The 83,556-nt window shown below is 73.5% G+C and carries 71 protein-coding genes, 3 pseudogenes and 1 riboswitch (1 of these 75 only partly in view); of the genes and pseudogenes, 32 read left to right on the top strand and 42 right to left on the bottom strand.

Features of this window, described 5'->3' with window-relative positions:
- Positions 1-511: 511 nt before the first annotated feature.
- Together ACFYXU_RS33850 and ptsP are read left to right on the top strand one after the other, a co-directional pair.
- Positions 512-961 carry a PTS glucose transporter subunit IIA gene (locus tag ACFYXU_RS33850; RefSeq protein ID WP_329854544.1) on the top strand — a complete coding sequence of 150 codons (450 nt, stop codon included), beginning with the start codon at positions 512-514 and terminating at the stop codon, positions 959-961.
- Positions 962-1,041: 80 nt separating this feature from the next.
- Positions 1,042-2,712 carry a phosphoenolpyruvate--protein phosphotransferase gene (gene ptsP / locus ACFYXU_RS33845; RefSeq protein WP_329854546.1) on the top strand — a complete coding sequence of 557 codons (1,671 nt, stop codon included), beginning with the start codon at positions 1,042-1,044 and terminating at the stop codon, positions 2,710-2,712.
- Between the two features lie 71 nt (positions 2,713-2,783).
- Here the strand turns inward: ptsP and ACFYXU_RS33840 are convergent, their stop codons facing one another.
- Positions 2,784-3,674 carry a hypothetical protein gene (locus ACFYXU_RS33840; protein ID WP_389408750.1) on the bottom strand — a complete coding sequence of 297 codons (891 nt, stop codon included), beginning with the start codon at positions 3,672-3,674 and terminating at the stop codon, positions 2,784-2,786.
- A gap of 23 nt (positions 3,675-3,697) precedes the next feature.
- Entirely contained in the window at positions 3,698-4,987 is a 1,290-nt protein-coding gene (locus tag ACFYXU_RS33835; protein WP_389461438.1) for an MFS transporter, read from the bottom strand.
- A gap of 45 nt (positions 4,988-5,032) precedes the next feature.
- Here ACFYXU_RS33835 and ACFYXU_RS33830 point away from each other — a divergent pair, with 45 nt between their 5' ends.
- The 3 genes from ACFYXU_RS33830 (at position 5,033) to ACFYXU_RS33820 (ending at position 8,473) form a co-directional block, all read left to right on the top strand.
- The gene (locus ACFYXU_RS33830) at positions 5,033-6,352 is read left to right on the top strand and encodes an aminotransferase class I/II-fold pyridoxal phosphate-dependent enzyme (RefSeq protein WP_376517481.1); all 1,320 of its coding nucleotides are present in this window, start codon (positions 5,033-5,035) and stop codon (positions 6,350-6,352) included.
- A gap of 73 nt (positions 6,353-6,425) precedes the next feature.
- Positions 6,426-7,403, top strand: coding sequence for a sigma-70 family RNA polymerase sigma factor (locus ACFYXU_RS33825; protein ID WP_389461435.1), 978 nt, complete (start codon positions 6,426-6,428; stop codon positions 7,401-7,403).
- On the top strand, positions 7,400-8,473 hold the full coding sequence (locus ACFYXU_RS33820; RefSeq protein WP_389461433.1) for a CU044_5270 family protein: 1,074 nt from the start codon (positions 7,400-7,402) through the stop codon (positions 8,471-8,473). The genes ACFYXU_RS33825 and ACFYXU_RS33820 overlap by 4 nt, the downstream gene beginning before the upstream one ends.
- A 63-nt stretch (positions 8,474-8,536) precedes the next feature.
- Here ACFYXU_RS33820 and ACFYXU_RS33815 read toward each other — a convergent pair whose 3' ends face one another.
- Positions 8,537-10,513, bottom strand: a complete 1,977-nt coding sequence (locus ACFYXU_RS33815) for an acetoacetate--CoA ligase (RefSeq protein ID WP_389461431.1) — start codon at positions 10,511-10,513, stop codon at positions 8,537-8,539.
- A 214-nt stretch (positions 10,514-10,727) separates the two neighbouring features.
- Between ACFYXU_RS33815 and ACFYXU_RS33810 the strand changes: the two genes are divergently transcribed.
- Complete coding sequence (locus tag ACFYXU_RS33810; protein ID WP_389461429.1) at positions 10,728-13,106, top strand: glycoside hydrolase family 31 protein; 2,379 nt, start codon at positions 10,728-10,730, stop codon at positions 13,104-13,106.
- 33 nt (positions 13,107-13,139) lie between these two features.
- Here ACFYXU_RS33810 and ACFYXU_RS33805 read toward each other — a convergent pair whose 3' ends face one another.
- Positions 13,140-13,640 carry an NUDIX domain-containing protein gene (locus ACFYXU_RS33805; protein WP_389461427.1) on the bottom strand — a complete coding sequence of 167 codons (501 nt, stop codon included), beginning with the start codon at positions 13,638-13,640 and terminating at the stop codon, positions 13,140-13,142.
- 59 nt (positions 13,641-13,699) lie between these two features.
- On the opposite strand from ACFYXU_RS33805, the gene ACFYXU_RS33800 reads away from it, so the two are divergent.
- The 3 genes from ACFYXU_RS33800 to ACFYXU_RS33790 all read left to right on the top strand — a co-directional run bounded on the left by ACFYXU_RS33800 (position 13,700) and on the right by ACFYXU_RS33790 (position 16,330).
- Positions 13,700-14,605 (top strand): M15 family metallopeptidase, encoded by a 906-nt coding sequence (locus ACFYXU_RS33800; protein WP_389461425.1) that lies wholly within the window; start codon positions 13,700-13,702, stop codon positions 14,603-14,605.
- Between the two features lie 76 nt (positions 14,606-14,681).
- Positions 14,682-15,146, top strand: coding sequence for a zinc ribbon domain-containing protein (locus ACFYXU_RS33795; RefSeq protein WP_329854557.1), 465 nt, complete (start codon positions 14,682-14,684; stop codon positions 15,144-15,146).
- Positions 15,143-16,330 (top strand): lipid-transfer protein, encoded by a 1,188-nt coding sequence (locus tag ACFYXU_RS33790; RefSeq protein WP_376517202.1) that lies wholly within the window; start codon positions 15,143-15,145, stop codon positions 16,328-16,330. The genes ACFYXU_RS33795 and ACFYXU_RS33790 overlap by 4 nt, the downstream gene beginning before the upstream one ends.
- Positions 16,331-16,445: 115 nt before the next feature.
- On the opposite strand, the gene ACFYXU_RS33785 is transcribed toward ACFYXU_RS33790, so the two are convergent.
- From ACFYXU_RS33785 to ACFYXU_RS33770, 4 genes are read right to left on the bottom strand one after another with little or no spacing between them, the layout of a single operon-like run.
- The gene (locus ACFYXU_RS33785; RefSeq protein ID WP_361405344.1) at positions 16,446-17,051 is read right to left on the bottom strand and encodes an ATP/GTP-binding protein; all 606 of its coding nucleotides are present in this window, start codon (positions 17,049-17,051) and stop codon (positions 16,446-16,448) included.
- The gene (locus tag ACFYXU_RS33780; RefSeq protein WP_329854561.1) at positions 17,032-17,457 is read right to left on the bottom strand and encodes a DUF742 domain-containing protein; all 426 of its coding nucleotides are present in this window, start codon (positions 17,455-17,457) and stop codon (positions 17,032-17,034) included. The genes ACFYXU_RS33785 and ACFYXU_RS33780 overlap by 20 nt, the downstream gene beginning before the upstream one ends.
- Positions 17,458-17,467: 10 nt before the next feature.
- Entirely contained in the window at positions 17,468-17,917 is a 450-nt protein-coding gene (locus tag ACFYXU_RS33775; protein WP_389461422.1) for a roadblock/LC7 domain-containing protein, read from the bottom strand.
- Positions 17,914-20,724 carry a nitrate- and nitrite sensing domain-containing protein gene (locus ACFYXU_RS33770; RefSeq protein WP_389461420.1) on the bottom strand — a complete coding sequence of 937 codons (2,811 nt, stop codon included), beginning with the start codon at positions 20,722-20,724 and terminating at the stop codon, positions 17,914-17,916. The genes ACFYXU_RS33775 and ACFYXU_RS33770 overlap by 4 nt, the downstream gene beginning before the upstream one ends.
- Positions 20,725-21,171: 447 nt before the next feature.
- Here ACFYXU_RS33770 and ACFYXU_RS33765 point away from each other — a divergent pair, with 447 nt between their 5' ends.
- On the top strand, positions 21,172-21,540 hold the full coding sequence (locus ACFYXU_RS33765) for a hypothetical protein (protein ID WP_329854565.1): 369 nt from the start codon (positions 21,172-21,174) through the stop codon (positions 21,538-21,540).
- 73 nt (positions 21,541-21,613) lie between these two features.
- Here ACFYXU_RS33765 and ACFYXU_RS33760 read toward each other — a convergent pair whose 3' ends face one another.
- The 5 genes from ACFYXU_RS33760 to ACFYXU_RS33740 all read right to left on the bottom strand — a co-directional run bounded on the left by ACFYXU_RS33760 (position 21,614) and on the right by ACFYXU_RS33740 (position 30,323).
- A complete protein-coding gene (locus tag ACFYXU_RS33760) occupies positions 21,614-26,311 on the bottom strand; it encodes a hypothetical protein (protein WP_389461418.1) in 4,698 nt (1,565 codons plus the stop codon).
- 88 nt (positions 26,312-26,399) lie between these two features.
- The gene (locus tag ACFYXU_RS33755) at positions 26,400-27,296 is read right to left on the bottom strand and encodes a hypothetical protein (RefSeq protein ID WP_376516441.1); all 897 of its coding nucleotides are present in this window, start codon (positions 27,294-27,296) and stop codon (positions 26,400-26,402) included.
- Positions 27,293-27,895, bottom strand: coding sequence for a hypothetical protein (locus ACFYXU_RS33750; protein ID WP_389461416.1), 603 nt, complete (start codon positions 27,893-27,895; stop codon positions 27,293-27,295). The genes ACFYXU_RS33755 and ACFYXU_RS33750 overlap by 4 nt, the downstream gene beginning before the upstream one ends.
- Entirely contained in the window at positions 27,892-29,436 is a 1,545-nt protein-coding gene (locus tag ACFYXU_RS33745; RefSeq protein WP_376516445.1) for a hypothetical protein, read from the bottom strand. The genes ACFYXU_RS33750 and ACFYXU_RS33745 overlap by 4 nt, the downstream gene beginning before the upstream one ends.
- A 176-nt stretch (positions 29,437-29,612) precedes the next feature.
- Positions 29,613-30,323: a GntR family transcriptional regulator gene (locus ACFYXU_RS33740; RefSeq protein WP_376516447.1), complete on the bottom strand. Its 711-nt coding sequence runs from the start codon at positions 30,321-30,323 to the stop codon at positions 29,613-29,615.
- Between the two features lie 163 nt (positions 30,324-30,486).
- On the opposite strand from ACFYXU_RS33740, the gene ACFYXU_RS33735 reads away from it, so the two are divergent.
- Genes ACFYXU_RS33735 through ACFYXU_RS33725 form a run of 3 tightly spaced genes read left to right on the top strand, consistent with a single transcriptional unit; the run spans position 30,487 to position 32,728 of the window.
- On the top strand, positions 30,487-31,251 hold the full coding sequence (locus ACFYXU_RS33735; protein WP_389461414.1) for a LamB/YcsF family protein: 765 nt from the start codon (positions 30,487-30,489) through the stop codon (positions 31,249-31,251).
- Positions 31,248-31,868: an allophanate hydrolase subunit 1 gene (locus tag ACFYXU_RS33730; RefSeq protein ID WP_376516450.1), complete on the top strand. Its 621-nt coding sequence runs from the start codon at positions 31,248-31,250 to the stop codon at positions 31,866-31,868. The genes ACFYXU_RS33735 and ACFYXU_RS33730 overlap by 4 nt, the downstream gene beginning before the upstream one ends.
- Complete coding sequence (locus ACFYXU_RS33725) at positions 31,865-32,728, top strand: biotin-dependent carboxyltransferase family protein (RefSeq protein WP_376516452.1); 864 nt, start codon at positions 31,865-31,867, stop codon at positions 32,726-32,728. Before ACFYXU_RS33730 ends, ACFYXU_RS33725 begins: the two co-directional genes overlap by 4 nt.
- Before the next feature lie 4 nt (positions 32,729-32,732).
- Here ACFYXU_RS33725 and ACFYXU_RS33720 read toward each other — a convergent pair whose 3' ends face one another.
- From ACFYXU_RS33720 to ACFYXU_RS33695, 6 genes are all read right to left on the bottom strand, one after another.
- Positions 32,733-36,326: a hydantoinase B/oxoprolinase family protein gene (locus ACFYXU_RS33720; RefSeq protein ID WP_376516455.1), complete on the bottom strand. Its 3,594-nt coding sequence runs from the start codon at positions 36,324-36,326 to the stop codon at positions 32,733-32,735.
- Positions 36,323-37,390, bottom strand: coding sequence for an SGNH/GDSL hydrolase family protein (locus ACFYXU_RS33715; protein ID WP_376516457.1), 1,068 nt, complete (start codon positions 37,388-37,390; stop codon positions 36,323-36,325). Before ACFYXU_RS33715 ends, ACFYXU_RS33720 begins: the two co-directional genes overlap by 4 nt.
- Entirely contained in the window at positions 37,387-38,586 is a 1,200-nt protein-coding gene (locus ACFYXU_RS33710) for a glycosyltransferase (RefSeq protein WP_389461411.1), read from the bottom strand. Before ACFYXU_RS33710 ends, ACFYXU_RS33715 begins: the two co-directional genes overlap by 4 nt.
- Positions 38,583-39,704, bottom strand: a complete 1,122-nt coding sequence (locus tag ACFYXU_RS33705; protein WP_389461409.1) for a glycosyltransferase family 4 protein — start codon at positions 39,702-39,704, stop codon at positions 38,583-38,585. Before ACFYXU_RS33705 ends, ACFYXU_RS33710 begins: the two co-directional genes overlap by 4 nt.
- A gap of 388 nt (positions 39,705-40,092) precedes the next feature.
- Entirely contained in the window at positions 40,093-41,508 is a 1,416-nt protein-coding gene (locus tag ACFYXU_RS33700) for a HEAT repeat domain-containing protein (protein WP_361405299.1), read from the bottom strand.
- A 264-nt stretch (positions 41,509-41,772) separates the two neighbouring features.
- The gene (locus tag ACFYXU_RS33695; protein ID WP_329854582.1) at positions 41,773-42,165 is read right to left on the bottom strand and encodes an ankyrin repeat domain-containing protein; all 393 of its coding nucleotides are present in this window, start codon (positions 42,163-42,165) and stop codon (positions 41,773-41,775) included.
- A 376-nt stretch (positions 42,166-42,541) separates the two neighbouring features.
- Here ACFYXU_RS33695 and ACFYXU_RS33690 point away from each other — a divergent pair, with 376 nt between their 5' ends.
- Together ACFYXU_RS33690 and ACFYXU_RS33685 are read left to right on the top strand one after the other, a co-directional pair.
- Positions 42,542-42,736, top strand: coding sequence for a hypothetical protein (locus ACFYXU_RS33690; protein WP_015032212.1), 195 nt, complete (start codon positions 42,542-42,544; stop codon positions 42,734-42,736).
- A gap of 37 nt (positions 42,737-42,773) precedes the next feature.
- Positions 42,774-44,489: a hypothetical protein gene (locus ACFYXU_RS33685; protein ID WP_389461406.1), complete on the top strand. Its 1,716-nt coding sequence runs from the start codon at positions 42,774-42,776 to the stop codon at positions 44,487-44,489.
- Positions 44,490-44,563: 74 nt separating this feature from the next.
- On the opposite strand, the gene ACFYXU_RS33680 is transcribed toward ACFYXU_RS33685, so the two are convergent.
- On the bottom strand, positions 44,564-46,066 hold the full coding sequence (locus tag ACFYXU_RS33680) for a PLP-dependent aminotransferase family protein (protein WP_329854586.1): 1,503 nt from the start codon (positions 46,064-46,066) through the stop codon (positions 44,564-44,566).
- A 100-nt stretch (positions 46,067-46,166) separates the two neighbouring features.
- Between ACFYXU_RS33680 and ACFYXU_RS33675 the strand changes: the two genes are divergently transcribed.
- The 4 genes from ACFYXU_RS33675 to ACFYXU_RS33660 all read left to right on the top strand — a co-directional run bounded on the left by ACFYXU_RS33675 (position 46,167) and on the right by ACFYXU_RS33660 (position 49,728).
- Positions 46,167-46,901, top strand: coding sequence for a YitT family protein (locus tag ACFYXU_RS33675; protein WP_376517669.1), 735 nt, complete (start codon positions 46,167-46,169; stop codon positions 46,899-46,901).
- Positions 46,898-47,662, top strand: a complete 765-nt coding sequence (locus ACFYXU_RS33670) for a glycerophosphodiester phosphodiesterase (protein ID WP_376517671.1) — start codon at positions 46,898-46,900, stop codon at positions 47,660-47,662. The genes ACFYXU_RS33675 and ACFYXU_RS33670 overlap by 4 nt, the downstream gene beginning before the upstream one ends.
- A gap of 65 nt (positions 47,663-47,727) precedes the next feature.
- A complete protein-coding gene (locus tag ACFYXU_RS33665; protein ID WP_329854589.1) occupies positions 47,728-49,098 on the top strand; it encodes an MFS transporter in 1,371 nt (456 codons plus the stop codon).
- Positions 49,099-49,353: 255 nt separating this feature from the next.
- Positions 49,354-49,728, top strand: a complete 375-nt coding sequence (locus ACFYXU_RS33660; RefSeq protein WP_015032218.1) for an RNA polymerase-binding protein RbpA — start codon at positions 49,354-49,356, stop codon at positions 49,726-49,728.
- A gap of 179 nt (positions 49,729-49,907) precedes the next feature.
- Here ACFYXU_RS33660 and fxsA read toward each other — a convergent pair whose 3' ends face one another.
- The 4 genes from fxsA to ACFYXU_RS33640 all read right to left on the bottom strand — a co-directional run bounded on the left by fxsA (position 49,908) and on the right by ACFYXU_RS33640 (position 54,059).
- A complete protein-coding gene (fxsA, locus tag ACFYXU_RS33655; RefSeq protein ID WP_376514216.1) occupies positions 49,908-50,501 on the bottom strand; it encodes an FxsA family membrane protein in 594 nt (197 codons plus the stop codon).
- A gap of 112 nt (positions 50,502-50,613) precedes the next feature.
- On the bottom strand, positions 50,614-51,390 hold the full coding sequence (locus ACFYXU_RS33650) for a polyprenol monophosphomannose synthase (protein ID WP_329854591.1): 777 nt from the start codon (positions 51,388-51,390) through the stop codon (positions 50,614-50,616).
- 468 nt (positions 51,391-51,858) lie between these two features.
- The gene (locus ACFYXU_RS33645; protein WP_376514257.1) at positions 51,859-53,484 is read right to left on the bottom strand and encodes an amidohydrolase; all 1,626 of its coding nucleotides are present in this window, start codon (positions 53,482-53,484) and stop codon (positions 51,859-51,861) included.
- Positions 53,485-53,618: 134 nt separating this feature from the next.
- Complete coding sequence (locus ACFYXU_RS33640) at positions 53,619-54,059, bottom strand: Lrp/AsnC family transcriptional regulator (RefSeq protein WP_329854593.1); 441 nt, start codon at positions 54,057-54,059, stop codon at positions 53,619-53,621.
- A gap of 224 nt (positions 54,060-54,283) precedes the next feature.
- Here ACFYXU_RS33640 and ACFYXU_RS33635 point away from each other — a divergent pair, with 224 nt between their 5' ends.
- Positions 54,284-54,655, top strand: a complete 372-nt coding sequence (locus ACFYXU_RS33635) for a hypothetical protein (protein WP_329854594.1) — start codon at positions 54,284-54,286, stop codon at positions 54,653-54,655.
- Between the two features lie 10 nt (positions 54,656-54,665).
- Here the strand turns inward: ACFYXU_RS33635 and ACFYXU_RS33630 are convergent, their stop codons facing one another.
- The 5 genes from ACFYXU_RS33630 to ACFYXU_RS33610 form a co-directional block, all read right to left on the bottom strand.
- Complete coding sequence (locus ACFYXU_RS33630) at positions 54,666-55,757, bottom strand: phosphotransferase family protein (RefSeq protein ID WP_389461401.1); 1,092 nt, start codon at positions 55,755-55,757, stop codon at positions 54,666-54,668.
- Positions 55,758-55,767: 10 nt separating this feature from the next.
- Positions 55,768-56,829 carry a hypothetical protein gene (locus tag ACFYXU_RS33625; RefSeq protein WP_376514259.1) on the bottom strand — a complete coding sequence of 354 codons (1,062 nt, stop codon included), beginning with the start codon at positions 56,827-56,829 and terminating at the stop codon, positions 55,768-55,770.
- 751 nt (positions 56,830-57,580) lie between these two features.
- A complete protein-coding gene (locus ACFYXU_RS33620) occupies positions 57,581-58,768 on the bottom strand; it encodes an acyl-CoA dehydrogenase family protein (RefSeq protein ID WP_389461399.1) in 1,188 nt (395 codons plus the stop codon).
- Between the two features lie 100 nt (positions 58,769-58,868).
- Positions 58,869-59,015, bottom strand: a complete 147-nt coding sequence (locus tag ACFYXU_RS33615) for an SCO1431 family membrane protein (protein WP_361405266.1) — start codon at positions 59,013-59,015, stop codon at positions 58,869-58,871.
- A 222-nt stretch (positions 59,016-59,237) separates the two neighbouring features.
- A complete protein-coding gene (locus tag ACFYXU_RS33610; protein WP_389408721.1) occupies positions 59,238-60,059 on the bottom strand; it encodes a hypothetical protein in 822 nt (273 codons plus the stop codon).
- Positions 60,060-60,240: 181 nt separating this feature from the next.
- Between ACFYXU_RS33610 and ACFYXU_RS33605 the strand changes: the two genes are divergently transcribed.
- The 4 genes from ACFYXU_RS33605 (at position 60,241) to ACFYXU_RS33590 (ending at position 63,485) form a co-directional block, all read left to right on the top strand.
- Positions 60,241-60,963, top strand: a complete 723-nt coding sequence (locus tag ACFYXU_RS33605; RefSeq protein WP_389461396.1) for an SDR family oxidoreductase — start codon at positions 60,241-60,243, stop codon at positions 60,961-60,963.
- A gap of 545 nt (positions 60,964-61,508) precedes the next feature.
- On the top strand, positions 61,509-61,817 hold the full coding sequence (locus ACFYXU_RS33600) for a hypothetical protein (protein WP_389461394.1): 309 nt from the start codon (positions 61,509-61,511) through the stop codon (positions 61,815-61,817).
- A 362-nt stretch (positions 61,818-62,179) separates the two neighbouring features.
- Entirely contained in the window at positions 62,180-62,653 is a 474-nt protein-coding gene (locus tag ACFYXU_RS33595) for a DUF6228 family protein (protein ID WP_389461392.1), read from the top strand.
- A 463-nt stretch (positions 62,654-63,116) separates the two neighbouring features.
- Positions 63,117-63,485, top strand: a complete 369-nt coding sequence (locus ACFYXU_RS33590; protein WP_389461390.1) for a hypothetical protein — start codon at positions 63,117-63,119, stop codon at positions 63,483-63,485.
- Here the strand turns inward: ACFYXU_RS33590 and ACFYXU_RS33585 are convergent.
- A pseudogene (locus ACFYXU_RS33585) lies at positions 63,446-63,928 on the bottom strand (DUF4240 domain-containing protein). The gene ACFYXU_RS33590 and the pseudogene ACFYXU_RS33585 sit on opposite strands and share 40 nt — an antisense overlap.
- Before the next feature lie 203 nt (positions 63,929-64,131).
- Between ACFYXU_RS33585 and ACFYXU_RS33580 the strand changes: the two are divergent.
- From ACFYXU_RS33580 to ACFYXU_RS33570, 3 genes and pseudogenes are all read left to right on the top strand, one after another.
- On the top strand, positions 64,132-64,401 hold the full coding sequence (locus tag ACFYXU_RS33580) for a hypothetical protein (RefSeq protein WP_389461388.1): 270 nt from the start codon (positions 64,132-64,134) through the stop codon (positions 64,399-64,401).
- A 446-nt stretch (positions 64,402-64,847) separates the two neighbouring features.
- A pseudogene (locus tag ACFYXU_RS33575) lies at positions 64,848-65,349 on the top strand (transposase family protein).
- Positions 65,350-65,432: 83 nt separating this feature from the next.
- Positions 65,433-66,134, top strand: a complete 702-nt coding sequence (locus ACFYXU_RS33570) for a hypothetical protein (protein ID WP_361405243.1) — start codon at positions 65,433-65,435, stop codon at positions 66,132-66,134.
- Positions 66,135-66,175: 41 nt separating this feature from the next.
- Here ACFYXU_RS33570 and ACFYXU_RS33565 read toward each other — a convergent pair whose 3' ends face one another.
- A complete protein-coding gene (locus ACFYXU_RS33565; RefSeq protein WP_389461385.1) occupies positions 66,176-67,114 on the bottom strand; it encodes a hypothetical protein in 939 nt (312 codons plus the stop codon).
- A gap of 113 nt (positions 67,115-67,227) precedes the next feature.
- On the opposite strand from ACFYXU_RS33565, the pseudogene ACFYXU_RS33560 reads away from it, so the two are divergent.
- Both ACFYXU_RS33560 and ACFYXU_RS33555 read left to right on the top strand, forming a co-directional pair.
- Positions 67,228-67,739, top strand: a pseudogene (locus ACFYXU_RS33560) (transposase family protein); the annotation flags it as partial.
- Between the two features lie 258 nt (positions 67,740-67,997).
- Positions 67,998-69,095 (top strand): tyrosine-type recombinase/integrase, encoded by a 1,098-nt coding sequence (locus tag ACFYXU_RS33555; RefSeq protein ID WP_389461383.1) that lies wholly within the window; start codon positions 67,998-68,000, stop codon positions 69,093-69,095.
- Here the strand turns inward: ACFYXU_RS33555 and ACFYXU_RS33550 are convergent.
- Positions 69,048-70,451 (bottom strand): peptidase C39 family protein, encoded by a 1,404-nt coding sequence (locus ACFYXU_RS33550; protein WP_389461381.1) that lies wholly within the window; start codon positions 70,449-70,451, stop codon positions 69,048-69,050. The two genes, ACFYXU_RS33555 and ACFYXU_RS33550, sit on opposite strands and share 48 nt — an antisense overlap.
- A 214-nt stretch (positions 70,452-70,665) precedes the next feature.
- Between ACFYXU_RS33550 and ACFYXU_RS33545 the strand changes: the two genes are divergently transcribed.
- The gene (locus ACFYXU_RS33545; RefSeq protein ID WP_376514230.1) at positions 70,666-71,295 is read left to right on the top strand and encodes a uridine kinase; all 630 of its coding nucleotides are present in this window, start codon (positions 70,666-70,668) and stop codon (positions 71,293-71,295) included.
- A gap of 320 nt (positions 71,296-71,615) precedes the next feature.
- On the top strand, positions 71,616-73,532 hold the full coding sequence (locus tag ACFYXU_RS33540; RefSeq protein ID WP_389461453.1) for an AAA family ATPase: 1,917 nt from the start codon (positions 71,616-71,618) through the stop codon (positions 73,530-73,532).
- A 14-nt stretch (positions 73,533-73,546) separates the two neighbouring features.
- Here ACFYXU_RS33540 and ACFYXU_RS33535 read toward each other — a convergent pair whose 3' ends face one another.
- From ACFYXU_RS33535 to ribD, 10 genes are all read right to left on the bottom strand, one after another.
- On the bottom strand, positions 73,547-74,587 hold the full coding sequence (locus tag ACFYXU_RS33535) for a hemolysin family protein (protein ID WP_389461378.1): 1,041 nt from the start codon (positions 74,585-74,587) through the stop codon (positions 73,547-73,549).
- The gene (locus ACFYXU_RS33530) at positions 74,584-76,029 is read right to left on the bottom strand and encodes a hemolysin family protein (RefSeq protein ID WP_389408716.1); all 1,446 of its coding nucleotides are present in this window, start codon (positions 76,027-76,029) and stop codon (positions 74,584-74,586) included. The genes ACFYXU_RS33535 and ACFYXU_RS33530 overlap by 4 nt, the downstream gene beginning before the upstream one ends.
- A 275-nt stretch (positions 76,030-76,304) precedes the next feature.
- Positions 76,305-76,757 (bottom strand): PH domain-containing protein, encoded by a 453-nt coding sequence (locus ACFYXU_RS33525; protein WP_329854607.1) that lies wholly within the window; start codon positions 76,755-76,757, stop codon positions 76,305-76,307.
- A 44-nt stretch (positions 76,758-76,801) separates the two neighbouring features.
- A complete protein-coding gene (gene hisG, locus ACFYXU_RS33520) occupies positions 76,802-77,650 on the bottom strand; it encodes an ATP phosphoribosyltransferase (RefSeq protein WP_376514236.1) in 849 nt (282 codons plus the stop codon).
- Between the two features lie 51 nt (positions 77,651-77,701).
- A complete protein-coding gene (locus tag ACFYXU_RS33515) occupies positions 77,702-77,974 on the bottom strand; it encodes a phosphoribosyl-ATP diphosphatase (RefSeq protein ID WP_030551960.1) in 273 nt (90 codons plus the stop codon).
- Positions 77,975-78,009: 35 nt separating this feature from the next.
- Positions 78,010-78,495, bottom strand: a complete 486-nt coding sequence (ribH, locus tag ACFYXU_RS33510; protein ID WP_189512609.1) for a 6,7-dimethyl-8-ribityllumazine synthase — start codon at positions 78,493-78,495, stop codon at positions 78,010-78,012.
- A 31-nt stretch (positions 78,496-78,526) separates the two neighbouring features.
- Complete coding sequence (locus tag ACFYXU_RS33505) at positions 78,527-79,804, bottom strand: bifunctional 3,4-dihydroxy-2-butanone-4-phosphate synthase/GTP cyclohydrolase II (protein ID WP_389461376.1); 1,278 nt, start codon at positions 79,802-79,804, stop codon at positions 78,527-78,529.
- A complete protein-coding gene (locus ACFYXU_RS33500) occupies positions 79,801-80,436 on the bottom strand; it encodes a nicotinamide mononucleotide transporter family protein (RefSeq protein WP_361405217.1) in 636 nt (211 codons plus the stop codon). Before ACFYXU_RS33500 ends, ACFYXU_RS33505 begins: the two co-directional genes overlap by 4 nt.
- Positions 80,433-81,041, bottom strand: coding sequence for a riboflavin synthase (locus tag ACFYXU_RS33495; protein WP_189804358.1), 609 nt, complete (start codon positions 81,039-81,041; stop codon positions 80,433-80,435). Before ACFYXU_RS33495 ends, ACFYXU_RS33500 begins: the two co-directional genes overlap by 4 nt.
- A gap of 2 nt (positions 81,042-81,043) precedes the next feature.
- Positions 81,044-82,117 (bottom strand): bifunctional diaminohydroxyphosphoribosylaminopyrimidine deaminase/5-amino-6-(5-phosphoribosylamino)uracil reductase RibD, encoded by a 1,074-nt coding sequence (ribD, locus tag ACFYXU_RS33490; RefSeq protein WP_376514241.1) that lies wholly within the window; start codon positions 82,115-82,117, stop codon positions 81,044-81,046.
- 171 nt (positions 82,118-82,288) lie between these two features.
- Positions 82,289-82,419, bottom strand: a riboswitch (FMN riboswitch).
- A gap of 245 nt (positions 82,420-82,664) precedes the next feature.
- On the opposite strand from ribD, the gene ACFYXU_RS33485 reads away from it, so the two are divergent.
- Positions 82,665-83,556, top strand: partial view of a chitinase C-terminal domain-containing protein gene (locus ACFYXU_RS33485; protein ID WP_329854613.1) — the beginning only. 1,487 nt of this gene lie beyond the right edge of the window; only the first 892 of its 2,379 coding nucleotides appear in the window; its start codon is at positions 82,665-82,667; its stop codon lies off the right edge, out of view.

Below are 83,556 nucleotides of genomic sequence, written 5' to 3'. Positions count from 1 at the left end.
AACTAATCTGGCGTTGATTTTTGGCACGCTGTTGAGTTCTCAAGGTGCGGACGCTTCCTTCGTTCCTGTTTCCAGGCCCTCCGGGCGCTTCCTTCATTTTCCAGCTTAGCAGATCCGAATTTCCGTTTTTGCCACCCGCTGGAGCGGGCTGCTGGGGCAGGAATTCGCTTTTCGCGATTTCCGTTCCCGGCGGGGTTGAACATTACCAGGCTTTCTCGGCCCCCCTGACCACGTTCCCTGCGAGCACGCAGAGGTGTAGACCACTGGGGTTAGGATCTGGCTTGATAGGTGCTGCCGACCCGCGACTCAAGGCCGCGTTGGGGTCAGGCAGGAGTACGACAGTACATCCCACCGTCAGTAGAGGCAAATCGTTTCCGGTAGTCCCTAGCTCCGACCAACGGGTACGTCTCGTGCGGAACCGGGACTTCCTATGACATACGCTTCAGAACAGTACGCCGTCCAGGACAGGTAGTGACGGCGCCACACAATCTCCGCCCCTGGGAGGCTTCCCATGACAACCGTGACGTCGCCGCTTGCTGGACGCGCCATCGGTCTCGCCGCAGTTCCCGACCCGGTCTTCGCCGGTGCGATGGTCGGGCCCGGTACCGCCATCGATCCCGTACGTGAGCCCTCGGAGGCCGTCTCCCCTCTCGACGGGGTCATCGTCTCCATGCACCCGCACGCCTTCGTCGTCGTGGACGACGAGGGACACGGGGTGCTCACCCACCTCGGCATCGACACCGTCCAGCTCAACGGCGAGGGCTTCGAGCTCCTCGCGAACAAGGGTGACCGGGTGACGCGCGGACAGGCCGTCGTCCGTTGGAACCCCGCCGCGGTCGAGGCCGCCGGCAAGTCCCCCATCTGTCCCGTCGTGGCCCTGGAGGCCGTCGCCGACTCGCTCTCCGACCTCGTCGAGTCCGGCGACGTGAAGGCCGACGACGTGCTCTTCGGCTGGAACTGAGCCGGTCCGTCCTCGTGACGACCGCGAGTTCGACATTCAACGCGGCGGCCGGGGCCGTCGCTCAATCGGAGACGGGTGAGATGGAGACAACGCTGCGAGGCGTCGGCGTCAGCCACGGAGTGGCGATCGGCGAGGTCCGGCACATGGGTACGGCGGTCCTTGAGCCGCCGGCCAAGCAGATTCCCGCGGACGAGGCGGAGCGCGAACAGGGGCGCGCCCGCCAGGCCGTGGAGGCTGTGGCCGCGGACCTCAATGCCCGGGGCAACCTGGCCGGTGGTGAGGCACAGGCGGTGCTGGAGGCCCAGGCGATGATCGCCCAGGACCCGGAGCTCATCGCCGACGTCGACCGTCGGATCGCGGTCGGCAGCACGGCCGAGCGCGGTATCTACGACGCCTTCTCGCACTATCGCGAGCTGCTCGCCGGGGCCGGCGAGTACATGGCGGGCCGGGTCGCCGACCTGGACGACGTGCGGAACCGGATCGTGGCGCGGCTGCTGGGCGTTCCGATGCCCGGCGTGCCGGACAGCGACGAGCCGTACGTACTGATCGCGCGGGACCTCGCGCCCGCCGACACGGCGCTGCTCGACCCGGCGCTGGTGCTCGGCTTCGTCACGGAGGAGGGCGGTCCGACCAGTCACAGCGCGATCCTCGCGCGGGCGCTGGGCGTGCCTGCCATCGTGGCACTGCCGGGCGCGGGTGAGCTGGCCGAGGGGACGCTCATCGCGGTCGACGGTTCGACCGGTGAGCTCTTCGTGGACCCGAGCGAGGAGAAGAAGGCGGAGCTGACGAAGGCGGCCGCCGACCGCAAGGCCGCGCTGGCCACGTCCAGCGGTCCGGGTGCCACCTCCGACGGTCACAAGGTGCCGCTGCTGGCGAACGTCGGCGGTCCTGCGGACGTGCCGGCGGCGGTCGAGGCCGGTGCCGAGGGCGTCGGTCTGTTCCGTACGGAGTTCCTCTTCCTGGACGACAGCAAGAAGGCGCCGTCCGAGGAGAAGCAGGTCGAGGCCTACCGCAAGGTGCTGGAGGCGTTCCCCGAGGGCCGTGTGGTCGTGCGGGTGCTCGACGCGGGCGCCGACAAGCCGCTGGACTTCCTGACGCCGGTGGACGAGCCGAACCCGGCGCTGGGCGTGCGGGGGCTGCGGTCGCTGCTCGACCACCCGGACGTGCTGCGGACGCAGCTGACCGCGCTGGCGAAGGCGGCCGAGGGGCTGCCGGTGTACCTCGAGGTCATGGCGCCGATGGTGGCCGACCGTACGGACGCGAAGGCCTTCGCCGACGCGTGCCGTGAGGCGGGGCTGCGGGCGAAGTTCGGTGCGATGGTCGAGATTCCCTCGGCCGCGCTGCGGGCGCGCTCGATCCTTCAGGAGGTCGAGTTCCTCTCGCTGGGCACCAACGACCTGGCGCAGTACACCTTCGCGGCCGACCGTCAGGTCGGTGCGGTGTCGCGGCTCCAGGACCCGTGGCAGCCGGCGCTGCTCGACCTGGTGGCACTGTCCGCCGAGGCGGCGAAGGCCGAGGGCAAGAGCTGTGGTGTCTGTGGCGAAGCCGCCTCGGATCCGCTGCTCGCGTGTGTGCTGACCGGTCTGGGCGTCACCTCCCTCTCCATGGGTGCGGCGTCGATTCCCTATGTGCGGGCGACGCTCGCCAAGTACACGCTGGCGCAGTGCGAGCGGGCCGCGGCCGCGGCGCGTGCCGCGGACACGGCGCACGAGGCACGGCTGGCCGCGCAGGCGGTGCTGTCCGGGGAGTGATCCCCGGAGGTCGATCGAGGAAGGGGCTTTCCGTCACGTGGTGGCGGGGAGCCCCTTCCTCGTGTCCGGGGTCAGTGGTGGGTGGTCCAGTCGTCGTCGGGGTCGGGGGCGAGGGGGTGTCCGGCGCGGTACTCGGCGCCCGGTTCCGGGGAGAGCGGTTCGCCGGTGCGGGCGTCGGTGCAGTAGGCGGAGAAGACCTCGGCCTCGGTGAGGGGGGTGAGGGTGCCGTCGGTGAGGCGCCAGCCGTGGAGCCGGTCGGGGGCGTCGGGGGTGTGGGTGCGCAGCACGACGCCGCCGGGTGCGGCGAGGGCGATGCCGGTGGCGAGGACCGCGGTGAACTCCGGTCCCTCGGTGGCGTCGAGGGGTGTGGTGCCGTCGGTGTGGAGGACGGCGAGGAGGGGTTCGTCCACGGCCTGGACGCTGCACACGAGGTGGTGGGTGCCCGGGCCCGCTGCTTCGAGGAGCCGGACGAGCAGGCGGGCCGCCCGGTCGTAGGCGGCCCTGCCGATGTCCTTTCCGCAGCCGGCGCAGTCTCCGGCGGTGGCGAGGACGGTGGTGGCGTACTCCCAGGTGGCCTGGCGGACGGCGGAGTCGACGAGCTCGGGGAGGAGGGTGGTGAGGGGCTGGCCGGTGTAGGTGACGCGGGCGCCGGTGGTGGCCAGGTGGGCGGTGAAGCGGCTGCGGCTCGTGGGGTGGTCGGGGTCGGTGCCGGTCTCGGCGCACCAGGCGGCGTACTCCTCGGGGTCGAAGAGGGTGACGGTGGTGTGGCCGCCGCGGTCGGCGAGGTTCCGCAGGAGGGCTTCGACCTGCCGGAGGTAGGTGGGGTGGTCGTCGAAGACGAAGGTGCGGTAGCGCCGCATCGCGGCGAAGTCCTGCTCGTCGGCGAGGAGGCCGACGGTGCTGGGGACTTCGCGGCGCAGGGCGCGGCGGAGGTGGGCGGTGGTGGTTCCGGTGCGTGTCATGTCTCCCCCTGGTGACGCTCCGATCAGTGCTCACTCACCGTAACCTTCGGCACTGACAGTGACGGTGGGGCCAGGCGTCGGCGGACGAGCCGGTTCTGCGCGGCGGTGGTGGCGACCAGGGCGGCTCCGAGGAGGGGCCAGGCGAGGGGGCCGGTGGAGACGAGGCCGGTCATGAGGAGGGGGCCGGCGAAGCGCTGGGTGGACTGGGCGAGGCCGTGGACGCCGAGGTAGGCGCCTTGGGCGTCGTCGGGGGCGAGGGCGACGGAGATCTCCCAGGAGACGATGGTGTGGATCATCTCGGCGAAGGTGAGGGCGACGGCGGCCGTGGTCAGGGCGGTGATCGCGAGGGCGCGGCCGTCCAGGGCGGAGACGGCGAGCGCGAGCGTGCCGACGGTGAAGAGGCCGGCGAGGGGGCGGAGGAGGCGGCGGGCGGCGTCGGTGGTGGTGCCGAAGCGGGAGAGCGGCACCTGGAAGAGGACGACGAGGGCGCTGTTGACCACCATGAGGAGCGGTGCGAGGCCGACGGGGGCGTCGGTGGCGTGGACGATCCAGAGGGGCAGGGCGACCTGGAGGATCGAGTCGTGCAGGAAGAAGACGGCCTCTCCGGTGGTGAAGGCGAGGAAGCCGCGGTCGCGCCAGGGGTTGGACGGCCTGGTCGTGGGGGCCGGGTCGGTGGAGGCGGCGGCGATGCGGGAGGCCGCGGGGGCGGGGGGTTCGGCGCAGCGGAGGGTGAGGGCAGCCATCACCAGGTAGGACAGCGCGTCGCCGACGAGGAGGAGGTGGAAGGCGGTGGTGGAGCCGATGGCGAGCGCGGCGGCGGCGCCGAGTCCGCCGAGGGTCCAGCCGATGTTGGAGGTGGTGCGGTTGATGGCCTGGTAGCGGACGCGGTCGGGGCCGGCGACGCGGGCGGCGTAGAGCTTGGTGAGGACGTTGGTGGCGCGGTCGGGGAGGGCGCCGGCGGCGGAGAAGAGGACGAGCAGGAGGTAGTGGTCGGTGGTGAGGAGGGCGAGGAGGGCGGCGGCGCGGAGGAGTTGGGTGCAGATGATGACGCGGACGAGGGGGAAGCGGTCGGCGAGGCGGCCGCCGAGCGGGGCTCCGGCGATGCCGGCGGCTCCGGAGAGGGCGATGAGGAGGCCGACCTGGCCGAGGCCGAGGCCCGTGACGTAGGTGAAGTAGAGGGCCATGGCCGTGGACCAGAGTCCGGTGCCGCACTTGTCGATGAAGCCGATGAGGAGCATGCGGCGGCCGTCGGTGCCGCCGGGGATCCGGTCCTTGAGGGGCGGTCGGTCGGGTCGGGTGGTGCTGCGGCTCATGGGTCCCCCTTGCCAACTGTTGCGTATTGATACATAATTGACTACGTGGCAGCACAATATGCGATCGAAGGGGCGACGGCCAAGGGGATTGCCGCGTCCGTGGAGCGGGGCGTGTCCGAGGGCGGGCTCGCCCCGGGCGACGCCCTGCCGCCGGTGCGGCGGCTCGCCGAGGAGCTGGGGGTGAGTCCGGGAACCGTCGCCACGGCCTACAAGGAGCTGCGGCAGCGGGGGCTGATCGTCACCCGGGGCCGGGGCGGGACCGTGGTGGCGGACGTGCCGTCGGCGCCGTCGCGGCGGCCCCCGCGCGTGCCCCCGGGTCTGGTGGACCTGTCCGCCGGGTTCCCGGACCCCGCCTTCCTCCCCGTCCTGCGGCCCCCGGCGGCCGTCGACCCCGTCTACGGCTCCCATCGCGCGGCGCCCCGGCTCGCGCACCTGGAGGAGCTGACCCGGGCGTGGTTCGAGCGGGACGGGGTGTCCGCGGAGCACGTGACCTTCGCGCACGGCGCACTGGACTGCATCGCGCGGCTCCTCTCGACGGAGCTGCGGCCCGGGGACGCCGTGGCGGTGGAGGACCCCGGGTTCCACCATGTGCTCGACCTGGTGCCCGCGCTGGGGCTCCGGGCCGTGCCGGTGGCCGTGGACGAGGAGGGTCTCGTGCCGGAGTCGCTGCGGGCCGCGCTGCGCGGCGGGGTCCGCGCGGTGGTGTGCAGCCCCCGCGGCCAGTGTCCGACGGGAGCCTTCTTCACGCGCGCGCGCCGGGACGAACTGGCGGCGGTGCTCAGGGGGTTCCCCGAGGTGCTCGTCGTCGAGGACGATCACAACGCGGAGGTGGGCGGCGCGGCGGCCCACACGCTCGCGGCGGCGGGGCTCGACCGGTGGGCGCAGGTGCGGACCGTGTCGAAGCACCTCGGCATCGACCTGCGCTGGGCCGGGGTCGCCTGCGACGCGGTGACGCTGGCGCGGCACGACCGCCGGATGGTGATGACCTCGGGCTGGGTCAGCCATGTGCTCCAGGAAACGGTGGCCGGCCTGTTCGCCGACGCGACGGTCCGGGGGCTCGTGGCGGCGGGCGAGGAGGCGTACGCGGAGCGGCGTGCGGCGCTGATCGGCGCGCTCGGCGCGTACGGGATCCGGGCGGTCGGGGCCAGCGGCCTGAACGTGTGGGTGCCGGTACGGGACGAGTCCGCGGTGGTCAACGGTCTGCGGACGCAGGGCTGGTGGGTCGCGGCCGGGACCCGGTTCCGCGTCGCGGCCCCGCCGGCCGTGCGGATCACCACGGCGAGGCTCTCGCCCTCGGACGCGGTGCGGCTGGCGGCGGACTTCGCCGAGGTCCTGGGGGACGCGCAGGCGACGTACGGCGGTTGAGGCGCTCGGACCTGTGGTCCAGGTCACGGGAACCCCGGCGCACCGCGGGCCAGTGCTCTGTGTGGAATCACCTATGAGAGATCGTTTCCGCGCCGGGGACCCCGCGGCGCTCGGGGAGGCGTACGACGAGCACGCGCGCGTGCTGTACCACTACGCCTACCGGGTGTGCGGGGACCGGGCGGCCGCGGAGGACGTCGTGTCCTCCGCCTTCCTGGAGGCCTGGCGGTGTCGCGGGAAGGTGCACGCCGACGGCGGCAGTCTGCGCCCCTGGCTGCTGGGCATCGCGACCAACATCATGCGCGGCGCCGCCCGCGAGGCGCGTCGGCGGGACGCCGCGCTCTCCAGGATCCCCGAGCGCGGGGTCATGCCCGACTTCGCCGACGACGTGCTCGCCCGCGTGACGGACGGGGAGCAGATCCGGGCCGCCCGGGTGGCGCTCGGCAGGCTCAGGCGGCGCGAGCGCGAGGTCTTCACGCTCGTGGTGTGGGCGGGCCTGGACTACGCCTCGGCCGGCGAGGCGCTGGGAGTCCCGGTCGGCACCGTCCGCTCGCGGTTGTCCCGGGCCCGTGAGCGGCTCCGGAAGCTCGCGGAGGAGGAGCTGCGCGCGGGACGGCGCCGCGAGCGGTCCGCCCCCGACGCGCGCTCGGCCGGGCGGCCGGGCGGCGGAGCGGGATCCGCAGAGCGGGTGGCGCACCCGGCTCCCGGGACCACGGACACGTCGGGGCACCCGGCCCCTGAGGTCGTGGAGCCGGTCGGGCGCCCCGCCCCCGGAGCCACAGACCCGGCTCGACACCCCGCCCCCGATGTCCTGGAGCAGGTCCGACTCCCCGCCCCCGGGACCTTGGACACGGTGCGAGACACCGGTCCCGGAGCCTTGGGGCAGGTCCCGCACTCCGCTCCGGGGGTCACGGATCAAGGAGGACACCCCACCCCGGACCGTCCCGCCCGTACCGGTGGTCCCCTCCGTCGGGCGCTCGCCGCGCCCGGCGGCGGCCGCTCGACCGTCCGCCCGGGCCTCGCGCCCCGACCGCACCAGGAGACCCAGGCATGAACGCCTCCGCACCCCGCCCGCACGCCGACGCGGACGAGCTCCTGCGGGCCGAGCTCGCCGAGCTGCTGCCCCCTCCCCCGGTCCCCGAGCCGACGGCCGAGCGCGAGCGGCACCTCAGGCACGCCGTCCTGCGGACCGCCCTGGCCTCCGGGGACGGCCCCGCCGCCCGCCCGGGACGGGCACGCGGGCTCCGGCTCGGCTGGATCGTGGCACCGATGACCGCCTGCGCGGTCGTCGCGGGCGTGGCCGTGCTCGCGCCGCAGGACGGTCCCGTCGGGTCCCCCGGCCGCGTCTCCGCCGGTCCGTCCGCCTCGCCCGAGGCCGTGCGGATCCTGTCCGGCGCCGCGCTCGCCGCGGCCTCCGCTCCCGCGCCGGACGTCCGCTCCGGTGAGTACGTCTACGTGAGGAGTCTCGTCGCCCACGCGGGACGCGACGCGTCCGGCGGTCCCGCCACGCTGCCGCCCGCCCACCGGCGCGAGGTGTGGCTCCCCGCCGACGGCAGCCGTCCGGGGCTGCTGCGCGAGCCCGGTGCCGCCGACACGGAACTCGGCTCCGAGGCGCCCGTGTACGCGCTGGACGGTCCCGGGGCCACACCCCGCAGGACCACGATGGCGGCCCCGCCCCCTTCCGTCACGAACCCGACCCACACGTACGTGGCAGCCCTGCCGACGGATCCGGACGCGCTGCTGCGCCTGATCCGGGAGCAGACGAGGGCCGGCCGGGGTGATGCCGACCAGCGGGCGTTCACCGCGATCGGCACCCTGCTGGCCGAGACCTGGGCCCCGCCGAAGGTCACCGCCGCGCTGTACGGGGCGGCGGCCCGGATCCCGGGGGTGACCGTGCTGCCGTCCGCGAAGGACGCGGCCGGGCGCGAGGGCGTCGCCGTGGCCCGTACCGCACACGGCGAGCAGACCCAGTGGATCTTCGACCGGACGACGTCGGCGTTCCTCGGTGAGCGGACCGTCCTCGCCGGGAGCACCCCGGCGGGCCCGGCCGGGGCGGTGCTCGGGGTGTCGGCGGTCCTCGCCAAGGGAGCGGCCGCCTCCCCCGGTGAAGCGCCGAGGGGCTGACCGGGACGCACGTACGGGGGCCCGCCGGTCCGGACGGATCGGCGGGCCCCCGTACGACGGCTTCTAGCGGCGACGCCGCTCGGCGGCGAGCCGCTCGTAGAAGTGGAGCAGACCGAGGTCGTCGACCGAGCCGGCGTTGACGGCCTTGGCCAGCGGGGTGCCCTGGAGGAGGCGCTTGACCGGGACCTCGATGCGCTTGCCGGTGAGGGTGTGCGGGACGCCGGGGACCTCGATGATCTCGTCGGGGACGTGGCGCGGGGAGAGCTCCGCGCGGATCGTCCGCTTGATGCGGTCGATCAGGTCCTCGTCCAGGGTGACGCCCTCCACCAGGTGCACGAAGAGCGGCATCCAGTACCCGCCGTCCGGTTCCTCCAGGCCGATGACCAGGGACTCGCGGATCTCGGGGAGGCGCTCGACGGCCTCGTAGATGTCGGCGCTCCCCATCCGGACGCCCTGACGGTTCAGGGTGGAGTCGGAGCGGCCGTGGATGACGACCGAACCGTGGTCCGTGATCGTGATCCAGTCGCCGTGGCGCCAGACGCCGGGGAACATCTCGAAGTAGCTGTCGCGGTAGCGGCTGCCGTCGGGGTCGTTCCAGAAGTGGATCGGCATGGACGGCATCGGGTTGGTGACGACGAGCTCGCCGACCTCGCCGGTCAGCGGCTTGCCCGACGGGTCCCAGGACTGGAGGTCGGTGCCGAGGCCCGCCGCCTGGAGCTCGCCGATGTGCACGGGGAGCGTGGGGACGGCGCCGGCGAAGCAGGAGCAGACGTCGGTGCCGCCGCTGACGGAGGCGATCCAGAGGTTCTCGCGGACCTCGTCGTGGAGCCAGCGGAAGCCGTCGGGGGGCAGCGGGGAGCCGGTGGTGGCCACGCACCGCACCGCGGAGAGGTCGAAGTCGCGGCCGGGGTGGACGTCGGCCTTGGCGCAGGCCATCACGTAGGCGGCGGAGGTGCCGTAGAGGGTGGCCCCGGTGCGTTCGGCGACGCGCCACTGGGCGGCGGTGTCGGGATAGCCGGGGCTGCCGTCGTACAGCACGACGGTCGTACCGGTGAGGAGGCCGGAGACGAGGAAGTTCCACATCATCCAGCCGGTCGACGTGTACCAGAAGAACACGTCCTCGGGGCCGAGGTCGCAGTGCAGGCCCAGCTGCTTGACGTGCTCGACGAGGATGCCGCCCTGGGACTGGACGATCGCCTTCGGCAGACCGGTCGTGCCCGAGGAGTACAGGACCCACAGCGGGTGCGAGAAGGGCACCTGCTCGAAGACCGGCTCGACGTCGGCGGCGACCAGGTCGTCCCAGGCGAGGGTGCCCTCGGGGGCGGGGGTGCCGAGGAGCGGGATGTGGACGACGGCGCGGAGGGTGGGCAGCTCGGCGCGCAGCTCGGCGACGGTGTCGCGGCGGTCGTGCTCCTTGCCGCCGTAGCGGTAGCCGTCGACGGTGAAGAGGACGACCGGCTCGACCTGCTGGAAGCGGTCGAGGACGCTGCGGGCGCCGAAGTCCGGGGCGCAGGAGGTCCAGACGGCGCCGACGGCGGCGGTGGCGAGGAGCGCGACGACGGACTGCGGGACGTTCGGCAGGTAGCCGCTGACGCGGTCGCCCGGGCGCACGCCGAGGGCGCGCAGCTCGGCGGCGAGGGAGCCGACCTGGCGGCGGAGCTCGCCCCAGGTGGTCGGGGCGGGGTCATGTGTCTCGTCCACATGGAGCAGGGCCGTGTCATGGGGCCGCTCGACGGCGGCCCGCAGGGCGTGCTCGGCGTAGTTGAGGGTGGCTCCGGGGAACCAGTCGGCGCCCGGCATGGCGCGGTCGCCGAGGACCCGCTCGTACGGGGTCGAGAAGCGGAGGTCGAACCACTCGACGACGGCCTGCCAGAAGGTTTCGAGTTCCTCGACCGACCAGCGGTGGAGCGCCGCGTACCCGCCGTCGGCGGGTGCTCCGTGGTGCTCGGCGGCCCAGGCCTGGAAGCGGGTGACGGCGGCCTTGGCGATGCGTTCCTCGTCCGGCTGCCAGAGCGGCTCGGTCGGCGCTGCGGATGACATGGGGGCGGCTCCCTGGCTGTACGCGGGTCTGCGTGTGTCTCGCGCACGTGCTGGGGTGTGCGCGTGACGCGGCTGACAGGACGATGCCATGTGATCGTCGTTCGCACCAGGTCTGCCCGCCCATGGTCAGGCAGTTGAACATGTGCTCCCACCACGGGTGAACGGCAGCTGAACGGAGCTGGTTCGGCCTCGGACGGGTGGCAGGGTGAGCTGCATGATCGGTGGGGAACTGCTGCGTTCGATGAAGGTGTTCGGTTCGGCGCAGGGTGTGCGTGCGGTGCGGTCGGCGTGGCGGCGGCGCCGTGCGGACGCGTCGGGGCTGCCGCCCCGGGGGCCGGAGCGGGCCAGGGTGCCGGGGCTCGCGGTGGGCGCGGAGGCGGCGCCGGGGGGCGGGACGGTCCGCTTCGCCCGGTCCTCGCTCCGGGTGTGCGTGTCGTCGGGCGGCACCGTCTTCTGGGCCTGGGACGGGGCCGGTCCGCTCCCCTCGTACGCGCTGGCCGGCGAGGCGCCCGACCCCGATCCCCGGGCCTGCCTCGAACCGGACACCGAGGGCGGCTGGCGGATCGTGTCGGAGCGGGTGACGGTGACCGTGTCCCGGCACGGTGCGGTGGAGCTCCGGACCCCGGGGGGCCTGATGCTCCGCCGGGACCTGCCGCCGCGCTGGTGGGAGCCGGTGGCGGAGCGGCCGGACGGAGCCGCGGCCGTCGGGTCCGGCGGGGCGCGCTGGGTGCAGCGCAGCGAGGTGCCGGCGGACGCGCGGTTCTTCGGGCTCGGCGGCCGGTCGGCGGGGCCGCGCCTGCGGGACGGCTCGTACCGGCTGTGGAACACCGACCCCGGGGGCCGCTTCGGCCCCGGCGACGATCCGCTCTCCCTCACCATGCCCGTCCAGTTCGTGGTCTCGGACGCGGGGACGCACCTGGCGTTCCACGACAACTCCTGGGACGGCCTGGTGACGCTGGCCGAGGGCGAGGAGGGCGCCGGGTCCGGGCACGACCGGCCGGGCACGAGCGAGGTGCGGATGACGGGCGGGCCGCTGCGCTGCTGGGTGGTGGTCGGCACCCCCGCGCGCGTGCTGCACGGCTGGGCGGCGCTGACGGGCGCGCCCGCGCTGCCGCCGTCGTGGGCGCTCGGCCCGCAGCACGCGCGCTGGGGCTTCGACAGCGCGCGGGAGGTGCGGCGGGTGGTGGCCGGGTACCGGGAGCGGGGGCTGCCGCTGTCCGCCGTGCACCTGGACATCGACCACTACGACGGCCACCGGGTGTTCACCGTCGACCGGGAGCGCTTCCCCGACCTGCCGGGGCTCGCGGAGGAGCTGCGGGAGCAGGGCGTGCGGCTGGTGTCGATCGTGGACCCGGCGGTGAAGGCGGAGCCCGGTGACCCGGTCCACGACGGCGGCGCGGCGGTGGACGCGTTCGTCCGGGACGCGCGGGGCCGGGTGGTGCGCGGGGTGGTGTGGCCCGGTGAGTGCGTCTTCCCCGACTTCACCGATCCGGCGGTACGGGAGTGGTGGGGCGGTCTCTACGAGGAGCGGCTGCGGCAGGGCTTCGCCGGGGTGTGGCACGACATGAACGAGCCGGTGTCCTTCGCGCCCTTCGGCGACCCGACGCTCCCCCTCTCGGCGCGCCACGCGCTGGAGGGGCGGGGCGGCGACCACCGGGAGGCGCACAACGTCTACGGGCTCGCGATGACCCGGGCCGGGTACGAGGGGCTGCGCCGGCTGCGGCCCGACGAGCGGCCCTTCGTCTTCTCGCGGTCCGGCTGGGCGGGCATGCAGCGGTACGGGGGCACCTGGTCCGGCGACGTGGCGACGGGGTGGCCGGGGCTGAGCGCCTCGCTCGCGCTCGTCCTGGGCCTTGGGCTGTGCGGGGTGCCCTACTCGGGGCCTGACATCGGCGGCTTCGACGGGAGTCCCTCGCCGGAGCTGTTCCTGCGCTGGTACCAGCTGGGCGCGTGGCTCCCGCTCTTCCGCACGCACGCGGCGATCGACGCCGGGCGGCGCGAGCCGTGGGAGTTCGGTCCCGAGGTCCTGGAGCACGCGCGCGTGGCGCTGGCCGAGCGGGAGCGGCTGCGCCCGTACTTCACGACGCTCGCCCGGCTGGCCCGGATGACCGGAGCGCCGTACGTGCGGCCGGTCTGGTGGGGGACGCCCGAGGACCGGGGGCTGCGGGACTGCGAGGACGCCTTCCTCCTCGGCGACGCGCTGCTCGTGGCGCCGGTCCTGACGCGGGGCGCGGACCGGCGGGCGGTGCCGCTGCCGCGGGGACGCTGGTACGACACGGCGACGGGGCGGGCGTACGAGGGGCCGGGGCAGGTGCTGCTCGACGCGCCGCTCTCCCGGGTGCCGGTCCTGGCCCGGGCGGGCGCGGTGCTCCCCGTGCGGGGCGAGGGGGGCGGGACGGTCCTGGAGGTGTGGGCGCCGGCCGAGGGGCGGACCGGCGGGGGGCTCGTGGTGCGGGACACGGGGGACGGCTGGGAGCCGGCCGCGATCGAGCGGTACCAGTCGCGGCTGGTGGACGGCCGGGTGGTGGTGGAGCGCGTCACGGACGACGGGGTGGAGGAGGCGGGGCTGCCGGTGGTGGTGCGGGGGCGGTGAGAGGGCCCGGCGTCGCCCGGTCCGTCACATCCGTCACCCGTACGCGCCGTCGAACCATCTCCGTACCGCTTCCGTGTGGAGCGGGAAGGCCAGTTCGGCGGGTGCCGTGAGGACGTGGTGGCCGCTCGTCTCGTCCGTGGGCGCCGAGGGCGGGAGCCGGTCGGCCGGGCGGGCCGGGAGGAGGCCGAACAGGAGGAGGTGACCGGCCGGGGAGCTCAGCGCGTCGGCGAGCCGGACGTCCTCGGCCGTGGCCGGGATGCCGGTCTCCTCGCGGAGTTCGCGGGCGACGGCGGCGCGCCAGTCCTCGCCGTGGTCGATGAAGCCGCCGGGCAGTGCGGTGCCGCCTCGCGCCGGCTCGATGGTGCGGGTGATGACGACCAGGCCCGTTCCCGTCGCGCCGGTGACGGGCAGCAGCGCGACCGCGACGGGCAGCGGATTGCGGTAGGCGGTGTGTCCGCAGGCCGGGCAGGTGCGGGGCCAGCCGGCGTCGGGCGCGTGGGCGGCTCCGCAGGCGGTGCAGTGGGTGTCCTTCACGGCCCGACCGTACGCGATCGGCCTTGGCCCGCGCTGCCGGAACTGGTAGACGGGGGCGCATGACTGGACTCGCCTCCGCCCTCCGTACCCTCGCCGTCACGGCCTCGGCCGGGCTCCTCGCCGTCAGCGCTGCCGTCGTCGCACCCGCTCCCCCGGCCTCGGCCACGCCGGCTCCCGGGGCCGCGCACCCGGTCGGGGGCGCGCTCGCACTCGACGCCCTGCTCCCCGCCCGGGGCACGCCCGAGCCGGAGCGGGAGCCCGTGGCTCCCCGGGAGTTCGTGGCCCTGAGCTCCGTGGACCGGACGATCCTCCAGGAGATGCGGTACACGACCGCGCACAACTTCGTCGGCGAGCCGGTCGACGGCTACCGGCAGCCGCTGTGCATCCTGACCCGCCCCGCGGCCGAGGCGCTGCACCGCGCGCAGCTGCGGCTGCTCGCGCGGGGGTACACGCTGAAGGTGTACGACTGCTACCGGCCGCAGCGGGCCGTGGACCACTTCGTGCGCTGGGCGAAGGACCTGCGGGACGAGCGGATGAAGGAGGAGTTCTATCCGCTCGTCGACAAGTCGAGGCTGTTCGCGGACGGTTACATCGCGGAGAAGTCCGGGCACAGCCGCGGTTCGACCGTGGACCTGACGGTGGTGCGGCTGCCGGCCGTCCCCACGCGCGCGTACGTGCCGGGTGAGGAGCTCGTGGAGTGCTGGGCCCCGAAGAGGGAGCGCTTTCCGGACAACTCGGTGGACATGGGGACCGGGTACGACTGCTTCGACACCCGCGCGCACACCGACGACCCCCGGATCCGGGGCGCCCAGCGGGCCAACCGGCAACTGCTGAAGGGGGCGCTCGCCGCGCAGGGGTTCGTGAACCTGCCGGAGGAGTGGTGGCACTTCACGCTCGCGGCGGAGCCGTTCCCGGACACCTTCTTCGACTTCCCGGTGGCGCGCCGTTCCGTGGCCGGGCGCTGAGCCCTTCTCAGCACCGGCCTCGCGTGGCAGACTTCCCGCACACTTCTGACGGAGCGTCAGCTCAGGGGAGGTCCCGATGGCACGGACGCGCAGACCCGTGGTGGCCGGCTGGTTCACCGACGACACCGTGCCGGAGGCGGAGTTCCGGCTGCTCGGCACCCGCTGCACGGCCTGCGCGTCGGTGTTCTTCCCGCGCGAGGACGAGTGGTGCCGCAATCCGGGCTGTCCGGGGGGCGGCGAGCTGGCCGAGGTCCCGCTCTCGCCGCGCGGCCGCGTCTGGTCGTACACCGACGCCCGGTACCGCCCGCCCGCGCCGTACGTCTCCGACCCGGACGCGCCCTGGGAGCCGTACACCCTGGTCGCGGTCGAGCTGGCGGCGGAGGCGATGGTGGTCCTCGGCCAGGCGGCACCCGGCGTGTCCACGGCCGACCTCGCCGTCGGGACGGAGGTCGAGGTGGTGCCGGGCGTCCTCGACGAGGACGGCCGGCACACCTGGACCACCTGGAACTGGCGGCCGGTGACACCGGAGGAGCGGTCATGAACGACGTCGCCGTCCTCGGGGCCGGAATGCACCCCTGGGGCAAGTGGGGCCGGAGCTTCGTCTCGTACGGGACGGCCGCCGCCCGCGCCGCGCTCGCGGACGCCGGCCTGGACTGGTCCGACGTCGGCTCCGTCGTCGGCGCCGACACCATGCGCTGCGGCTATCCGGGGTACGTGGCCGGGGCGACCTTCGCGCAGGCGCTCGGCTGGCAGGGGGCCCGCGTCACCAGCGTGTACGCCGCCTGTGCCTCGGGCGCCCAGGCCGTCGGGACGGCGCGCGCCCAGATCCTGGCGGGCCTCGCGGACGTGGTCCTGGTCGTCGGCGCGGACGCGACGCCGAAGGGCTTCCTCGCGCCGGCCGGCGGCGAGCGGCCCGGGGATCCGGACTGGCTGCGGTTCCGGGTGCTCGGGGCGACCAACCCCGCGTACTTCGCGCTCTACGCCCGCCGCAGGATGGCGCTGTACGGCGACACCCCCGAGGACTTCGCCCAGGTGAAGGTGAAGAACGCGGCGGCGGGCGCGCTCAATCCGCTGGCCCGCTACCGCGCGCGCGTGACGCCCGAGGAGGTCGCGGCCTCGCCCGTGGTCGCCGATCCGCTGCGGCTCCTCGACATCTGCGCCACCTCCGACGGGGGCGCCGCGCTCGTCCTGTCCAGCATGGACTTCGCACGCCGGCACGGGCGCCCCGATCCGGTCCGGGTCAGGGCCGTGTCGACCGTCTCCCCCACCTACCCCAAGGCGGTCCTCGACCTGCCCGACATCGCGACCGACTCGGCCGCGGCGCTGCCGCCCGCCCCGCACTCCTTCCGCGCCTCGATCGCCCGCGCCGCCTACGAGGAGGCGGGGATCGGGCCCGAGGACCTGTCCCTGGCGGAGGTGTACGACCTGTCCACCGCCCTGGAGCTGGAGTGGTACGAGGACATCGGGCTCTGCCCGCCGGGTGAGGGGGCCAAGCTGGTGCGGGACGGCGCGACGGCCCTCGGCGGGCGGCTCCCGGTCAACACCAGCGGCGGCCTCGGCTCCTTCGGGGAGGCGGTGCCCGCGCAGGCCATCGCCCAGGTCTGCGAGCTCACCTGGCAGCTGCGCGGCACGGCGGGCGACCGGCAGGTGCCGGGGGCGCGGGTCGGGATCACCGCGAACCAGGGGCTGTTCGGGCACGGTTCGGCGGTGGTGGCGGTGCGCTGACCTCCCCCGCGCACCCGCCGCCTGGTGTCGCCCCGCCACGTGACCGGCCGGTCAGGTGAGCGCCCCGTCAGGTAGCCGCTCCGTCAGGTGATCGCCCCGCCACGTGGTCGCCCCGTCAGGTCGTGACCGCCGTCGGGGTCCGGTCCGCGAGGACGAGGGCGTGCTGGACCACCGCGACCAGGACGTCCTTCACGGACTCGCGGTCCCGGGCGTCGCACATCAGGAGCTCCACCTCGGGGTCGAGGTCGAGCGCGCCGCGCACGCTCTCCGCGGGGAAGCGCCGGGCCCCCTCGAAGCAGTTGACGGCCACCGTGAAGGGGATGCCCCGCCGCTCGAAGTAGTCGATGGCGGCGAAGCTGTCCTCCAGGCGGCGGGTGTCCGCGAGGACGATCGCGCCCAGGGCTCCCTGGGCCAGCTCGTCCCACAGGAACCAGAAGCGGTCCTGTCCCGGGGTGCCGAAGAGGTAGAGGACGAGGTCCTCGCGCAGCGTGATCCGGCCGAAGTCCATCGCGACCGTGGTGGTCGTCTTGGTCTCGACGCCGTGCAGGTCGTCGACGGGCCGCCCCGCCTCGCTGAGGATCTCCTCGGTCCGCAGCGGCCTGATCTCGCTGACCGCGCCCACCAGAGTCGTCTTGCCGACCCCGAACCCGCCCGCGACGAGGATCTTCAGGGTCACCGGCTCGACGTAGGGCTTCTTGCGGCTAGAGCGCCCGAAGGCCATTGATCACCTCGCGAAGGATGCTCACGTCCGGCAGCTCGGCCGGCGGAACGGGGCGGGTCACATGGACGAGTTCGTCCTCGACGAGATCACCGACGAGGACCCGGACCACCCCGACGGGGAGGTCGAGTCCGGCGGCGAGCTCGGCGATCGACTGGGGCTGCTCGGAGCAGCGCTCGACGATCTCCACGTGTTCCGGGGAGAGCGTCTGGTCCCGGCCGGGGTCGTCGGCGGCGGGCTCGGGGACGACGACGGCGATCAGGTCGAGCCGGTGGCGGGTGGCGGCGCTCGTCCGGCCGCGGGTCATCGCGTACGGACGGACCACCGGCCCGGCCTCGTCGTCGAACCAGCTGTGGTGGCCGGGGGTCAGGTCACGCTCCGGCTGGTTCCGATCGGCTTCGTCACTCATGCCGTCCCACTCATCCTCCCGAGGGCAGGCCGGACCGGGGAGCCGTCGTGAGGTGGGCCCCGACCCGCTTCACCATCAGCGTCATCTCGTAGGCGACCTGGCCGACGTCCGAGTCGGCGTCGGCGAGCACCGCCAGACAGCTGCCGTCGCCGGCGGCCGTCACGAACAGGAAGGCGTCCTCCAGCTCGACGACCGTCTGGCGGACCTTGCCCGCCTCGAAGTGGCGGCCGACGCCCTTGGCGAGGCTGTGGAAGCCGGAGGCGACCGCGGCCAGGTGCTCGCCGTCCTCGCGCGTCAGGTCCTGCGACGCGCCGGTGGGGAGTCCGTCGCTGGAGAGCACCAGGGCCTTCCGGATGGACCGGACGCGCTGGACGAGCTCGTCGAGGAGCCAGTTCAGCTCGCCGTTTCCGTTGCCGTGTCCGGAGGTCGCGCTGGGTGCTGCGGCGTTCGGTGCGGTCATCGACCGTCCCCCTCGGGTGTCGTTCCTGGTGCTGTCGGGTCGTCCGGCTCGCTGGTGTCCCGCCGTCCGCGCTGCCAGCCGCGCTGCATGGCGGCCATGCGCGCGCGTACCTCCTCGGCATCGCGTTCGAAGGAGTCCGGCCCGTCGGACGGAGCCGTGCCGGTGTCGGCGCCGGTGCCGGAGCGGCCCTCCGCCTCGCGCAGCTGGGGCGCGAGGCTGGCCTGGCGGACGCGGCGCGGCAGTCCGCCGAACGGGTCCGGGCCCTCGGAAGGCACGGGACCAGCCGCCGGCACGGAACCCTCCGGCGGTACGGGGACCAGGACGGGTCCGGCCCCGGCCGCCGTGAGCGGCGTGCGGCGGTCGTCCTGCGGGTGCGCGCGGTCCGGCTGCGGCTGGGCGCGGTCGGCCTGCGCGTGGGTGCGCCCCGGCTGCGGGTGCGCGCGCTCGGCCGGCGCGTGGGCGCCGTCCGGCCCGTCGAGGCGGCGGCCGTGGTCCACGACGAGCGTCGGCGTGCGGCGGCGCGGCAGCGGCACGGGGCCGAGGACCGGGCCCGCGGCGGGTGCGTCCTGGTCGGCGCGGCCCGCCGTGCGGTCCTGGGCCTGCTCGTGCTGCTCGCCGGCGGGCGCGAGTCCGGTCCTGCGGCGGTCGCGGGGACGGAAGAGGCCGCCGCGCTCGCTGTCGCTGTCGAGGAGGTCGGCCGACCGGTCGAGGAGGACGTCGAAGTCCTCGGTGCCGAGCGGGGCCTCCAGCTCCACGGGGCCGTCGAGCGGGCCGGGGCCCTCGGTCACGTCGGGGACCTTCGTGAGGGCGGGCCGCCGCATGGGCAGGGCGCCCTCGCCGACCGCGTCGTCGGCGCGGCCCGCGCGCTCCGGGGTGGTGCGGTCGAGCCGGAATCCGGCGCCCTGGGTCTCGGGGGCGTCGGTCAGCAGCGCGGCCGGGATGAAGACGACGGCGGTGGTCCCGCCGTACGGGGAGGTCTGGAGCGAGACCCGGACGTTCTGCCGCTGGGCGAGGCGGCTGACCACGAAGAGGCCGAGCCGGTCGGTGTCCGAGAGCTCGAACTCGGGGGTCTCCGCGAGCCTCAGGTTCGCGTCGAGCAGGGCGTCGGGGTTCATGCCGAGGCCCCGGTCGTGGATCTCCAGGGTGAAGCCGTTGGCGACCCGCTCGCCGAGCACCTGGACGGCGGTGTGCGGGGGCGAGTACACCGTGGCGTTCTCGAGGAGCTCGGCGATGAGGTGGGTGAGGTCCGCGACGGCCGGGCCGCCCACGCCGAGCCGGGGCAGCCGGCGTACCTCGATGCGCTCGTAGTCCTCGACCTCGGCGACGGCGGCGCGGACCACGTCCATGAGCTGGACGGGCTTGCGCCACTGCCGGGAGGGGGCGGCGCCGGAGAGGATGACGAGTCCCTCGGCGTGCCGGCGCATGCGGGTGGTGAGGTGGTCGAGGCGGAAGAGGTCGGCCAGCTCGTCGGTGTCCTCGGTGCGCCGTTCCATCGTGTCGAGGAGGGTCAGCTGGCGGTGGAGCAGGACCTGGTTGCGGCGGGCGAGGTTGACGAACACCTCGGAGACGCCCCGGCGCAGTTCGGACTGCTTGACCGCGGCCTCGACGGCGGCCCGCTGGAGGGTGTTGAGCGCCTGGCCGACCTGGCCGACCTCGTCCTCGCCGTAGCGCAGGTGGGGCACCTCGGTGACGACGTCGACCTGTTCGCCGGCGGCCAGGCGGCGCATGACGCTGGGCAGCCGGACGCCGGAGACCTCCTGGGCCTCCTTCTGAAGGCGGCGCAGGTCGCGGACGAGTTCGCGGCCGATGCGCAGCGAGATGACGACGGAGGCGATCAGCGCGAGGAAGCCGAGGACTCCGGCGACGCCGACCTTGAGGAGGACGCTGTACGCGGCGGGCTGGACCCGGTCCTGGTAGCGGTCGCCGGCGGCGGTGTTCTCGCGGGCCAGGTCGTCGAGGACGGGGCTCGCCTGGTCCTGCCACCGCTCGGCGGTGACGGCGCGGGGGCTGTCGGTGGGGCCCTCTTCGATGACCGCGTTCTCGGCGGTGCGCAGCGGCTGGGTGTCGGGGCTGCGCCAGTACTTCTCGAAGTGCTCGCGCTCGGCGGAGGGCAGGAGTTCGAGGTTGACCTCGTAGAACTGCTTCCGGTTGGCGACGAGGTCGGATATCGCGCGGATCTCCTCGACGGTGACGCGGTCCGCGACGAGCGCGGAGAGGACGAGGGCGTCCTCGCGGGAGAGCAGCTCCCGCGCGCGCGTGATGCCGACGAGGGCGCGGCCCTGCTTGTCCATCTCCACGTTCTCCAGGGCGTGGAGGGTGACGAGGAAGCTGTAGCAGGGGTCGACGAGCCGGTTGTAGAAGTCGAGGGCCTGCATGCGGCCGATGTCGCGCTTCTCCACCGAGCGCCGCAGCGAGGCGAGGCCGTCGAGGGCGTCGAGGAGGGAGGTGAGCCGCTGGGCGGTGACGGGGCGCATCTCCTCGCGGACGCCGGGGTCGGCGGCGTTGGCGCGGATGCGGGCGATCTGCCGGTCGGTGGCGCGCCGGGTCTCCCGCAGGGAGGTCAGGGCGTTGGAGCCGCGGGGGTCGGCGAGGTAGATGAGCGACTGGCGGCGTTCGATCTGGATGACCCGGGCGGTGTCCTCCAGGGGGTAGCCGACCTTGTCGACGATGTAGCCGACGTCGAGGAGCTGGTCGGCCTCACGGCCCGTCAGGACGGTGGCGAACCCCCACAGTCCGGTGAGGGAGACGAGCGGTACGAGCAGCAACGCCACGATCTTCCTGCGGATGGACTTCCCGCGAAAGCGCATGGCCTCCCCCAGCTCGGCCCCCGTGCGACACGGGGGTCCCTCACGTTCGTGACGTCCGGTGTCAACACGCGGCGTCAACCTTGAATTTCAACCAACGGCGGCGCGAGCCTACTACTGCATCGCGGCCATCCCGAAGGCATGTCCGAGCTATTTTCAGCCTGTCGAGTGAGTGTTGATCATGAGATGTCCTGGTATTAAGGGAGTTGAGATGGGGCACTGTGGCGTAGGACACCTGATGGTGTGCCATTTCTCCGGCCCGCCTCCCGCCTGCGCAGATGGCTGGAACTCTTCGTTCCGCCAGGACACGTGATGTGTTCGTCCCCGCCCGGACGAAACCTTTTCCCTCTCTCGTGCGTCAATACGTACGGGGAGGCTTCTGTCCGTGTAAAGGGGCTCAAGACGGGCAGCCGACCCTGAAGTCGTTCAGTGGTGGGGAGTGACAGGACAATGGAAGACGAGACGCGGTCGGCGCGGCAGTTGTGGGTGGAGGACGAGCGGGGCCGACGGCGGATGCCGGATCCGGTCCGGAACGCCGCCGTGCGAGCGGTGATGATCACGTCGGTGACGCTCATCCAGGCCGTGGTGGCCTTCTTCAGTACGGTCGCGGGCTCGTGGCTGGCGTTCCCGGTGACCGTCACGGCGGTCGCCTCGACCGTCGTGGCCACCTGGAGCGTCCTGGACGTCTGGATCACCCGTCAGGTGTGGCGTCAGCGCAACGGCGTGGTGTCCGAGCCCAGCAGCACGGCGCGTCCCTCGATCCGGTCGCGCCGCGACGAGGAGCGGGTGGACGCGACGCCGCTGTCCGAGGCCGCCTGAGCGGAACGGCAAGGAGCGGCCCGGCCCCCTTCTGGGGGCCGGGCCGCTCGTCTTCGTACGGGTGCGGCGGGGGCTACGCCTCGCCGGCCCGGGCCGGCTCGTCCGACATGTGGCGGCGGAACATCCGGGTCGCCGTGATCTCGCCGTGGATGCTCTCCCCCTCCGAGCCGGGCTGCGGCAGGCCGGGCCGCAGGTGCTCCTCCACGCTGATGTACTTCAGCCCCGCCCGCAGGTCCGCGTCGTTGCGCAGCCGGATGACCAGCGGGAACTCGGCGAGCGCGGTCGTGTCGAACAGACCCGTCGTGTAGAGCAGCTGGACGCCCAGCGCGTCCGACACGGCCCGCTGGAGCTCCAGCAGGTACGTGGCGTTGGCGCGGCCGATCGGATTGTCCAGGAACAGCGTGCCCGCGTGCCGGTGCTTGTCGCGGCCCCGGTCGTTGGAGCGGAGGGCCGCCATCGTGCAGTACAGGGCGATGGCGGCGGTGAGCAGCTGGCCGCCGGAGAAGACGTCGCCCATCTGCCCGACGGGAACCCGCTCGGCGCGCAGCACCGCGTCCGGCTTGAGGATCTCCACCGAGACGCCCTTGGGCTCCAGGGCCGCCTGGACCCCCCGCAGGAGCAGCGACATCCCGTCGCGGCGCAGGTCGGAGTTCTTCCTCACGGCGGCGCGGGTCGCCTCGTCGACGACCTCGCCGAGCCGCTCGGCGAGCGTGGCCTGGTCGGGCTCCTCGAAGCGGATGCGGAGGAACTCCTGCCCCGACCACTCGCCGAGGCCCTCGGGGAGCCGGGAGAGCCGCTGCGCGGAGCGGAGCGTCGCGAGCGAGGACTCGACGAGACCGCGCAGCCGGTCCACGATCGAGTCCCGGTTGCGCTCCAGCTGCTCCAGCTCGTCGGTGAGGACGCGCAGCCGGGGCGCGAAGGCCTCGGCCCACTTGGCGGCGTGCTCGGGGAGCGCGGACGCCGGAAGTTCGCGGATCTGCTGGCGGGCCGGGGTGCGGACCTGCTCGTAGCGGGTGGAGTTGGCGTGCCGGACGAGGATGTCGCTCGCCTCGCGCACGGCGGCGTCGGCGCCGGACAGTTCGGCCGTGCAGGCGCGCAGCGCGCGGCGCGCCTCGGCCGCCACCGTACGGGCCTCCTCCAGGGTGCCCGGGTAGGGCTCGGCCTCCTCGCGCTCCTCGTCCGCGTGGTCGCGCAGCAGGTCCCGGAGCAGGGCGCCCGTCTCGTCGAAGCCGCCGGCGGCGTCCTCGGCGGCGCGGTGGTCCCGCAGGAGTCCGGCGTGGGCGGCGCGCGCCGCCTCCAGGGCATCGGTGCGGGTGGCGAGTTCGGTGGTGGCGGTACGGAGCAGGGCCTGGGCCCGCTCGGCGTCGGCCGGCACCAGCTCCTCGGGGAGCTCGGTGTGCGACTCACCGTCCTCGGGGGCCAGGCGCTCGGCCTCGCCGCGCAGCCGGCCGAGCTTCTCGCTGGCCTCCGAGGCGCGGGTCTCCAGCATCTGGACCAGGGCCTCGGCGCGGGCGGCGGCGGCCTGGCGGGACGGGCCGTCGGCGCCGTCGGTGGACTCCAGGAGCTGTTCGGCGCGGGTGCGGACCTTGTTGGTGAGGCGGTCGAGCTCGGCGAGGGCGGCGGACTCGTCGCTCTCGGCGCGGGCCTGCTCGGCGCGCAGGTCGGCGCCGACGCCGACCTTCTCGTACACCTGGGAGGCCGCGCGGTAGGCCTCACGAAGGGTGGGGAGCGCGGCGCGGGGCGCGTCCGGGTCCGCGTCCGGGAGGTTCTCGGGGGCGCCGGCGATCTCGGCGCGCTCGGCCCGCAGGGCGCGGGCGGTGCGGTGGGCGTCGTCGGCGGCGCGCTGGGCGGCCCGGCGGTCCTCGTCGGCGGCGCGGGCGCGCTCCAGACAGGTCGTGGCGCGGGCCTCGGACTCGGCGGCGTCGTCGGCGAGTTCGCGGAGCTTGGCCTGCCAGGCGGACCGCTCGCGCAGTCGGAACGCCAGCCCGGCGAGGGCGTCGGCGACGCGGCGGGCGCGCTGGGCGGCCTCCTGGCGCTCGTCGCGCAGCCGCGCGGCCTCGGCGGCGGTCTCGTCGGCCTCGGTGCGGGCCGCGCGGGCCGCCTCCAGGGTGGCGGCGGCGGCTTCGGCGGTCTCGCGGGCGGTCGTCGCGACGGAGGAGAGCTCCGCGAGCATCCCGAACGGGCAGTCGGCGCGCCAGGCGCCGATCCGGGACGCCAGGGCGCGGTCGGCGGAGAGGCGGGCCGCGAGGCCGCGGATCTCCTCGTCGCGGGCGGTGGCACGGGCGCGGAGCGCCTGCCGCTCCTCGTCGGCGGCGTGCTCGTCGTGCATGGCCGGGTTCGGCGGGACGAGGAAGACCCCGCCGTCCGCCACGGCGTCCTGGGCGGGCACGGGCGCGAGGAGGGCGGCGGCGGTGCCGACGGCGACGGCGGAGCGGGGCAGCAGGGCGGCGGTGCCGAGGACCTCGCGGGCGCGTCCGTACGAGACGGGGTCGGTGATCACGACGCCGTCGACGAGCTCGGGGCGGCCGGCGAGGACCCGGGCGTGGTCGGCGGGGTCCACGGACTGGGCGAGGTAGCGCCAGCCGGGCAGGGCGGGGATGCCGTGCTCGCCGAGGTACTCGACGGTGGCGAGGACGTCCGGGCCGGGCGGCAGCAGACCGCCGTCGCCGAGGGCGCCGAGGATGCGGGAGTCGTCGGCGGCGGCGGTGCGCAGGTCGAAGAGCTGGCGCTCGGCCGAGGCGACGGCCTGGTCGAGCAGGCCACGCAGCTCGTCGGCGTACCGGTCGAACTCGGTGACGGTGAGCGTTCCCTGGTGCTCCGGACCGGGTGCCGCCTCCTCCTCGGGCTCGGTGTCCGGGGCGGCGGCGGCGCGCTGGCCCGGGAGCGGGGAGCCGGAGGAGGGCAGGCCCGGGCGCGGGGAGCCGGTCGAGGGCAGGCTGAGGAGCTCGGCGAGGCGCTCCTCGGCGGCGAGGGCCTCGGCGGCGCGGCGCTCCGCGTCGTAGGCGTTCCCCGCCGCCTCGGCGGCGTCCGCGGCGCGGGCGGCGGCGAGTTCGGCGCGGGACTCGGCGCCGGCGGCCTCACGGGCGCGGTCGGCGGCGGTGCGGGCGGCCTCGCGGGCCGTGTCCCAGGCGGCGACCGTCGTCTTCTCGGCGTCGCTCGCGGCGAGCGCGGCGCGGGCCGGGTCGGCGTCGGGGGCGGTGTCGTCGAGCCAGCCGGCCCGGACGGCCTCGGCGGTCTCCTGCTCGACCTCGGCGAGCCGCTGGCGCAGGTGGCCGGCCTCGCTGCGGGCCCGCTGGGCCTCGGTGGCGGCGGTGGTGGCGTCGCGGTGCGCGGTCTCGCTCATGTCCTGGAGGGCGGTGGAGCGCTCCTCCTCCTCGGCGGCGTGGCGCTCGCCCTCCTCGGCGGCGGAGGCGAGGGCCCGTACGAGGTCGGCGGCGGCCAGGGCGCGGGCGGCCAGGGCGGGGGCGGCGTCGCGCTCGGCCTCGCGGATGGCGGCGGCCACGCGCGCGGAGCGGTCGCCCGCGGCGCGGTGGCGCAGCACCGCCTCGGCCGCCTGCCAGGCGGAGTGCAGCGTGCGGGCCTCGGTGAGTTCGCGGCGCTGGGCGGCGGCGCCCTTCTCGGCGGCGGTGAGAGCCAGGGAGGCGTGCCGGTAGGCGAGTTCGGCGGCGATGAGGGAGCTGCGGCCCCGGGCGGTCTCGGCCTCGGCGACGGCGTGCCCGGCCGAGGTGACCTGCTGGGCGAGTTCGGCGGCGCGGCCCCGCTCCTCGGCGGCGCGGGCGGAGAGCCGGCGGGCGAGGCCGCGGGTGCGGCGCTCGGCGTCGGTGTGGACCTCGCGCGCGCGGGCGCGCGTCCCGGCGGCCTCGACGATGCGGCCGAGGAGGTCGACGGAGCCGGCGGTGAAGTCGCGTTCGGCGGTCAGTTCGGCGCGGCGGCCGAGCTTGTTGCCGAAGCCACCGACGAGGTCGGCGAGGCCGTCGGTGTCACGCGTGTCGGTGACGGCGCGCAGCAGCAGGTCGGTGAAGTCGGAGTCCTTCTTGACCGCGAAGAGGCCGGCGGCCTCGCCCTCGTCGGCGTTCATCTCGCGCTGGTAGCGGAAGAGTTCGGGGTCGAGGCCGAGGTCGCCGAGGTGCTCGTTCCAGCGGTCGTGGATCTCCTCCCAGACCACCTCCAGGTGCGGGTAGGCCTTTCCGGCCTCGGTGAGCGCGTCGCGGAAGCCCTTCATGGTGCGGCGGCGGCCGGTCGCGCCGGAGGCGCCCTCGACGGACAGGCGGACGGAGGTCGCCTCGGCGACGGGGAGGTTGTCCAGGCTGAGGCCGGGGCCGGGGCGGAAGGAGTACCAGGCCTCGGCGAACTTCCGCGGGTCGTTGGAGACCTGGCGGCCTCGCCACTCGCTGGCCTTGCCGACGACGACGAGTTCGCCGGTGAGGGTGTGCTGCCACTCCAGGGCGACGTGGCCGCAGTCGTCGGCGAGGAGGAACTTGCGCAGCACACCCGAGCTGGCGCCGCCGAGGGTGTTGCGGTGGCCGGGGAGCATCACCGAGAAGATCAGCTTGAGGAGGACGGACTTGCCGCCGCCGTTCTCCAGGAAGAGCACGCCCGCGGGGGCCGGGCGGCGCGGCGGGCCGACCGGCTCGTCCTCGAAGAACTCCGCCTGGGTCGGGGCGGGACGGGGCACGGGCGCGCCGACTCCGCGCAGGTCCAGGACGGTGTCGGCGTAGCGCGCGCCGGCGGGACCGATGGAGTAGAGGCGGACCCGGGACAGCTCGTACATGGCGAGGGACTCTCGTGCTCTCGTGCTCGTCGTGCTCAGGAAGGGCGGTGGTGCGGGGGCGTCACGCGCGCGTGGTCACGCGGGGCGGTCACGCATGGAACGGCAGGCCCGCGTCGGCGGCGAGTTCCAGGTCGTCGCCCTCCGGCGGCGGGAGGAGGGTGGCGGAGCCGTCGCTGACGGGCACGACACCGAGTTCGAGGAGCTCGGCCATCGCGGCGGAACCGGCCATGTCACGGACCTGGAGCTGATAGCGCGCGGTGGTGCGGTACGAGCCGCCGCCCTCGTCGCCGGTCCGCTGGAGGAATCCGGAGTCGGTGAGGAACGCGGCCGCCTTGCCGACGATACCGGTGGTGGATCCGGCGAGGCGGCGGGCGTCCTTGGTGGCTCCGGTGGCGCTGCGGCGGGCGTAGGTCCGCCAGGCGGCCTCCAGGCCGGGGGCGTCGGAGGCCGGGTCGGTGTTCTCGCCCTGCTCCTCGGCGCGCTGCTCCAGCCGCAGGCAGGCCTGGCGCACGAAGGCGTCGACGCCGTTGACGGTGAGCCGGCCGATGTACGCGTCGTCGGCGAGGTCCTCGGGCCGGGGGAAGGCCATGGCGGCGAGGGCGAGGTGGGCGAGGCCGTGCAGGAACCGGTCGGCGGAGTCCGTGGAGGCGCGGCGGGCGTAGTCGCCCATGCGGACGGCGAAGACGGAGTCCTCGCCCGCGGTCACGGCCATGCCGGCGCGCGGGGACACCTCCAGGACGACGAGGCCGAGGCCGGTGGCGACGGCGTCCGCGAGGCGCGCGAAGGCGGGGTCCTCGCGGTAGCGGCGCAGCAGCTCGGTGTACTCGGCGTCGCGGGCGGGGAGCAGCTTGGGCTGGAGGCCGAAGGAGACGAGCCGGGCCGCGTCGGCCGCGTCGGCGGGGGTGACGGCGGTGGAGGGGGCCGGGGGCTGCGGGGGCTCCAGCTCGCTCCACGCGTCGGTGTGCTCGGCGTGGGTTTCGCTCACGGCTGGGGCTCCTCGGTACGGCTCTCGGTCGGTACGGCGCGGGGTGCGGGTCGGGACAGGGGCAGCGGGACCGGGGTGACGGCCGCGGGTGCGGCGGCGGGGCCGGGGCGGTCGGCGGGGACGGGCGGCCCGTCGGTGAGCCGCACGGCGCGCACGGCGGGGAGGTCCCGGCGCCGGGCGGGCGGGACGCGGGACGGCTCGGGGATCGCCACGGTCCCCAACCGGGGCCGTCCGGCGGCCGCGGGGGCGGGCTCGTCGAGGTCCTGGGCGTCCTCGATCGCGTCGGTCTCCTCGGCCTCCCCGGTCGCGTCGGCTTCCTTGATCGAGTCCGTCGCGTCGGCTTCCTCCGCCGCGTCCGTCGCGTCCGTCGTGTCGGCCTCCTCGACCGCCTCGGTCGCGTCCGTGTCATCCGCTTGCGGGGCCGGGTCCGGTACGGACTCGGCGGGGGCGGGCCCGGCGGTGAGCAGCACCGAGGCGTGCTCGACGGTCGGCGGCACGAGGGCGGCGGCGGGCGCGGCGGCGTCGGCGGGCACGGAGGCGTCGGCCTGCGGCTCGGCCTGCGCCGGTGCGGCGGCGGGTGCCGGGGGGACGAGGGTCACGAGGCCTCCGAGCGGTCCGCGGCCATGCCCGCCGCGTCGAGCAGCGCCGTACCGACGATGAGGTCGGCGCCGCCGAACTCGGGGTCGTCGAGCGGGGTGCCGTCGTCGACGGCGAAGAGCAGGCGCTCCTCGCCCTGCCGGTAGGCGGTGCCGACCGGTGGGCTGGCCGCGTGCACGGCGAGGAGCGCGACCAGGTACGGCAGGTCCGCGTCGAGGTCGCGGGCCTCGGCGAGCAGTCCGGAGAGCCGGCGCGGGGCGTCGTGCTCCAGGTCGAGCAGGCGCATGGCGCTCGCGAGCTGCTCCTCGCTGAAGCGGGAGTCGTCGGGGGTGGCGATGAGGTCCGGCTCGGGCATCTCCGCGCCGAGGTGCTCGCGCTCGACGGGCGGGGTGAGGAGCAGGTCGACGAGGTCGCCGAGGCGGACGGAGGCGGGGGTGCGCAGTCCCGTACCACGGGCGAAGAAGGCGTCGGTGACGCGGGTGGCCTGCTCGACGGGGAGCGTCAGGACGGGGGCGACGAGCTGCCCGTACAGATCGAGTCCGGTGTACGCGGTGGGGGCGGCGAAGGCCTGGCGGTCCTGCTCGGCGCGGAAGAGCGGTCCGGCCTCCAGGAGGCGGGACTGGAGCTGGGTGTGGCGCCGGATGCAGTCCTTGACTATGTCGACGAGCTCGGCGGCGCGGCGCTTGTGCTCCGCGGTCTTCGCGTCGGACGTGGCCTCGGCCTCGTCGCGGGCCTTGCGGATGTTGGTGAGGATCGCGTTCTCGTGGCGGTAGCGGTCGGCGACGTGGTCGAGCGCCTCGGCGATCATGTCGGGGACCGTCTGGAGCCAGTCGACGGCCCGGACGTTGCGCCGGGTGGCCTCCAGGGTCTTGCGGAGGGTCTCGGCGTACTGCACGGTCCGGTAGCGGGCCTGCTCGGCGGCGAGCTGGGCGTCGGCGAGCCTGCCGCGGTTGATCAGCACCTCCAGCTTCACCTCGGCGGCGATCTGGGCGCTGGTGACGTCGGTGTCGAGGGCTCCGACGAGGACGTTGACGGCTTCGTCGGTGGTGCGGAGGTAGACGCCGCCGCCGAACCCGGGGACCTCTTCGATGAGCTTGAAGTCGTAGTCCCTGCGGACGTAGACGCCGTCGGTGCCGAAGGTGCCGTAGACGGCGCGGAAGCCCCGGTCGACGCTGCCGACGTTGATCAGGTTCTCCAGGACCCAGCGGGCCACGCGCTCGTGCTCGGCGGCGGGCCGGGTGGGGGCCTGGGCGGCGACGCGGGGCAGCAGGCGGGCGACGATCTGCTCGTGGTCGGCGCCGGTGTCGAAGTCCATGTTCAGCGTGATGAGGTCGATCGCGGCGAGGGCCACCTCGGCCATCGCGTAGACCGTGTACTCGCCGGCCAGGTTCGCCTTGCGGGCGTCGAGGTCGTGCAGCGGTGCGGTGCACGCGAGCGCGCGGAGGCGCCGCGCGAGCCCTTCGTCGGCGGCCGGGCCCTGCGCGGGGCGCGGCCCCGCGCTGAGCTGGGGCGGAGCGAGGTCCGTCGAGGCAGGCGAAGTCACGGTGGACAGATTAGGTCCTCACCATGACAACGGTCGAAACGGCGCAGATGCGACCGGCCCGCCGGGTAGCCTCGTGCGGCCTGCGCGCTCGGCCCGCGGAGCCCGCCGGGTGGCCTCGTGCGGCCTGTGCGCTCAGCGCGCGGAGCCCGCCGGGTGGCCTCGTGCGGCCTGTGCGCTCAGCGCGCGGGGCCCGCCGGATCGTCGACGGCCTCGGCGTAGGCGGCGGTGACCCGGGTGCGGGAGTCGTCGAGGTAGCGGGCGAGGAGCCGTTCCGCGGCGGCCCGTTCACCGGCCCGCAGGGCGTCCAGGATCTCCCGGTTCCTCCCGAGATAGGGCTCGTGCAGGGTGCGCGCGTCGGCGACCGCGTGGAAGGCGAGGCGGAGTTCGGCGAGGACACCGCGCATCAGTTCGTCGGTGCGCGAGCTGCCCGCGAGGGCGACGAGCTCGCGGTGGAAGTGGATGTTGGCGGTGGAGACGCCCGTCCAGTCGTCGGCGCGGGCCGCGGCCTCCCCCTCGGCGACGGCGGCGGCGAGGCCGTCCACGGCGAACGGCGGCTGCCCCAGGCCCCGGACGACGGCGCACTCGACGAGCCGCCGGGTGCGGTAGAGGTCGTCCACGTCGTCGACGGCGAGGACGCGGACGAAGACGCCCCGGTTGAGCTCGTGGACGAGCAGCCGTTCGTGGGTGAGGAGCCGGAAGGCCTCGCGGAGGGTGTTGCGGGACACGCCGAGGGCGCCGCCGATGCTCTCCTCGGACAGCCGCGCGCCCGGCGGGAAGTAGCCCTCCGCGATGCGGGTGCGCAGGATGTCCGCGACCCGCTCCGCGGTGCTCGTGCGTCCCAGCAGCGCACGGTCGTCCGTCAGCCCTCCGGCGCCCCTCACGTCCACGGTGCCTCGTCCCTTTCGTCGTCAGCGGGCCGAGTCAACCGCAGAAAGGGGGAGGCGACAACACACCTCTTGTCGGATCGTTGAACAATCCTCTACGTTGACGGCGCGTCTTCGGCCGCTTTCCGCCGTGGACCCGGCTTCACCAGGTGAGAGGAAGCAGTCCATGACCCCGCTCCCCATCGATCTCAACGCCGACCTCGGCGAGGGCTTCGGCCGCTGGACGCTGACCGACGACGAGCAGCTCCTGTCGGTCGTCACCAGCGCCAACGTGGCCTGCGGCTTCCACGCCGGGGATGCGGCCACCATGCGCCGGGTCTGCGCGCTCGCCGCGGCACGCGGCGTACGGATCGGGGCCCAGGTCGCCTACCGCGACCTGGCCGGCTTCGGGCGGCGGGCGATGGACGTCCCGGCGGCGGAGCTGGCCGCCGAGGTGGCGTACCAGATCGGCGCGCTGGAGGTCTTCGCCCGGGCCGCGGGCTCGCGGGTGTCGTACGTGAAGCCGCACGGGGCGCTCTACAACCGGGTGGTCCGGGACGCGGAGCAGGCGGCGGCGGTCGTCGAGGGCGTACTGCTCGCGGACCGGACGCTGCCGGTCCTCGGACTGCCGGGGTCCCGGCTGCACGAGGCCGCCGAGGCGGCCGGACTCCCGGTCGTCACCGAGGCCTTCGGCGACCGGGCCTACCGGGCGGACGGCTCGCTGCTGCCGCGGGGGCAGGAGGGAGCCGTCGTGACGGATCCGGACGAGGTCGTCGAACGCTCCCTGTCCCTGGCCAGGTCCGGGGTCGTCACGGCGCACTGCGGCAGCACCGTCGCCGTCCGCGCCCGGTCGCTCTGCCTGCACGGCGACACGCCCGGCGCGGTCGGCCTCGCCCGGCGGGTCCGGGAGCGGCTGGAGGCGTCCGGCGTGCCCGTGGCGGCCTTCGCGTGAGGGTGCTGAGGGTGGGCGACCGGGCCCTCCTGGTGGAACTGGACGACGGCGGGGCGGCCGAGGCCCTCCACGCCGAGCTGCTGCGGCGCCGGGCGTCCGGTGCGCTGCCCGCCGTACGCGAGATCGTGCCGGCGGCGCGGACGGTGCTCCTCGACGGGGTGGACGATCCGGCGCGGCTCGCCTCGGAGCTGACCGGCTGGGAGCCGGGGCCGCTCCCCGCGCGCGGGGGCGAGGCGGTCGAGGTGCCGGTCCGCTACGACGGGCCCGATCTCGCGGAGGTCGCCGGGCTCTGGGGTGTGTCCGTGGAGGCGGCGGTACGGATCCACACGGCGGCCGAGTTCCGGGTCGCCTTCTGCGGCTTCGCGCCCGGGTTCGGCTATCTGACGGGGCTCGGCGAGCGGTACGGGGTGCCGCGCCGGGCCACGCCGCGCACGGCCGTCCCCGCGGGCTCGGTCGCCCTGGCCGGGCCGTACACGGGCGTGTACCCGCGCTCCTCCCCCGGCGGCTGGCAGCTGATCGGCACCACCGACGTGGTGCTGTGGGACGCCGGACGGACCCCGGCCGCGCTGCTCGCGCCGGGCACCCGCGTCCGGTTCACGGCGGAGGGCGGGCGATGAGCGACCGGGCGTTCGCAGTGGTCCGGGCCGGGGCGCTGACCACCGTGCAGGACCTGGGGCGCACGGGACACGCGCACCTGGGCGTGCCCCGCTCCGGCGTCCTCGACCCGGCCGCCGCGCGCCTGGTGAACCGGCTCGTCGGCAACGCGGAGGACGCGGCGGTCCTGGAGACCACCGTCGACGGGTGCGCGCTGCGGCCGCGGTGCGCGGTCACCGTGGCGGTGGGCGGCGCGCCCTGCCCGGTCCGGGTGGACGGCCGTCCGGCCGCCTGGGGGACGGCGGTCCGGGTCGGCGCCGGTTCCGTCCTGGAGGTGGGCCCCGCCGTGCGGGGGCTGCGCTCGTACGTGGCGCTGGGCGGCGGGGTCGCCGTCGCGCCGGTGCTCGGGAGCCGCTCCACCGACCTGCTGTCGGGCCTCGGCCCTGCGCCCCTTGCGGAGGGCGCGGTGCTGCCCCTGGGAGCGGCCGCGGCGGTACGGGGGCCGGTCGACGCGCCTCCCTGGCCGGGTCCGCCGGACGAACTGGTCCTGCGGGTGCGGCTCGGCCCCCGGGAGGACTGGTTCACGGCCCCGGCCCTGCGCGCCTTCACCACGCGCGCGTACCGGGTGTCGCCCGCGAGCAACCGGATCGGGCTGCGGGTCGAGGGCCCGGCCCTGGAGCGCGCCGTGCCGGGCGAGCTGCCGAGCGAGGGCATGGTCCTGGGCGCGGTGCAGGTGCCGCCGGACGGGCGGCCGGTGGTGTTCCTGGCGGACCATCCGACGACCGGGGGCTATCCGGTGGTCGCGGTGGTCCGGGAGGCCGACCTGGGCGCGGCGGCGCAGGCCGTGCCGGGGACGCGGGTGCGGTTCGTGGCGGTGCGCTGAGCGGTCAGAGCGGCGGCGGGCCGTATCCGCCGCCGCCGGGAGTGCGCAGGACGAGGACGTCGCCGGGGCCCACCTCGGTGGTGGCGGCGCCGTCCAGGTGCTCGACGGTGCCGTCGGCCCGTTCCACCAGGTTCTCGCCGAGGGCGCCGGGCGCGCCGCCCGCCATCCCGTACGGCGGGACCCTGCGGTGGCCGGTGAGCAGGGCCACCGTCATGGGCTCCAGGAACCGCAGGCGGCGCTCCACCCCGTGGCCGCCGTGCCACCGGCCGCGCCCGCCGCTGTCCTCCCGTACCGCGAAGGCGTCGACCCGGACCGGGTGGCGCCACTCCAGGACCTCGGGGTCGGTGAGGCGGGAGTTGGTCATGTGGGTCTGGACGGCGTCGGCGCCGTCGAAGCCGTCGCCCGCCCCCGAACCGCTCGCGACGGTCTCGTAGTACTGCACGCGCGCGTTGCCGAAGGTCACGTTGTTCATCGTGCCGGAGCCCTCGGCCTGGACGCCGAGGGCCGCGTAGAGCGCGCCGGTGACGGCCTGGGAGGTCTCGACGTTCCCGGCGACGGTGGCCGCCGGCGAGACGGGGGCGAGCATGGAGCCGGGCGGGACACGGACCTCCAGGGGCTCCAGGCAACCGCTGTTGAGCGGGATGTCCTCGTCGACGAGGGTGCGGAAGACGTAGAGGACGGCGGCCATGACGACGGCGGTGGGCGCGTTGGCGTTGCCGGGCAGCTGGGGCGAGGTGCCGGTGAAGTCGATGACGGCGGAGCGCCGTTCGCGGTCGACCCGGACGGCGACCCGGATCACGGCTCCGCCGTCGGTCTCGTAGCGGTACGCGCCGTCGCCGAGGCGCGCGACGATGCGCCGCACCGACTCCTCGGCGTTGGCGCGGACGTGCCGCATGTAGGCCTGGACGACGTCCAGGCCGAACTCCTCCACCGTGCGGCGCAGTTCCTCGATGCCCTTCTCGTTGGCGGCGATCTGGGCGCGCAGGTCGGCGAGGTTGGTGTCCGGGTCGCGGGAGGGGTGGCGGGCGCCGGTGAGCAGGGCGCGCGTCTCGGCCTCCCGGAGGTGTCCGTCGCGGACCAGCAGCCAGTCGTCGAAGAGGACGCCCTCCTCCTCGACGGTCCGGCTGAAGGCGGGCATGGAGCCGGGGGTGATGCCGCCGATCTCGGCGTGGTGTCCGCGCGAGGCGACCAGGAAGCGGAGGGCGCCGCCCGTGTCGTCGAAGACCGGGGTGACGACGGTGACGTCGGGGAGGTGGGTGCCGCCGTGGTACGGATCGTTGATCGCGTACACGTCGCCGGGGCGCAGGTCGTCCGCGCGGCGGCGGAGGACCTCCTTGATGGACTCCCCCATGGAGCCGAGGTGGACGGGGATGTGGGGGGCGTTGGCGATGAGGTTGCCCTCGGCGTCGAAGAGGGCGCAGGAGAAGTCGAGGCGTTCCTTGATGTTGACGGACTGGGCGGTGTTCTCCAGGCGGACGCCCATCTGCTCGGCGATGGACATGAAGAGGCTGTTGAAGACCTCCAGGAGGACGGGGTCCACGTCCGTGCCGGCGGCCTCGCGCGCGGGGCGGGGGACGACGCGGCGCAGCCGGAGGTGGCCTTCCTCGGTGGCGGTCGCCCGCCAGCCGGTGTCGACGACGGTGGTGGCGTCGGCCTCGGCGAGGATCGCGGGCCCGTCCACGGTGTCGCCCGGCCGCAGGTCCGCGCGGCGGTGGAGCGGGGCGTCGTGGGGTGTTCCGGCGCTGTGCATCCGGACGGTGGTGACGGGGGCGGGGGCGTCGGCGCGCTCCGCGGGGCCGACGTGGACGGGGCCGTGCGGCCCCGCGCGGCCGACGGCCTCGACGGTGACGGCCTCGACGACGAGGGGCCGGTCCAGGGTGAACGCGTACCGCGCGCGGTGGAGGTCCGTGAACACGGTTCGCAGCTCGTCGGGGGACGCGAGGTCGACGGGAAGGCTCGCGTCGGTGCCCGCGTACCGCAGGAGCACGCGCGCGTGCGTGGTGATCGCGGTGTCGGGCAGTCCGTCGGCGCGCAGCTCCTCGCGGGTGCGGTCGGCGAGTTCGGCGCAGAGGGCCGTCACCCGCCCGGGGGTGCCGGGGTCGTCGAGTGCGGCCTCGACGGACCGCTCCCGGATGGCGGTGGCGTCGGCGAGCCCGATCCCGTAGGCGGAGAGGACCCCGGCCAGTGGGGGGACGAGGACGGTGTCGATGCCGAGGGCGTCGGCGACGGCGCAGGCGTGCTGGCCGCCGGCGCCGCCGAAGCTGGTCAGGGCGTACCGGGTGACGTCGTGGCCGCGCTGCACGGAGATCTTCTTGACGGCGTTGGCCATGTCGAGGACGGCGATCTCCAGGAAGCCCGCGGCGACGTCCTCGGGGGTGCGGCCGCCGCCGACCTCCCCGGCGAGGGCCGTGAACCGCTCGCGCACGGTCGCGGCGTCGAGGGGGAGGTCTCCGGTCGCGCCGAAGACGGCGGGGAAGTGGGCGGGCTGGACGCGTCCGAGCATGACGTTGGCGTCGGTGACGGTCAGGGGTCCGCCCCGGCGGTAGCAGGCGGGGCCGGGGACGGCTCCGGCCGAGTCGGGTCCCACCCGGTAGCGGCGCCCGTCGTAGTGGAGGACCGAGCCGCCGCCCGCCGCGACGGTGTGGATGCTCATCATGGGCGCCCGCATCCGCACCCCGGCGACCTGGGTGCCGAGTTCGCGCTCGAAGGAGCCCGCGTAGTGCGACACGTCGGTGGAGGTGCCGCCCATGTCGAAGCCGATGACCCGGTCGTGTCCGGCCGTCGCCGAGGTGCGGGCCATGCCGACGACGCCGCCCGCCGGTCCCGACAGGACGGCGTCCTTGCCCCGGAAGTGGGCCGCCTCCCGGAGGCCGCCGTTGGACTGCATGAACATGAGGCGGATTCCGGCGAGTTCGCGGGCGACCTCGTCGACGTACCGGCGCAGGATCGGTGAGAGGTAGGCGTCGACGACGGTGGTGTCCCCGCGCGGGATCAGTCGGATCAGCGGACTCACCTCGTGCGAGCAGCTGACCTGGGTGAATCCGGCGGCACGGGCCGCCTCCGCGACGCGTGCCTCGTGAGCGGGGTGCCGGTAGCCGTGCAGGAGGACGACGGCGGCGGAGCGGAGGCCGTCGCGGTGCGCGGCGGCGAGGGCGGCGGCGACGGCCGGCTCGTCCAGCGGGCGGACGACGCCACCGTGCGCGTCGACCCGCTCGGGAACCTCGATCACGCGCGCGTACACCGCCTCGGGCAGCACGATGCGGCGGTCGAAGAGCCGGGGCCGGTTCTGGTAGGCGATGCGGAGCGCGTCCCGGAAGCCCTCGGTGATCAGGAGCACGGTCGGTTCGCCGCGCCGCTCCAGGAGGGCGTTCGTGGCGACGGTGGTGCCCATCTTGACGACGGCGATCCGGTCGGCGGGGACGGGGTCCTCCGGGCCGAGGCCGAGGAGGAGGCGGATGCCCGCGACCGCCGCGTCCTGGCGACGGGCCGGGTCGTGGGAGAGCACCTTGCGGGTGACGAGGGCGCCGTCGGGCCGGCGCCCCACGACGTCCGTGAAGGTGCCGCCCCGGTCGATCCAGAACTCCCAGCGCCCGGTCATCCTCCCATTGTGGCCGCGAGTGCGGCCGTGAGGGCGTCGTCCGCGCGCGCGTCGAGCGGCGCCGCGCCGGTGCCGTCCGCCCAGTGGCGCAGTTCGGCACCCGCGAGCAGCAGGAGCTGCGGGAGCAGGTCGCGACTGCGGCGCAGGACCCAGCCGGTGCCGGCGGTGGCGAGCCAGTGCAGGGCCTCCGCACGGGTCGGGGGCGGCTGGGACGGCTCCTCCGACGGCGGGGTGCCGTGGGCGAGCGCGCGGGCGGCGAGGAGCCGGTGGAACCCGGCGGCGACGGCCCGGTGCCCGCGCTCGCCCGGGTGGAGCCGGTCGGCGCTCCACAGGGCCCGGTCCTCGGTCCAGGCGGGGTCGGCCAGGTGCAGGTGGACGGCTCCGTACCGGGCGGACACCGCGTGCACGACGGCGTTGACGGAGCGCTGGCGGCGGGCGAGCGGACGCGCCAGGGGCGGCGGCAGTCCGAGCATCCGGCCGGGGTCGGGGAGGCAGGCCGTGAGGAGTACGGCTCCGAGGGCGTCGAGGTCGGCGCAGACCCGGTCCAGGCGGCGGGCGAGGAAGGCGATGTCGAAGCCGTGGCGCAGGGTGTCGTTGACGCCGACGACGACGGAGGCGAGGTGCGGCCGGAACGCGAGGGCGGCGGGGGCCTGACCGTCGGCGACGTCGGCGCTGAGAGCCCCGCTGACGGCGAGGTTCAGGAGGGCCGTCTCCCGCCCGCCGTCGGTGAGCCCGTCGGCGAGCAGCGCCGCCCATCCCCGCCACGCCCCGCCGACCCGGTCGCCGACCCCCTCGCTGAAGGAGTCCCCGAGCACGGCGAACCGCAGGGGGCCGCCGTCCGGGGCGCCGGAAGCCCCCGGCCGCGCGGCCGGAACCCGTGGGGACTCCGGCATCCCCTGGCCGACGGCCGCCCGGACCCGTACGGACTCCGGCGCGGCCCGGTCCGCGACGGGCACGGGCGGGTGCCCCGGGGGTTCGGCCGGGGCGGCTTCGAACGGGGCGACTCCGGCCGGGGCGGCTTCGGCCCCACCACCCGCGCGCGTCCCCACCGCAGCCCGTGTCATCGGTGGGCCTCCTCGGGGGTGGGCGCCCGGAGCGCCGGGGCGGCGTCGTGGGCGGCGAGGAAGGCGGTGACCGCGCGGTCCCAGGAGAAGTGCTCCGCCCGCGCGCGTGCGGCCCGGCGGCGGGCCCCCTCCGGTGCCGCCAGGAGCCCCCGTACCCCCGCGGCGAAGGCGGCCGGGGTGTCGGCGGCCGAGGCGCCCGCCGCGCCGACCACCTCGGGCAGCGCCGAGGAGGCGCTGACCACCACCGGAGTCCCGCAGGCGAGCGCCTCCAGGGCGGAGAGCCCGAAGGTCTCCGCCGGGCCCGGGGCGAGGCACACGTCGGCCGCCGCCTGGAGATCCGCGAGGACCTCCCGGTCCGCGACGTGGCCCAGGAACCGCACCGGCAGGCACCGCTCGCGCGCCCGCCGCTCCAGGACGCCCCTCAGCGGCCCGTCCCCGGCGACCACGAGCGCCGCGGAGATCCCCGCTCCCCGCAGCTCCTCCAGGGCGTCCAGGGCCGTGCCCGGCCTCTTCTCGACCGAGAGCCGCGAGCAGAGCAGGAGCAGCACCCGCTCCCCGGCGGCGTACCGGGCCCTCGGCGCGGTGTCCCGGCGGCCGGGCCGGCAGTGTTCCAGGTCCACGCCGAGCGGAGCCCTTACGACGTTCCGCGCCCCGATCCGTACGAACTCGCGCTCCGCCCACTCCGTCGTGCACACGATCCGCGCGAAGGCCCAGGCCGTGCGGCGGTTGAGCCGGTCCGCCGCGGCGGCCGCGAGGGCGGGCGGCACGCCCCAGGTGCGCAGCACCCCGTCGGCGGTCTCGTGGGAGACCATGAGCGACGGCACGCGCGCGCGTCGGGCCCATTCCCCCGTCCACCGCAGGGTGGTGCGGTCCGAGACCTCGACGCGGTCGGGGGCGAGCTCGTCGAGGAGCCGCCGGACCCGGTGGCGGTCGGCGAGGACCCGGTAGCCGCCGGTGCCGGGGAGCACGGGCCCGGGGAGGGTGACGACCCGGCCCTGCTCGGTGCGGTGGTCGCTCGCGACCTCGCCGGGGACGATCAGGACGGGCTCGTGGCCGGCGGCCAGATAGCCGCGGCCGAGCCGGTCGAGGGCGGTGCGGAGGCCGCCGGAGGTGGGGGTCACGAAGTTGGCGAGCCGCACGATCCGGAGCCCGCCGCCCCGCTCCGTACCGCGACCGCTCGGGAGTGCGCCGTTCACGCGGCCACCGCCGTCCGCTCGCGCAGCACCTCCAGGTAGTGGCCGATCAGTTCGTCGCCGAGCGCCTCCCAGGTGCGCGCCTCGACGCCGGCCCGGCCGGCGCGGCCGTACTCCGCGCGCGTGCCGGGCGAGGCGGCGAGCGCGGCGACGGCCCCGCGCACCTCGTCCGGGTCGCCCGGGGGCACGAGGAGCCCATTGCGGCCGTGGTCGACCAGGTCCAGGGGCCCGCCGGCGGCCGGAGCGACGACCGGGACCCCGCTCGCCATGGCCTCCTGGACGGTCTGGCAGAAGGTCTCGTACGGGCCGGTGTGGGCGAAGACGTCGAGCGAGGCGAAGATCCGGGCGAGGTCGTCGCCGGTGCGGCGGCCGAGGAACCGGGCGTCCGGCAGCGCGGCACGCAGGGCGGGCTCGCTGGGCCCGTCCCCGACGACCACGAGCCGGACCCCGGGGAGCGCCTGGACCCCGGCGAGCAGGTCCACGCGCTTCTCGGGGGCGAGCCGGCCGACGTAGCCGACGAGGAGTTCGCCGCCGGGGGCCAGCTCGCGGCGCAGTGCGGTGTCGCGGAGGTCCGGGCGGAAGCGGACGGTGTCCACGCCTCGGCCCCAGAGCCGGACGCGGCCGATGCCGTGGGCCTCCAGGTCGCGCAGGGCGGCGGTGGACGGGGCGAGGGTGCGGTCGGCGGCGCCGTGCACGGTGCGGAGGCGGCGCCAGGCGGTGCTCTCGCCGGTCCCGACGTACGTGCGCGCGTAGCCGGCGAGGTCGGTCTGGTAGACGGCGACGGCCGGCAGGCCGAGCCGGGCGGCGGCGGTCATGCCGCGCGCTCCGAGGACGAAGGGTCCGGCGAGGTGGACGAGGTCGGCGCGGTGGGCGGCGATGGCCGCGGCGACCCGGCGGCTGGGCAGGGCGACGCGTACCTGCGGATAGCCGGGCAGGGGGAGGGAGGGCACCCGGACGACGGCGCAGGGGGCGTCGGCGTCCGCGGCCTGGTCGGCGACGGCGGGGGCGATGACGAGCGGGGTGTGCCCCCGCCGGACGAGGTGGCGCGCGGTCTGCAGGGCGCAGTGCGCCACACCGTTGACGTCGGGAGGGAAGGATTCGGTGACGATGACGACACGCATACGGGTGTTGTCGTCCCGCTCGGCGTGTCCCCGCCGACGTGGATCTGGACGGGGAGGGAACGTCCCATGAGCGTTTGCCCGGCGCGCCCTCCGGGATCCGGCCCGGACGGCACGCACCTCGGCCCCCGGGACCCGGACCCACGGCACACCGGCCCCCGAGGTCCGGACCCTGACGGCACACACCGTCCTCGGGTCCCGGCCGCCGGACGGCACACCGGCCCCCCGGGAGCTCGGCCGCCGGACAGCACACCGGCCCCCGGGGCGGGGCCACGTCGGCGGGGATTCCGCCGCAGGCCGCGCCGCCCCGGAGGCCGGGTGGCGGGTGGCTCGGGTGCGCGAGGTCGGGCCGGGAGGGGTGGCCGGATCTGTCGCCGCACCGGAGCCGGGGTCAGACCTGGAGGTCCGGCCCTATCCGGTTGCGCACCGCCGTCTGGACCTCGACCTCTTCGGCCGGGTCCGCGGCGAGGCGGCGCAATCGTTCGGCGACGCGGACGTCACCGGTCTCGGCGTGCTGGGCGGCGACCTCGCGGGTGGTCTCCTCGCAGTCCCAGAGGCATTCGACGGCGAAGCCGGTCGCGAAGGTGGTGTCGGTGACCGCGAGGGCGCGGGCGACGCGGCCGCGCAGCTGCGAGGAGGTCGTCTCGCGGTAGACGTGGCGCAGCACCGGGGCCGCGCAGGTGATGCCGAGGCGTTCGGCGCCGTCGACGAGGCATCCGAGCTCGGGGGCGTCGGGGCCTGCGGCGCGCACGGTGTCGCGCAGGACGCCGAGGACGAGGCCGGCGTCCTGGGCGGTGCCCCGGCAGGCGAGGACCTCGGCGGCGGCCGTTCCGAGGGCGTCGGGGCGCCGCACCCACGCGCGGGCGCGGGCGACGGCGTCGTCGCCGCACATCCGCCGGTAGGCGGCGACGGCGGCGTCGGCGACCTCGCGGGAGTCGCCGTCCGCGGCGGCCTCGACGAGGTCGAGCACGGCAGGGTCCCGTGACTCGGCGAGGTGGTGCAGGACGGCGCCGCGGGCTCCCGCTCCGCCGTGCCGGGCGGCGGCGAGCAGCTCGGGACGGTCCTCGGGCCCGGCGACGGCGGTCAGGCAGCGGGCGGCCGGGCCGTGGAGCACGGCGCCGCGCTCGTACCCCTCCTGCGCCCAGTCGAGGACGGCCTTGACGCTCCAGCCGGGGCGGGGCCCGGCGGGGCGCATCTGGCGCTGCCAGCGGTCGAAGGAGCCCTGCTCCCGGGCGGCCCTGACGCGGGCGCCGACGGCCTCGCGCGGGTCGTCGGCCCACAGCCGCCACGGGCGGGGCTCGAAGGCGTCGCGCACGACGACGGCCAGCTCGGCCTCGCCCTCGGCGTCGGCCGGGAAGCGGGCCAGTACGGGCAGGGCGAGCGCGCGGAGCCCGGCGTCGTCGTCGCGGAGGGCCAGCTCGTCGAGGGCCCAGGCCCAGTTGGCGCCGGTCGCCGCGTACCGCCGGAGCAGCAGCAGGGCGTCCTGGCGTCCGTAGGAGGCGAGGTGCCCGAGGACGGCGAGCGCGAGCCCGGTCCGGTTCTCCTCGGTGTCGAGGTGGTCCTCGGCACCGAAGAGGTGCGCCTCGATCCCTTCGAGGCCTCCGTGGAGGTCCAGGTAGAGACGGGCGTAGTAGAGGGAGCGGTTCTCGACCTGCCAGTCGTGGCGGGGGTCGTCGAGAACGCAGTGGTTGAGGGCCGCGAGGGCCTCGGCGCGTGGCGCGGCGAGCGCGTGCAGGGTGCCGTCGCCGCGGCCCCGCTGCAGCAGGCCGAGCAGGGTGCCGCTCGGCGCTATGACTGGATCGAACATGGGAAGACGCCTCACATCAGCTGTCGACACGACCGGGGGATACCGGGGGCAATCCGGTCGGGCGGTTGATCGCCCGTACGCCTAGGCCGTGCGGCAACACTCGGGGCCGTCCGTCTTCGTCGTCGTCGTTCGCCTGCCAGTGACCATCTTCCTCAGCCTCTCGTCGGTGGCCCGTTTTGCCGGGCCCGACGTCATGATGACCCACCCATTTCGCCACCGCGACCACATTTACGACGCTGTTCCCACCTGGGGTTCAGTCGCCGTTCACCTGGTTCCGAAGAGCTCCAGGAGTTCGGTCTTGCCGAACATGCGGGCCGTGTCGAGCGCGGACGGAGTCCCGGCTTCCGGATTCGCGCCGCCGGCGAGGAGGGCGTGGACGACGGCGTCCTCGCCCTTGAAGACGGCACCGGCGAGCGGGGTCTGGCCGCGGTCGTTGGGGCGGTCGGCCTCGGCGCCGCGCGCCAGGAGGGCGGTGACCGCGGCGGCGTGGCCGTGGTAGGCGGCGAGCATGACGAGGGTGTCGCCGCGGTCGTTGGTGAGGTTCGCGGGGACGCCGGCGTCGACGTAGGCGGCGAGGGCCTCGGCGTCACCCGTGCGCGCCAGGTCGAAGACCTTGGACGCCAGCTCGATGACCTCGGGGTCCGGAGTCTCGCTCATCGGGTGGGACCGCCTCTCCTGCTGTGTCGTCGCGTGCACGGCAAGCGCGGCCGTACGAGTGAATCGACAGGGTACTGCCCGCCGGGCGACATGACCGCGCCCGGCCGAGGCAAAGATCACGTCGTCGCGCCCCTGGGGGCGTCCTGCCGATCGGGCCGGGCTCGCGGCGTCCGACGCCGCTCCCCCCGGTCCGGTCCGGCCGACGCGACACTCCCTAGCGCACGACGGGCGTTTCGCCAGCCGGAGAGGCGCCCGACGTCCGCCGGTCAAGTGAAATCAGCCGTTTTTCACTCTAATGCACCTTTAGTCACATAGATACTTGCTGTGAACCTGGAAGGACTCATGGTGACTGTCCCCTCAACCAGGAGAACAACCAATGATCCTGTCCATCTCAGGCGTGGTCCTGCTCGGCATCATCTGCTTCCTGTTCTTCAAGAAGGACGGGATGAAGGCCTCGCACGCCCTCGTCAGCGCGCTGTTCGGCTTCTACCTCGCGGGCACCGCCATCGCCCCGAGCATCACGGCGGGTGGCCAGAGCCTCGCCGGTCTCCTGGGCGGGATCAAGTTCTGACGCCCTTCCGTCCCTTCCACCGATTCAGGAGTACTTCGTGGCCCGGCGACCACTCCCCCGCATTCTGAGCAGCGGCAGCGCACAGATCGCTCGCAGTCGAGAGATCGCGCGCACGGCCGCCGACAGCGCCACCGACGTGCTCCATCCACTGATCACGGTCTCCCGTGGTCTGCGGAAGCTGGCCGCGTCCGCGCGCGCCAGGTGGGCCGCGACCCCCAAGGAACGGCGTGGTCCCACGCTGCTCCTGGTCGCGGCCTGCGTCCTGGTCGTCGCCCTCATGCCGTACGGGCCGCTGCTCGCGCTCGTCGTGCTCATGGGCGCCGCCGCCTGGAAGGGACGGGTGCGCCCGGTCGTGAAGACCGGGCCCGACGACGCCGAGATCGCCCGGCTCAAGGGCCTGTACGAGGCGCTCGTGCCGTACTTCTCCGTCCCCGACGACCCCGCGCCGCTCTTCGCCCACGGCGGCGACTGGAGCGGCGCCTTCGGGGAGCACGCCTTCGACGCGGACGGGCGTCTCACCCGGCTGCGGATCGCGTACCCCCCGTACTTCACCGACGGCGAGCCCGCCGCCCGCGCCCGCATCGAGCAGCTCCTGCACGCCAAGTCGGGGCGCGGCCGCGAGTACCGCTTCGACTGGGACGAGGAGGGCAACCGGCTCGACCTGAGCGTGCTGCCCGCACTGCCCACGACGATCGCGGCCCAGCGCTTCGTCACGGTGCCGGGCGAGACCGTCCTCGGCTTCACCGACCCCGAGGCCGTCCAGCGGACCGTGCCCGTCGTCTCGGAGGACGGGACCGAGGACGCGCCGGCCGTCGTCTGGCGCACCGGCCCCCGCTCCACCGAGCCGCACCTGCTCGCCCTCGGGCAGCCCGGCAGCGGCACCACCTCCCTGCTCCGCTCGATCGCCCTCCAGGCCCTCCCCCACGGCGACGTGGTGATCGTCGACGGCGGCGGGACCGGCGAGTACGCCTGCCTGACCGGCCGGGACGGCGTCCTCGCGGTCGAGTGCGGCCTCCCCGGCGCCCTCGCCACCCTGGAGTGGGCCGCGCACGAGACGGAGCGGCGCCTGATCGCCGCCAACCGGGCCCGGCAGGCCGGGCAGCCCGCGCCCGAGGACACCCGCCACCCGCTGTGGATCCTGCTCGACCGGCCCGGCGTCCTCGGCGACCTGGCCGCGGCCGACGGGCGCCCCGACCCGCAGGAGCTGCTCCAGGTGCCGCTGCGGCACGGCCGCGCGGCGCAGGTGACCGTGGTGGTGGTCGAGCAGTTCGACAGCGCGGACACCCTGAGCGAGGCGGTACGGACCCACACCCGGGCCCGGATCGTCCTGGGCCCCGCCGCCCCGGAGCAGATCGCGGGCGTGCTCGGCGCCCGGCCGCACACCACTCCGACGCCCGAGGTCCCGGCGGGCCGGGGCTACGCGCGCCTGGGCACCGGTCCGGTCCTGCGCCTCCAGGTGCCGGCGACGCCCGACCCGTACGACGACGCGACGAGCGAGGCGCACCGCCGCGCGGTCCTGGAGCTGCTCCCGGAGCGCCGGGCGGTGGCCGCCCCGCCCGCGCCCACGGCCCCGCCCGTCGTCCTGGAGAAGAGCCCCGACGCGGAAGCCCGCATCGCCACGGACACGGTCTCGCTCCCGACGGCCACGGTGGAGACGGTCCCCGCGGCGTCGCCCGAGCCGGCCCCGGCGCCCCGGGCGGAGGCGGACCCCGCCCCGGCCCCGTTCCACACCCCGGTCGCGGCGGAGGGCTGAGCGCGGCCCGCAGACGTACGGAGGGTCCCCACGCGCGCGCGTGGGGACCCTCCGTACGTCTGCGGGCGGACCCGTCAGGCCACGAACGACCTCGGCGGTTCGGCCCCGCCGCTGCCCGCGCCGGACTCGACCAGGCGGGCCGCGGCGGCCAGCCGGGAGGCCGCCTCGTCGGCGACCGGTCCGCCGACGGTGAACGGCAGCCGGACGAAGCCCTCGAAGGCGCCGTCGACGCCGAAGCGGGGCCCGGAGGGGACGCGGACGCCCACCCGCTCCCCCGCCTCCGCCAGCCGGGAGCCCGACAGGCCGCCGGTGCGGACCCAGAGCGTCAGCCCGCCGCGCGGCACCGCGAACTCCCACTCCGGCAGCTCCCGGCGGACGGCGGCGACCAGCGCGTCCCGGTTCTCCCTGGCCTGCTCGCGGCGGAGGCTCACGGCCTCCTCCCAGCCACCCGTCCGCATGAGCCAGTTCACGCCGAGCTGCTCCAGGACGGGCGTGCCGAGATCGGCGTACGCGCGCGCGGCCACCAGGGACCGGATGACGTCGGGCGCGGCGCGCACCCAGCCGATGCGCATGCCCGCCCAGAAGGCCTTGCTGGCCGAGCCGACCGTGAGGACGGTGGCGCCGGCCGGGTCGAAGGCACAGACCGGCCTCGGCATCTCCACGTCGTCGTCCAGGTGCAGCTCGGCCATGGTCTCGTCGACGACGAGGACCGTGCCCGCCGAGCGGGCCGCCTCGACGAGCTGCCGCCGCTGGTCCTCGTCCGCCAGCGCGCCGGTCGGATTGTGGAAGTCGGCGACGACGTACGCCAGGCGGGGCGCCGCGTCCCGCAGGACCTGGCGCCAGCGGCCGAGGTCCCAGCTGCCGAGCCCCTCGGCCATGGCGACGGGCACGAGCCGGGCGCCGGCGGAGCGCATCAGCTGGAGGATGTTGGCGTACGAGGGCGACTCGACGGCGATCCTCTCGCCGCGCCCGGCGAAGAGGTGGCAGATGGCGTCGATCGCGCCCATGGCGCCGGTCGTGACCATGATCTGTTCGGGCATCGTGGGGATCCCGCGCGCGGTGTACCGGTCGGCGAGCATCTGCCGCAGCGCGGGCAGCCCGGCCGGGTAGTCGCCGTGCGTGTGCGCGTAGGGCGGCAGCTCCTCCAGGGCACCCTGCACGCCCCGGGTGAGCCAGGGCTCGGGCGCGGGCAGCGCCGCGCAGCCGAGGTCGATCATGGAGCCGAGGGACTCGGGCGGCAGCGGTTCGAGGCCGCGCGCGGGCAGCGGGTTGCCGGCCGGGACCGCGGTCCAGCTCCCGGCGCCGCGCCGGGACTCCAGGAAGCCCTCGGCGCGCAGCGCCTCGTAGGCCGCGGCGACGGTGGTGCGGCTGACGGTGAGCGCCAGGGCGAGCTCCCGCTCGGCGGGCAGGCGGGCGGCCACCGGGACGCGGCCCTCCAGGACGAGCAGCCGGATCCCGTCGGCCAGGGCGCGGTAGGCGGGGGGCTTGCGGGCACCGGGGCCGGCGGGCCGGGGCTGCTGCGCCTGGAGCTGCCGGGCGAGCTGGGCAGGCCCCACCGCTGAAGTCCACTGGGCCATGGAAATCAGTCCACCTTCCTCGGATTGGCCATGGTTGGCACGCGATCTCCCGCCACAGAGTGTCATGAGTCAGTCCACTACCACCACCTTGGGGGCTCCCTTGTCCATCGCTTCCGGCCTCCGCGGCCGGCACCTCACCCGTCGGCTGGTCCAGCTGTACGCCGGCCTGACGCTGTACGGGGTCAGCTCGGCGCTGCTCGTGCGCAGCGGGCTCGGCCTGGAGCCCTGGGGCGTCCTCCACCAGGGTCTCGCCGGGAGGACCGGGCTGACCATCGGCGTGGTGTCGATCGTCGTCGGCGCGGTGGTGCTGCTCCTGTGGCTCCCGCTCCGGCAGCGGCCGGGGCTCGGCACGGTCTCCAACGTGTTCGCGATCGGCCTGGCGATGGACGGCACCCTGGCGCTGGTCCCGGACGTCGACGGGCCGGCCTGGCGGGTGTCGCTGCTCGTGCTCGGCGTCGTCCTCAACGGGGCGGCGACCGGCCTGTACATCGCGGCGCGGTTCGGGCCCGGCCCGCGCGACGGCCTGATGACCGGTCTGCACCGGCTCACCGGGCGGTCCGTCCGGCTGGTGCGCACGGCCATCGAGGTCGTGGTGGTCGCCACCGGCTTCCTGCTGGGCGGCTCGGTCGGCGTCGGCACGGTCCTGTACGCGCTGGCGATCGGGCCGCTGGCCCAGTTCTTCCTGCGCCTCTTCGAGGTCCCGGAGCGCCGCGCGGCGGGCGCCCCGCCCGCCCCGGGGCCGGACTCCGGCGGCCCGGCGCTCACCCCCGGGCCGGACTACGTCCCCTCCTCGGTCGCCCCCGGGACACCGGAAGGCGCCATACTGCGGCCGTGACTCGCGTACGCCACCCCTACCTGGACCACCCCTCCCCCCTCGCGTTCGCCCATCGCGGCGGCACGGCGAACGGCCTGGAGAACACCGCCGAGGCCTTCCGCCGCGCGACCGCGGCGGGCTACCGCTACTTCGAGACCGACGTGCACACCACGTCCGACGGGGTGCTCGTCGCGTTCCACGACGCGACCCTCGACCGGGTGACGGACGTCTCGGGCCGGATCCGCGACCTGCCGTGGGCCGCGGTGCGGGAGGCACGGGTGGCGGGGAAGGAGCCGCTGCCGCTGTTCGCGGACCTCCTGGAGGAGTTCCCCGAGGCGCGCTGGAACGTGGACCTCAAGGCCGAGTCGGCCCTCGGCCCGCTGATCGACCTGATCCGCGCGACGGGCGCCTGGGACCGGGTCTGCGTGGGCTCCTTCACCGAGTCCCGGGTGGCCCGGGCGCAGCGGCTGGCCGGTCCGCGCCTGGCCACCTCCTACGGCGTGAGCGGAGTGCTCGGGCTGCGGCTGCGCTCCTGGGGGATCCCGGCGGCGCTGCGGGCCGGGGCCGTCGCGGCGCAGGTCCCGGAGCGCCAGGCGGGGGTCCCGGTGGTGGACCGCCGGTTCGTGCGGGAGGCGCACGCGCGCGGGCTCCAGGTCCACGTCTGGACCGTGAACGAGCCGGCCCGGATGCACTCTCTCCTCGACCTGGGGGTCGATGGCATCATGACCGATCATCTGGAGACGCTGCGCTCGGTCCTGACCGAGCGGGGCGCGTGGGTCTGAGCCGGCACGTCCCGCCCCCCGGGGGCGGCCACGAGGACCACGGGGACGAACGAGGGGGCGCGGCCGTGACCGCAGACACCACCGAGCCGGAGGAGTACGCCGCCGGCCCGGCCGAGCGGCGCCGCGAGCAGCGCGGCTGGTACTTCTACGACTTCGCGTGCTCCGTGTACTCGACGAGCGTGCTGACCGTGTTCCTGGGGCCGTACCTGACCTCGGTGGCGCGGGCCGCGGCCGACGCCGAGGGCTTCGTGCACCCGCTGGGGATCCCGGTGCGGGCCGGCTCGCTCTTCGCGTACGCCGTGTCCGCCTCGATCGTGGTCGCGGTCCTGGCGATGCCCCTGGTGGGCGCCGCGGCGGACCGGAGCGGCCGGAAGAAGCCGCTGCTCGCGGCGGCGGCGTACGTGGGCGCGGCGGCGACGACGGCGATGTTCTTCCTGGACGGCGACCGCTATCTGCTCGGCGCCTTCCTGCTGATCGTGGCGAACGCCTCGCTGTCGGTCTCGATGGTGCTCTACAACGCCTATCTGCCGCAGATCGCGGAGCCCGACGAGCGGGACACGGTGTCCTCGCGCGGCTGGGCCTTCGGCTACACGTCGGGCGCGCTCGTCCTCGTGCTGAACCTGGTCCTCTACTCGGGCCACGACTCCTTCGGGCTCACCGAGGGCGAGGCGGTCCGGGTCTGCCTGGCCTCGGCCGGGGTGTGGTGGGGCGCCTTCACGCTCGTGCCGCTGCGGCGGCTGCGGGACCGGCGGACGCCCCGCGAGGAGGCCGGGCGGGCCGGCGAGGGGGCGGTGGGCAGCGGCTGGGGCCAGCTGAGGGCGACGCTGAAGGACATGCGCCGTCACCCGCTGACGCTGTCCTTCCTCCTCGCGTACCTGATCTACAACGACGGCGTGCAGACGGTGATCTCGCAGGCCTCGATCTACGGCTCCGAGGAGCTGGGCCTCGACCAGACGACGCTCATCACGGCGGTGCTCCTGGTCCAGGTGCTGGCGGTGGCCGGGGCCCTGGGGATGGGGCGACTCGCCCGGACGCACGGCGCCAAGCGGACGATTCTGGGATCCCTCGCCGTCTGGACGCTGATCCTGGCGGCCGGCTACTTCCTGCCGGCCGGATCGCCGGTGTTCTTCTACTGCCTGGCGGCCGCGATCGGTCTGGTGCTGGGCGGCAGCCAGGCCCTGTCCCGCTCGCTGTTCTCGCATCTGGTGCCGCGCGGCAAGGAGGCGGAGTACTTCTCGGCCTACGAGATGAGCGACCGGGGGCTCAGCTGGCTGGGTCCGCTCGTGTTCGGTCTCGCGTATCAGGTGACCGGGAGCTACCGGGATGCCATCATCTCCCTGGTGATCTTTTTCGCCGTCGGCTTCGCACTGCTCGCCCGGGTGCCGATCAGGCGTGCCGTGGAGGCCGCGGGGAACCCGATACCCGACCGTATTTAGACGTGGCGGTGAAAGGGCGGTAGTGTACGCGTTTGGCCTGCCAGGCGGACCGTTACTGCGTGCTGCTTTGGTGAAGACACCGGGTCACATCTGCCGTCAGATGTGACAAAACGGGCACTGGTGGGTACAACAAGGGGCGGCACGACGGGCGACGCATGACCCGGCACGGGAATCTTTACCGCCGACCGGACGTTGACCGGATAACGACGACAGCGACACCTGTCCTGTGGGCGACAAGCCCGGGAGGCACGATTCATGAGTGAGCGAGCTCTTCGCGGCACGCGCCTCGTGGTGACGAGCTACGAGACCGACCGCGGCATCGATCTGGCCCCGCGCCAGGCCGTGGAGTACGCATGCGAGAAGGGCCATCGTTTTGAGATGCCCTTCTCGGTGGAAGCGGAAATTCCGCCGGAGTGGGAATGCAAGGTCTGCGGAATCCAGGCTCTCCTGGTGGACGGGGACGGACCTGAGGAGAAGAAGGGCAAGCCTGCGCGTACGCACTGGGACATGCTCATGGAGCGCCGCACACGCGAGGAGCTGGAGGAGGTCCTCGCCGAGAGGCTGGCCGTCCTGCGCTCCGGCGCCATGAACATCGCCGTGCATCCGCGCGACAGCCGCAAGTCCGCCTAGCGGTCCGGCCGCGACAGCACGACGCCGCGGGGCCCGGTACACACACCGTGTACCGGGCCCCGCGGCGTTCCCGTGCGCGGAACCGGCTCCCCCGCATGGCTGTGCCCCGCACGACTGTGCCCCGGCGTGACTGTGCCCCCGCTCCCCGGGATTCCGGGAGCGGGGGCACAGTCACGGGGTCAGGGCATCAGGGGCGGGCGGGGCTCGTCGGCCCTGCGCGGGCCCTGGGGCGCCTCCTCGCGGATCACCTCGCCCGGGACCACCTTCCCGTCCGGCCGGTGCATACGGGCCTGCTGGAAGGCGTCCTGGAGGCTGCCGGGAGGCGCGGCGCTCATGCGGCGCTCCACGGCCTTCTCCGCGTACCGCCCGAGGAACGAGCGGACCTGCGGGACGAGCAGCAGCAGACCGGCCGCGTCGGAGATCAGGCCCGGGATGATCAGGAGCAGCCCGCCGAGCATCAGGAAGCCGTTGCGGTCGTCCGCGCCGGCCCGGTCGGCGGGCGACGGCGCCACGCCGCCCTGGGCGGCCGCCTGGGCCTGCTGGAAGGTCGAGCCGAGGTTGCGGAAGGCACGGCGGCCGGCCCGCTTGACGACGGTGGCGCCGAGCACGGCGCCGCCGATGAGGAGGGCGAGGACGGTCAGCCCGCCCGCCGCGTTCGCCACCACCGTGAGCAGCCAGATCTCCAGGACCAGCCAGACGGCGATGCCGAGGGGGAGGAACGTGCGCGCGCGTGAGCGCTTGGGGGCGAGGGGAGGCGGTGCGCCGGTCGTCATGGTCCCCAGTGTGCCTGGCGCCCCGCCGGAACGTCGTAAAGGAAGGATCAGCACGAAGGGCCCGGTGCGCGGGGCGCGACCGGGCCCGGCGGGGCCGTGAGGGGCCCTGCGGTCAGGAGGACTTGCGGCCGAGCATCCTGCCGACCTTCTCCGCCCGCGCCGTCACGCCCCAGCCGGTGACCCGCCACAGCGCCTCGACGACGATGTTGCGGCTCATCTTCGAGTCGCCGATCTCGCGCTCCACGAAGGTGATCGGGACCTCGACGACGTGGAAGCCGGCCGCGACCGCGCGGCGGGCCAGGTCGACCTGGAAGCAGTATCCGGCCGAGGCCACGTCCTCCAGGCCCAGGCCCTCCAGGGTCTCCTTGCGGAAGGCCCGGTAGCCGCCGGTGACGTCGCGGATCGGCACGTCGAGCATCATGCGGGAGTAGAGGCTGCCGCCGCGGGAGATGAACTCGCGGGACTTCGGCCAGTTCACGATCCGGCCGCCCGGCACCCAGCGGGAGCCGAGGACCAGGTCCGCGCCCTTGAGGGCGGTGAGCAGGCGCGGGAGCTCCTCGGGCTGGTGGGAGCCGTCGGCGTCCATCTCGACGAGGACGCCGTAGCCCTGCTCGATGCCCCACCGGAAGCCGGCGAGGTAGGCGGCGCCGAGCCCCTCCTTGCCCTTGCGGTGCAGGACGTGCACATGATCGTCCTCGGACGCGATCTCGTCCGCGAACTTGCCCGTGCCGTCAGGGCTGTTGTCGTCGGCGACGAGAACGTGCGCCTCCGGCACGGCCTCCCGCACCCGCGCGACGATCGGCTTGATGTTCTCCGCCTCGTTGTAGGTCGGAATGATCACCAAGGCCTTGCCGAGCGGGCCGTAACGCCTCTGGCCACCGTCGTTCACTACTGCCCCTTCGGATACATACGCAGGACCCCACCATAGCGAGGTCTCCGGAGTGCTCCGGCGCGGCGGGTCGGGCGGGAGGGGTGGCGCGGGGCGCCCGGGGCGCCCTCCACGGGGCGGACGTGCGGTGCGGGGCCCGGCGTCCTTCGGTCCGACCTGGGATCCGCTGGCTGCGGGTCGACCGAGAGCCGTTGTCTACTGAACGTCCGGGCCCCACCCGGGTCGCACCTACCGCCGGAGAAACCTTCCCTCGCGACCGAGGCGCGGGCGGCGTTCGGTCACCGCGTGGGGGTGCGGTCCGGTCGGACGTCCTGTGGTGGACGCCGTGAACCTACCCGCCCCTGACGGGCGACTGTCAACACCCGCTTGACCTGCGCGTATTCTGCAAAAGGCCAGGCCGGAGGGGAAGATCCGCAGGTCGGGGACAAGCGTGCGGGGCGGTGGGGCGGGGTGCGAAATGTCCCTACATCACTCGTTCGGCCGTACGAACACCGTCTGTCCGTACACCACCGTGCGCAGGCAGGCGGGGAGTGCGGCACCGGGCGACAGATCGGGCAGACCGGGCGTTCCGGAACGGGGATCGGTGGACCAGCGGGCGACCCGGTCGTCGGGCGCCTGAACGACGAGCTCCTCGGTGCGCCAGACCGCGTAGTCGGCGGGGGCGCCGGGGACCAGCGTGCCCGCGTCGTCCCTGCCGACGGCCCGCCAGCCGCCCCGGGTGTGGGCGGTGAAGGCGGCGCGGGCGGAGATCCGGTGCTCGGGGGTCCGGTGGAAGGCGGCGGCCCGGACGGTGCCCCAGGGGTCGAGCGGGGTGACCGGGCTGTCGGAGCCGAAGGCCAGCGGCACACCGGCCCGCAGGAGGGCCGCGTACGGATTGAGGGTGCGGGCGCGCTCGACGCCGAGCCGGTCGGCGTACATGCCCTCCTCACCACCCCAGAGGGCGTCGAAGGCGGGCTGGACGGAGGCGGTGAGCCCCAGCTCGGCGAAGGCGGCGATCATCTCGGGCGTCAGCATCTCGACGTGCTCGACCCGGTGCCGGGCGGCCCGGATCCGGGCCAGGCCGAGCTTCTCCGCGGCGGCCCGGACGCCCTCCACGACGGCGGACACGGCGGCGTCCCCGATGGCGTGGAAACCGGCCTGGAGGCCCGCCTCGGTGCAGGCCACGACGTGCAGGGCGATGGTGGCGGCGTCCAGGTGGGCGGAACCGCTGTGCCCGGCCCGGTCGGCGTACGGGTCGTGGAGGCAGGCCGTGTGGGAGCCGAGGGAGCCGTCGGCGAAGAGGTCGCCGGCCGCGCCGAGGGCGCCCAGGGCCCGCGCCCGCTCGACGTCGAGGTCGGCCCAGTAGCCGACGACCCGGGGTCCGGCCTCTTCGCGCGCGAGGTCCAGGAGACCGGTGAAGTCCTCCTCCGAGGAGATCCGCGGCCCGCCGCACTCGTGCAGCGTCCCGATGCCGAGGGAGGCCGCGTGGGCGCGGGCGGCACGCTGCGCCTCGGTCCGCTGACGCGGCGACACGGCCCCGAAGGCGGCCGCGCGCACGGCGTGGTGGGCGTCCCCGGTGAGGGGCTGCCGGCCCTCGTGGAAGCCGTCCAGGCCGCGGACGCCGGGCACGAGGTCGAGCAGGGCGGTCGTGACGACGGCCGAGTGGACGTCGATCCGGGTCAGGTAGAGCGGGCGGCCGCCGGTGAGCCCGTCGAGCTCCTCGCGGGTGAGCGGGCGGCGCTCGGGCCAGCGGGAGGCGTCCCAGCCGTGGCCGATGAGGATGCGGTCCTCGGGGCGGGCGGTGGCATGGGCCCGGACCAGCTCGGCGGCCTCGGCGAGCGAGGCGGCGGAGGACAGGTCGAGACCGGTGAGCGCGAACCCGGTGGCGGTGGTGTGCACGTGGGCGTCGACGAACGCCGGGGTGACGAGCGCGCCCTCCAGGTCGACCACCTCGTCCACGCCGGACGCGAAGGCGTCGGCCGCCCCCTCCGAGCCCACCCAGGCCACGTGACCGCGCTCCACCACCATGGCGGTGGCGAAGGGGTCGGCGGGGCTGTGGACCTCTCCACCGCGCAGCAGCACGGTGCGGTGGTCGGCGGGAGACGCGGGCGGCATGGGCTCACTCATGGCACCAGGCTAGGACCTGCCGGGACCCGGTTTGTCCGGCAGGTCCCCCCGTCGGGCCGCCCGGCGTGCCGGGCGGACGTCCCGGCGCGACGGCTCCGGGGCCGGAGCGCGCGCAGGGGACGTCAGATGCGCGGCGGCCTGGCCTCGTAGGGCGTGGACAGGACGACGGTCGTGCGGCTGGAGACGCCGGCCTGGGAGCGGATGCGGCTCAGCAGGTGCTCCAGCTCCAGCGGGGTCGCGACGCGGACCTTCAGGATGTAGTTCTCGTCACCCGCGACGCTGTGGCAGGCCTCGATCTCGGGGATGTCGGCGAGCCGGTCGGGGGTGTCGTCGGGGGAGCTGGGGTCGAAGGGTTTGACCGAGATGAACGCGGTGAGGGGGAGCCCGACGGCCTCCGGGTCGACGACGGCGGCGTAGCCGCGGATGACACCTCGCTGCTCCAGGCGGCGGACGCGCTGATGCACCGCCGACGTGGACAGGCCCGTGGCCTTGCCCAGGTCGGTGTAGCTCATCCGCCCGTCCCTGACGAGCAACTCCACGATCTGACGATCCAGCTCCTCCATGCGGTGACCCTATGACCCCGGACGGATCGGGGCACAGCCGGGGGCGGCCCGTATGGGCCGCTATGGGCGGTCACGGGGCACCTGCGACAGGCATGTGACGAACGCCACAAGTTCGCACCGAGCCTTGGAGAGTGCCTCACGGTTATGCGGAGGTCCGTATGGGAAGTGCTTGCTGTGGTCGAGGCCGCACAGATCCGGCCGACCCAGCCGAGGGGGAGTTCCCAATGCAGGAGCCTGTTGATTCGGTCGACACGTCCGACGAGCTCGACGCGTACGACACCTTTGAGATGTTCCGGGTCATCTGCCCGGAGTGCGTGCAGCCGATCGCGCTGCTCGCGGACGAGGACGCGCTGCCGGAGCACGCGCTCTGCCCGACGCCGTGGAACCCCTTCGTCCTCACGGTCTGCCCGGGCACGGGCCTCGCCGCCGCCGCGGCCCGCCCCGCCGACGAGGACGTCCTGGGCGTCCAGGAGCAGGACACCGCGCTGCTCCTGACGCTCCCCCAGGGACTCGACTGGCGCACGCAGCCCTTCTCGCACGTCGGCGGTCCGGGCTCGCGTCCGATCCGGGTGCCGCAGATGCGGCGCGCGGCCTGAGGCCGTCCCGCTACCAGTAGCTTCCCCGCACCATCGCCGCGAGCGTGGCGTGGTGCAGGATCAGGCCGTCCGGGTCACCGGGCACCTCGACCTCGCCGAAGTGGGCCTGGCGGTACGCGATCCTCAGCATCACGATCGCGTGCCGCAGCGCCGCGTAGAGCGTGTGGAACTCCATGTCGCGCGGGGTGTGGCCGGTCAGCTCCGCGTACCGCCGTTCGACCGCGTCACGGCGCAGGAAGCCGGGGAGTCCGGGCTGGCCGAAGCCGACGGTCAGGTCCTGGAAGAAGCGGTGCAGGTAGACCGCCCAGCCGAGGTCGACCTCGCGGGGGGCGTGCGCCGCCATCTCCCAGTCGAGGACGGCGGCGGGCGTGAATCCGTCGTAGACGATGTTTCCGATGCGGGCGTCGCCCCAGGCGAGCACGGCGGGGCCCTCGTCGACCGGCCAGTGCTCCTCCAGCCAGGCGAAGCCCGACTCGATGAGCGGCGAGGGCGCGATCCCGTCCACCACCCAGGCGTAGTAGGCGCGTTGGGCGTCGACGTGACGGCGCAGCGGGCTCCCGGCACCCTCGGGCAGCAGGAACTCGGCCTCCTCCGCGGGGAACTGGTCGTGCAGTCTCGCGAGGACGGAGACGGACTCGGCCTCCAGGACGGCGCGCTCGGCGTCGGTGGCGGCGTGCAGCCAGTTCCCCTCGTACGTGTAGGGCATGACGTCCGGCGGGACGCGGCCCTCGGCGCGGGCCATCACGAAGAACGGGGCGCCGAGCGGTTCGGGGTCCTCCTCGAGCCAGAGCACCCGGGGCACGGGCACGTCGGTGTGCTCGCCCACGAGCCGCATCACCCGGTGCTGGCGGGCCATGTCGTAGACGGGGAAGACGGTGTACGCGGCGGGGTCGGCGGCGAGCCGCAGGGCGCAGCCGCGCACGGGGGCGTCCGGGTGGTCGATGTCGAAGAGCAGGGTCTCGCTCGACATGCCGTTGGAGCCGGGGACGGCGACGCCGTCGACCGTGGCTCCGGGCAGGTGCCGGTCCAGCCAGGCGGTGAGCCGCCGACCGAGCTCCTCGGGCTCACGGGTGGTGGTGCGCGGGCGCGGGGCGGTGGCCAAGGGGCGCTCCTCAGAGGGCGGTGGACGTGTGGTCGGCGAAGCCGCTGGGGTCGTGGCGGCCGAAGGAGCCGTGCTCGAAGATGCCGTGGCCGGTGCGGCCGTCGAGGGTGAAGCGGGCGGCGTGGTCGGTGACGCCGTAGGCCGCCATGGGGTGGGCGGCGGGGTCGGAGAGGTCGTAGACGCGGCGGTCGGTCCAGCCCCGGCCCTGCCAGGTGCCGTGCTGCCAGTCGGTGGCGGGCGGGTAGCCGGCGCCAACGGCGAGCGGGGAGGAGGCGAGGATCTCGACGCCGATCTCCAGGGGCTTGCCCGCCGGGTCGGTGAGGTGGATCGTGGCCCGCTCGGGATGGCGGGTGCCGGGGCGGTACGCGATCTCGGTGCGGGGCCAGCCGAGCTGGGCGTCGCGCCGGCCGTCGCGTACGAGAAGAGCCTCGTTGAGGGTGCGGTAGCCGTCGGCGTCCTCCTGCGCGATGACCATGAGGAAGCGGTCGTCGAAGCGCATCGGGATCCAGAGCCAGTGGAAGCCCTCGGGGCGGAACTCGGCGGCGCGTCCGGGTTCCTCGCCGGGGATCGGGCGGACGCCCCAGCTCCGGTCGCGGGTGCCGGTCCACTCCCCCGCCGTGACGGTGAACTCCTCGCCGCCGGCCCTGATGGTGCCCTCGCAGTGCCCCGCCTGGACGAAGCGGCGGCCTTCGAGGGTGAGCCGGCCGCCGTGGCGCTGGGTGTGGTGGGGCTCCCAGACGGTGGGGAAGTCGCCGGTCCAGGTGAGGGCGAAGGAGAGCCCGTCGGGGTCCTCGGGGTCGGCCGCGCAGTGCAGCGAGAGCCGCTTGAGGGGTTCGTCGACGGTGATGGTCAGCGGGCCGACGGAGAGGTCCGTCCGGTCGTCGCCGAGGGCGTCGGAGGCACGGACGGCATGCAACCGGTCGCCGGTGCGCAGGGTGGCGTAGGCGTCGATGACCCCGGCGTTGGGGTAGACCCCGAGGCCGGCGATGAGCAGGGCGCGCCCGCTGTGGTCGAAGACGTGGAAGATGCACCGGTCGTAGGCGTTGCGGTCGCCGCTGACGTGGTGCTTCATCGAGAGCGGTGCCTGGTGCACGGGGTATTCGTCGAGCGCGACGGGCCGGTCGTCGTCCACGGCTGACCTCCTGATCGGCAAGCGGGATCTGACGGTACGTCAGTTCTTGTCCGGGGGGCCAGAGTCGTGCAGCGGGTACTGGGCGAACTGCCGCTCGAATCCGCTCGGCGGTGACCCGGGCGGCCCGGAGGGCGTTGGTCGGGCATGACGACGCTGTACACCACTCCCAGCGGTTACGGTCGGCACCGGCAGGCCGGACCGCGCGGTGAAGAATCGGTTCCGCAGGCGACGCCGACCGTGATGACGCCGGCACCGGTGGCGGCACCCGCACCCGCCCCGGCGGCCGTCACCGCCCCCGCTCCCCTGCCCGCCCCCGCCCCTCGACCGGCTCCCCACCCGCTCCCCGCCCCGACTCCCGTCCCGGTCTCGGCGCCGGCGCCCGTCCCGGCTCCCGCTCCGGTACCGGTGCCGGTCCCGGTACCGACCCAGATGCAGGGGCAGGTCCAGGGGTACGGGCACGGGCACATGAGGCCCCCCGTGCCCGTCCCGGTCCCCGTACCGACGCAGGTGCAGGGTCACGGGCAGGGTCACGGGCAGCCGCACATGAGGCCTCCTGTCCCCGCCGACCCGCCCATCTACCGGGACGTGCTCTCGCTCTGGGCCAGCCAGGGGCGCACCCTGCCCGGCCGCCGTGACCAGGAGTGGACGCGGCTGGCGGCGGGACCGGTCTGGGTGGACCGCACCGTGCGGGTCAGCGGGACTCTGGTCCGACCAGGTGACGGGCGATGACCACGCGCTGGATCTGATTGGTCCCCTCGACGATCTGGAGCATCTTCGCCTCCCGCAGGTACCGCTCCACGGGGAAGTCCGCCGTGTAGCCGTAGCCGCCCAGCACCTGCACCGCGTCCGTCGTGACCCGCATGGCGGCGTCCGTGCAGAAGAGCTTCGCCATCGCGGCGCACCGCCCGAAGGGCCGGCCCTCGTCCCGGAGCCGCGCCGCCTCCAGGTACAGCGCCCGGCCGGCCTCGACCTGGGTCGCCATGTCCGCCAGCAGGAAGCGGAGCCCCTGGAAGTCGGCGATCGGCCGGCCGAACTGGCGGCGCTCCCGCGCGTACCCGACGGCCTCGTCCAGAGCCGCCTGGGCCAGACCCACGGCGCAGGCGGCGATGCCGAGCCGCCCCGAGTCCAGGGCGTCGAGCGCGATCGCGAAGCCCTGCCCCTCGGCGCCGAGACGGCGGTCGTCGGCGACCCGCACCCCGTCGAAGTGGAGCTGCGCGGTGGGCGAGCCCTTCATGCCCATCTTGTGCTCGGGGGGCGCGGCGCTCAGCCCCGGCGCGTCCCCCGGCACCAGGAAGGCCGTGATGCCGCGCGCGCCCGCGCCGCCGGTGCGGGCCATGACCGTGCAGAAGTCCGCGATGCCGCCGTGGGTGATCCAGGCCTTGGTCCCGTCGATCACCCAGTCCCCCGCCGCCTCTCCCTCCGTGTCCCGGACGGCGCGGGTCCGCAGGGCCGCCGCGTCCGATCCGGCGGAGGGTTCGGAGAGGCAGTACGCGCCGAGGAGCCCGCCGCCCAGCATCGCGGGCAGGTGCGCGGCCCGCTGGGCATCGGTGCCGTAGCCCGCGAGCGCGTGGCAGGACAGGGTGTGGACGCTCGCCCCGAGCCCGACGGTGAGCCGGGCGGCGGCGAGCTCCTCCAGGACCTGGAGGTAGACCTCGTAGGGCTGGCCGCCCCCGCCGTACTCGGGGTCGTACGGCAGTCCGAGCAGCCCGGAGCGGGAGAGCAGTGCGAAGAGCTCGCGAGGGAAGCGGCCGGCGGCCTCCTCCTCCGCGGCATGCGGGGCGATCTCCCGGCGGGCGATGTCCCGCACGAGGGAGAGCAGCTCACGGGCCTCGTCGGTGGGCAGCCGGCGCTCCACGCCGTCCGCGGTGCTGTCGGCCATGACCGGACGCTCCTCCCTGCCGGGCGCGCGCGGGGCGCGGCGATCGGGGGGAGTATGCCCGTTCCGTACCGCCGGATCACGCGGCGGCCCGGGTCTCACCTCACATGAGGCCCGCCCGGGTGACGAGGACGGCGAGCAGCACGACGAGGGTCCAGCCGAGGACGTGCTCCAGGATCTTGGGGCCGTCCTCGCGGGGACCGCCCGTCCGGGCGCGGGCGAGGAGGCGGGCGTGGGTGGCGGAGGTCATGCCGACCACCTTGCGCCACGGCCGCACCCCCGGAGTAGGACGTCGGTCACGTCCTCGCGGCGCTACGGGGCCACCCCGACCGCCCCCGAGGGCCATCGACCCCTTGCGCCGCGCGGCCGAACGCCGCTCGCGCGATCACCGTCCCCGGCCTCCGGCTGTGCCGCACACCACGTCGCCGCCGAGCCGGCCACCCGGCCCGCACCCGCCGACCACGGCACCGCCCTAGTCGACGAGCTCCGCCGTGACGGGCTCGGGGACATCAGCGACATCAGTGGCTCCCCCGCTCTCGGCCCGGAGCGTCGGCTTCGTCAGCTCCAGGCTGGCGAGGTGCTTCTTGAGCCGCTTGGCCATGGGGAGGTAGGTGGCCAGCGTGAGCCCGCCGGAGACCACGGCGCCGACGACGGGGATCGCCTTGGAGACGGTCTTCGCGAAGGTCTGCTTCGTCATCTGGACGCCGAGGTAGCCCGCGACCTTCTTCACGAGGGGGTAGACGACGCCCTGCGTGAGCGCCTTCTGGGGCAGCTTCCTGGCGGCCTGCTTCGACATCATCCCGGCGATCTTCCCCACGGCGGTGTTCGCCGACTGGGTACCGAACATCACGCCGATGAAGAGCGTGAGCATTCCCTTGGTCGCGTCGTCGAGGTCGTCGGCGTCACCGGCGAACAGATCGGGCCAGCTGTAGAGGTAGGCGAGCTTCTGCACGATGCGCAGCATGTGGCCGAAGTACTGCGCCACGTCGGCGGGCATGGTGGCGGGAAGGAGGAGCAGACCGGGTATTCCGGCGGCCGCGGAGAGGGCGCTGGCCTTGGCCGTCTCGTAGCCGATGGAGTCGTTGGCCGCCTTGTCCAGGACCTCCAGGGAGATGCCCGCGGCCGCCGGGCTCGCCTCGATCGCCCTGCGGATCTCGTCCTCGGAGCAGTAGCGCCCCAGCGCCTTCCGGAGGTACGCGTCCCGGTCGATCCGCACCCCGGGAAGCCGCGCCGCACCCACCAGCACCGCGGTGAAGCGGGACTCAGGACTGTCGATCGTCTTGCTCATGGCCATGGGCCAGAAACTACAACACCCCGCGGAGTAGGGGGTCTTGTTCGACGCATCCGACCGGGGGGGGTGAGCGGTCGCCTCGGACGCACCCGGCGAGGCGGGCCGCTCGTGGTGCCCGCGGCCTCGTGGCGTGGTGTTCTGGAAGAGGAATGTCCCGGTTTCCTATGACCTCGGAGAACTCCTCATGACCAAGCCTCTGGTCGTCGTCACCGGTGCCAGCTCGGGGATCGGTGCTGCCACCGCTCGCCTCCTCTCCCCTCAGGGACACCCGCTCCTGCTCCTGGCCCGACGGCTGGAGCGCCTGGAGGCCCTGGACCTGCCGCTGACCCTGTGCCGGAAGGTGGACGTCACCGACCGCCCCCGTGTGGAGGAGGCCGTGCGCGAGGCGGAGGAGCGGTTCGGCCCCGCGGACGCGATCGTCAACAACGCCGGGGCCATGTTGCTGGGCCGTGTCGCCGATCAGCCGGTCGAGGAGTGGGACCGGATGATCGACCTCAACATCAAGGGAGTGCTGTACGGCACGCGTGCGGTGCTGCCGGGCATGCTGGGCCGGCGGGCCGGCACGATCATCAACGTCAGCTCGATCGCCGGCCGCAAGACCTTCCCCAACCACGCCGCGTACGTCGCGACGAAGTTCGCGGTGCACGCCCTGTCGGAGAACCTGCGGGAGGAAGTCGCCGCGTCGGGCGTGCGGGTCGTGACGATCGCACCGGGCGCCGTTGAGACCGAGCTGCTCTCCCACACCAGCAGCGAGGAGATCAAGAGCGACTACCAGGCGTGGAAGGAGTCCGCGGGCGGCGCGCTCGATCCACAGGTGGTGGCCGAGGCCATCCTCTACGCCTACCGCCAGCCCCCGAACGTCACCGTTCGTGAGATCGTTCTCGCCGCCACCGGCCAGGAGGGCTGAAGGGGGTTCGCCCCTGCCTCCCCTCAGAGTCAACGGCAGCGACCAGGCCCACCTCCCGACCCGCGATCTCCTCACCAGCGGTCTCCGCGCACGGGCATTGCACAGCTCCGCAGCCCTTTCCCTCCGCTTCCGACCTGTGGTCCGCGTGCCATCCGTAGGAGACTCGGGCCGTGACGTCACGGTTACGCGGGCGATTCGGCGAGGCCGCGTCGCTTCTGTTCGCCTTGCTCCTGATCGGGGTCGGGGCACGCTCCAGAGGCCCCCGTCAGAGCACCCTCAAGAAGATCGCCGCTTCGGAGGAGGTCCGGCGAAAGCGGGCGTGCGCCGAGCACGAACTGCGGGCGCGGGCCGAGGAGATCGTTCGCTCGTCCCCGTGGGGGCCGGCGCTACGCACCACCGTGGTCGACTCATGCACTCGGGGCGGAGGCAAGAACCACCTCGACCAGAAGGCACCGAAGCAACCCGCCCTGTACTGCCAGATGCGGCTCCACTTGTACTTCGTCGTGGACCGTCCCGTCCCTCAGGTCCTCCGGGACCTCCGGTCCATGAAGACGCCCACCCCGTGGACCGAGGCATCGATCTATAGCGCGATGCGGTACTACGAGAGCAATGCCTACGAGAAGCCGCACGCCTACCTGCCGTCGATCAGGTCCCGTACCGGTGGGGAGAAGTTGACCTGGGACGCGCCCGGCGATGACGCGACGTTGAAGGTGCCCGAGCCCTGCCCAGGACGCAGGGCCGTGTTCAGCACCTGCGCGTCCGATCCCACCGAGCTCCGCCTCGCCTCGCTGCGCGAACGGCGGGGCACGCTGTTCGAGTGGACGCTGACCGCCGGGTATCTCACGGTGGCGTAGCGGCTGGGTAGGCGGGAGGGGTGCCGCCGCCGTCCGGGACGACGCCGCCCCGCAGCCACGCGACGACCTCCGCTGGACAAGGGTCGTGCAGTCCTTGATGGCGGTACCTTCCGGGCAGAGCTTGGCCATGCCCTCCAGCTTCTCCTCGCCGACCGTGATGCCGCACTGCATGACGGACCCGCCAACGGGGCCATCGCCCCCTCATCGATACGGATGAAGGTGTCCGGATTCCGTTGGCGGTGGCGGCGATCTTCCGCCGGACGCCGTGTACTTGGAACCCGATGAACAGCTGCATGTGCGTGCACGGCACCGGGCACAAAACCAGATGACGGTCGAGGTAGCGCTGACCTAGCGTTCCGTGCATGACATCCCCGGACGGCGACATCGACGGCAAGCCCTGCGTGACCATCCACTGCCAGGACAACTCGTCAGTAGGCGTGACGTTCTGCGACCGGTTCCGCTTCGACCAGGACTCCGTCCACTACGCCGTCGAAGCCTGGGCGCCCGGTCTGACCGCCCGTGTCAACGAGGTGGTCGCCTGGACCTGGGACAACGACCTCACCACATTCCTGGAGGAGCTGGCAGCGGGCTACCGGGGCTGGGATGGTGAACGGACCTGGCACACCATGGACCGCGACCTGGCTGTCTCGGCCGTCTTCCGCTCCGGCGGATACATCGGCCTGACCTGGACCATTCGCCCCTGGCGGAGCGCGGCGGGCGACTGGAGCACCTCGGTCACCACGTGGCTGGAGGCCGGCGAGCAGATGTCATGCCTCGCATCCGATGTCCGGCACTTCCTCGCCGGGGAGCGCACCGTCCTACCGCCAGGTCAATGACGTCCGGGTCTGCGTGCGAAACGCAATACAACAGCGATCACGACGACGAGGAAAGCGAGTTCAGCAACATGTTCGGCTCTTTGGACGTAGCTCAGGCTCTGCGTGGCGGGATACGCGACAGACGGCAGGCCTGGGACTTCGTCCGAGACTTCGCTGCAGCTTGGTCGGCGCCGCTGGGTGACGACTCCGGCACTCAAGGAGCGGAGTTGGAGCAGGCCGAGGCAGCCCTCGGGTTCCGCTTGCCAGTGGCGCTGCGCGAGGGCTATTCGCTTCTCGGTGCGACACGGCACGATCTCACGGGTAACCAAGATCCGCTGCTGCCACCATCCGAGCTCTTCGTGCACGACGAGTTCGGAGGAGTGCTGGTCTTCCGTAGCGAGAACCAAGGATGTGCCTTCTGGGGTGTTCGTCTTCGAGACCTCAATCAGGACGATCCGCCGGTGTTCGTGCAGTCGCGGGACGGTTGGATCCCCTTTTTCTGGAGCAGATCTCCCTCGCCTGGGTCGAACTTGTCCTCAGCGAGACGCTGTTCAGCGACAACCGGCTCTACAACGCGTGTGAGCTGCCCGCGGAGCTGATCCATGAGATACCGCGGCTGTTCACGCACGCCGAGCTGCCCGACTACCCGATGTGGACAGGGGTCGAGGAGGCACCCGTGCGCTGGTTCTCTGCACCTGGAAAGCTCCTGCGGTTGGACGGGCAGGGTGACCACAGCTTGCTGCACGTTCGGGGAAGGACAGCCGCCGACCTCGAGGCGATCTACGCGACCGTCCCCGGGCAATGGGCATGCGGTTACTCCCCACTCCCCGAAGCCGACGAGCTGCCCTTCTGAGTGAGTGACCGCAGGGGAAACATCGCGCTCAGTCTCGGCAGTCTGCGCACTGCCTCGTCCTCGCAGCGCACGTCCCACCGCTCGCCAAGCGGCCCGGAGCTTCCCTCTTCGTCGCTCTGCTCGGCGTCGACGGCCTCGTAGAACGCTTCGCCACACTCGTCGTCGACGTCGGTCAGGATCCCGAACGCATCCATGGCGACATAGTCGAGCGACTCCCAATCCGGCCAGTCGTCGTCCCACATCTCCCGCGGACAGCCCACCAGGCGCTGGACCTCCGGAGTGTCGGCCAGGGCATCGGGGTTTACCACCGCTTGGGAGAACGATTCCCGACCGAGACTCGCCATCTACAGGCCGAAATAGCAGAACCCGTCGTCCGAACACCAGCCGCCGAAGATCCGGTCCGCGGCTGCCCACAGGTCCCACGTGAGCGCTTCGTGCGTCACCTCGTCCAAGCGCACCTGGAACTGCACGACACCTCTGCCAGCGACCTTCGCGACAATTCGCCACGCAGCCACGGAAGCCGTTCGTCCTGTCCCCGCGACTGCCGCTGGCACTCTTCGATGAGCGCCCAGAATGGGGTGATGTCCACGGCGGCACTGTGCCAGGCGCCTCTGACAACACCCGGTCCACGGACTATGTTCGAGCGGTGGAGAATCCGGAGTTCATCATCAAGCTCACCCCGGATGAGGCGCTGGTCCTGTCGAACTGGCTGGAGCAGGTGCAAATGACGGACCTCAGCCGTCTTGTCGACGACGCGGCGGTCTGGGCGCCCCTTCACCGTATTGCCGGAACACTCGACAAGTCGCTGCCCGGGATCTTTGCGACGGACTACGCCGAACGTCTGGACGCGGCCCGCCGCAGGCTTCGCCCCGCTCCGGAAGACGACACCGATGATCGCGAGGGGGCAGACACATGAGACCCCTCGCGGAGATGACCGAGCGCCTACGTCGGCAAGCCCTCCTTCCACATGCTGACCGCGCTCCTTACCGGCTACGACCAGCACGCGATGCGGCACGGTGGTCACGGCTTCACCGGCTGACACGACTGGCTCGTCGCCCGTCGGGGACGTGACTGGAGCCACGCCTGGCCTGGCCAAGTCCTCCACATCACCTTCCCGGACGGCTGGGACGGCGTCTCGAACCTTCCATCTGAGGACGAGCAGCGTGCGATCAGAGTCCTGTTCGAGCTCCTCGATGAGTTCGCGACTGAGCGCGAAGCGGCGCAGGGTCCACAAACCTCGGACTGACTGAACCTCTTCCAACCTCAGGGGTGGCTGGGCTGGCAGCCCCGGCGGTGGGCACGAAGAAAGCTCCTGGTAGACGGGTTCACGATCAAGATCACCAGTCCGCCAGGAGCTTTCGCGTGCTTGTCTACCCGTCCGGCATGGATCTGTCCAGCCGCACTCTGGGGCATCTCTCCAGCCTTCTCGCAGGTCACCGTCTTCGGATAGGTTCACGCTGGCGTCGCCTGACCTGCGGCCGGCAGGCGCTGCTCGTCCTGGCCCACCTGCGCCGCGGCGACACCTACGCTCGCCTTGCCGCGGGCTTCCGCATCGGGATCGCCACGGCCTACCGCTACATACGCGAGGCCGTCGACCTGCTGGCCGCCCTCGCGCCCACGCTGCGCAGACGACATCAAGTGCTGGGCCGACAAGGCGTACCAGGGCGTCGGCCCTGCGATCCGTGGCATACACCTGCGCGACTGGCGCCGACGCCACAATCGCGATCCCGCCAAGATCCGCAGCCTCGGTGAACGCGCCATGGCCATCCTCAAGTCTTGGCGGCTCCTGCGCAAACTCCGCTGCAGCACCACGCGGATCACAGCCTCTGTCCGTGCCGTCGTTGCCCTCGAACTCGCCACCTGATCAAGATGGGAAGGGCTCCCTGCGCCGATGGCTGGCTGGCACTGTGACGGTCCGCTCGCAGGATGCTCGTAGGCTTGAATGCCATGACGACGCGGATAGCGGGGGATCAGGTGCTCAATCCGTGGACCCGCACGACCAGGAACGCTCCGTACGCGGTCCCCGAAGACCTGCCGCACTTGCAAGCCCTCGCCGACACCCAAGTCCACCCCTCACACGCGCCGTACCAGCTCAACCTGACACTCCCGCCGGAGCCGTTCATCGGCCTCCACGACGCGCCCCTGGTCATGCTGCTGGCCAACCCAGGCGTGAGCGACGCAGACCCGGCCGCCTACGCCCGGCCCGGCGTGACCGAGCGAACCCTGCAACACATCGCGAACGCCGGCGGGACCCCCAACCACTTCTTGACGCACCATGACAAGGACCATCCCGGACTCCGGTGGTGGTCCCGGGCTCTGAACGGCCTGACGAAGCAGGGGCACAGTCACGACGAACTCGCCCGGCAGATCCTTGCCGTCCAGTTCCACGGCTACCATTCGCAATCGTGGCGGCCGATCCCGTACACACTGCCCTCTCAGTCCTTCGCCTTCTACCTGGTGCGCCGCGCCATGTCCCGTGATGCGGTGATCGTCCTCGGGCGCATCGCGGACACCTGGAAGATCGCCGTGCCGGAGCTGGCGTCGTATCCGAATGTGGTGACCCCGAAACAAAACCGGAGCGTGCAGATCAGCCGGGGCAACTTCAGCCCTGAGAATTTCGAGCGGATCGAGCAAGCCCTCAAGAGCTGAGCACTCGCGGCGATGCGGTGCGCGCCCAGCGGGAAGGGCGGTCAGAGGTTGGCACGCACTTCGGCCAGTTTCACGTCTGCCGCCCGCATCTCCCCGCATGCCTGCGGGTGCCTCTGATCCATCTCCTCAAGAAGTACTGGCGACTTGGACAGAGCCGTAGTCGCCTTCCGGTCCAGTTCGGCGTCGAACTCATACGGCTTTTGCGAACCGATGGGCGCCGGTCGCGGCGACGACTTCACATGCGCCATCGCCGCGATCTTTCCTTCGACCCCGCCGAAGTAGATCCACAGCCGGTCGCCGTCCCTCATCCGCTTCAGCGGTTTCCCGAGCCACCACTCGGTCGGACCGGAGTCTTCGCGCGCCAGGCTCGCGACCCGCGCTGGGGTGGAGGGGCCGTTCTCGATCGTGTCGCGCTCCGGGTCCAGGCAGTACAGCCAGTCCCGAGGGCTGACGACCTGGTAGACGGCACGTCCGCCTCGGTTCGGAATTTTTTCCAGCACCTCCTGCTCGGCCAGCGCCCGCAGTAGTGCGCGGGCCCGCTTGTCGTCGATCTCCCAGCCGTAGCTGTTCATGGTGGCGACGACGCGTGCCGAGTCCCACTCTCCGTCCTCGCCGGTCACCCGGCTCTCCAGCACCTCCACCTGGGTCAGCCGTGTTTGATTGCGTGGCCGGCCGTGCCGTTCCAGCAGGTCGTACAGCTTTGCCGCGCCCATGCTCGCGGCGATGCCGAGGGCGCTCCGGTCCACGGTGCCGCTTTCGTCGACCGCCACGATGGCCCTCTCCCGCCAATCCTCCAGGCCCTCCAGCAGTCTGGTCACGACTGCGATGTCCCGCCACAGGTCATGAGGCGCGGCCTGCTCCGACAGCAGCACCTTGTGTTGCAGTGCGGCGCGCACCACTCGGGCGAGCTGGTCGGAGGAGATCACGACGCTCTCCTGGCTTCCGTCGTCACCGAAATTGAAGTCAACCCGCGTGGCCACGCCAACTCCTCATCTCCGAATTGGAGAGGAGGTTACATCCTGTCTCTGTCGGCGCGCCACTGGGCAGTTGGGTATCTCGAAGCGACGATCAGGTCGCGGGCACGGTCCGGCGTGAGGCCATCGAGGTCCTGGCCGCCCGCGCCCCGCCACTGGCCGAGGACATGAAGACCACCACAGCCAAGGCGTGCGTCATCCTGGACGGCACACTGCTACCTATCGGCAAGATCACCGTCGAAACCCCGTACTACTCGGGCAAACGTGAACGGGACGGCATGAACGTTTAGGTCCTCACATTCGGCCGACCACTGTGGGGCTTGCCCGGGCCCAAGACCTGACCGCTGCCCGCTAGCGCGGGATCATCGACGCACTCGCCGCCGCGGGACTGAAGATGCTGGGCGGACAAGGCGTACCAAGGTGCCTGGCGGCACATCCGAGTCCCCTTCCGGGGCCGTCGGCTCAAGCGCTGGAAGCGACGGCGCAACAACAGCCACGCCAAGATCCGGGGCGTCGGCGAGCAGGCCATGGCCGTCTTGAAGGCTGGCGCCTCCTGCGGAAGCTTCGCTGCACCAACCGGAGCACCGATTTCGTGAAGGCCGTCCTCGTGTTTCACTACGCCTCAAGGTGAGGTTGGAAAAGGCTCACTGAGGTACCGGGGGGCCGGACCGCATCCGTCTCGCTCAAGGCGGCCTATCGCCGGTCACGGCCTCGGCGTGGTTCACCTTCGATGAGATGGAGACAAATCTTGCCCGTCCAGCTCGGTGAGAACACATGTAGGAACCTTGCCTCGAACTCGGCGGGCCATGCCCGGACGACTTCCGACCAAGGGGTGTGTGAGTAGAGGTGGGTGAACAGGTTGGCTCAAATCATCGACAACGGTTCTGCCGTGTCCGGCAAGCGGTGGACCGTCCGCTACAGGGAACTGGGCGGACGCACCGGACGTCAGCGGGAGAAGTCGTTCGTGCGAAAGAAGGACGCGGTCGACTTCGCCACCAAGATGGAAGGCGACAAGCGCGAGAAGATCTACGTCGACCCCGACGCCGGCAAGGTGTCGCTCCGCCGGTACGCGGACGACTGGCTCGCGAAGAAGACCGCTTCCGCCGGCACCCTGGAGTCGTACGAGCGCATCGTCCGCCTCCACGTGGTCCCGCACCTGGGGAGCAAGATGATTTCGCAGGTCACCGCGGCAGACATCGAGGGTCTGTACGCAAGCTGGCGCCGGGATGGGGCGGCCCTCAACACCATCGAGTCCCGGCACATAGCCCTCTCGGCGCTGTTCTCCCACGCTGTGCGCCACAGGCGGATTCCCGTGAATCCCACGACGCAGGCCGAGAAGCTGGAGAACCCTGTCATTCCTGTCGACGACAGGAAACTTCCCAGCTTCGACGAGATAACCGCCATCGCCAAGGAGATCGGGCCTCGCCTGTCTCCGGCGGTATGGCTCATGACGTGTTGCGGACTTCGTATAGGGGAATCTCTGGGAGTCTTCCCGGAGGACATGCGTGACGGCACCCTGCGAATCCGGCGGCAGGTGATTCGCTACAAGGACACCACCGGAAAGTACACACCGAAATACGCCCCACTGAAACATCGGAAAGAAGGCGAGTGGCGCGACATACCCGTGCCTGCCTCCCTTGAACCGTTCATCGACCGGCTCCCGATCCGCAATGCGAGCGGCGGAATGCCGTATCCCGATCTTCTGCGCAAGTCGTGGGACCGCGCCATCAAGCGGCTCGAGCTTCCCGCATACAACCCGCACGACTTGCGGCACAGATGGACCACCGCGGCCCTGACCAACGAGTGTCCATCCACGAGGTGTCTCGCCGGCTCGGACATCGTTCGATCAAGGTCACGGTGGACCGGTACGGCCACCTCACGCAGGACGGCCAGGAGCGCTGCCGTCAGGTCGTCGAGACGGCCGTCGGGCCGCACATGCTCACACCAGGCCGAGCGTCCGCAGCACGCGGTGCCGACCCGGTGCTGAATCGACCGGCCAGAAGATGTAGCAGACGCCGCCCGTGCCACTTCTGACCTTGCCGTTCGCGTCGTAGCGCTTCGTGCGGAGCCAGATGTTCTCCCATTCGCGTCGGGCGTAGACCCGGCAGACCGCCTCGTTGCTCGGGGAGGCCGGGTCGTTCGCGATCACGTCGCCGGCCGGGGTGAAGCCGATGACCGTCATCAGGTGGCCCGCGGTGCCGTAACCGGCTCCGGTCAGTTCCTCCTTCAGGAAGGACTGGGACGTGATGACCGGGATGCCCGCCGCCACCAGCGATTCGAGTTCCGTCAGCGAGCGCAGGCGGGTGACCACGGCGTTCATGTCCGGGTAGGTGGCCGCGTAGGCGGCGTTGAAGGGCCAGTTGCCGCAGCCCTCGTACTGGTGGTCGTAGGTGTAACGCGCCGCGTGGCAGACCTGCGGGTCGGCGAAGGCCGGGTTCACCCAGGCCAGTTGTTCGGGCGAGGGGCGGCGGCCCCAGTACTCGACGATCATCTGGGAGGACGTCGGACTGCACCAGGCCTCGCCGCCGTTGTCGTACTCCGGGTACTGGCCGACGTGGGTGTTCTGGGAGTAGCGCGGGACCTCCAGCTCGTGGACCAGGCCGGGCTCCGAGGCCGGGACCGTGAAGCGGTCGGGGACATCGGAGGCCATGGCGCCGAACCGCCGGACCACCGGGGTCAGGTCGGTGCCCGGGGCGCGGTGGAGGGTCAGGCGCAGGCGGTACGAGCGCAGCCGCAGGCCGCTCGCCGCGTCGTCGATCGCGAAGGTGTCGGTCCAGACCGTGCTCTTCCCGTCGGTCTGGTCGTCGACCGAGGTGCGCCGGATGTCCTCGTCGCCGGAGGCCCAGCGGCCGAGCACGTACCAGGGGGTGCCGGTGCCGTCGGAGTACGTGCCGGACAGCTCGATCTGGAGCCAGGTGCCGGGGGGCGTCTCGGCGTTCCAGGAGGCGATGACCTCGGTGGCGGGCACGGCCGGGGTGTGGACGGGCGAGGTCCAGGTCGCGTACTCCCAGGCGGAGGTGCGGCCGGTGTGCGGGTCGGTGTAGTCGAGGCGCCCGGCGGGGGTGGCGAGGACCAGGGCGGGTCGCCGGCCGGCGACCGCCTTCGTACCGGCCGCCGTGCCGCACCTCCAGTCCGTGTACGTCGACCAGAAGCGGTTGTCGACGAGTGCGGCGGCGGGGGCGTGGCCCCGTTCGGCGCCGTTCCCTGCCGTGGGACCTGCCGTGGGACCGGAGTCCGCGGCCGGGGGGCCGCCGGCGGCGGTGGCGGGGCCGGCCGCGGCCGTTCCCGCGGCGGCCGCGAGCGCCGCGGCGAGGACGGTTCTGCGTGGGGTGGAGCTGGTCATGGGCGGTGACCCCCAGTCGAGAACTCGAGAGCGGTGGGCGTACGAGACCGTCGCGCCCGGCGGGTGGGACGGGGCTGCGCGGGCCCACTATCCCGGCTCCGCAGGCGCCTCCGCCAGCACTTCGCCCCGCGTCGCCGCACCAATATTGGTCTCGGCCACTGGCGGCGGTACCTCCCTGACCTGCGAGGGTCCACCGCTCCCCTACCCTGGGGCCATGAACGACCTCGACCGCGCGGCGCACGCGCTGCTCCGTCCGGCGCCCTCCTGCGGACCGGTGCGGCTGGTCGCGGTCGACGGCCACGCGGGCTCCGGCAAGTCCACCCTCGCGGCCCGCATCTCCGCCGCCCTCGGCGACGCGCCCGTCCTCCACCTCGACGACCTCGCCACGCACGAGGAGCTCTTCGCGTGGACGGACCGGCTGCGGGAGCAGGTCCTGGAGCCGCTCTCCCGGGGCGAGAGCGCCTCCTACCGTCCGTACGACTGGCGGCTGCGGCGCTTCGGGGAGCCTCGGGCGCTGGACCCGGCCCCGGTGGTCCTCGTCGAGGGCGTCGGCGCGGGGCGGAAGGCGGTGCGGCCGTTCCTGGCACGGCTGCTGTGGATGGAGCGCGGCGCCGAGGACTCCTGGGCGCGCGGGCGCCGTCGGGACGGACCCGAGCAGGACTCCTTCTGGGACGGGTGGACCGTGGCGGAGACTCGCCACTTCGCCGAGGACCCCTCCCGGGCCTTCGCCGACACCCTGGTGCGGGAGTGTCCGGAGGGCTACGACTGGCTTCCCGGGCCGGCCGTGACAGCGGGCGCGCACCAGATCATCACGGACCGTGACGGCATCTCCTCCGGGAACTGAGGGCGCGGAAGTCCGCTTCCGCAAGTGCCTCAACTTCGCTTGACCCAGGGGGCGTACAGGTCTTACGTTCTGAATGTGCGGCTTTTCGGAGCCGCCGCGGACGCGAAGCCCCCGGTTGTTCCCCCGTGATCGGGGGCTTCGTTCTGCCCCCACGGCCCCCTCAGGGGCCCACTTCCGCCCCCTCCGGGCCCCCTGAAGCTCACCCAGGGTCACCGGTTGCGGATCATGCGCTTCTCCTTAAGCAGGCACCCCCTGCGCAGGTACGATGCCCCCAGGTGCGGTCAAATCCCGTCCATGCGATGACGGTTGTGGGGGACCCGATGGACATCGGCACGCAGGGCTCGCAGGCCCCGGCCGAGCTCGCCTGGCTGCGCGGAGTGGACGCCTACACGATGGGCGCGTATCCGCAGGCGGAGGACGAGTTCCGGACGGCGGTACGGATCGATCCGGGGATGGCGGACGCCTGGCTCGGGCTGCACGCGCTCCGGGTCGACACCACGACCGCGCTGCTGCGCATGTACCGCAACCGCGAACGCTTCGGCGAGCAGCGGACCCGGTACCGGCGCACCCTGAACTCCTGGTACTGGCTGGGCTGGTGGGTGCAGCCGGTCCTGGAGAGCCCGCGCGACCTGCTGCTCGCGCACGCCTCCCACTGGCTCGACGGCCGCCACGTGCCGGAGCTCGACCGTGCCCTCGCGGGCCTCCCGCCGGTCGACACGGACCCTCAGGTCCGCTTCCTGCACGCCTGCCGCGCCTACCTGGTGAAGGACTGGGACCAGCTGGTCCGGCACACCGAGAGCCTCGTCGACGACCCGCTGCTCGGCATCGAGGCCGGGCTCTTCGGCGGCATGGCCCGGGTCCGCCTGGAGATGTACAGCCAGGCGGAGCCGCTCCTCTCGGCCTCGCTGATGCGCTGCCGCAGCGAGCAGCCGCAGCGCAAGGAGCTGCGCTACTGGCTGGCCCGCGCCCACGAGGGGACCGGGCGCAGCGCCGCCGCCCTGCCCCTCTACCGGGCGGTGCACCGGATCGATCCGGCGTTCATGGACACGGCCGCGCGGCTCGCGGCGATCGCCGAGTACGACGGCTTCGAGGGTTACGACGGGGTGGACGACCCGGCCGGGCTGGCGACGGTCGCGAGGGGCACCATCGGCGGGGGGCTGGGCCAGGACGCGGTGGACACCGTGCCGGGCGCGGAGTGCGACCCGGGCGGGCTCGGCGACGGGCTGCGGCTCGCGCCCGAGCCGGTGCCGCCGGCCGCCGTGACCCCGCCGGAGACCGTACGGCAGAAGGCTCCGCTGCCCGGCCAGCCGGCGCCGCCGCGCTTCCCCGCGGGCCCCACCGATCCGGCGCTCCTCGCCGAAGCGCTCGCGGAGCTGGAGGGCATGGTCGGGCTCGATCCGGTGAAGCGCCAGGTGAAGGCGCTCTCCGCGCAGCTGGAGATGGCGCGCCTCCGGGCCGGTCAGGGGCTCCCCGTCCAGCCGCCGAAGCGGCACTTCGTCTTCTCCGGCCCCTCGGGCACCGGGAAGACCACGGTCGCCCGGATCCTGGGGCGCGTCTTCTACGCGCTCGGGCTGCTGGGCGGCGACCATCTGGTGGAGGCCCAACGGGCGGACCTGGTGGGCGAGTTCCTGGGGCAGACGGCGGTCAAGGCCAATGAGCTGATCGACTCGGCGGTCGGCGGCGTGCTGTTCGTGGACGAGGCGTACGCGCTCTCCAACACCGGCTACAGCAAGGGCGACGCCTACGGCGACGAGGCCCTCCAGGTGCTCCTGAAACGGGCCGAGGACAACCGGGACCACCTCGTGGTCATCCTGGCCGGCTATCCCGAGGGCATGGACCGGCTGCTCAGCACCAATCCCGGTCTGTCCTCCCGCTTCACCACCCGGGTGGACTTCCCCTCGTACCGGCCCCTGGAGCTGACCGCCATCGGCGAGGTCCTCGCGGCGGCCAACGGGGACGGCTGGGACGACGAGGCCAGGGACGAGCTCCGCTCGATCAGCGGGCACGTCGTGGAGCAGGGCTGGATCGACGAGCTCGGCAACGGACGCTTCCTGCGCACCCTGTACGAGAAGTCCTGCGCCTACCGCGATCTGCGGCTCTCCGGCTGTCCGGGCACGCTGAGCCGCGAGGACCTCGCCACCCTCCGGCTCGCCGACCTCATGCAGGCGTACGGCGAGGTGCTGTCGGGCCGCGGTCCGGTGGACCGCGGCCCCCAGCAGGAACCCCCGGGGTACTAGCTACCAGGGACCGGTCAGGCCCGGACCGGCTGCACGCGGTGGGCGGGGTCGCGGACCTCGCCCACCAGCATCTCCAGGACGTCCTCCAGGGCGACCAGGCCGAGGACCCGGCCGGAGCCGTCCGCGACCTGCGCCAGATGCGTCGCGGCGCGGCGCATCACGGTGAGGGCGTCGTCGAGCGGCAGCTCCGAGCGGACCGTGGCCATCGGGCGCCACAGCCGCTGCGGCACGGCCCGCTCCCGCTCCTCCAGGTCCAGGACGTCCTTCACGTGCACGAAGCCCATGAAGGTCGCCCGGCCCTCGGCGCGGACCGGGAAGCGGGAGTACCCGGTCCGCACGGTCAGTTCCTCGATCTCGCGCGGGGTGACCGACGGCGGGACCGTGACGAGCGAGGCCGAGGCGATGAGCACGTCCGTCACCGGGCGGCTGCCCAGTTCGAGAGCGTCCTCCAGGCGCTCCTGCTCGGCCGGGTCGAGCAGTCCGGCCTGGCCCGCGTCCTCCACGAGCCGGCCGAGCTGGGTGCTGGTGAAGACCGCCTCCACCTCGTCCTTGGGCTCGACCTTGAACGCCCGCAGGACCAGCCGGGCGCAGGCGCCGAGCGCGGCCGTGACGGGGCGGCAGAGCCGGGCGAAGCCGACGAGACCGGGGGCCAGCCAGAGGGCGGTGCGCTCGGGCGCGGCCATCGCCAGGTTCTTCGGGACCATCTCGCCGATGACGAGGTGGAGGAAGACGACCGCGGCGAGCGCGATGACGTACCCGAGCGGGTGGATCAGCGTCTCCGGAATCCCGATCGCGTGGAAGACCGGTTCGAGGAGCTCGGCGACGGTCGGCTCGGCGACGGCGCCGAGGGTCAGGGAGCAGACGGTGATGCCGAACTGGGCGGCGGCCATCATCTGCGGCAGGTTCTCCAGACCGTGCAGGACCTGCTTGGCCCGGGCGCCGCCGAGCGGCTCGATCTGGCTGCGCCGGACGGAGACGAGCGCGAACTCGGCACCGACGAAGAAGCCGTTCGCGAGGACCAGCAGCACGGCGAAGAGGAGTTGCAGGGTGCTCATCGGACGGCCTCCGCCGGGACGGGCGCCGGTGCGGGCGCCGGTGCGGCGGGCACCGCCACCGGGTCGGGTTCCGGGGACGCCGTGGGAGCGTCCGACTCGGGGTCCTGGGCCGCCGGGAAGGCGTCCGGATCGGGGGCCGTCCGGACGATGCGGACCCGCTCGGCGCGGTAGCGGTCGACCTGGCGCACCGAGAGCCGCCAGCCGGGGAGCTCGGCGCGGTCCCCGGCGGCCGGGATGCGGCCGAGCAGGTCGGCGACGAGGCCGGCGACGGTCTCGTACGGCCCGTCGGGCACGTCGAGGCCTATCCGGCGCAGGGTGTGGACCCGGCAGGAGCCGTCGGCCTCCCAGGCGGGCCGGCCGTCCTCGGCGGGCGCGGCGGCCAGCTCGGGACGTCCGTCGGCCGCGGTGTCGTGCTCGTCGCGGACCTCGCCGACGAGCTCCTCGACGATGTCCTCCAGGGTGACGACGCCGGCGGTGCCGCCGTACTCGTCGACGACCACCGCGATCGGCTGCTCGCGGCGCAGCCGCTCCAGGAGCGTCTGTGCGGGCAGCGTCTCGGGGACGAGGAGCGGCGGGACCGCGATCCGTCCCACGGGGGTGCGCAGGCGGGCGTGCGGGGCGACGGCGAGCGCGTCCTTGAGGTGGACCATGCCGACGATCTCGTCGATCCGGTCGCGGTAGACCGGGAAGCGCGAGAGGCCGGTGGCCCGGGTGAGGTTGAGGACGTCGGCCGCGGTGGCGTCCCACTGGAGGGCGCTGACCTTCACGCGCGGGGTCATGACCTGCTCGGCGGTGAGGCCGCCGAGGCTCAGGGTCCGTACGAAGAGGTCGGCGGTGTCCTGTTCGAGGGCGCCGGCCTGGGCCGAGTGCCGGGCCAGCGAGACGAGCTCGCCGGGGGTGCGCACCGAGTCCAGCTCGTCGGTGGGCTCGACGCCCAGGAGCCGTACCAGCCGGTTGGCGACCCGGTTGAGCAGGGAGATCACCGGCCGGAACAGCGCGGAGAAGCGGCGCTGCGGGGTGGCGACGAAGCGGGCGACCTGGAGCGGCCGGGAGACCGCCCAGTTCTTCGGGACGAGCTCGCCGACCACCATCTGGACGGCGGAGGCGAGCAGCATGCCGACCACCACCGACACACCGGAGACGGCCCCTTCGGGCAGTCCGGTCGCGGTGAGCGGCGCGTGCAGGAGCCCGGCGAGCGCGGGCTCGGCGAGCATGCCGACGACCAGCGAGGTGATGGTGATGCCGAGCTGGGTGCCGGAGAGCTGGAAGGAGAGCTCGCGCAGCGCGGTGACGACGGTGCGGGCGCGCCGGTCGCCGGCGGCCGCGGCACGCTCGGCCTCGGCGCGCTCGACCGTCACGAGGCCGAACTCGGCGGCCACGAAGAAGCCGTTGGCGAGGATCAGGAGGAAGGCCGCGATGAGCAGCAGAAGGGAGACGATCATGCCGCCGCCTCCGGGGAGGGGGCGGCGCAGGTACTACCGGACGATCCGTCCATTGCTGGAGGGAGTCACTCCTCGGGTCGAAGGGTGGTCTCGCGGGCCGCAGCTGCGGCCCTGCACATGCGAGACGGTGGTGCCGCTCGGCACCACCGTCTCCAGAGTAGTCACGTGAACGCCCCGAAGGGCAGGGGGTCGGCCCCGGATGGGGGACGGACCGGGGTTTCCCCCAGTCCGGCCCCGGCGCCGATCGGGTGTTCCGCCAAAGACCGGTCGGGGTCTCAGCGGGTCTCCGCGCTCGTTCCGTGGCTCTCCGCGAGGGCCCGCAGGGCGCGGGCGTCGCGGATGGCCGATTCCTTGGCGATGCCGGGCTGGATGCCGAGCGCCGGCATGCTGGTGCCGTCGCTCAGGTCGAGGAAGACCCAGGGGTCGCCGGGGCGGAGGTTGACCTTGAGGATCTCCGCCCAGGCGAGGCGCCGGCTCCGGGTGATGTTCACCACGGTGACGCCCTCCTCGTCGGCGACGACCTTGGGCCGGCTCAGCAGGACCAGGACGCCGGAGAGCAGCGCGGCGGTGAGGACGAAGCTGGCCCGCTCCCCCGGCCCGAGCCGCTCCAGCATCAGCGCCACGGCCGTGACGACGACGAACATCGTGACGCCCAGGGTCAGCATGATCGCCCGGGTGCGGCCGGGGCGGAAGGTGACCGGGAGGGCGGGCGTCGTGGACTGCGACATCGGGGGTTCCTCAGTGCCTGGTGGGACGTGCGGGCCGGCGGCCGTCAGAGGCGGCAGGCGTGGATGGCGGTGGTGAGGATGGCGCGGGCGCCGATCTCGTACAGGTCGTCCATGATCCGCTGCGCCTCCTTGGCGGGGACCATCGCGCGGACGGCGACCCAGCCCTCGTTGTGCAGCGGGGAGACGGTCGGCGACTCCAGGCCCGGGGTGAGGGCGACGGCCTGCTCCAGGTGCTCGGCCCGGCAGTCGTAGTCCATCATCACGTAGCTGCGGGCGACGAGGACGCCCTGGAGGCGGCGCATGAACTGCTGCACCTGCGGGTGGTCGTCGGAGGCGCCGTCGCGGCGGATGACGACGGCCTCGGAGGTGAGGATCGGCTCGCCGATGACCTCCAGGCCGGCGTTGCGCAGGCTGGTGCCGGTCTCCACGACGTCCGCGATGACCTGGGCGACGCCCAGCTGGATCGCGGTCTCGACCGCGCCGTCGAGGTGGACGACGGAGGCGTCGATGCCCTGGTCGGCGAGGTGCTTGGCGACGATGCCCTCGTAGGAGGTGGCGATCGTCATGCCGCCGAAGTCCTCGGGACCGCCGGCGGTGCCCGGGCGGGTGGCGTAGCGGAACGTCGAGCGGCCGAAGTTCAGCGCGAGGATCTCCTCGGCGCTGGCGCCGGAGTCCAGGAGCAGGTCGCGGCCGGTGATGCCGATGTCCAGCTTCCCGGAGGCGACGTAGATCGCGATGTCCTTCGGCCGCAGGTAGAAGAACTCGACCTCGTTGTCGGGGTCGATGACCACGAGCTCCTTGGACTCCTTGCGCTGGCGGTAGCCGGCCTCATGGAGCATTGCCGACGCAGGTCCGGAGAGGGAACCCTTGTTGGGGACGGCGATGCGCAGCATGGGGTGAGCTTCCTTTGCGTGGGAGTGTGGGGGAGGGAGTGACGCGTCTGCTCAGAGGTGGGCGTAGACGTCGTCGAGCGAGATCCCGCGGGCGACCATCATCACCTGGACGTGGTACAGCAGCTGCGAGATCTCCTCGGCGGCCGCTTCCTTGCCCTCGTACTCGGCGGCCATCCAGACCTCGGCGGCCTCCTCGACGACCTTCTTGCCGATGGCATGGACGCCCTTGTCCACCAGCTCCGCGGTGCGGGAGGTGGCCGGGTCGCCGGTCTCTGCCTTGAGCTTGAGCTCCGCGAAGAGCTCTTCGAAGGTTTTGTTCGCCATGATGGTCCTAAGAGTACGGGGTTAGGGGCGCGCACCTAGCGCCAGGGCTCGCTGACCGTGCGCAGCGTGGTGGCGGTGGCGACGGCGGCGGTGACCGCTTCGTGGCCCTTGTCCTCGGAGGAGCCCTCGAGGCCGGCGCGGTCCAGCGCCTGCTCCTCGTTGTCGACGGTGAGGACACCGAATCCGACGGGTACGCCGGTGTCGATCGAGACCTGGGTGAGGCCGTGGGTGACGCCCTGGCACACGTACTCGAAGTGCGGCGTTCCGCCGCGGATGACGACGCCGAGCGCCACGATGGCATCGTAGCCGCGTCCGGCGAGGACCTTCGCCACGACCGGGAGCTCGAAGCTGCCGGGGACGCGCAGCAGCGTCGGCTCGTCGATGCCGAGCTCGGCGAGGGCGCGCAGGGCGCCGTCGACGAGACCGTCCATGATCTTCTCGTGCCACTGCGCCGCGATGACCGCGACCCGGAGGTCGCCGCAGTTCTTCACGCTGAGGACGGGTGCGCCCTTGCCGCTCATGTCTCTCCTAGCCGATTTCGTACGTACGTGGTTACTGGTTGCCGCAGGTGGAGGCCGGGGAGCCGTCCAGCCAGGGCAGGTCGTGCCCCATCCGGTCCCGCTTGGTGCGCAGGTAGCGGAGGTTGTGCTCGCCGGCCTGGACCGGCATGGGCTCCCGGCCCTCGACCCTCAGGCCGTGGCGGCCGAGGGCTTCGATCTTGTCGGGGTTGTTGGTCATCAGGCGCAGGCTGCGGACTCCGAGGTCGCCGAGGATCTGCGCGCCGGCCGCGTAGTCGCGGGCGTCGGCGGGCAGCCCGAGCTCCAGGTTGGCGTCGAGGGTGTCGCGGCCGCGCTCCTGGAGCTCGTACGCGCGCAGCTTGGACAGCAGGCCGATGCCCCGGCCCTCGTGGCCCCGCAGGTAGACGACGACACCGCGGCCGGCCTCGGTGATCCGGTCCATGGAGGCCTGGAGCTGGGGGCCGCAGTCGCAGCGCAGGGAGTGGAAGATGTCGCCGGTCAGGCACTCGGAGTGGACCCGGACGAGGACGTCCTCGCCGTCGCCGATCTCGCCGTGCACGAGGGCGACGTGCTCGACGCCGTCGACGGTGGAGCGGTAGCCGTACGCGGTGAACTCGCCGTGCGCGGTGGGCAGGTGGACCTCGGCCTCGCGGTGGACGGTCGGTTCGGCGGAGCGCCGGTAGGCGATCAGGTCCTCGATGGAGATGATCGTCAGACCGTGCTTGCGGGCGAAGGGGACCAGCTCGGGCAGGCGCAGCATCACGCCGTCCTCCCCGGCGATCTCGACGATCGCGCCGGCCGGGCGCAGGCCGGCGAGGCGGGCCAGGTCGACGGCGGCCTCGGTGTGTCCGTTGCGGACGAGGACGCCGCCGGGCTTGGCGCGCAGCGGGAAGACGTGGCCGGGGCGCACGAAGTCGGAGGGTTCGTGGCGGCCGGAGGCGAGCATCCGCAGGGTGGTGGCGCGGTCGGCGGCGGAGATGCCGGTGGTGACGCCGTGGGCGGACGAGGCGTCGACGGAGACGGTGAAGGCGGTGCGCATCGACTCGGTGTTGTGCGCGACCATCTGCGGGAGTTCGAGGCGCTCCAGCTCCTCGTCCTCCATGGGCGCGCAGATGAGGCCACGGCACTCGCTCATCATGAAGGCGATGATCTCGGGGGTGGCCTTCTCGGCGGCGATGACGAGGTCGCCCTCGTTCTCGCGGTCCTCGTCGTCGACGACGACGACGGGACGGCCGGCGGCGATGTCGCGGATGGCCTGCTCGACGGGGTCGAGGGCGAGGTCGGTGGCGTCCCAGAGGGGATGGGCGCTCATGCGTGGGCTCCTTCCAGGACGGTGGTGGTGCGGGAGCGCAGCCACCAGTCGCGCATGCCCCACAGGACGAGCGCGCCGTAGATGACGTAGACGAAGCCGGAGAAGGCGTAGCCGTTGGCGAAGTTCAGCGGGACGCCGACCAGGTCGACGAGCAGCCAGGCGAACCAGAACTCGACCATGCCCCGGGCCTGGGCGTACATGGCGACGACGGTGCCCACGAAGATGTAGGCGTCGGGCCAGGGGTCCCAGGAGAGGGTGGGGAAGGCCTGGAAGAGCAGGGCGACGGCGACGGTGCCGACGGCGGCGGCCGCGATCATGGCGGCGCGCTCGGGCCAGGAGGCGAAGCGCACGGCGAGCTGGCCGTCCGCGCCCTCTCCCTTGCGGCGCTGCCACTGCCACCAGCCGTAGAGCGCCACGAGCATGACGACGACCTGCTTGCCGGCGCTGCCGGCGAGGTGGCCGTAGAAGGCGCCGAAGAGGATGAGGCCGGCGAGGAACTGCACGGGCCAGGTCCAGACGGAGCGGCGCCAGCCGAGGGTGAGCGCGGCGAGGCCGAAGATGTTGCCGATCATGTCGGACCAGATGATCTTCTGGTCGAGGACGGTGAACGCCTCGGAGTTGAGCCAGTTCACTTCTCGTTCTCCTTGGCGTCGGCGCCGAGCAGCCGCTCGACGTACTTGGCGATGACGTCCACTTCGAGGTTGACCGGGGCGCCGGGCTGCTTGATGCCGAGCGTGGTCAGGTCGAGGGTGGTCGGGATGAGGCTGATGGTGAACCAGTCGTCGGCGACCTCGACGACGGTGAGGCTGACGCCGTCGACCGTGATCGAGCCCTTCTCGACGACGTAGCGGGAGAGGTGGGCGGGCAGGCCGACCTTGACCAGCTCCCAGTGCTCGGAGGGGGTCCGCTCCAGGATCGTGCCGGTGCCGTCGACGTGGCCCTGCACGATGTGGCCGCCGAGGCGGCCGCCGACGGCCATGGGCCGCTCCAGGTTGACCCGGGAGCCGGTCTCCAGGGCGCCGAGGCTGGACCGCTTGAGGGTCTCGGCCATGACGTCGGCGGTGAACTCGCCGTCGCCGAACTCGACGACCGTGAGACAGACACCGTTGACGGCGATGGAGTCGCCGTGCTGGGCGCCTTCCGTGACCAGGGGGCCGCGCAGTCGGAAGCGGGAGGCGTCCTCCAGCTGCTCGACGGCGACGACCTCGCCCAGTTCTTCGACGATTCCGGTGAACACGGTCAGGCTCCCTTGAGGGTGGCGGTGATGCGGAGGTCGGTTCCGATCCGCGCGGTCTCGGTGATGTCGAGCCGCAACGCTTCGGTGAGGGTGGTGATTCCGGCGTCGGCGAGGGCGGTGGGCCCGGCGCCGAGGAGGACCGGGGCGAGGTAGCCGACGACCTGGTCGACGGCGCCCGCGGCGAGGAAGGCGCCCGCGAGGGTGGGGCCGCCTTCGAGGAGGACCGAGCGGACGCCGCGCGCGTGCAGGGCGTCCAGGAGGGCGGGGACGGCGAGGCCGCGCTCGGCCCTGGGGAGGCGTACGACGTCCGTGAGCGTGGTCTCGGCGTCCTCGGCGATCGCGATCAGGGTGGGGGCCGCGTCGTCGAGGACCCGGGCGCCGGGCTTGACGGCGGTCGCCTCGGTGTCGACGACGACCCGGAGCGGCTGGACGGCGCCGTCGACGCCGCGTACGGCCAGGTGGGGGTCGTCGGTGCGGGCGGTGCCGGAGCCGACGACGACGGCGTCGGACTCAGCGCGCAGCCGGTGGACGTCGGCGCGGGACGCGGCGGAGCTGATCCAGCGGGAGGTGCCGTCGGCGGCGGCGGTGCGGCCGTCGAGGGTGGCGGCGTACTTCCAGCGGACGAAGGGGCGGCCCCGGCGCACGGAGGTCAGCCAGGCGATGTTGCCGGCCTCGGCCTCGTCGGCGAGGAGGCCCTGGGAGACCTCGACCCCGGCGGCGCGGAGGGTGTCGGCACCGCCCGTGGCCTGCGGGTTCGGGTCGCCGACCGCGTAGACGACCCGGCTGATCCCGGCCTCGATCAGGGCCTGCGCGCAGGGGCCGGTGCGGCCGGTGTGGTTGCAGGGTTCGAGGGTGACGTAGGCCGTGCCGCCGCGGGCCAGGGCGCCGGCCGCGCGCAGGGCGTGGACCTCGGCGTGGGGGCCGCCGGCGCGCTGGTGGAAGCCTTCGCCGACCTGGCGGCCGGAGGCGTCGGTGATGACGCACCCGACGACGGGGTTGGGGCTGGTGGCGCCGAGTCCGCGCGCGGCGAGCGCGACGGCGCGTCGCATGGCGGTGGTGTCGGCCTGCTGGGCCACCGGGTCCTCCTGCCTCTTCGGGCACGGACTCCGGGGCCTGTCGATGACGACAGAGAGCGGGTACGACGCTGCGCACGGGTGTGCCGGAACGGCCGGAGGTCCACGGGTGCGCCGACGAAGAGCGGCCACCAGCGGACGTACGGCCGGCACACCCCTGGTAGGGGTCGCCCGCCGCGCACTGCCTCCCATCCGGACTTTCACCGTCGGTCCAGGAATTTCACCTGGTCAACCGGCCGCTGGCTTGCGGACGGGTCGCGGACTATACCGCCGGTTCGGAATTACACCGACCCCGGAGTGCGCTGCTGCTGATACAGGGCCAGTGTGCCACGACCCGCGTGGGGCGATAGTCCCGGACCCTGTGGGCTGGCTCACAGAGTCCCACAGGAACCCTCTTTGGTCCAGACCTATTGACGCACTGGTCTAGTCCTCTTAATCTCCGAGTCACCTCCGAGGTAACGGCCCGTCGGGGTGCGCACTCCTCGGGCCCAACACGTACCACCCCCTTGTTCGTTGCGTGTTTCTTCCCCTCCCCGAGGAGGACCCGATCGTGCTGTCCCCCACGACCAAGAGAGCCTCAGTGCTCGCGTCCGGCGCGGCCGTCGCCGGGCTGCTGCTCAGCTCGCTCTCCGGCGGCGTCTCGTACGCGGCCGACAACGAGTCCTGTCGCCCCGACGGGCTCTACAAGACCCCGGGCGTCGACGTCCCCTACTGCTCGGTCTACGACACCGAGGGCCGCGAGAAGATGGGCGCGGACCACCAGCGCCGGGTCATCGGCTACTTCACCGGCTGGCGCACCGGCAAGAACGGCCAGCCCGCGTACCTGGCCAAGGACATCCCGTGGGACAAGATCACCCACATCAACTACGCCTTCGGCCACGTCGGCAGCGACAACAAGCTCTCCGTGGGCACGGACGGTCCGGACAACGCGGCCACCGGGATGACCTGGCCCGGTGTCGCCGGTGCCGAGATGGACCCCGCGTACTCCTACAAGGGCCACTTCAACCTGCTCAACAAGTTCAAGAAGCAGCACCCGAACGTCAAGACGCTGATCTCGGTCGGCGGCTGGGCGGAGACCGGCGGCTACTTCGCGGACAACGGCGACCGGGTCGCGTCCGGCGGCTTCTACTCGATGGCCACCAACGCCGACGGTTCGGTCAACCAGGCCGGGATCGACACCTTCGCGAACTCGTCCGTCGACTTCATCCGCAAGTACGGGTTCAACGGCGTCGACATCGACTACGAGTACCCGACCACGATGAAGGACGCGGGCAACCCGCTCGACTGGCAGCTCGCCAACGCGCGCCGCGCCGGACTCGTCCAGGGCTACGCGGCCCTCATGAAGTCCCTGCGCGAGAAGCTGGACCGGGCCGGCGCCGCCGACGGCAAGCACTACCTGCTGACCGTCGCCGCCCCCTCCTCCGGCTACCTGCTGCGCGGCA

This window comes from Streptomyces sp. NPDC002232, from assembly GCF_042890295.1.
Lineage (GTDB): Bacteria > Actinomycetota > Actinomycetes > Streptomycetales > Streptomycetaceae > Streptomyces.
This window is presented reverse-complemented; position numbering and strand designations above follow the sequence as displayed.

Bases quoted from the DNA above. Each gene is read 5' to 3' on its own strand.
- ACFYXU_RS33530 (WP_389408716.1), bottom strand. From the start codon at position 76,029: ATGATCGTCTCCCTTCTGCTGCTCATCGCGGCCTTCCTCCTGATCCTC.
- ACFYXU_RS33615 (WP_361405266.1), bottom strand. From the start codon at position 59,015: ATGACCTCCGCCACCCACGCCCGCCTCCTCGCCCGCGCCCGGACGGGC.
- ACFYXU_RS33545 (WP_376514230.1), top strand. From the start codon at position 70,666: ATGAACGACCTCGACCGCGCGGCGCACGCGCTGCTCCGTCCGGCGCCC.
- ACFYXU_RS33790 (WP_376517202.1), top strand. From the start codon at position 15,143: ATGAACGACGTCGCCGTCCTCGGGGCCGGAATGCACCCCTGGGGCAAG.
- ACFYXU_RS33760 (WP_389461418.1), bottom strand. From the start codon at position 26,311: ATGTACGAGCTGTCCCGGGTCCGCCTCTACTCCATCGGTCCCGCCGGC.
- ACFYXU_RS33795 (WP_329854557.1), top strand. From the start codon at position 14,682: ATGGCACGGACGCGCAGACCCGTGGTGGCCGGCTGGTTCACCGACGAC.
- ACFYXU_RS33705 (WP_389461409.1), bottom strand. From the start codon at position 39,704: ATGCGTGTCGTCATCGTCACCGAATCCTTCCCTCCCGACGTCAACGGT.
- ribH (WP_189512609.1), bottom strand. From the start codon at position 78,495: ATGAGCGGCAAGGGCGCACCCGTCCTCAGCGTGAAGAACTGCGGCGAC.
- ACFYXU_RS33695 (WP_329854582.1), bottom strand. From the start codon at position 42,165: ATGAGCGAGACTCCGGACCCCGAGGTCATCGAGCTGGCGTCCAAGGTC.
- ACFYXU_RS33820 (WP_389461433.1), top strand. From the start codon at position 7,400: ATGAACGCCTCCGCACCCCGCCCGCACGCCGACGCGGACGAGCTCCTG.
- ACFYXU_RS33700 (WP_361405299.1), bottom strand. From the start codon at position 41,508: ATGTTCGATCCAGTCATAGCGCCGAGCGGCACCCTGCTCGGCCTGCTG.
- ACFYXU_RS33800 (WP_389461425.1), top strand. From the start codon at position 13,700: ATGACTGGACTCGCCTCCGCCCTCCGTACCCTCGCCGTCACGGCCTCG.
- fxsA (WP_376514216.1), bottom strand. From the start codon at position 50,501: ATGACGACCGGCGCACCGCCTCCCCTCGCCCCCAAGCGCTCACGCGCG.
- ACFYXU_RS33720 (WP_376516455.1), bottom strand. From the start codon at position 36,326: ATGACCGGGCGCTGGGAGTTCTGGATCGACCGGGGCGGCACCTTCACG.
- ACFYXU_RS33775 (WP_389461422.1), bottom strand. From the start codon at position 17,917: ATGACCGCACCGAACGCCGCAGCACCCAGCGCGACCTCCGGACACGGC.
- ACFYXU_RS33505 (WP_389461376.1), bottom strand. From the start codon at position 79,804: ATGAGCGCCCATCCCCTCTGGGACGCCACCGACCTCGCCCTCGACCCC.
- ACFYXU_RS33640 (WP_329854593.1), bottom strand. From the start codon at position 54,059: ATGGAGGAGCTGGATCGTCAGATCGTGGAGTTGCTCGTCAGGGACGGG.
- ACFYXU_RS33605 (WP_389461396.1), top strand. From the start codon at position 60,241: ATGACCAAGCCTCTGGTCGTCGTCACCGGTGCCAGCTCGGGGATCGGT.
- ACFYXU_RS33835 (WP_389461438.1), bottom strand. From the start codon at position 4,987: ATGAGCCGCAGCACCACCCGACCCGACCGACCGCCCCTCAAGGACCGG.
- ACFYXU_RS33635 (WP_329854594.1), top strand. From the start codon at position 54,284: ATGCAGGAGCCTGTTGATTCGGTCGACACGTCCGACGAGCTCGACGCG.
- ACFYXU_RS33600 (WP_389461394.1), top strand. From the start codon at position 61,509: ATGAAGACGCCCACCCCGTGGACCGAGGCATCGATCTATAGCGCGATG.
- ACFYXU_RS33715 (WP_376516457.1), bottom strand. From the start codon at position 37,390: ATGACACGGGCTGCGGTGGGGACGCGCGCGGGTGGTGGGGCCGAAGCC.
- ACFYXU_RS33840 (WP_389408750.1), bottom strand. From the start codon at position 3,674: ATGACACGCACCGGAACCACCACCGCCCACCTCCGCCGCGCCCTGCGC.
- ACFYXU_RS33850 (WP_329854544.1), top strand. From the start codon at position 512: ATGACAACCGTGACGTCGCCGCTTGCTGGACGCGCCATCGGTCTCGCC.
- ACFYXU_RS33595 (WP_389461392.1), top strand. From the start codon at position 62,180: ATGACATCCCCGGACGGCGACATCGACGGCAAGCCCTGCGTGACCATC.
- ACFYXU_RS33680 (WP_329854586.1), bottom strand. From the start codon at position 46,066: ATGGCCCAGTGGACTTCAGCGGTGGGGCCTGCCCAGCTCGCCCGGCAG.
- ACFYXU_RS33515 (WP_030551960.1), bottom strand. From the start codon at position 77,974: ATGGCGAACAAAACCTTCGAAGAGCTCTTCGCGGAGCTCAAGCTCAAG.
- ACFYXU_RS33780 (WP_329854561.1), bottom strand. From the start codon at position 17,457: ATGAGTGACGAAGCCGATCGGAACCAGCCGGAGCGTGACCTGACCCCC.
- ACFYXU_RS33765 (WP_329854565.1), top strand. From the start codon at position 21,172: ATGGAAGACGAGACGCGGTCGGCGCGGCAGTTGTGGGTGGAGGACGAG.
- ACFYXU_RS33540 (WP_389461453.1), top strand. From the start codon at position 71,616: ATGGACATCGGCACGCAGGGCTCGCAGGCCCCGGCCGAGCTCGCCTGG.
- ACFYXU_RS33825 (WP_389461435.1), top strand. From the start codon at position 6,426: ATGAGAGATCGTTTCCGCGCCGGGGACCCCGCGGCGCTCGGGGAGGCG.
- ACFYXU_RS33610 (WP_389408721.1), bottom strand. From the start codon at position 60,059: ATGGCCATGAGCAAGACGATCGACAGTCCTGAGTCCCGCTTCACCGCG.
- ACFYXU_RS33660 (WP_015032218.1), top strand. From the start codon at position 49,354: ATGAGTGAGCGAGCTCTTCGCGGCACGCGCCTCGTGGTGACGAGCTAC.
- ACFYXU_RS33785 (WP_361405344.1), bottom strand. From the start codon at position 17,051: ATGGCCTTCGGGCGCTCTAGCCGCAAGAAGCCCTACGTCGAGCCGGTG.
- ACFYXU_RS33770 (WP_389461420.1), bottom strand. From the start codon at position 20,724: ATGCGCTTTCGCGGGAAGTCCATCCGCAGGAAGATCGTGGCGTTGCTG.
- ptsP (WP_329854546.1), top strand. From the start codon at position 1,042: ATGGAGACAACGCTGCGAGGCGTCGGCGTCAGCCACGGAGTGGCGATC.
- ACFYXU_RS33625 (WP_376514259.1), bottom strand. From the start codon at position 56,829: ATGAAGCACCACGTCAGCGGCGACCGCAACGCCTACGACCGGTGCATC.
- ACFYXU_RS33645 (WP_376514257.1), bottom strand. From the start codon at position 53,484: ATGCCGCCCGCGTCTCCCGCCGACCACCGCACCGTGCTGCTGCGCGGT.
- ACFYXU_RS33735 (WP_389461414.1), top strand. From the start codon at position 30,487: ATGACCCCGCTCCCCATCGATCTCAACGCCGACCTCGGCGAGGGCTTC.
- ACFYXU_RS33815 (WP_389461431.1), bottom strand. From the start codon at position 10,513: ATGTCATCCGCAGCGCCGACCGAGCCGCTCTGGCAGCCGGACGAGGAA.
- ACFYXU_RS33725 (WP_376516452.1), top strand. From the start codon at position 31,865: ATGAGCGACCGGGCGTTCGCAGTGGTCCGGGCCGGGGCGCTGACCACC.
- ACFYXU_RS33535 (WP_389461378.1), bottom strand. From the start codon at position 74,587: ATGAGCACCCTGCAACTCCTCTTCGCCGTGCTGCTGGTCCTCGCGAAC.
- ACFYXU_RS33570 (WP_361405243.1), top strand. From the start codon at position 65,433: ATGACGACGCGGATAGCGGGGGATCAGGTGCTCAATCCGTGGACCCGC.
- ACFYXU_RS33550 (WP_389461381.1), bottom strand. From the start codon at position 70,451: ATGACCAGCTCCACCCCACGCAGAACCGTCCTCGCCGCGGCGCTCGCG.
- ACFYXU_RS33620 (WP_389461399.1), bottom strand. From the start codon at position 58,768: ATGGCCGACAGCACCGCGGACGGCGTGGAGCGCCGGCTGCCCACCGAC.
- ACFYXU_RS33810 (WP_389461429.1), top strand. From the start codon at position 10,728: ATGATCGGTGGGGAACTGCTGCGTTCGATGAAGGTGTTCGGTTCGGCG.
- ACFYXU_RS33690 (WP_015032212.1), top strand. From the start codon at position 42,542: ATGATCCTGTCCATCTCAGGCGTGGTCCTGCTCGGCATCATCTGCTTC.
- hisG (WP_376514236.1), bottom strand. From the start codon at position 77,650: ATGCTGCGCATCGCCGTCCCCAACAAGGGTTCCCTCTCCGGACCTGCG.
- ACFYXU_RS33525 (WP_329854607.1), bottom strand. From the start codon at position 76,757: ATGTCGCAGTCCACGACGCCCGCCCTCCCGGTCACCTTCCGCCCCGGC.